Source organism: Pseudomonas costantinii, from assembly GCF_001870435.1.
GTDB classification, from domain to species: Bacteria; Pseudomonadota; Gammaproteobacteria; order Pseudomonadales; family Pseudomonadaceae; genus Aquipseudomonas; species Aquipseudomonas costantinii.
The window spans coordinates 1-115343 of sequence record NZ_MDDR01000052.1; the positions used below are offsets into that span (position 1 = coordinate 1).

Below are 115343 nucleotides of genomic sequence, written 5' to 3' on the forward strand. Positions count from 1 at the left end.
GGCTTCGGTCGGACCATAGCCGTTGAGCAAGTGTTGCGGCGCGCCGTCCTTGAGCACCCGGGCAATCACGCTCGGGTCGAGTACATCGCCGCCGACGATCAGGTAACGCAACTGCGGGAAGACCGCCAACAGCCCCTCGGCGTACTGATGGAACAACCCGGCAGTCATCCACAACACGCTGACCGCTTGCTCCTGCAACAGCGCGGCGAAATCGGTCTGGGACAGCAGCGTGTCCTGGTCGACCACCACCACCGCGCCGCCATTGAGCAACGGTGCCCACACATCGAGAGTGCTAGCGTCGAACGCCGGGTTGGAGGCAAACGCCACACGATCGTGCTGATTGAAATCGGCATAGCCGTTGTTGATCACCAACCGCGTGATCGCCCGGTGCGGCACCAGCACGCCCTTCGGCGTGCCGGTAGAGCCGGAGGTGTACATGATGTACGCCGCCGTCTCGGCCAATTGCTCAAGCGCCGGGTTATGCTCAGGCTCAACACTCAGGTCCAGGGTGTCCAGGTCCAGACGACGCGCGCCTTCCGGCACCTCAATCGAGGTCACGCTCAGCAACAGCTGCGCGCCGCTGTCCGAAATCATGAAGCCTTGACGGTCCAGCGGTGCATGGACGTCCAGCGGCACATACACCGCCGCGCACTTGCTGATTGCCAGTTGGCTGACCAGCAGGTCCAGGGAACGCTCCAGCAGGATCGCCACGCGGTCGCCGGGGGCCACGCCCTGACTGATCAAGTGATGGGCCAACTGGTTGGCACGCCGGTTCAATTGCGCATAGCTCAAGGACTGCTCGCCATGCACCGCTGCCAACGCCTGCGGATTTGCCGCCGCATGGGCTTCGAACTGCACATGCAAGGTGTGCGTGTGCGGGTAATCCCTGGCAGTACGGTTGAACCCCTGCAGCACTTGATGACGCTCAGCCTGCGGCAGCATCGACACGCCGTTAAGTGGTGCGGATGGCGTATGTTCCAGGGCATCGACCAGTTGCTCGATGACCGTATTGAAGTAAACACAGATTTTCTCTGCACCCATCGCGGCAACCGCCAATGCGCTCAGGCTGAACTGCTCGCCCAGGTCGTTGACACTGACACTCAGCGGGTAGTTGGTGCGCTCATGCACGTCAATCACATCAATACCGCGCCATGCGTACTGGTACTCGGCTTGCTCGGCCGCTGATGGCACCGCGCTGTGCCGGTAGTTGAGCAAGGCACTGAATAACGGAGTGGAATGCGCGACGCTGCTGCAACGTTGCGCCAGCGCCAACGAGGCATGCTCATGGCCAAGCAAGCCACTTAAGCTGGCGTGGGTGGCCTTGACCGCCGCCTGCACCGCTTGGCCGTCGATATCGACACGCAAGGGCAAGGTGTTGATAAACATGCCCAGCGCACGGTCGGCGCCGTCACCACCTTGCATGCGGCCCATCATCACCGTGCCGAACACCACGCGGTCGGTATGGGCAACAACGCTTAACACCCGTGCCCAGGCCAGGTGAAACACGCTGGCCGGGCTGACGCCCAGTTGCCGGGCACGTGCACGCAGGCGGCGGCTCAGGCCCGCGTCCAGGGTCAGGTCGGCTTCGTCGACGCTCGCCCCGTCATCCTCGATCGTCTGGAGGCCAAACGGCAGGGTCGGCTCGTCGATGTCCGCCAACATCTCGCGGAAGAATGCTTCATGTTGCTGTTCACTGACCCCGAGACGCGCCTGGGCGACGTAATTGCGATACGGCACCGCCGCCCCCAGGCGGTCGGTGTGCCCCAGCAGATACGCCTGCATTTCATGCTGCACCACCTCCACGGCGGTGTGATCAAGCACCAAGTGGTGAAACAAAAAGAACGCGACGATCTTCCCGCTCGCCGCATCATGGGCGTAGACCACGCGCATCAGCGGCGCCTGGTTCAGATTGAGACGGGCATAACGCACCTGCACATCGGCGCGTAATTGTTCGGCCACCGGAATAGGGCCAGGAGTCGGCATGAACTGTTCAACCGGCAACTGCGCGTGGCGCAACACCACCTGCATCGGCTGATCGAGCCCTTCCCAGAGCACAGCGGTGCGCAGGATGTCATGGCGCTCGACCACCTGTTGCAGGGCTTGGCAAAACGCCTGCAACCGCTCGCTGTCAGCAAATGCAAATTGCGACTTGAGCACGTACGGATCACGGTGCGCGGCCGACAAGTGCAGGTAGAGAATGCCTTCCTGCAACGGCGCCAGCGGGTAGATGTCTTGCACATTGGCTGCACCACCGGGCACAGCAGCAGTGATCAGGTCGATGTTGGCCTGGCTGATCCGCGCCAGCGGCAGCAGGTCCGGGGTGATGTGCGTGAGGCCCGGCACCAGCAGATTGGCCGGCACCTGCACTTCGTGGCCACTGCCCACTGCTGCCGCCAGGGCCGCCAGGGTTGGCTGGCTGAACAACACGCGCACATCCGCCTGCAAGCCCGCCTGGCGCATGCGTTCCACTAGGTTGACGGCCAGCAATGAATGCCCGCCCAGCTCGAAGAAGTGGTCATGGCGCCCCACTTGCTCGACCTTGAGCACGTCCGCCCAGATCTGCGCGAGAGTGGTTTCCAACTCACCCTGGGGCGCGGCATAACCACGGCTGAGCATCGACTCAAGTCCCGGCTCCGGCAGGGCCTGGCGGTCGAGTTTACCGTTGGCGGTCAGCGGCAGGTTGTCCAGGCGCACGTAAGCGGCCGGCACCATGTACTCCGGCAACTGCGCCTGCAATGCGCTGCGCAGGGCCTCGATGTCCACCGGCTGCGGTTGAGTGAAGTGTTCGGTGAAGTACGCCACCAGCCGACCGTCACGGGCCAGTACCACCGCTTCGCGAATCTGCGCCTGCTCGCCCAGGCGGCTTTCGATTTCGCCCAGTTCGATGCGCACGCCACGGATTTTCACCTGGTCATCGTTACGCCCCAGGTACTCCAGGGTGCCGTCCTCGCGCCAGCGCACCAGGTCACCTGTGCGGTACATGCGCGCCTGCGGGTCGCAACTGAACGGGTCCTTGAGGAAACGTTCGGCAGTCATTTGCTCGCGGTTCAGGTAACCCCGCGCCACCCCGGCACCGGCCACATACAGCTCACCGGCCACCCCTTGAGGCAGCAGTTGCTGTTGCGCATCCAGCACGTACACCTGCGCGTTGGCCACCGGTTTGCCGATGTGCAGGGTCTTGCCGGCCTCGATCAAGCCGGAGGTGGCGACGACCGTGGCTTCAGTCGGGCCGTAGTTGTTGACCAGGTTGAAACGCCGGGGCGTATTGAACTGGCGCAAACGGTCGCCGCCAATCAGCAGGGTCTTCAGGGTCGGGTGTTCCAGGTGCTGGCTGAAGGCGTACTCTGCCACGGGCGTCGGCAGGAAGCTGACATCCAACGGCTGGACTACCCACCACTGCAGCAGCGCATCAATGTCTTCATGGGCTTGCTGCGCGGGCGGCAGGTGCAGAGTCGCGCCTGCGCACAAGGCCGGCCAGACCTCCCAAGCCATGGCGTCGAAACCGAAACCGGCGACACTGGAGGTATGGCTGCCGGCGTGCAGCTCGAACGCATCGCAATGCCAGTTCACCAGGTTTTCCAGGGTCTGGTGTTCGACCATGACCCCTTTGGGCTGGCCAGTGGAGCCGGAGGTATAGATCACATAGGCCAGGTGCGCCGGAGTCAGGCCGGCCACCTTCGGATTGTCGGCCGGCGCGGCGTGCCAGGCATTGGAATTCAGATCAATGACCGGGACAGACAGCCCGGTGACCAGGGCGGCGGTCGCCGTCTGGACCAGCACCGCCACGGGGGCACTGTCTTGCAACAGGTAGGCAATACGCTCCTGGGGGTGCGCCGGGTCCACCGGCACGTAAGCCGCGCCAGCCTTGAGGATCGCCAGCAGCCCCACCAGAGTTTCGACGCTGCGTCGAGCGCAGATAGCGATGCGATCGTCGGGGCCAACCCCCCATTCGATCAAGTGGCGAGCCAGTTGGTTGGCCTGCTCGTTGAGCTGTTGATAGCTCAATTGCTGCTCGCCCTGGCGCACGGCCACCGCCTGGGGCAGCGCCAGCGCGCGGGCCTCGAACAAGGCGTGAATGGTCTGCCCACGCGGGTAATCTCTGGCCGTGTTATTAAAACCGGCCAACTGGCTGTCCCGCTCCTCGGCGGGCACGATCGGCAAGGCCTGCATCGGCGTGGCGTGACCCTGCTCCAGCGCATCGACCAGGCTGTGCAGCGCGGTGAGCATATAGCCGAGGATGCGCGGCAACGGCATGCTGGCCACGCCTTGCAACGTCAGGTTGAAGTCCTCACCGACGTCATCCACCGACAGCACCAGGGGATAGTTGCTACGCCCTTCACCGCCGAGCAACTCGATACCGTCCCATTGCGGCGCGCTCGACGCCGGCGCCTGGCTCTGGCGATAGTTGATCAAAGCACTGAACAACGGCGTAGGCGCGGCCACGCCGCTGCAACGCTGGGCCAGCGCCAGCGGCGCGTGTTCGTGCCCCAACAGGCGCGTCAAGCGCACATGGGCGGCCTTGGCTGCAGCCTGTACGTCCAGCGCGCCTACATCCAGACGCAGCGGCAACGTATTGATAAACAGCCCGAGCCCGCGCTCACTGCCCTCTCCCCCCCCCATGCGCCCCATCAGCACAGTGCCGAACACCACGTCGTCACGCCCAGAAATTCGCCCCAGTACCTGGGCCCAGGCCAAGTGATGCAGGCTGGCGACACTGACCACCTGCTGCCGGGCCTGGGCACGCAGGCGCCGACTCAAGTCGGCGCCCAGTACGTGGACCAACTCGTGCACCTGCTCGTCGCCCTGCACATCCTGATGACCGAAAGGCAGCGTCGGCTCATCCAGATCGCCGAGCATGTCGCGGAAGAATCCTTCGTGTTCCTGCACCGTCGTGCCCAGACGCGCCTGGGCCACATAGTTGCGGTACGGCACCGCCGCGCCGAGTGGCTCGACACCGCCGTACAAGCAGGCGTGGATCTCCTGATACACCACCTGCATGGCCACATGGTCAATGGCAATGTGATGAAACAGCAACATCGCCACCCAACGCTGGTTGGCCGGGTCTTCGGCGAAAACCACTCGCAGCAACGGCGCCTGGTCCAGGTGCATGTGCATGGCGCGGGTGTCGAAGCGTCGGTACAACTGCTCAGTGATCGGCCCTTCGGCCGGGTCGAGTGCCACCTCGTTGATCACCAGTTGTGACTGGCGCCAGACCACTTGCACCGGTTCATCCAGACCTTCCCAGGCAATGCTGGTGCGCAGAATATCGTGACGATTGATTACCTGCTGCAAGGCCTGGGCAAATGCCTCAAGACGTGGCCGCGTGGTGATCGCGAACTGTGAGCGCATCAGGTAAAGGTCACCTTGGCGCGCCGTCACGTGGTGGTAGAAAATCCCTTCCTGAAGCGCCGCCAACGGGTAGATGTCCTGCACATTCGCAGTACCGCCGGGCACCATGGCGACGATACGGTCGATGGCCGTCTGGTTCAGGTTCACCAGTGGCAACATCGCCGGGGTGATCAGGGGGCAGTCGGGGGCGATGGCATTGGTCGGTACGTCGACCTGCCCGGTCCGCTGCGCCGAGTAATCGCCGGCATTGATCAAGGCGATCAGCGCGGCCTTATGCTCGCGCAGCGAAGCCAGCACCCCTGGCTCGCTTAAGGCCAGTTTATTGCCCTGCAACACGAGTTGATCGCCCTTGACGGACAGCTGCACGTCCTTTTCTTTCAGTGTTGCCAACAGTTCGATAACACTCACAGGACCATCTCCATTCTTTCCGTAATTGCGGCGTATTCCCACAGCGTGGAGTGCTCGAACAGCGCCTTGACGTTGGCCTCGATACCTTCCTGGCGTAAGCGCCCGATCAGGCTGACCGCCAATAACGAATGCCCGCCCAGCTCAAGGAAGTTGTCGTGGCGACCGACGCGTTCGACGTTCAACAACTCCGTCCAGAGCCGGGCCATGGCGGTTTCAATTTCGCCTTGAGGGGCTTCGTATGCATGGGTGCGCAGCGCTCCCACGTCCGGCGCCGGCAGGGCCTTGCGGTCGAGCTTGCCGTTGGGGCTCAGCGGCAGCGCGTCGAGGTGCACGAACACCTGCGGCAGCATGAACTCCGGCAATTGCTCCAACAGGTGGGCGCGCAGGGCCTCGGTGGCGGCCGGTACGCCGGTGTAATAGGCCACCAGGCGTTTGTCGCCCGGCACGTCTTCGCGGGCCAACACCGTGGCTTCCTGGATGTGCGGGAATTCGCCCAGGCGCGCCTGGATTTCCCCCAACTCGATACGCACGCCACGGATTTTCACCTGGTCATCGTTGCGGCCCAGGTACTCGATGTTGCCGTCGGGCAAATAGCGTGCGACGTCACCGGTGCGGTAGATCCGCCCGGTGCTGTAAGGGTCCTTGAGGAAGCGTTCGGCGTTCAGCTCAGGACGGTTCAGGTAGCCACGGGCAACCTGCACGCCGCCGATGAACAGTTCACCGCTGACTCCCAGTGGTACCGGCTGCAAGTGCGCGTCGAGCACGTACATGCGCACGTTGCCAATCGGCTTGCCGATCGGCGTGTTGTCCGGGGTAACGGCGCCATTGCAATCCCACGCCGTCACTTCCACTGCGGCTTCGGTGGGGCCGTAGTGGTTGAACAAGGCGCTGCCCGGCAATTGCGCCTTGAAGCGTCGCACCAGGCTGCCTGGCAAGGCTTCACCGCTGCACATTACCCGCGCCAACCCGGCTGCCTGGCTGACATCACCATGGGCCAGGAACACGTCAAGCATCGACGGCACGAAATGCACCGTGGTGATGTGTTCGGCCTGAATCACCTCACACAGGTATGCAGGGTCTTTGTGCCCACCAGGGCGGGCCATAACCAGACGCGCACCGGTGAACAGCGGCCAGAAGAATTCCCACACCGACACATCGAAGCTGAACGGGGTTTTCTGCAAGAGCGCATCCGAGCTGTCCAGGCGATAGGTGTCCTGCATGCACAACAAGCGGTTGACCACCGGGCTGTGTTCGTTGATCACACCCTTGGGCTTGCCGGTGGAGCCGGAGGTGTAGATCACGTAGGCCTGGTGCTGCGGGGTCAATTCGGCAATCAGCGGGTTGCTTGCCGACTGGTGTTGCCAGGTGACGAGCTCCAGGTCGACCACCGGCACAGCGACGTCACCCAGCAAGGCGCGAGTGGCGCTTTGCACCAGGACCACGGACGGCGCGCTGTCTTCAAGCATGTAGGCCAGGCGGTCCAGCGGGTAAGCCGGGTCCAGTGGTACGTAACCGCCGCCGGCCTTGAGGATCGCCAGCAAACCGATGACCATCTCGGCGCTCCGTTCAACGCAGATGCCAACCCGGGACTCCAGCACTACACCCTGTTCGCGCAGATGATGGGCGAGGCGATTGGCGCGTTGGTTCAGCTCGCGGTAGCTCAGGCGCTGACCGTCCGCCAGCAGCGCAATGGCGTCCGGCGTGCGCTGCACCTGGGCTTCGAACAGGCCGTGAATCGTCTGTTGCAGCGCGTGATCCTTGACGGTGTCGTTGAAGCGCACCAGCAGGGTTTCACGCTCGGCTAGCGGTATCACCGAGAGTTGCTGCACGGCAGTGTGCGGCGCCGTCTCCAGCGCCTCCACCAACTGCTGCAAGGCGGTCTGCATGTAGGCCGCTACGCGCTGGGCATTCACACCGGTGGTCTGCACTCCGAGCAAGAAACCTTCGCCCTGGTCGTCCACCGACAGCATGCACGGGTAGTTGGTGCGTTCGCGCACCTCCAGCACTTGCGCACCGGACCAGTACTGCGGCCCTTCGCTTTCCAGCAACGGGCTGTGCCGGTAGTTGAGGATTGAACTGAACAGCGGCGACGCAGCCGGCACGGCGCTGCAACGCTGCGCCACCACCAGCGGTGCATGCTCGTGACCTAACAACGCGGAGAGCCGGGCGTGCACGGCGCGCGCAGCGGCACGCACGCCTTGCTCACCGACGCTGACGCGCAGCGGCAACGTATTGATGAACATGCCCAGCGCCCGGTCGGCGCCGTCACCACTCTGCATGCGACCCAGCAACACGGTGCCGAACACCACGTCATCACGCCCACTGACGCTGGCCAGCACTCTGGCCCAGGCCAGGTGATGCAGGCTGGCGGCGCTGATGCCCAAGTGGCGCGCCTGCGCACGCAAGCGCCGGCACAGCGGCGCATCCAGTTGGATCTTGGCCTCCTCAGCCGACAGCCCGTCACCCTGCACTTCCTGCAGACCGAACGGCAGGGTCGGCTCGTCGATGTCGTTGAGCATCTCGCGGAAAAACTGTTCGTGGTCGGCCTGGCTGACGCCCAACAGCGCCTGCGCCACGTAATTGCGGTACGGCATCGCTGCGTCCAATTGCGCGAAGCCGCCGCTGCGGTAGGCAAGGACCTCCTCGCTGATCACATCCAGCGCGGTGTGGTCCATGGCGATGTGGTGGAACAGCAACATCGCCAACCAGCGCTGGTTGGCTTCATCGTGCACATAGGCCAGGTGCAGCAGCGGTGCCTGGCTCAACACCAGACGCACCTGGCGCGGGTCGAAGCGCGCGTGCAATTGTTCCAGCACACTGCCCTGGGCCGGGTCGAAATACAGTTCTTCGAGGGGCAGTTCGGCGCGGCGCAGCACCACTTGCACCGGCTGTTCGAGGTCGTCCCAGAGGATCGCGGTGCGCGTGATGTCATGGCGGTCAATCACCGCCTGCAGGGCCTGGGCAAAGGTGTCGAGTTGCTCGCGGTTTTCCAGGCTGAAGGTGGCCTGCAACAGGTAGGGATCTCCTTGTTCGCTGGTGATGTGGTGATACAGGATGCCCTGCTGCAACGGCGCCAACGGGTAGATGTCCTGCACATTGCGCGCACCACCGGGCACCCGAGCGACGATGCGGTCCAGGGTGTCCTGGTCGAGGTTGATCAAACTCAGCATGTCGGCGCGGATGTGTGCGCAGTCAGCCGGGATTCCATTGGCCGGTACCTGGATTTCGCTGCCGCCGCCCACGGCCGCCGCAAGGGCCGCCAATGTCGGCTGGCCGAACAGCACGCGCACGTCGGCGCTAAGGCCCAGTTGGCGCATACGCTCGATGAGTTTGACTGCCAACAGCGAGTGACCACCCAGCTCAAAGAAGTTGTCCTGGCGGCCCACGCGGGCCACGCCCAGCACCTGGCTCCACAGTTCGGCCAGGGTGGTCTCGATGGCGTTGTGCGGTGCTTCATATTCACGGCTGGCAAACGCCTCAACATCCGGCACCGGCAAGGCACGGCGGTCGAGTTTTCCGTTGGGCGACAGCGGCAGCGCGTCCAGTTGCACATAGGCCGCCGGAATCATGTAGTCGGGCAGCAGCGCTTGCAGATGCTCGCGCAGCGCGTCGATACCCGCCGGCACCGCCTCGGCGTGGGCAGTGAAATAGGCCACCAGGCGCTTGTCGCCGGGGCTGTCTTCGCGCACCAGCACCGCTGCATCGCGGATGCCGGGATGCTGGGCCAGGCGCGCTTCGATTTCGCCCAGTTCCACACGGAAACCGCGAATCTTGATCTGGCCGTCGTTGCGGCCCAGATAATCGATTTCGCCGTCGCGTTGGTAGCGGCCCAAGTCACCGGTTTTGTACAGACGGCCCTGGGAGACAAACGGGTCGGCCAGGAAGCGCTCGGCGGTCAGGTCATCGCGGTGCAAATAGCCACGGGCCACGCAGGCACCACCGATGTAGATCTCACCGGCGACACCCAGCGGCACCGGCTGCAGGTGTTCGTTGAGCAGGTAGATACGCGTATTAGCCACGGGCACGCCAATCGATGGCAACACCGGCCACAACGTGGCATCACCGTCCAGGGTCAGGGCCGTGGTGACGTGGGACTCGGTAGGCCCGTAGTGGTTGTGCAGGCGGCAGCCGGGCAGGCGCAGGAACAACTCACGCATCGGTTCGCTGATACGCAGTTGCTCACCGGCTGTGATCACATCGCTCAGCGCACAAGGCAAACGCCCGAGTTCAGGCGTCTCGGCCACGGCTTCGGCCAGCGCTTGCAGGGCGATGCACGGCAGGAACAGACGCTGGACGCCTTGCTCGCAGATATGCCGGAACAATTCGCGAAAATTCAGCCGCAAGTCGCCCGGAATCAATGACAGTTCACCACCGGCACACAAGGTGCTGAAGACTTCCTGAAAGGCCACGTCAAAGCCCAGTGCAGCGAACTGCAAGGTACGTTGGGCCGGACGGCCATCGGTCAGGGTTTGTGCAATCTGCCACTGCATCAGGTTGACCAGTGGCCCGTGGGGCATGGCGACGCCCTTGGGCTGCCCGGTGGAACCGGAGGTGTAGATCACGTAGGCCAGGGCATCGGCATCCAGGCCCGGAACTTGCGGGTTGTGCGCGGGCTGCGCATCGATACCGTCGGCGGCATCCAGCAGCAAGGTCGGCACGCTGGACAGGCTGAAACGCTGCGCCAGGCGCTGCTGGGTCAGCAAGGCCTTGGGCGCACTGTCTTGCAGCATGTAGGCCAGGCGCTCATCCGGGTAGGCCGGGTCCAACGGTACGTAACCCGCGCCGGCCTTGAGAATCGCCAACAGGCCCGCGACCATTTCCAGGCTGCGTTCGGCGCAAATCGCCACGCGGTCGTTGGCCCCGATGCCGTCGGCGATCAGGCGGTGGGCAATCCGGTTGGCCAGCACGTTCAAGTCACCGTAGCTCAGGGACTGACCGTCGTAGGTCACGGCGATTGCGTCAGGCTGGCGCTGCGCCTGTGCTTCGAACAGCGTGTGCACGGTCGCGGTGACCGGGTATTCAATATCGAAGGCGTTGAAGTCGGCCAGCAGCACCTGACGTTCGGCGTCCGGCAGGATCGCGAGGCTGTGCAATGCTTGATCCGGCTGGTGCTCCAGGGCGTCAGCGATGGCTTCCAGCACACGGTGCATGTAGCCGCAGATGCGCTTCGGTTCGACGCCGGCCACGGCCTGCACACTCAGACCGAAGGAGTCACCGAGGTCGTCCACCGACAACATCAGCGGGAAGTTGGTGCGTTCTTCGCCACCGGCCATTTCCACACCGGCCCACATCAGGGCCTTGCCGGCATCTTCCGCCGACTGTGCGCCGACCGCGGCATGCCGGTAGTTGAGCAACGCGCTGAACAACGGTGTCGGCGCCGCCACACCACTGCAACGTTGCGCCAGGGACAGCGGCGCATGTTCATGGCCGAGCAAGGCGGCCAGACGCGCGTGGGTGGTTTTCAGCGCGCGTTCGACGCCTTGATCACCCGCTTCTACGCGCAACGGCAAGGTGTTGATGAACATGCCGAAGGCGCGGTCGGCGTCCTCGCCACTGCTCAGGCGGCCCATCAACACGGTGCCGAACACCACGTCGCGGCGCGCGGCCAGATGCCCGACCACCTGGCCCCAGGCCAAGTGATGCAGGCTGGCATTGCTCACCCCCAGACGTCGGGCCTGGGCACGCAGGCGCTGACCAAGCAGCGGCGCCACCGGCAAGCTGGCTTGCGCAACATCCCGACCATCACCCTGCACATCCTGCAGGCCGAACGGCAAACTCGGCTCGTCGACGTCGCCGAGCATCTCGCGGAAAAATGCCTCATGGGCAGCCTGGTTAATGCCCAGGCGGGTCTGCGCCACGTAATTACGATACGGCACCGACGGCGCCAGTTGATCGCCGCGGCCTTGCGCCAGCGCCTCGATTTCCTGGCCCAGCAACGCCAGCGAGGTAGCGTCATCAATCAGGTGATGGAACTGCAGGACCGCGACCCAGCCGGCGCCCGGACGGTCTTCAGCAAAATGCAGGGCCATCATCGGTGCGCGTGTCAGGTCCATACGCGTGTGGCGCGGGTCGAAGCGCTCGGACAACTGCGTGGCAACCTCCCCGAGCGCCGGTTCAAATTGCACTTCCTGCACCGGCAGGCGCGCCTCACGCCAGACCACTTGCACCGGCTCGTCGAGACCTTGCCAGGCCACTGAGGTGCGCAGGATGTCGTGGCGGCTGATGACCTGTTGCAAGGCGTCGACAAAGCCCTGCACCTGCTCGCGACTGTGCATGCGTAACACCACCTGCAGCAGGTAGGGATCGCCATCGGTGCTGGTCTGGTGGTGGAACAGGATGCCTTCCTGCAACGGCACCAGCGCGTAGATGTCCTGTACGTTGGCGACACCGCCGGGGATGCCGGCGACAACGCGGTCGATCTGCTCCTGAGGCAACCGCGTCAGGGGCAGCATGGCCGGAGTGATCCGCGTGCAATCGGCCGGGATCACATTGGCAGGCACCTGCACGTGGTGTCGGCTGCCGGCTGCGGCGGCCAACGCGACCAAGGTCGGTTGACCGAATAGCACGCTCACATCCGCGCTCAGGCCAACCTGGCGCATGCGCTCAATCAGCTTGACCGCCAATAACGAGTGACCGCCCAGCTCGAAGAACTGGTCGTGGCGCCCTACCCGCTCGACACCCAACAATTCGCTCCAAAGACGCGCCAGGGTAGTTTCCAGTTCACCCTGCGGCGCCGCGTACTCGCGCCGCGCAAAGGCTTCGGTATCCGGCGTCGGCAGGGCCTTGCGGTCGAGCTTGCCGTTGGTGGTCAGGGGCAAACTCGACAACATCACAAAGGCGCTGGGCACCATGTACTCGGCCAGCGACACCATCAGTTGCGTACGCAGCTCGGCGGCCGACGGTTCCGCGCCGTCGCTGGCAATGACGTAGGCTATCAGGCGCTTATCGCCCGATTCATCTTCGCGGGCAATCACCACAGCTTCGCGCACGCCGTCACAGGCAGCCAGACGCGCTTCGATCTCACCCAGCTCGATGCGGAAACCACGGATTTTCACCTGATCGTCATTACGACCCAGGTAGTCAATACTGCCGTCCGCCAGCCAGCGACCGAGATCGCCAGTGCGGTACATGCGAGCGCCCGGAGTCGTGTCGAAGGGATCATCGAGGAAGCGCTCGGCATTCAATTCAGGCCGGTTCAGGTAACCACGAGCAACCCCCGCCCCTCCCACATACAACTCACCTTCCACCCCATGCGGGACGGGTTGCCCTTGGGCGTCGAGGATGTACAGGCGCAGATCCGGGATACGCCCGCCAATCGGGCTGGTGCCTACCCGGCAGGCATCCGCTGCGGTCAGGGCGCGATAGGTCACATGCACGGTGGTTTCGGTGATGCCGTACATGTTCACCAGTTGCGTACCGGCGTTGGTCGTACGCGCATACCACGGTTTGAGAATCCCCGGCTCCAGGGCTTCACCGCCGAAGATCACCTGGCGCAGGGAGTGCTTCAAGGCACTCTGGCCCTGGGCCGCGATCAACGAACGGAAGGCACTCGGCGTCTGGTTGAGGATCGTCACCCCGGCACTGCACAGCAGGGCATAACATTCGTCCGGCGAACGGCTGGTGAGCTGCGGCACCACCAGCAACTGCCCGCCATGCATCAGCGCGCCCCAGATTTCCCACACGGAGAAGTCGAAGGCAAACGAGTGGAACAGTGCCCACACATCTTGATCGTTAAAATTGAACCAACCCTCGGTGGCGGTGAACAAGCGCGCCACGTTGTGATGCTCAATCATCACGCCCTTGGGCAAGCCGGTTGAGCCGGAGGTGTAGATCACATACGCCAGGTTGGCCGAGGTCAGGCCCGGCACATGCGGATTTTGGGGTGATTCGGCCTGGCAATCGTCGGCATCCAACTCGATAACCGGCACCGACAGCTCGGCGACCAAGGCATGAGTCGCCTGCTGCACCAGCACCGCCACCGGCGCACTGTCCTGCAAGGTGTAGCTGATGCGCTCCTGCGGGTACGCCGGGTCGATCGGCACATAACCGGCACCCGCTTTGAGGATGCCCAACAGACCGACCATCATGTCCAGGCCGCGCTCGACGCAGATCGCCACCCGATCATCCGGGCGCACACCCAGGCTCAACAGGCGGTGCGCGACCTGGTTGGCGCGGCGGTTCAAGTCGTCGTAGCTCAGGCGTTGGCCGTCGAAAATCAGCGCCGTCGCATTGGGACGGGATGCCGCCTGGGTCTCAAACAGTCCATGAATAGTGTCTTGGCCGGGGTACGTGCAGACGTCGGCATTCCACTGTTGCAACAGCGCGCGGTCGGTCTCGGTGGTCAACGAAAACTCAGCCACGGCCAGATCGGCATTCTCCAGGGCCTGCTCCAGCACATAGGTAAAGCGTTCGGCTAAGGCCTCGATTTCATCGGCGTTGAAATACGCCTCGTTATAGACGTAGTGCGCCCACGCCTTATCCTTGTGATTGCTCGCCCGCAGGTGAAACGCCAGGGGCATCTGCTCGTGGTTGTTGGTGACTTTGACCAGGTGCCCGCGCTGCTCGGCGAACTGGTACAGGTGATCGTCCTGTTCGTAGGACAGGGTCAGGTCGAACAGTGGGCCGCTTTCGGCGCGCAGGTTCATGCCGCTCAGCGGGAAGCGCTGGTGGCGATAATCCTGCTTGAGTGCATCGCGTACGGCGCCGACCAAGGCGCTAAAGGTCAACTCGCGGCCGAGACTGAAGCGCACGGCACTGACCTGGGTAAACATGCCCAGAGTGGTTTTGAACTTGGCCGAGCGGTTGAGTAATGGCAGGCCCACTACCCACTCATCACGCTGGGTCACGCGGGTGAAGTAGACATACATGGCCGCCAGCAAAACGTGGAAGGTCGAGGCCTGGCAGACTTTCGCCAGCTCGCCCATACGATCGTGCAACACCACTGGGAACGGACGAATGTAATGCCGGCCAGGCGCCTTGCCCTTGGCATATTGATCCTGGTGACGCGCGGCAAATAACGGTTCAGGCAGGGTCTGGTACTTGTGCTGCCAGTATTCGCGGTCCTTTTCATAACGTGCCGACTCGCGGTAGCGCACGTCGTCATGGATGAAATCGACATAGGAGCTGGCCTCCATGTCAGGCTGCCGCGCCTCGGTCAGGTCGCTGTATATGTCGCCCAGCGATTGCAGCATTTCACCGAAAGCCCAACCGTCAAGAATGATGTGGTGAGCCTGGCTGGCGAAGTAGTAGTGCGCCTCCCCCAACTTGATCAGGAAAAAGCGAAACAGTGGTGCCTGGGTCAGCGAAAACGCCCGAGCCATGTGCTCGTCCATCAACGCCAACGCTGCGTTGACAGGATCGGCCTGTTCAGACAAGTCGAACAGCGGCACCGCCACCGACACTGTTGGAGCAATGAATTGCAGCGGCACGCCATCGGCATCGGTGGCGTCCAGCAGCGTGAGACGCAGGGCATCGTGCTTGGCCACCAGCACTTCGGCGGCTCGTTGCATCCGCTCGGCGTTGAGCGGGCCGTTGAGCTCCAAGTAGGAGCCGATGTTGTACAGCGGCGATTCACCTTGACTGATCTGGTCCAGCCAGATGGCTTTCTGCGCGGCGGTCAGAGGGAACGTCTGCGATGACTGCACGGGCAAATTCATACGATCACCTGCGCGATAAAACCAGCAACGGCAAGGTTGTTTGAGAGGATTTTTTTCGCGACAAGGTCGCCCATGGCCACTGCAGAAAAACGTTTCATAAAAGCCTTCTCAGAGTTTTGTCAGTGCCACCTGGGTCACAGCGCAGCAGCGAGGGAAGTTGAGGCAATAAATCGTTAAAAACGTCAAGCCAACGGACAAATCAAGGTGCCTATACGGCCTTGTACGCTGGATAAAAAAGTCGCCCACAGCGTCACCTGATAAGCGCATTGGCAAATTTAAGCATCGGCGTTTTTGGCTGTATGTCACCTGAATCCCGGACAATCACGGGACATTGAAACATTCTGCAATTTTTGATTTATCTAATTGATATTTAATGATTTTTTAAAACAAAAAAACACGAAACCCATAGTTTTAAAAGCTATGGGCGTCGTGTTTTGGGATGGGCGTCGGCGTCACCTGGATTAGGCGCGGCGGTCCTCGGCGACAAGGCTTACATCGGAGACGATATGGCCATCGACCAACTTGACGATACGGTCGGCCAATTGGAAGTATTGATCATCATGAGTAATGATCAATACGGTCTTGCCGCGACGTTTCAGCTCCGGCAGCAGCTCTTCGTAGAAGAAGCGCTTGAACGGCGGATCCTGATCCGCCGCCCACTCATCAAGGACATACACCGGGCGATCTTCCATGTAGGCACACACCAGGGCCAGGCGCTTTTGTTGCCCATAGGACAGCTCTTTGGTGGTGGAATACCCAAGCCCTTCGATCTTGACTTTGTCGGCCAGACCCAGGGCGGTGAGGTGCTTCTGCGCCAGACCCGGATTGACCTCCTCACCTTCAGGACCGATCAGTCGGTTGAATAGATGGAAGTCGCTGAACACCGCGGAAAACAGGTCACGGTAATCACTGCGGGTCTCATCGTTGACGGCGACCCCATCGAGCAATACCTGCCCGGCCTGGGGTACGTACAACCCGCACAGCGCCTTGACCAGGGTACTTTTTCCGCAGCCGTTGCCGCCAATAATGTAGATCAACTCACCGCTGTTGATGGTCAGGTCGACCGGCCCCAGAGCAAAACCGTTCTCGGCATCTGCGCCGCGATAGTTCATCACCACACCTTTGAGCGCGATCTGGCGCCAGTGTTTCTTGTGCTCCAGGCGCAGGACATTGGTGTTATCCGGCTCGTCCTGTTCAGCATGGTGCTCGTTGATCAGGAAACCAAACTCGGCGAGACGATTGATCGCAATCCGCCCCTGCGCCATGACCGGCATCGCGCCGATCAACAACCCCAACGGCCCCAGGATATACATCACCGTCAACACGCTGGCGGTCATCACCTGACTGTCGGTCACCATCAGCAACGGCAAGGCGAACACCAGGCTGCCGATCAGCAGCGATTGGGTGACCAGCCCCATGTTTTCAGCGCCGAGGTACCACATATGCTCGATGAAATTGAAACGTGCCACCCGCGTGGACGACTCCTTGATTGCAGAGCGGCCAAACCAGCGTCGGCGAATACCGTTGAGCTTCAATTCCTTGAGACCGAAGACCAGGCCGTGTGTGTGTTCGTTGAAGGCCGTGAACTCATCACGCACGCGGCCAGTGAACTTCACGCCGCCGAGGAACAGGAAGATGTACAGCATCGCCCCCACTGCCAGCAGCGCCAGGGTCAAGGCAAACACCGTCCACGACAGGTAAGCCAGGTAAGCCAGGCCACACATGAACACTGTGGACTCCACCAGCATCACCGGCATAACCAGCAGCGTCGCATTGAGCTGCGGAATGTCGGTGGTCAACAGCGTCAGCACATTGGGCGGGCCGCGCCGATCCACTTCTTCGAGGGGCGAAGAGAGAATTTTCTGGCACAACGCAATGCGCAAGCGCGTCATCAATTTCATGTTGGCGTACGCGGGGAACAAGGTCGCGCCGTTGCGAAACGCCAGCGCCACCACACTCAAACCGACAAACCAATACAGCAAGTGCAACCGCGATCCCTGCTCGTAAATCGCCAGGTTGATCACGTTGACCACTGCGATCGCCGCCACGCCGCTGACGATGCCGGTGACCACTGAAAAGAAGGCCAGCCAGGGATGATTTTGCCAAAGCAGACGCAAGACCGAGCCCGGCTTGGGCGGCTTCTCATGCTCTTTATTCATGGATTAACTCCTCAAATACACTCAAGACCGGGCATGGCCCGTCAGGCAAACCGCTGCTACTGGCCAGGGTGCCGGAGCCGCCAAGTGTACGGATTGCCTACGATTCGGCTGTCCCCGAAAGCCTGTACAAAACGTTGGCCGAGGCAAATCCGCGAGGGAGAAGCGGATGCGACCTGAATGTCCCCGCTTTCTATTACAGACCGCCGCAGAATGAATGGGCCTAATACGGACCCGAGACGAACCCTTCAGGAGTGAACGATGACTGCGCCGATCGCTCACCCACTACTTATAAAAACATCGCGATCAAGGATGATTGGACTATGGATCTGACCAGCAGTATTCGAAATGCGGACAGCCCACACTTCTATTTCATACTCGGCGAGTTGATCTCCAGTACTGACCAGGATCATTTCGCACTCAACATGCTCAAGCTGATCGACAAGCTCTTGCCGGTCACGGCATTGACGCTCAGCGAATGGACACTCGATAAGTCAAACACCCACCTGACCGATATCAAGGCTTTGGGCAATGCCGGCGATCCTGCCGACATCCCCGCGCCCAACGCTAGCAGTCCCACCGACACCCCTGCGCTGCTCCAGGAGGTGCTGGAGATGGAGGGCTCGCTGCTGATCCGCATGAACACGCGTACTAAAGGGGCCAGCAAGGTGTCGCGCCGCGCCGCGCACCAGTGCACGCTGGTGTCGCGTGACGGCAGCCGACGCTGTGTCGTGACCTTGTATCGGTCGCACACTCAGAGGGACTTCTCTCTGAGCGAACTGTCGCTGCTCAAAAATCTCTCCGATGCCTTGCTACCGCTGATTGAAAGTTATGCCCAGTTCAGTCGCCAGAACACGCTGCGAAAAATGGGCAGCTGGATGGCGGCCCTGGTCACCAACCAGGAGCCGACGCAAATTCACCGCGAATTTCACAAACGCCTGACGCTATGCGACATCACCTTGTCGACCCGCGAACAGGAAGTTTGCCTGGGTTTACTAAATGGCGGAACGGTGCCGGAAATAGCGGAAAAGTTGCGCCTGAAAAATAGCTCTATCGAAACCTACCTCAAGCGTGCAACCGCAAAGCTTGGGGTCAGCGGCCGACATGGATTGACCAAATGGATGGTCGGCGCCTAGCAGAACTCAAGAAACGGGTTACTGCGCTGTAACCCGTGCTCCCTTTCAAATGAGGCTGGCCAATGAACAAGTTTGCTTTCTCCCTGGTGACGGTTGCCGTGGCGCTGGGCGGATGCTCGCTCATCCCCGATTACCACCAACCCGCAGCACCGGTGGCGATACAGTACCCACAAGGCCCGGCGTATGCCGCTGCCGCTGGAACGGTCAGTGAAGACGCTGCCAGCCAGGGGTGGCGCACACTGTTTCACGACCCGTCCTTACAGCAACTGATTCAGACCGCCCTGACTCAAAACCGCGACCTGCGTGTCGCCGCCTTGAATGTCGAGGCTTTCCGCGCACAGTACCAGATCCAGCGTGCCGACCTGTTCCCGGCCATTTCCGCGAGCGGCGGCGGCACCCGCCAGCGTGTCCCGGCGAGTATTACCCAGACCGGCAAGTCGGCGATCACCTCCACCTATTCTGCGACGCTGGGAATCAGTTCGTATGAACTGGATTTCTTCGGCCGCATCCGCAGCCTCAGCGAGCAGGCGATGCAGGCTTATCTGTCCACCGAGCAAGCACGCCGCAGCGCGGAACTGAGCCTAGTGGCCAGCGTCGCCAATGCCTACCTGACCTGGCGCGCCGACCAGGAGCTACTCGTGTTGACGCGCCAGACGCTGACCTCCTACGAGGAAAGCCTGCGCCTGACCACGCGCAGCCTGGATGCGGGCGCCGCGTCTTCGTTGGAGGCCGCACAGGCGCAAACCAGTGTCGAGAGCGCCCGCACCAACCTGGCCCGCTATGAGCGCCAAGTGGCGCAGGACCGCAACAGCCTGACGCTGTTGGTTGGCACCGCGCTACCGGAACTCCTGCCGGCTCGGCCGCTGGCCAGCAACCTGATCGCCCAAGTGCCTTCCGGCCTGCCATCGGACCTGCTGCAGCGTCGTCCCGACATTCTCCAGGCCGAGTACCAGCTCAAATCCGCCAACGCCAATATCGGCGCCGCCCGTGCCGCATTCTTCCCCAGTGTCAGCCTGACTGCGAATGCGGGCGCGTCCAGCTCCCAGCTATCCAGCCTGTTCAAGGGTGGCTCGGGCAGTTGGACGTTCCAACCCCAGATCAACCTGCCGATCTTCAATGCCGGCAGCCTGCGCTCGAGCCTCGACTATTCCAAGTTGCAAAAAGACATCAGTGTCGCCCAGTATGAAAAAGCCATTCAGACGGCGTTCCAGGAAGTGTCCGATGGATTGGCGGCACGCCAGACCTATGACAACCAACTGAGCGCGCAACGCGACTTGGTCCAGGCGAATCAGATCTATTACAACCTCGCGCAAAACCGCTATCGCGTCGGAGTGGACAGCAACCTAGTCTTCCTCGATGCGCAACGCTCCTTGTTCTCCTCACAACAGGCGCTGATCACTGACCGCTTGGCGCAGTTGATTGCCGAGGTCAATCTATACACCGCCTTGGGTGGCGCATGGGGAGAACCGACCCGCCTGGCTGTTGCCGAGACGCGCCCATGAGCACCTTCGAGCCCGGGCAATATGTGCGCCTGCGCTCGGGGGGCAAGAGAATGCTGGTCAAGTCTGCACTGGACACCGCGCAACTACCCAACACTGCGCTAGTACCCTGTGAGCATGAAGAGAAAAAACGCACGATCCTGGGGTTCTACATCGCCGCCAATCTGAAGTTGGCGGACGCCCCACCGTGAGCGCCGCAGGGTAAGCCTGAGACAACGCTGCGAGCAACGTCACGGCTGCCCAAATAACCATTGATCACGCCGAGAACTCCGGTCACCAACTCATGTTTTTTCCAGCAGCCTACAAATGGGAATGATCGAGCACAGCAGGATCGAAAGCGCCTTGCTGGCGCCCGTCAGCACATCGAAATACACCAGCGCCTATGTCAGTAGTCTCTCCCAACTGCTGGCGCCCCCCACTCCGCCGACGCGAACCAAGGTGTGCATACACCTGCGAGCAAGGCGCGCCGAAAACGGCTAGTGCCGACGATAATCGATCGCTGCCTCACTACAGAAATGAGTGCTTTAAACTTTTTACCCCATAAAGTATTTTGCAAGACTGCTTGGGGGCTGCTGCGCCCACCTCTATTACCTGTCAAGGATTTCCCGTGAGCGGACTGCGTGAACGGCAAAGGCTCGAACGACGCCAAGCCATCAGTAAAGCGGCGATCGAACTGTTCGAACGCCAGGGTTTCCAGAACACCACCATCGAACAGATCGCCAACCAGGCGGGCGTTTCGGCGCCCACGGTGTTCAAGTACTTCGGCAACAAGCAGGAAATCATCCTGGAAATCCTCCATGAGGCTGACCGGCGCGCACTGCAGGACACCCGTTGCCGGGTCCCGGCCATGGACGATCCGGTTGACGCCCTCTGCTACCTGGAAAAGCTCCTCACCGACTACGCGCTGGAAGTCATGCACCCCAGCCTGTGGCGTGAGCTGTTGCCGCTGATCCTGTTCGGCGGCGAGAGCGAGTTGCCCGAAGGCTACCGGGCCATGAACAACGCCCTACTTGCCGAAATCAGCGGCCTGCTGCGCGACCTGCAACAGGCCGGCAAGCTGAGCGCCGACCTGGACGTCGACCTGGCGGCGTTTTTGCTCAACGATTATGCGCACCTGCAACTGTTGCGGCTGGTCAGCCAGACGCCACCGAACATCGAGTCCCATTCCAGCCAGGTGCGACGCATCACGGCCTTGCTGTTTCAGGGCATGCGCGCCTAAGCGCGCTGCCACATGCACGGCTCAGCGGTTGGTCTTGATCGTGGTCCAGGTGCGGGTACGAATGCGCTCCATCGCCGCCGACATCGGCTGCAGAGCAAACAGGGTTTTACGCGCTGCTTCGGGAATGTACATGTTGGGGTTATTGCGAATCTCAGCCTTGACCAGCTCGGTTGAGTCCTTGTTGGGATTGGGGTAACCGATCCGGTTGCTGATCAGCGCGATCACTTCCGGGCGCAGAATGTAATTGATAAACGCGTGGGCTTCTGCGGCATGCGGCGCATTGATCGGCACCACCATGACATCCGACCACATCGGCGCGCCCTCCGTGGGCAATGCCATGGCCACCTTCACGCCCTTGCCGGCCGCGTCCGCCAGTTGCTTGGCCAGCGCCATGCCTCCAGACCAGCCGACCGCCACGCAAATCTCGTCATTGGCCAGGTCCATGCCGTAGCGCGATGAGTTGAAGTAGGTGATGTCGGGACGAATCGACAGCATCAGTTGCTGAGCCTGGGTGTAGTCCTCACGCTTCTGGCTGTTGGGATCAAGGCCCAAGTAGTGCAAGGCGATGGGCAGGATCTCATTGCCCGCGTCGAGAAAACCGACGCCGCAGCCGGCCATTTTTTTCAGGTTCTCTTCCTTGAAAATCATGTCCCAGGTGTTCATCTGCACATCTGCGCCAAAGATTTTCTGGATCTTATCGACGTTGTACCCGATCAGCGTGGTGCCCCACAGGTAAGGCACGGCGTAACGATTGCCGGTGTCGCCGACCGCCTCCAGGGAGGTCATGAACTGCGGGTCCAAGTGGCGCCAGTTCGGTAATTGACTACGGTCCAGCGGCTCGATGGCGCCGGCGGCGATCAGGTGGCTGATGTTGGAACTGCTGGGAAACACGACGTCGTAGCCGGAATTGCCGGTCAGCAGCTTGGACTGCAAGGTCTCGACGCTGTCGAACACGTCGTAGATCGGGCGAATACCGGTCTCCTGTTCAAAGCCCTTGAGGACTTCGGCCGGCAGGTACTCGATCCAGTTATAGATGCGCACCGTGCGCTCCTCGGCCAGGCACCAGCCGCTGGACAGCCAGGCGATGGCGACGCCCAATAGGGTATTACGCAAAGACTTGTTCATGCTCAAACACTCCTGCGCGGCCGCGATGGCTCGCGGCGCTCAATAACGGTAGGTGAAGTAGAGTTCCAGGGCACTGAAGTTCCGGTCATCGCCGAAGACTTGTTTGGCCGCCGCCATGGGCTTGACCCAGTTGTAGGACAGCGAGGTATAGAAGGACGGTGTCGGGGTCCAGTCGAGAAATACAACGCTTTCATCGGCAAAGCGCCGATCACTGACCGGGGCGCCCATGTAGTTCTTCTCGTCCAACCAGAACTGATAGTGGATCGTCCCCAGGGTCAAGGTCTCGCTCAGGTGCGTCTTGAGCGAGAACTGCTGGACATTCTCGTTGCTGTTGAACAGCAGGTAGTTACCGACCACGTCGCCCACCAGCCAAGTGCCCCAGTCGACAAAGCCTTTGCTCAGCGGGTCCCAGGCCTTCTGCCGGTTGTCGGTCAGGTTGTCGTCACCGGAAAAGCTCGCGTAGCGATAGCCAACGATCGGCGTCAGGGGCACGTTGCCGAAGGCGTAATCAGCCTGGGCGTACCAAGCGTTGGCTGCATAGTCGACACCCTCACCACTGCCGCGCTCCACGGCGTACTCGCCATTCAGGGTCAGCGCTGCAACACCCGGCACCTTGGCATTCAGCGCGCGCAGGTTATAGACCTGCATCCCGTCGCGACGCCGTGGCAGCGTACTGCCCCTGGGACCCAGGGCGTTGACCCTGAACGCCATCGCGCCGAGCGTTGCCTGACCATCCAGGTCATAGTCGAAGTTGACGCCGGTCATGCGGAAGTCGCCCAGGTCGTCATCGGTGCGCAAAGTGAAGGCCTGGCTCTTCAACGCGCCATGGTCCCAGGCCAGAATCGCCGAATCCCTGAAGGCTGTACGCGGGCCGAGCCAATAGGCACCGTCCTTGAATTGGTCAAGGTTGCCATCCATGACGATGAAGCCCGTGCCGACCATGTAGTTCTGTCGACCGGCCGTCAACTTCCACTCTCCGACACGCACACCAACAAACATCTCTTCGCTGGCCACCTTACCGTCGGAGCTGCGAGTGAAGCCGCCGGCATCGCCGTCGCCGAAGGTGCTGGCGCCCACCACCGATGCACCGGCCAACACGCTGAAGTCGGGGGTCAAGGCGTAATCCAGTTTGATCCCCGGTTTGACGTAGAACTCCTGCCAGTTGATCTTGCTGCCGCCATTCTTGCCGTTGCGCTGGTCGACCCGGCCGCTGCCGAAATTGACGTTGCGCGTGGAAATGGTCGCACCGCCAGCCGTCAGGTTGACCTCGCCCTTGAGGTTGCCATCCTCGAAGGTGTAGCCCGCCATTGCGACCTGGGCGCTCAAGGGAATACTGACCGCCAACAACGCGCGGGTGAAACGCATCATGGGAAACATAGTGAAGCTCCTGTGTAATTATTGTTGTTACAGGGCAGTTGAGGCGACGCAACGCGTCACCAACACCTGGGCAAGCCAGGTGGAGTCCAAACACTGGGTTGTTTTTGTTAGAAATGTGCTCAGTGGCTCAGGTGGGCGGCAATCGCCCGTAACATGCGCACGCTATCGGCATCGAAGGGGCCGACGGCATCCGGCAGCGATGACTGCTTGACGATCACCACCTTGGACACCTTGTCGACGAACAGGTATTGGCCATGGATGCCACCCGCCATGAGCGCCTGGCTGTGGTCGTTGAATACGTACCACTGACTGCGGTAGGAAGCGCCTGGGGTCCACTCGGAAAACTCGGCGTTGGCGGCATAAATCTCCGGGTTCGCCCCGCCGGCAACACGGGCGATTGCGTCGGCGCAGACCACTTGCACACCGTCTTGGTACCCATCGTTGGCCAACAGCCGGCCAAAGCGCGCCATGTCCCGCAAGGTTGCGTTGAAGCCCGCACCTGCGACGCTGCGCCCCCAAGGATCAGCCATGAAATAGCCGTCGCGCTCACAGCCCAACTGAAGCCAGATGCGCTGTAGCAACTGTGCGCAGCAAGTGCCCGACGCCCGCTCCATGACCCAGGCCAGCGCCTCGGTGGTAGCCGTCACATAGTGGAAAAAACCGCCATGTTCGCCGCGCTTGCGCAATGAAGGCAGGTATTGGTAGAGGGACTCGAACTCGGCGTATTGCACCGGTGTCGGCGAAAAGCCGCAGGCATAACCGTACTGCGAACTCTCGGAGGCCGGATCGTCGTATACCTCGCTGTAGTCGATGCCCACGGCCATGTCGAACAATTGCCGCACGCTGGCATCACCAAAGGCACTGCCGGTCAGTTCAGGCACATAGGTATTGGCCTTGCGTGATGGGTCGAGCAGACCGTCACTGATCAGTTGTTCACCCAGGATGCCGATCAGCGACTTCGTCACTGAAAACATGATGTGCCGGTCATCGGGCCCCTGGCCGTTGAAATAGCGCTCGAACAGTACCTGATCACCCTGCATCACCAGGAAACCATCGGTGTGGCTGGCCATCAAATGGTCGATCACGCTGACGCTGAGACCGCACTGACTGGCGAAATGCAGTTCATCCAACGCCTGCGGGGCCTCACCCAGGCCGGTCACTGGACGCACCCCGGCCTGCACGTCGATGGACGGCCGCAGCCGTGCCAGGTGGCGAAACCCCCAGCGGTTGAACGGCGGGCGCATCCAGTTTTCCCAGGTCACGCGCTGCTCCGGCGCGGCGGGAAAACCCTGCATCAAACGCGGGGCGGCCTGTTCGGCCTGGAGAGATTCATTGGCCTCTACGTAAAGCCTTGCGAGTAAAGGGACGGCGTTCTGGCTCATCTGTGTGATCCTGAAAATGACTCTGCGTGGTAGCAGATGCAGGAAAACAATTACATTTATTAATTATTTTAGTCAATAAAATATTTTACAATGAAAACGCCTGATGACATGGCTAATAAGCCTCTGGACCGGCAAGTTTTTGGGAAAAATGGTGTGGTATCGAACCTGACAGCTCAGGCCAAAGTGTTCTTTGGGGATCCGGACAGTCCCTGAAAAATCTGCTCGGGACCGCTCTGGAGTGTTCTTGCGGACACTCCAACGCAGTGCGCTGCAACCGTGACAGCGCACCGCCCATTTCAGTATCTATCGCCACTCATCTAAGTGAGCGCGGGAACGATCACTCAAGGCGTACCGCCTGCCCCTATCAATCCACCCATGCAGTGTCGAGTGCCAACGCCCATGGCGCCATCAAGCGCTGTGGGGTCTGGCAGGCTTTGCGCTTTAATACAAAGTTGCGGCACTTCTCGGCGAACTGCTGGCGGTTGTGGACCATGTCCAACTGCATCTGCACCAGCTCGTTTTCACGGCAGTGTTCAACCTGTTTAAAGTCGATCGTTGCCTTGCGTGTGCGATACACGGCGTATTGCTCATCGGTCAACGCCCTACTGGCCTGCTGCAGCAACCATGGGCCGAATTCGCGTGGGCAGTGCGGCCCGATGTCCTGAACCATCCCCCATTGCCGGGCTTGAATGGCGCTGATCGGCAGGCATTCTTCGGTGAGTTTGTGGGCCATTTCACTGCCGACGGCGCGGGGCAGGCTGTAGGTCCAGTATTCGGAGCCATACAAGCCCATGGTTTTGTAATGGGGATTGAGTACAACGCCCGCCCGGGCGAATACGATGTCGGCCGCCAGCGCCAGCATCACACCGCCGGCTCCGGCGCTGCCCGTCAGGCCGCTGACCACCAGTTGCCGAGCCGTCAACAGTTCCTGGCAGACATCGTCGATGGCCTGAATATTGGCCCAGGCTTCCAGCCCCGGTACTTCAGCGGCCTGAATGACGTTGAGGTGCACACCATTGGAAAAACTCCCGCGCCCCCCCTTGATCAACAACACTTGGGTGTCTCGCGTCTTGGCCCAGCGCAACGCAGCGACCAGCCGTTGGCACTGTTCGGTACTCATGGCACCGTTGTAGAACTCGAAGGTCAGTTCGCCGACGTGACCGGATTCGCGATAGCGAATCGGTTGATAGGCTGCCTCATTGAAGGCTTGGTTGGCGATCGAGCCATCCAGCACTGGGATGTCGGCCAGTCTCCCCGCCAGAACGTGACGCGCCGGTAACTTGAAGGTCTCCTCCCCCGGCTGGGCTTTGCGTTTGAGCGACCCGATCCACACGCTCTGATCACCCGCCGCAACCAGCACCGCGTCATCCTGTACCGCAAGGATTTCTCCTGGCGTGCCGCAGCGTGAATCCAGTTGTGCGTCGTACAGGTAATACTGCCCGCCGGCGAGGCTCGCCAACACACCCGGTTGGCCATCGGCGGCGTCGATGGTGCGTTTGATGAAGCGCGCGCAATCGTACCAACCGAAGACTCGGTCAGATTGCTTCATGTTCGGTTGTAAACGCCCAATGACGTTGGGTTGCGTGTAGTCGAGCGGCGTAGGGATGAAACCGCGGACGAATTTTTCTATCACATCGCGGATGCAATAGAGCGCAGCGTCACTCACCGGGCCGTTGTACAACTCGGATTTGCGCACATCGGCAGGCATGTCGAACTCACAGGTCGACCAGATCGGCCCCGCGTCCATTTCCTCTACCGCCTGCAAGGCCGTGACGCCCCATCGGCTGACCTGCTGGGTGATAGCCCAGTCCAGCGCGCTGGCACCACGGTCGCCGACGATACCCGGATGAATGATCACCACCGGGCGATCCGGATTGCTCCACAGCTGCTGCGGCACGCGATCCTTTAGAAATGGGCAGATCACCAGGTCGGCCGCCGACTCCTCGATCTGACTACAGACTGTGGCTTCATCAGTGAACAGCACCACGCTGGGCGCGTGGCCCGCTTGGCGTAAGTCCAACCAGGCCCGTTGGGTCAAACCGTTAAACGCCGATGACAACAACATGATCTTCAATGACCGCATGACTGACTCTTCCTTGAGAATGCGCGACAGGAGGCTCTCCTTGAGCCCTCCTGACCTTTGATGGAAGCGCAAGGGTAGAGGCTGTGTCAGGCAGGCAGACTGATCGAGATCAATCTTGTGTCAGCCAATCACTCAATCGAATGAAGCATGGCGGTCGAGGTAGCCTCCGAGCGTCGGGCAGGCCGTGGTTTGGACGATAGCCAATGAAGCATGGGGTTTCAGGCATGGTGGCGATCGCACCTGTCGGTATCATTGAGCAGCGGGCCAAGCCCGTGTAACGCCTCCAACATCCGCCTTAAAACACTCACTCGACAAAAGCCCTGAGCGCTGGGCAGGGAGCTGCATGTCCGTCGATATCACCAAACGCCGTTCAAAAAGCCTGTTGTTTTTTCTCGCGATGTCATTGACCGCCGCACTGATGAACAGCAGTGCACCGACTCCGCTGTACCCCTTGTACAAAGAACACCTGCAACTGAGCGCGGTGGACTTGACGTTCATATTCGGCGCGTACGGCGTTGGGGTATTGGTAGCGCTGATCACCCTGGCCGGTATCGCGGGTCGTATCAAGGAGCAGCGCTATCTGCTGCTGCCCGCGATATTCCTGGTGCTCCTCGGCGCCTGGTTGTGCTCACAGGGTGACGCCTTGTGGTCACTCTGCGTCGCTCGAATGATTGCAGGGCTTGGCGCGGGGATCATGACCACCAGCGTCAACGTGACGTTGGTCAGGTTCGGTCCCCGCGACAATGGCAAGCTGGCGGCGACGCTGGCCACACTGGCAATGGTGACCGGGCTTGCACTCGGCCCGGTCCTCAGCGGTATTGCATTGCAACTGAACCTTCACCCGGCGCGCTTGCCGTTCTGGGTGATCATGGCGTTGGTCGTAACCGCCGCCGTCGGCGCGTTAATAGTGTGGCCCCGTGAGCCTGTACTGCCTGACGCCAACCACCCTCGCGAGCAGTCATCACTGCGCGAAGGCCTGCACGGTATTGGGCGCCTGTTCCACCTGTGTGCGTGGTCAGTACTGTTCAGTTGGTCGTTTGCTGCCTGTGTATTCGTCATCGGCCCTGGTGCTGCCGAGCAGCAATTGGGCCTGAGTGATCGTGGGGTGTTCGGCTATTGCATGGCGGTATACCTGTTGATCGCCGGCGCCAGCCAACTGTTCTGCCGACGGCTCGATGCACTGTACGCGTTGCGCTCGGGGTTGCTCGCCCAATGCGCAGCCTTTGTGCTCCTGCTCGCAGCCTTCAGCACACACTCACTGATCCTCGCCGCCACAGGCCTGGCCGTTGGCGGTTACGCCTACGGAGCCATCTTTGTGGGCAGCGCGAGACTGATCAATCAGCTCGCGCCAACGCATTGCCATGCCAAGTTGGTGGCGTATTTCTATACGACGGTCTACCTGTTCAATGCGGTCCCCATTCCCTTGGGGAGGTTGGTGGATTCGATGGGCATCGCTCACAGCGTGCTCATCGCCTTGAGCCTGTTTCTGGGAATCGGTGCCGTATTGATGCTGCTTGCCGCCAGGGCCCGACTGCCTGGTTGAGCCTTCGCCCCGATCGTTGTAGCACCTCAGGTTTGCGCCTGTTCCACCTTCAGAACAGGCGCGTGCAACTTGCGCGCGGAGCTTATTAGAGCGGTGAGAACCAAACAGTTGGAACGTGTGCCTGAACCGTAATGGTCTTCACTTGGGTGTAAGCATTCAGGGTTTCCCGGCAGAACTCCCTGCCTATCCCACTATCTTTATACCCTCCGAACGCGGTGCCATCGGTGATATTCGAATACCGATTGATCCACACCGAGCCTGCTTCCAGCCGGGTGGCCGTTTGCATGGCATGCTTGAGGTTGCTGGTGTAAATCCCTGAGGCCAGCCCATATGCGCTGTCATTGGCCTGGGCGATCATGGATTCATAATCGTCCCACACGATAAGCGACAGCACCGGTCCGAAAATCTCTTCCTGGCAGATTCGCATGTCATTGCGGGCCAATAACAAGGTCGGCTGAATGAAGTAACCCTGCTCGCAGCCCAGTATGTTTTCTCGGCCGCCACCGGCCAGCAGCTCGGCACCTTCTTGTATCCCCAGGTTGATGTAATCGAGCACACGCTCGCCCTGGTGGGCGCTGACCAGGCAGCTCACACGAGAATCCTCTGCCAGGGGAGAACCGACTTTTATGCGCTTGAACGAGGCAATCAATTTTTCCCGGAACACTGCGGCGATGTCTGCATGGACAAACAAGCGCGTACCGGCCAGGCAGGATTGGCCATTGTTGTGAATAGCGGCAAATGTGGCGTTGTCGACCACCGCATCAATGTCTTCGATATCAGGAAACACGATGTTGGCGCTCTTGCCGCCCAGCTCAAGGGTCGACGGCACAAGCCGCCTGGCAGCAACACCGGCAACGATCCGGCCCACTTCAGTGCTGCCGGTGAACGACAGTTTTCTCACCAGGGGATGTTCACTCAACGCAGCACCCACGACGTCCCCCTGCCCCGTCACCATGTTCACGACACCGGCGGGGAAAATCCGGTTAATCAACTTGCCCAGCTCGAGCGTCGACAAGGAAGCATTTTCATCGGGCTTCAACACCACGGTGTTCCCCGCCACCAACGCCGGCGCAAGCTTGAACGCCGCCATGATCGCCGGTGCATTCCACGGAATTATTTGCCCGCAAACCCCCAGCGGCTCACGCTTGGCGATGGAATAACCACCCTCAATTTCGCGGCCGGTGTCTTCATGCGCCATGATCACCGAGGCGAAATACCGGTAGTGACGAACAGCCGTCAGGTAGTCCTTGCGCACTTCGCTGATGCAACGGCCCACGTCATGGGCATCGATCATGGCAAGACGCTCGCTGTGTGCCTCGATTTCATCCGCCAGAAGATTAACCAAGCGTGCGCGCATTTGTTGGCCCAGCGCTCGCCATGCTGGGAAGGCTTTATGGGCGGCCCTTACCGCGCGATCGACATCCGCTGCCTCGCAGTAACGGATCTGGGCCAGAGGCTTCCCCGTTGCAGGGTCCACTGCGGCAAACAAGCGCTCTTTATTGTCCGTTTCAAACACGCCATTGATCAGCGGGCCATAGGTTTTATCAAAATTAATTTGCATGCTAAACCTCATGTTTAAAGTCAAAAATTGGATTAACTCTGTTATAAAATTCCGATTACTTTTTTATTCGTCCAAAAAAGGTGGTACATGGACCCTCTGTCCGACGTCCTGTCATTGTTGAGAATTCGTAATTACCACTCCGCCACGCTCACGTTGGGCGGCGATTGGGCGTTTAACTTCCCTGAGCGCGAAGGCATCAAATTCACCGCCGTTGTCAAAGGCACTTGCTGGCTGCACGTAGAGGGCGAACTGCAGCCCCAGCAACTTCATCAGGGCGACTGTTTCCTCATGACGCGAGGCATGCCTTTCACGCTCTACAGCGATATGTCCCAGCCGGTCATGAATTCGGACGGCCACTTTCAAACCCTTGCAGTGGACGAACTTGACCTGCGTTATGGCGGCGATGACATTCAGTTGGTCGGTGGTCGCTTTGACTTCAGTGGTGTGCCCACCCAGTTACTGCTCAGTAGCCTGCCCTCGCTGGTGCATGTGCAAGGCAATGATCCCCAGGCCTCGATCCTGCGTTGGGCCTTGGAGCGGTTTACCTCGGAACTGCACCAACAGCGCCCCGGTCGATCGCTGATGAATGAACACCTGGCGCACATCATGTTGGTCGAAGTGCTCCGCGCCCATCTGGCGACACTGGATAGCAGTGGCATCGGCTGGTTTTTTGGCTTGGCCGATCGCAACCTCAGCCTTGCCCTGAGCGCAATGCATGGCGACCCGTCTCATCGCTGGACTGTCCAGGCGCTGGCGCAGCGGGCAAACATGTCGCGCTCGGCGTTCGCGTTGCGCTTCAAGCAGGTGGTCGGCACCGCGCCGATGGAATACCTGACGTACTGGCGCATGTTGCTGGCCAGTGATCGCTTGAAGCACTCCGATGATTCGGTGTCCACCCTCGCGTTTTCGTTAGGCTACGAGTCAGAGAGTGCTTTCAGTACAGCCTTCAAGCGCGTCATGTTGCAATCGCCCCGCCATTACTTACGCTCGCACGCCAACCAGGGTTAGTGCAGGCCGCCGCTGATCAGGAGCATCTCGCCGGTGATCCACCCCGCATCTGCCGAAGCCAGGAAGGCAACCGCAGGCGCGATGTCCTCAGGTCTGCCGATGCGGCCCAATGGCGTAATCGCTTCAATTTCCTGGCGAAACGCGTCCTCAAAAAAACCGCTCGCGTGCACACCTTCGGTCACGACCAGGCCTGGGTTCACTGAGTTGACACGGATTTTTTTCGGCCCCAACTCATTGGCGAGGGTCTTGGTGATGGCGTCCACTGCGCCCTTGGAGGCGGTGTAGACCGTAGAGTTGGCGGGGGTGAATGAGGTGACGCAAGAGCTGATATTGATGATGCTGCCCCCCTCAGGATTGAACACCTCAACCGCTGCCTGGGTACATTGAATCAGCCCGAGGACATTGAGGTTGAACTGACGGTGAAACTCGTGTTCGGTGATGTCGGCCAATGGGCCCGTTGCGTAGACACCGGCATTGTTCACCAAAATATCGAGATGGCCATGCTCATGGGCGATCGTCTTGAACAACGCATTGACGTCGACGCGTTTGGATACATCGGCCTGTACCGCATAGGCCCTTGCGCCGGTCTGCAAGATCTCGGCGACTACTCGGTCGGCGTCTTCGCGACTACTGGCATAATTGACGATGACAGTCGCGCCATCCTTGGCCAATTGCTTGGCGATTGCCGCACCAATGCCCTTGGAGGCGCCGGTGACCAACGCGATTTTCTTATGCAGCTTTTTCATGTTCATGCCCTTCTGTTGCTGGTTCAAATCAATGAATCCAGCTTAGAAGCAACACCCTGGCCGGTTAATAGCCAGTGCTCCAAGAAACCTTTGCGATCGTCCAGCACTGCAACTTGCGAACGTGCTCCTAGCCCTCCAACTACTGAATTCAACTCACAAGACCGCGCGCTTTTTAACGACTAATCATCAAGCGTTTCTCACCCTAAGCTGGAGCAATACCTTCCAGGAACATGAAAATGACAGATGTCACTGTAGTCATCGGTGCCGGTTCGATTGGCCAAGCCATCGCTCGTCGCGTCAGCGCCGGCAAACATGTAGTGCTCGCAGATTTACGGCAAGACACCGCAGACGCCGCAGCGCGAGTAATGAGCGATGCAGGTTTTGAGGTCACCACGTCCAAGGTTGATGTCTCATCCCGCGAGTCTGTTCAGGCACTCGTCGCACTGGCTACAAGCATTGGCGACATCACCGGAGTCATTCATGCAGCCGGTGTTTCCCCGTCTCAGGCTGCCCCTGCCACCATTCTCCTGGTCGACCTGTATGGCACTGCGCTGGTGCTGGAGCTGTTTGGCGATGTCATCGCAAAAGGTGGTTCGGCAATCGTCATCGCCTCGCAGTCGGGTCACCGATTGCCGGCGCTCACCGCCGAGCAGAACAGAGCGTTGGCGTTGACCCCGGTGGAAGAGCTTCTCACCCTGCCGATGCTTCAGCCTGAGTCAGTGACTGACCCTCTCAATGCTTACCAGATATCCAAACGCGGTAATTCACTGCGCGTAGCTGCGCAAGCTGTCAGGTGGGGTAAGCGTGGCGCACGGGTCAATACAATCAGCCCAGGCATAATTTTCACGCCCCTGGCACGGGATGAACTCAATGGCCCGCGCGGGGACGGGTACCGCCGCATGATCGAGTCGTCGGCAGCCAAGCGCGGCGGTACACCCGATGAAGTCGGTGCGGTCGCTGCGTTGCTGATGGGCCCTGAAGGGACATTTATTACCGGCAGTGACTTCCTTATGGACGGTGGTGTAACCGCTCAATACTGGTACGGCGCTGACCAGTAGCGCCACACGCCTGTGGAAACGGCCTCACGCCTGCTGGCGCACCCACTCGCGCACCGCATCCGCGAACATCCGTAAGGCCATCGGCGGATGGCGGTTAGCCGGATAGTAAAGGCATGCACCGGCATAATAAGGGCCCCAGTCGGGGAGCAAATGAACCAGGCGCCCGGCCTGCAAATGCTCCTCGACTTGAAGTTCCGGTACCCACGCGATACCAATACCCGCCAATGCGGCCTGTTCCATCAGGTTGATATTGTCCAGGGTCATGGGCCCATCGACATCAATGCTGGCTGATCGACCCAAATGATCGAGGTCCCAGCGGAACAACGTGCCGCTGGAGAACCGAAACCGGATGCATCGATGAGCCTTGAGATCATGGGGGGTCATAGGCCTCGGGTGCCGACTCAGGTACTCGGGAGAAGCAACTGCGGCAAATCGCACGTCGGGACCGAAACGCACCGCAATCATGTCGCGAGGGACGTCATCAAACAGCCGAATACCAGCATCGAACCCATCGGCGACGATATCAACCAAGCGGCTATCAGACACACACTCGATATGGATCTGCGGGTTGTCCTGGAGAAACTGGGGCATTACATGGCGGATCAACAGCTTGAATGACGATTCGGACGCACTCAGGCGTATCAGGCCCGAAGGGGTATTGCGCTCAGATGTGACATCGTTAACCGCACATTCGAGTTCACCCAACAGCGGCTGAACTCGCAAGAAAAGTTGCTCACCTGCCTCCGTCAAGGCGACCGAGCGGGTTGTCCGATTGAACAAACGCAGTTCAAGACGTGATTCAAGCCCGCGCATTGAATGGCTCAGTGCCGAGGCTGAAACCCCCAGCACCCTGGCAGCGCCGCTGAAGCTGCGTTGCTCAGCGATGGCGACAAACGCGGTCAACTCAGGAAGGCCTGCACGGATCATTAGTGAATTCCCCTCAATTCCCCATGAAGCAAAGTGCCAATTGTTGAGTTCGGCACATGAATTTAAAGTCTACCTGCCCACCCCATCTTTGCGAAGGAGACGAAGCATGCTGAAACGTCAGCTCGGCAACAGCGGTCTGGAAGTGTCCTCCATTGGCCTGGGCTGCATGGGCATGAGTGCTGCCTATGGCCCGGCACCCGACACCCAGGAAATGATCAAACTGATCCGCACAGCCCATGATCAAGGCGTTACGCTGTTCGATACGGCAGAAGCTTACGGCCCATTCGTCAATGAAGCGTTATTAGGCTCCGCACTCGCACCGATCCGGGACCAGGTGGTCATCGCCACTAAATTCGGCTTTGACATAGACCTGGAGACGGGCGAACGGCGCGGTGGTACCAACAGCCGTCCCGAACATATCAAGGCTGTCGTGGAGGCCTCCCTGAGACGGTTGCGCACCGACCGTATTGACCTTCTGTATCAGCACCGCGTAGATCCGGCGGTTCCGATTGAAGACGTAGCGGGCGCTGTGCAACAGCTCATTGTCGAAGGCAAAGTCGGGCACTTCGGGCTTTCGGAAGCCGGTGCCCAAACCATCCGCCGTGCCCATGCCGTGCAAAGAGTCGCTGTCGTTCAGAGCGAATACTCATTGTTCTGGCGAGCCCCGGAACAGGAACTGTTGCCTTTGCTTGAAGAACTGAATATTGGTTTCATGCCGTTCAGTCCACTTGGCGCGGGGTTTCTGACCGGGAAGATCGACGAGAACACCACCTTCGACCCAACGGACTTTCGCAATGTGGTACCCCGCTTCACACCCGAGGCGCGCCGAGCTAACGCAGCGTTGGTAGTGGCGATCAAACGAATAGCCGACCGCAAAGGCGCAACGCCGGCTCAAATTGCCCTCGCCTGGTTACTGGCTCAAAAGCCCTGGATTGTGCCGATTCCGGGTACCACCAAGCAGCACCGCCTGGAAGAAAACCTGACGGCTGTCGAACTCGAATTGACTAAAGACGATCTCGTTGAAATCGATTCAGAGGTATCGAAAATCCAGGTTCAAGGCGATCGTTTGCCAGAGGCTGCGATGAAAATGGTCGGGCGTTAAGCCAATCTCTTTTGCTCAATTAAAGGACTATTGGGAATGACAGAGCCCACCACTCAGGCTATCAGCCGTCGCGGCTTGCTCGCTGCCGCCGCAAGCGTGGCTGTGGCACCCGCATTGGCAAGCACAGCGTCTTTTGCCCTCGTCGCGACACCAGACGTCACGGCACCCAACAGAGCCCAACCGCCTGCTCAGGCTCTTGGGCGCCGACGGCTGGGATCGCTGGAGGTTTCGAGCGTAGGGCTTGGTGTACAGAACATGAGTCGAACGTATCAGACGACCATTCCCAGTCGGCCAGAGATGCTCAATATCATCCATGCGGCGTTCGATCATGGCGTGACCCTTTTCGACGCCGCTGAAGCTTATGGCCCGCTCGAAGTGGAGCGGATCCTCGGCGAAGGTGTCGCGCCTTTTCGAGACCACGTGGTGATCGCCACAAAATTCGGCTGGAACATTGACCCCGAGACGGGGATACGTAGCCCCGGTCTCAACAGCCGTCCGGAGCACATCAAGCAGGCCGTCGAGGCCATGCTCAAGCGTCTCAGAACAGACCGTATCGACCTGCTGTACCAGCATCGCGTCGATCCTCAGGTCCCCATTGAGGACGTAGCCGGTGCAGTCGATGAATTGATTGCACAAGGTAAAGTGCTCCACTGGGGGCTGAGTGAAATGGGGCTTGAAACGCTTCGTCGAGCCCATGCCACCAGCCCGCTGACCGCAGTACAAAGCGAATACTCGATGCTGTGGCGTGGCCCTGAGCAAGGTGTGCTTTCTACATGCGAAGAGCTTGGGATCGGGTTCGTACCCTGGAGCCCGCTGGGTGTTGGGTTCCTCACCGGAGCTATTGACGCTAAAACCCGCTTTGCAGACGGGGATATCAGAAAACTTGAAAGCCGGTTCGCCGAAGAAAACCTACCCCTTAACTTGAAACTCGTCACCTTGCTGAAGACCTGGGCAGCGCGCAAACAAGCGACGTCGGCACAGATTGCACTGGCCTGGCTGATGGCGCAGAAACCATGGATCGTCCCTATCCCCGGAACAACGCAAATGCCTCATATGCTCGAGAACATTGCGGCAGCCTCAGTTCAACTGACATCGCAAGAGCTGAACGAGCTGAATAACGCTATCTCAGGAATCAAGATCCAGGGCGCCCGATTGCCAGATACGGTTCTGGCCTACTCAGGCGTTGAGGCCCCCTTCAAGCACTGAATTGACAGAGGTCTTCGCTTCACTCAAGGACGGCTCCCAATGCGTGACGTTGTATGTCGTTGAGCGTCGTTATTGCGGGCAGTCCGTGCTCTGCTGCCTGATATCGCAATCGCTCCTGAGTCCGACCGTTCACGGGCTGGAAGCCAACATAATAAAAATAGATGATCTTAAAATAATAAAAAATAACAATATCTAATAATTAGCTTATTCCAAAAAAGACTTTCACTCAGGTTTTTTATAGGAATATCTTCACATCACAGCGAGCCAGTGCCGGGCCGACCTGACTAATTCCCCTACCCCGCTTTCGAAGCTGCACCCGCACCAAGGGCCAGTGCCAGACTTTATGGATTACTGCTGACATGCCCGATATCGCATTCCCCACACCGGTCAAAAAGTTTCACCTGTCACTGTTGACCAGTTCTCTGCTGCTGGCAGCAGCGCCCTCCTTCGCCGAAAACGCAACGGATGACACCAAACTCGGCACCGTGACCGTGATCTCCACCGGCCTGCGGGGTCAGGAACGCACTGTGGCCGATAGCCCGGCCCCGATTGATGTGATCAACAGCGAACAGTTGCTCAAGACCGGACGGGCCGAGTTGTCCGAGGCGATTGCCAAACTGCTGCCCTCGTTCAACTTCGGCACCAACATTGCCGGCTACAACTCGGTGACGCGCCCGCTCAGCAACCGCAGCCTGGGCCCTGCGTACACCCTGGTGCTGGTCAACGGCAAGCGCCGACACAACGGCGCAACCGGCCAGCGCGGTTCCATCGACAACAGCGGTGCGAATGCCGTGGACATCGACCTGATCCCGGTCAGCGCGGTGGACCATATCGAAGTGCTCAAAGACAGTGCCGCCGCCCAGTACGGTTCCGATGCAGTGGCGGGTGTGATCAACATCATCCTCAAGTCCGGGAAGAGTGGCGGACACTTGGAAACCAGTTACGGCCAGTTGTATTCGGGCCAGGGTGAAACCATCAAGGTGGCCGGTGACCAGGGTTTCACGTTTGGCGAAAGCGGTTTTTTCCACTTCTCCGCCGACGCGCGCAAACGCGGGAACGCCTCCTGGAACGACAAGGCCGACAGCAGCGTGCGGGCGTTTCAAGACCCGGCCAGGCAAGCGGCCTGGGACCGGGTGGCGATCAAGAACGGTGACCCCGACCTCAAAGCGTTCAACCTCGCCTACAACGCCGATCTGCCTTTGGAAGACCTGACACTGTACTCGTTCTCCACCTATGGCGAACGCGATGCCGAAGCCGCCAACTACTTCCGCCTGCCGACCGGTACGGCCGCTGTGCCCGAGGTATTCCCCAACGGCTACTTCCCGCTGAACAACATCAAGGACCGGGATTACCAGTTCCTGTTCGGCGGCAAGGGCCAGGTGGCCGACTGGAACTGGGACCTCAGCACCACCTATGGGCGCAACAACGTCCACCACTCCAGCGACCTCAATATCAACCCGTCGCTGGGCACTGCGTCACCGACCAAGTTCGACAACCTGGCGACCTTTCGCTTTGAGCAATGGGTGAACAACCTGGACTTCACCCGCCGCTACGACAGCCTGTTCAACCTGACCTCGCCAGTCCAGGTGTCGGCAGGCCTGGAGCATCGTTGGGAGCATTTCAGTACCTTCGCCGGTGAGCCTGCGGCCTATATCACCGGCACATACCCGGCCGCTTCGGGCGCGCAGGCCGCGGTGACGATTCGCCCGGAAGATGAAGTCAGCCTGATCCGGAATAACTACGCGGGCTATCTGGACCTGGGTTTTGATCTGACTGAGCGTTGGTTTCTCGACCTCGCCGGCCGAATCGAACACTACGACGATGACTCCGGCAACACCTTCGGCCTGAAACTCAATTCGCGCTACGAACTGACCGATACCGTGGCCGTTCGCGGCACCGTCGGCACCGGTTTCCGTGCGCCGTCCCTGACGCAAATCGGCTACACCGTGGCTGACAACCGAGTGGCCATCGATGCCAACGGCAACGTGGTACCGGCGGTCACCCGCCTGACCCCATCGGGCAGCAACCTGGCCAAGGCCCTCGGTGGCGATGACCTCAAACCTGAAAAATCGCGCAATCTGGGGCTGGGATTGACCTGGCAACCGGCGCCACGCACCAGCATCACCGCCGACGCCTACCTGATCGACATTGATGATCGCATTGCCCTGACCAGCAACCTCTATGACCGGGGCAACGGTGTCATCAACTCGATCCTCGCCGCCCAAGGCGTGCCCACCGGCACTTGGGTCAACTACTACACCAACGCGTTTGACACCCGCACCCGTGGCCTGGATGTGGTCGCCGATCACACCACGCCACTGGACGCCTGGGGCGACGTGCGCTGGAGCCTGGGCTTTAACTGGAACAAGACCACCATCGAAGGCAGCCGCGACACGCCGGCCGCGCTGGCCAATTCCGGCGTGACCCTGGTGGGCCGTGACCGCGAGGGCGACCTCACCGACGCCTCGCCCAAGACCAAATGGATCCTGGGCGCCAACTGGAAGGTCGAGGACCTGGCGGTCAATCTGCAAACCAGCCGCTACGGCTCGGTCAAGACCCTGGCGGTCAACCCCAGCGGCGACCGCAGCTTCGGCGCCAAATGGATCACCGACCTGGACGTGAGCTACACCTTCGTCGACCACCTGACCGTCAGCGTCGGCGGCACCAACATCTTCGACGTGCGCCCCGACAAGCATGCCGTCTACAGCAGCCTGGGCCTGGCGGCCTATGGCAACCCGCCGTTCTACCCCGGCGGCGGCTACTGGTACACCAAGCTCGCCTACGACTTCTGATCAATACCTTGCATGCACCCGAATCGCCACACGAGGGCACCCCATTGAATACCTCCAACTTGATGCGCCGTCTGCTGGCCCCTTGCGCCCTGGCTCTAGCCCTTGCCGGCTGCTCACCGTCGGGTGATCAGGCCCAGGCCAACAAAACCTTGAACATCGCCTTCTTCGGCGACAACACCATCCTGGTCAGCGTCGATCCGTTCCAGGTCTACTGGCTCGAACACCGGGTACTGCTGCGCAACATCGCCGAGTCCCTCACCGACCAGGACCCCGAGACCGGCAAGATCATTCCCTGGCTGGCCAAAAGCTGGGAAGTCAGTGACGACGCGCTGACCTACACCTTTCACCTGCGCGATAACGTGACCTTCAGCAACGGCGAGCGCTTCGATGCCAAGGCGGTGAAAACCGCTTTCGACAGCGACAAGGCGCTGGCTACGCAGTTGCCGGCGACCTTCGGCGCCACGTACCTGGCGGGTTACGACCGCGCCGAAGTGGTCGACGATTTCACCGTCAAGCTGGTGCTGTCCAAGCCCAACGCGGGCTTTTTGCAGGCCACTTCCACCACTAACCTGGCGATCCTCGCGCCCGCCTCCTACGCGCTGACCGTCAAGGAACGCTCGCTGGGCAAGATCATCGGCACCGGGCCTTTTGTACTGGCCAGCTACACCCCGGAAGTTGGCGCGCACCTGACCAAACGCAAGGGTTACGCCTGGGCCTCGGCCAATATGAAAAACCAGGGTGAAGCCCACCTGGACGCGATCGACATCAGCTACATCCCCGAAGAGAGCGTGCGCAACGGCCTGTTCCTGCAAGGCAAGACCGACATCCTGTGGCCACGCAACCCGTTCTCGGAAGTTGACCTGAAGCTGTTCGAGTCCAAGGGCGCGACCATCCAGAGTCGCTCACTGCCGGGCCCGGCGCTGAACCTGTACCCCAACACCCGTGGCGAACGCATTCTGGCCGATCAGCAAGTGCGCCTGGCGGTGCAGAAATCCATCGACCGCAAAAGCTACGCCAGCACCGTCTACAACGCCGAATTCCCGGTGGTGGACGGCATCTTCGATGTGACCACGCCCTACTTCAAGAGCCAGGGCACCAAGCTGGCCTATGACCCGGCGGGCGCCGAGCAACTTTTGGACAGCGCCGGCTGGGCCAAAGGCGCGGACGGTTACCGACAGAAAAACGGCAAGCGCCTGAGCCTGAGCTACAACATCAGCCCGGCTGAAACCGCTGGTGACGTATTGATCCAGGATCAACTGCGCAAGGTCGGTATCGAGTTGAAACTCAGCGTTGTGACACGCGCCGAATGGGTCGCCAACAACTCCGCAGGCAACTATGACCTGACGATCAGCTACATGACCCGCGCCGACCCGATCATCCTGCAAACCATCCTCGATCCGCGTACCGCCAACAGCTCGACCGTGGCCACCAACCTCTACTCCCCGTCTGCGCTGGAAAAAGCCAAGGGCTTGTTCGACGCCGGCATCACTGCAACCCAAAGCCAGCAACGCGCAACCGCTTACGGCGACCTGCAAGACTTGCTGATCGATGAGAGCTCGGCCTTCCCGGTGTATGAGCGCGTTTGGCAAGCAGCCACTGCGCCCAAAGTGAAAAACTTCCGCTGGACCGCCGAGGGCTTCGCGCTGCTGGGTGATATCGAGATCGGCACGCCATGAGCCGCTACCTGATCGGCCGTGTCGGCCAGGCCCTTCTGGTGCTATGGGGGGCCTATAGCATCACCTACTTCATCCTTTACCTGCTGCCGGGTGACACGCTGTCGATCATGCTCAGCGCCTCGGGCATGGAAGCCGATTCCCTGTCGGTGGCAGACCTGGCCAAGGCGCGGGCGTATTACGGCCTGGACAAGGGGGTGTTCGAGCAATATTTCGACCTGCTGCTGGGGGCGCTGCACGGTGACTTCGGGCAATCACTGTCGCTCAATCGCCCAGTGGCCGAGTTGCTTGCCGAGCGTTTGCCACAAACGCTGTCCCTGGCGGGTTTAGCCATTGTGCTGTCGCTGCTCGGCGGCATCGGCCTGGCCTACCTGACCGCCTACATACGCTGGCAACCCTTGAAGAAGGCACTGGCGCGTTTACCGTCGCTGGGTTTCTCGGTGCCGGTGTTCTGGATGGGCCTGCTGCTGATCCAGGTGTTCGCCTTTGGCCTGGGCTGGTTTCCGGCAACCGGCAGCCGTGGTTTTGAAAGCCTGGTCTTGCCGGCGATCACCTTGGCGATTCCCAGCGCGGCGGTGTACGCCCAGGTCCTGCAACGCAGTTTCCAGGGGGTGTGGCAAGAGTCCTATATCGTCACCGCCTACGCCAAGGGCCTGAGCCGTGGCCAGGTACAGGCGCGCCATGGGTTCAAGAACGCCGCCTTGCCAATCCTTACGCTGATCGGCCTGCAGGTGGGCAATACGGTGTCCGGTGCGGTGCTGGTGGAGACCATCTTTGCCCGCTCCGGCATCGGTCGCCTGGCCCAGGAAGCGGTGCTACGCCAGGACATCCCCGTGGTGCTGGCCATCGTCGCAGTCTCGGCCGCCGCGTTTGTACTGGTGAACTTGTTGGTCGACCTGCTCTACCCCTGGTTCGACCCTCGCATCTCCCACACGCCAAAGGTGTCCTAGACCATGACGATCCTTCAGCAGAATCTTGGCCGCAAAGCGACTCCCGCCAACCTCAGCGAACCCCTCTGGCACCGCCGCAGCCGCCTGCAACGCGTGACGACGGCGGTACTGCCGCTGTTGCGTCGGCCGGGTTTCAGCCTCGCGCTGCTGATCGTAGTGTTCGCATTGGTCGCAGCGGTAGCGCCGCACCTGCTCAGCAACTTCGACCCTTATGCCACCTCACCCGTCGACAAACTCAGCGCGCCCAACCTGACTCACTGGTTTGGCACCGATGAACTGGGCCGCGACCTGTATACCCGCGTGGTGTACGGCTCCAGCCTGTCGGTGCTGGCGGCGTCCCTCGCGGTGGGTATCGCCCTGCTGGGCGGGTTGGGGCTGGGCATCCTGTCCGGCTTTGCCGGTGGCCGTATCGATGCGGTCATCATGCGTTTTGTCGATGTACTGCTGGCCCTGCCCGGCCTGCTGCTGGCCCTGGCAATCGTCACCGCCATCGGCTTTGGCACCGTACCGGTGGCGATTGCCGTGGGAATCGGCATCATTCCGGGGTTCGCCCGCACCACCCGCGCCGAAGTGCTGCGGGTCAAAACCCTGCCGTACGTCGAGGCCGCCCGCCTCGGCGGTGCGAGCTGGGGCCGCACCTTGCTGCGGCACATCCTGCCTAACGCATGGGGCCCGGTGGCGGTGCTGGCGACGCTGGATTTCGGTGCCGCAATTCTCGCCACGGCCGGTCTCAGTTTTCTCGGTTTCGGCGCCGCACCACCGGCGGCGGAATGGGGCACCTTGATCGCCAACGGCCGGCACTTTTTGATCACCGCCCCTTGGGTTTCCCTGCTGCCCGGCCTGTTCCTGGTTGCCGTGGTGTTCAGCCTTAACCATATCGCCCGCACGTTCGAGGAGATCCAGCGATGAGCGCCCACAATCTGTTGATCGATGTTCGCCAACTCAGCGTCAGCTACCGTTCCGGCGGGCAGATCAATCAAGCGGTTCGAACACTGTCGCTTTCAATCGCTCAGGGCGAGACCGTAGCGATTGTCGGTGAGTCCGGCTCGGGCAAGTCGACCCTGGCCAACGCGATCCTGGGCCTGTTGCCCGAGAATGCGCAGATCAGCGACGGTGAATTGTGGGTGGACGGCAGCGACCTGACCCACGCCAGCGAGCGCCAAAAACGCAGCTTGCGCGGCCGCACCGTCGGCCTGGTGCCCCAGGACCCGATGGTCAGCCTCAACCCGACCCTGCGCATCGGCCAGCAAATCGCCGAAGCGCTGGTGCTGGCCAAGGGCAAACGCTCCCCCGGCGTCGACGCGGACATTCTCGAGCTGCTGCAACAAGTCGGCATCGACAAACCGGTACTGCGCGCGCGTCAGTACCCCCACGAACTCTCCGGCGGCATGCGTCAACGCGTGTTGATCGCCATCGCCCTGGCCGGCAACCCGCGCCTGATCATCGCCGACGAACCCACCAGCGCACTCGACGTCACGGTGCAGCGCAAGATCCTCGACCATCTGCAACGCCTGGTGAGTGAACGTGGGATTTCGCTGTTGATCATCACGCATGACCTGGGCGTGGCCACCGACCGCGCCGACCGGATTTTGGTGATGCAACAAGGTGAAGTGGTCGAACAAGGGCCGCCACGGCAAATTCTCATTGCGCCAAAACACGACTACACCCGAGCGCTGATCGCCGCCGCCCCCGCCTTCGCCAAGCGCCGTGATCCCTTGATCAGTATTGCCCACGCGTGCAATCCGATCTTGAGCTTGAAAAACGTAGGCAAAACGTTCGCCTTGCCCAAGGTCAAGGGCGAGGACAGCACCTTCGTCGCGCTGGAGAATCTCAGCCTGGAGGTGTACCCCGGCCAAACCCTGGCCATCGTCGGTGAGTCCGGTTCGGGCAAGAGCACTGCGCTGCGCATCGCCCTGGGCTTGGAAAAACCAACCCAAGGCCAGGTCTGGTTCGAGCAACAGGACGTCACACACCTGAGCTGGCGCGACTTCCGCCCGCTGCGCCAACGCCTGCAACTGGTGCAACAAAACCCGTTCGCTGCCCTCGACCCGCGCTTCAGCGTCTTCGACAGCATTGTCGAACCGCTGGTGTCGTTCGGGTTGCTCAAAGGACCCGCCCTGGAGCAAGCCGCGCGGGAGTTGATCAGTCGGGTACACCTGCCGGTGAGTTTTCTGGATCGCCTGCCCCGCGAACTCTCCGGCGGCCAGTGCCAGCGCGTCGCTATCGCCCGCGCCCTGGCCTTGAAACCCGACCTGCTGCTGCTCGACGAGCCGGTCAGCGCCCTCGACGTGTCCGTGCAGGCGCACATCCTCGACCTGCTTGAAGAGCTGCAACGGGAGATGGGAATAGCGTATGTGCTGGTTTCCCACGACCTGTCGGTGGTGGCCAACTTTGCCCATGAGGTGCTGGTATTGCGCCATGGCAAGGTGGTTGAACACGGTTCGGTGGAGCGAATCTTTAACCAGCCGGCCAGCGATTACACCCGCGAACTGATTGCCGCCATCCCTGGCCGGCAAGCCACGGCAAACGCCGCCTGAGGTTGACTCCGCCCAGCAGTCACGCGCCAGGCGATCAAGCCCTTACTGCTTGGCGTGTTTCACCTGTGCCTCCGGCATCGCCGAAGAGTGATGGTTAAGAATCTTCCATTGGCCATCGACCTGCTCGTAGACAAAGGTGTAGCGCGCCTGCACCTGGCGGACCTTGCCGGTCGCCTCGGTCAGGGTAAAGGTGTAGACCCCGCTGTCCATCGCCACATTACTGCCCAGTTGGCGGATCTCACGGTAGTTGATCTGACCGACCGGCTTGAGTGCCAGGAAGTGATCAAAGTAATCCTTGATCTGATCCGGTGTGGTGCGCACCTGGTTGGAGACCGTGGGCTGCAACACCGCATCCGGTGCATACAAATCAACCACCGTTTTTGCGTTACCCGTCTGCAATGCACTGTTCCAACGGTCAAACAAACCGGCAATCTCTCGGTCCTTCAGGTTCGTCGGCGCTTGGGCTGCGTCGAGGTAAACATACGGCTGCGTCTCTACTGCGTGAACAAACGGGGCGCTCAAGGCGAACATCAAGGCAATCGACGCGGTGCTGAATTTCATCGTGATACTCCAGTGGTGGTCCGTGAGCACACTTTGCCAACCCACCGACCACCCCACATCGGCCAACCGGGGCCTTTTGTCTATGCCATTTGGCAGATGGCGCCTGCCACGGTTAACGCGGTTTAATAACCGCCCCTGCGCCCGCGGCGCCTGTGCCTGGACCGGAGCCGACGTATGCCAACCCCACCCCACCCACCCGGTAGCGCCTTGGCTGCCCGTGCTCACTACCGACAATCCGAAAGTCGCACGGCGCGCTTGCGGCTGTTGGTGGATACCGGGCAGGAGTTGACTCAACTGTCGCCCGGCGCCATGCGCGAACGCGTGCTGACGCGGGCATGCGCCTTCCTCGCGATGGACCATGGGCTGATCCAGGAGTGGGACGCCGAGGGCAACGTACACACCACCGCCCGCCACGGTAGCCAGGAGCGGCTGAGCAGCCTGGTCACCCTCGCCGACCGCAGCCTGCGCGCACCTTACTGGCAGGCGCTGCCGGGAGGCGCCCTGCCCAGCGTGCTGCAAGTGCCCTTGCGCAGCGGCGACGGCAAAGCCTTTGGCAGCCTGATTCTGGCCAATAGCGTCAGCCTGCGGGCACCGGACAATGAAGACAGCGAATCCCTGCAATTGCTCGCCACGCTGCTGGCCGCGCACCTGGAGAACGAACGGCTGCTGACCACTCTCAAGGCGCGCGATCGCACGCTGTCGGAGCTGGTCGATCGGCTCCTGCGCGCCCAGGAAGACGAGCGCAAACGCGTGGCCTACGACCTGCACGACGGCCTCGCACAGACCCTCGCCGGCGTGCATCAGCGCCTGCAAGGGTTCGCCGGCCGCTGCCCGACACTGCCGGGCACGCTGGACGCGGACTTACAGGCGATTCTGGCGTTGGCCCAGCACTCGGTGGGTGAAGGCCGGCAACTGATCGCAGGCCTGCGCCCGACGGTGCTGGATGATTTCGGCTTATCCAAGGCCCTCGACAAAGAGGCAGACCGCCTGCGTGAATCCGCCGTCAGCGTGCAGTGGAGCGCACGCTACGATGGGCGCTTGCCCAGCCAGGTAGAAATCGCGCTGTTCAGGATCGGCCAGGAAGCGATCAACAATATCCTCAAGCATGCGCAGGCCAGCCATGTGCAACTGGCCCTGGAACTGCACGACGACCAGGCTTCGCTGCGGGTAAGCGACAACGGTAAAGGCTTTGCCCTCGACCAACAGCTCGACACCCAGGACGCTCAGCATCTGGGCCTCGCCACCATGCATGAACGCGCCAGCCTGCTCGGTGGCCAGCTCAGTTGCGTCAGCGCAATCGACTGCGGCACCCAACTGCACGCCCGCGTACCTGCCTCTCTGAATGGAACACGCCAATGACTCCCGTATTACGTCTGGTACTGGCCGACGATCATGAAGTCACGCGCACCGGGTTCGTCGCGTTGCTGGCAGGTCATCCGCAATTCGAAGTGGTCGGCCAGGCGAGTGATGGCCAGCAAGCCGTGGAACTGTGCGAACACCTGCTGCCCGACATCGTCATCCTCGACATTCGCATGCCGGTGCTCAATGGCCTGGGGGCCGCCCGCCTGCTGCAACAACGCCTGCCGGAACTTAAAGTGGTGATTTTCACCATGGACGACAGCGTCGATCACCTGGAAGCTGCGATGAATGCGGGTGCTGTGGGCTACTTGCTCAAAGACGCCAGCCGCGATGAAGTGATAGGTGCGTTGCAACGGGTCGCCGCCGGTGAAGAAGCGCTCAACAGTGCGGTCAGCGCGCGCTTGCTGCGACGCATGACCGAGCGCAACGCCGCGGGTGCCACACCGATGGAAAACCTCACCCCACGCGAGCGCCAGGTGCTCGGGCTGGTGGCGAACGGTATGAGTAACCGCGCGATAGGTGAACACTTGGGGATTACCACCGGCACCGCCAAAGCCCATGTTGAACGGGTTATCGGCAAACTCGGCGCGGCCGATCGCACCCAGGCAGCCGTGCGTGGTATCGCGCTGGGCCTGGTGACGCAGGCATGAGGGTGTTTTACGCCAGGCGTTGGGCCGACCTGCCGCTACGGGGCAAGGCACTGGTGGTCATTTCGCTGCCACTGGTGGTGCTGCTGTTGTCGCTGGTGCTGATCTACACCACCGAACGCCAGACCGCCCGCGCGGAAGAGGACGTGCGCCGGGTATTACGGGTGCAAGGCGACATCCGGGCCGTGCACACGCTGCTGGCCGAAGCGGCCGCCAGCGTGCGCGGCTACCTGCTGACCCGCCGTGAAGATTTCCTGCCGGCTTATCTCAACGCCAAGCCGCAGATCGAATCAGCCCTGCGCCGACTCGATAGCAACGTTCGCGATCAACGGGTACGCGAACAGCTCTCGGCGATCACGCCGCTGATCAACAGCAAAATCGATGGCCTGGAGGAGATGCTCGACGATCCGACGACAAGCCCTGCGTCGATTACCAGCATTCTGGTCAGCAACAAACACATCCTTGATGCGTTGCGTCAGCACATCAGTACCATGCTCACCCTTGAGGATTCGCTGCTCGCCGAGCGCACAGTGGCTGCGGCCGAAACGCGCAAGCGCCTGTTACTGTCGACCTGGCTGGCAGCCATCTGCGGGCTGTTTGGGGCAATCGTCGCGGTGCTGTTTCTGTCCAAGGGCATCGTCGCCCGGGTCCAGCAAGTCCAAGGCAACGCGCAACGCCTGGCCCTCGGTCAACCCCTGCAGCCACAACCGCCCGAAAACGATGAGATTGGCCAGTTGGGCACGCGGCTGGTGGAGGCTGGGTTACTGCTCGCCGAACGCGAGCGTGCGTTGCGCGAGAATGAAGAACGCTTGCGGTTGATCATCGATGGGGTGAAGGACTACGGGATCTTCGCCCTCGACACGGCGGGCTACGTCACCAGTTGGAACGCCGGTGCCGAGCGGATCAAGGGCTACACCGAGCAGGAAATCATCGGCCAGCATTTTTCAGTGTTCTACCTGCCACAGGAATGCCCGCAACACCCGACCCTGGCGCTGGACGAAGCCACTCGCAATGGGCACTACATGGAAGAAGGCTGGCGCTGCCGCCAGGATGGCACGCGTTTCTGGGCCAGCGTGGTGATCACTGCGCAGTTCGACGCGACGGGCGCCTTGCGTGGCTTCTCGAAGATCACGCGCGACATTACCGACCGTCGCGCAGCAGAAATAGCGCTGGGCACCGCTCGCGAGGAAGCCGAGCGCGCCAGCCGGGCGAAAAGCGAGTTTCTCTCACGCATGAGTCACGAACTGCGCACACCGCTCAACTCGATCCTGGGCTTTGCGCAACTGCTGGACATGGACTCGGCCGCAGGCCAAAAGGCGCAGGTCGGGCACATCCTGCGCGCCGGCCAACACCTGCTGACGCTGATCAATGAAGTATTGGATATTGCCAAGATCGAGGCGGGAAGCCTGCCGTTGAACATCGAAGCGATTCCCTTGGCGGGCTCACTGCAAGAAGCCCTGGCGTTGGTGTCTCCCATGGCCGCCGACGCGGGCATCCAGTTGCAGCCGCTGCCAACGCTGGCGGCAGATGTTGGCATCGTTGCCGATCGACAACGCCTGACCCAAGTGCTGCTCAACCTGCTGTCCAACGCCATCAAATACAACCAGCTGCGGGGCCAGGTGAGCATCGAGGTCACGCTTGAAGGCCAGCGCATCGGCGTGTCCGTCTGCGATACCGGAAAGGGCATCACGGCAGATAAAATCGAGCGCCTGTTCAAGCCGTTCGAGCGACTAGGGGCCGACCCGAATGTGGAAGGCAGCGGCCTGGGCCTGGCGCTGAGCAAGAGCTTGCTGGAAAAGATGGACGGCACTCTAACGGTGCAAAGCCAACATGGCATCGGCTCACGCTTTACCCTGGAACTACCGTTCGTGCGCGTGCAGGAGCCCCACAGCCCTGCCGTTACCGCCATCGACACCCCGTCGACGCGCCCAACCCTCGAGGGAACGGCGCCCCAGGGAAAGATGCTGTATATCGAAGACAATCTCTCCAGCCTCGCACTGATTGAAACCTTGCTGCACCGCAGGCCAGGGATAAAACTGCTCTCAAGCATGCAAGGCCAACTGGGCTTGGACCTCGCTGCGCAACATGCGCCACAGCTGATTCTGCTGGATGTGTCACTGCCGGACATCGACGGGTTGAATGTACTGCGTCGCTTACGTCGGTCTGCGATCTCCCGGGACACACCGGTGTTGATGATTACCGCCGACGCCAGCGACCTCACCCGCCAGGCCTTGCACGACGCAGGCGCGACGGCCGTACTGAACAAGCCGATCAACGTGCCGGCGTTTCTCGCCCACCTCGACCAGTACTTTCCGGAGGCTGTGTGAACCTCGACCTGCGTATTCTGATCATCGACGATCAACGCCCGAATCTTGACCTGGTGGAGCAACTGCTGGCGCGCGAGGGGCTGACGAACGTGCTGAGCAGCACTCAGCCGTTGCGCACCCTGGAGCTGTTCAACAGCTTCGAGCCAGACCTGGTGATTCTCGACCTGCACATGCCGGAGCTCGACGGCTTTGCGGTGTTGGAACAACTCAACCGGCGCATCCCCACCGGTGAATACCTGCCGATTCTCGTGCTGACCGCCGACGCCACCCGCGACACCCGACTGCGCGCCCTGGCGTTGGGTGCCAGGGACTTCATCAGCAAACCCCTGGACGCACTGGAAACCATGCTGCGGGTGTGGAACCTGCTGGAAACCCGAGTGCTGTATAAAACCTTACGGACCTTGGTGCCGGCTGATCAGATCGATTTGCTGCAACGGCGCAGTGCAACGGCTACGCGGGATTGAGCCCAGGCATCCTTGCCTTGGGGCGATCCCTACAGCGTCGCGTCGATTTTTTTGGCTGCCGCCTCACTGACCCAGCCGTGCCAGATTTCCGGATGTTGTTTAAAAAAGATCTTCGCCAACTTTGGGGAATCGATGTGTTCCTTGGTCATCCGGGCCAGGTTCTGGTTCAGCAGGTCAATCGGGAGGTTGACCTTTTCCAGCACGGCAACCAGTTCGGGCGCCTGCTCATGGAACGCTTTGGATAAGCCGACCTGGATACTGATCTTCTTGTCCACGCCCGGTTTCTCCTCCAGCTTGACCAAGTCGACTTGCCCCATCAAAGGCGTCGGCGTCCAGTAGTAGAACAAGATCGGTTCCGCACGCTTGTAACTCGACAACACCGCCGCATCCAAAGCCGGGCCGGTACCCGGTCGAAAGTTGGTGTAGCTCGCTTCAAGACCGTAGCTTTTCAGCATTTCGGTGTTCTCCAGTTCGCACGTCCAGCCTGCCGGGCAGTTGTAGAAGCGCCCCTTGCCAGGTTCTTCCGGGTCCCTGAACAACTCGGCGTACTGAGGGAGATCAGCAATATTTTTAAGGCCTGGCGCCTTGGCTTTGATCGCGCGTTTGGCATCCCCCTCCACCAGATAACGCGGCACGTACCAGCCCTCCGTCGCGCCAATGATCGGTGCACCGACACCCACCACCTTCCCGCTGGCGGCCGCCTTGTTCCAGACCTCACTGCGCCCCACCCACTCTTCGGCCAGCACCTGGATGTCGTTACTGCTTAACGCGCTCTCCATGGTGATCGAGTTACCGGGCAAGGTGTCGATCGTGCAGCCATAGCCCTCTTTGAGAAGGGTCTGCAACACATCGGTGAGCAACATCCCGCTTTCCCAATTCAACCCGGCGAACTTCACCGGCTTGCCTGAATCACACCACCCGGCAGCCTGGGTCGCGGCACTGCCCACCAACAGCCCAAGGGGAAGCAGCCAAGTCATCACGTTGTTTTTCATCTTCATCATCGATGCACCTATGCAGTGAAAGGGTCAGATCAGGGATGGGCAGATGTCAGCGAAATACGCTCTGAAAGGTAAGGCCTCAGCGACGAAACACGTCGCTTCAGGGCGTTGTATGTATTGTTGGGAACCAGTCCTCACGCAGCCGCTGGCCCGTTTGCATTGCATGTCCCGGGTAAGGCGGTGAGGTACGCCCCGGACGCTCGAGGTAGCGCACATCATCACCAACCCAACGCAGCGACAGCACCCGCCGACGCTGCGCGGAGCCGTTGCCTCTGGCGCCATGCACCGTTCGGAAATCGAACAGCACGGCATCACCGGGCTGCATTTCCCATTCCAGTACCGGCATGCCCTCCTCCGCATCCGGATCGGGGGCGTCTCGGTAATCGTCAGCGCCTTGGTAAAAATCGCTTTGATCGGCCCAGCGCACCGGCCTTATGCCTTTATCCCAACGATGGGAGCCAGGAAGCAGTCTGAGGGTTGACTCGCGCACCGGGTCGACGGGAATCCAGAAGCTCACGGACTGGTTTCCCTCAACAAAGTAATACGGGATGTCTTGATGCCAGGGTGTGGCCTTTTGTGCGCCGGGCTCCTTCACCAAGACATGGTCATGGAAAAACTGCGCCGTGCGCGAGCGCATCACTTGCGCCGCGATCGAGGCCGCGGGCGACTGCTCGATCATTGCGCGAAACTCGGGGATTCGTTGCCAGTTGCAATAGTCATCGAAAAAACCGCCTGACCGGTCACCTTGCTCGACGTAGCGGCTCGCGTACACGCCAGGCTCCGCAAGGTTGCGCTCTATGCCCGCAGCGATCTGTCCTGTCCACTCGCTGAAGATGCCTCTGAGGCACACCGCGCCATCGCGCTGAAAGGCGTCGATGTCTTTTTGGTCAACGGTGTATGAGCTGTGTGTCATGGCCTGATACTCCCTATAACAAGATGAAGGTTGCGCAGGACAAATATTCCATGACGGCCAAATAAGATAAAATAATAAGTCTTGATTTATCACCCACGAAAATCTTATGAACTTTACCCTGCGACAATTGCGCTACGCACTCGCGGCAGCCAAGCACGGCAACCTCACCTTGGCAGCCGAGGAGTTGCACGTTTCCCAACCTTCAATCTCCACGGCGATCACCGAGTTGGAAGGCCTCTACGGGCAACCGCTGTTTGTTCGCCAGCGTGGTTTGGGTGTTTCCTTAACCCCGTTTGGCCGAACCGTCATGGCCCAGGCAAAACGTGTGCTCGCCGAAGCGCGGAAGTTCTCGGATATCGGCCGTGAACCCGGCGACTTTGCGGGAGACCTGGTGCTGGGGTGCTATGCGGATATTGCGCCCTATTGCCTGCCGCAAATTCTCAGGCGCCTACAGCAAGTCTCCCCCCGGGTCACCGTGGACATGCGTGAAGGCGGGTTCGAGTACTTGGGAAAACGCCTCAGCGAAGGCACGCTGGAGCTAGCCTTGACTTACGATTTGGGCTTGCCGGAAAACATGCAGCGCGTTGAACTCTGCCAACTGACCGCCCACGCCCTGCTGGCAGCGGATCATCCATTGGCTAATGAATCACAGGTCGATATGGCCGCGCTCAGTGCCTATAACTTGGTGGTGATGGATCAAATTCACAGCTGGCAGCACATCCTGGATCTGTTCAATGCTTTTGGCCTTCAACCCAGCAGCGTACAGCCCACGCACAGCTTTGAATTTCAACGCAGCCTCGTCGCCAATGGTTTTGGCGTCGCACTGACCTACACCCGACCGTTCGGCGATCACAGCTACGATGGCCAGCCCTTGGTGTGCCGCCCTATCAAGCAGTCGCTCCCCGTTCAACGCATTGTCCTGGCGTACGACCAGCGTTATCCGTTGACACCGCCAGCCGAAGCATTCAAAGCACAAGCGTTGGCGTGGTTCTCTGAGCGGCGTCCATTTAGTCTATTTTGAACCCGCAATGAGCCTGCGGACATGGCCCATTACTGGATCACATTGACGACAACCTTCCCTTTCGACCGCCCCGTTTCAACATAAGCCAAGGCCTCTGCCGTAGCCTCAAACGCAAAGGTGCGGTCCACCACCGGTTTAATCGCACCGGACTCAACGAGTGCCGCGAGTTCACACAGTTGCGATCCACTTGCGCGCATGAAAACAAACGAATAGTGGATGCCGCGTTTGCGTGCCTTGCTGCGGATGCTGTAGCTCAACAGGCGCAGAACCTGCTTCAACCCCCACGACAGCCCTTGCGTTTGAGCAAACTGCGGCGTCGGTGGGCCGGAGATAGAAATGAGATGGCCGCCAGGTTTGAGGACCTTCAGGGATTTCGCGAGTACATCCGGGCCGAGGCTGTTCAGGACCACATCGTAGTCCTGCAACACGTTTTCGAAGGCCTGCTTCGTGTAATCGATGACCAGATCCGCGCCTAACGCTTTGACCCAATCGACATTGCGGGTGCTCGTGGTGGTGGCCACGAACGCACCCAGGTGTTTTGCAAGCTGGATGGCAAGCGTTCCAACGCCACCTGAGCCGGCATGAATCAGCACTTTCTGGCCTTTTTTCAGCTTGGCGGTCTCCACCAATACCTGCCACGCCGTCAAACCGACCAATGGAAGAGAAGCGGCTTGCGCCATGTTGAGGTTGCTGGGCTTGAGCGCCAGCGCCTGCTCCTCCACACAAATCAGTTCGGCAAACGTGCCGATATGCTTCTCATCAGGGCGCGCGTACACCTCGTCACCCGGCTTGAAACACCGAACGCCAGGCCCGACCTTGACCACAACGCCCGCCAAGTCATTACCCAGGATCAGTGGAAAACGATAGGGCAGGATCAACTTGAACTCGCCTTTTCTGATCTTGGAATCCAGCACGTTGATGCTGGCGGCGTGCACTTGGACCAAGACCTCGTTATCCCGGACTTGAGGGTCCGGTAAATGACCGAGTCGGCCGTTGTCCGTGTAGCGCTCGATGAAAAATGCCTTCATGGGTCAGCTCTTTGCAGGATTGCGTTAGCGAGACGCGGGAGGACACGCCTCAAGGAAGGATAGCGCCTTGAGCACAAAGTCAGCGTGGTGCTGAAAAGTCCCGCCGGGGCTGTTCATTGGGGGCGATACCGTTCTGCCGCATGCGCCTGGCGCAGTTCGGAGAGCAAACCCTGGCGCGCAGACTGGAGAGTGTCCCAGCGGGAGGCGTCATGCAAAGGTGGGATGGTCACAAGCTCACGACGATCGAAACCAACCAGCGCCGCATCCACCAGCTCGCCCACTTCCATGACCTCAGGCAAGGTGTTGATGTCGATGCCCGAGCGCTCCCAGATTTCGGTGCGGGTTGCGGCGGGCAGCACCGCCTGCACGTAAACGCCGCTTGGGGACAGCTCCAGACTCAGGCCTTGGGACAAGAACTGCACGAACGCTTTAGTAGCCCCATAGAGGGTCATCCCGAGTTCCGGCGCAAGGCCCACCACTGAACCGATGTTCACGATCGCGCCCTCACCCGCCTGCGCGAACCGGGGAGCCACCGCACGCGCAAGCCGGGTCAGCGAGGTGACGTTAAGCGCGATCAGTTGCTCAATGCTCTCAGGGGTTTGCGCAACAAAGTTGCCTGACTGGGCCGCACCGGCGTTGTTGATCAGCACGCCGATTTGGTGGTCGTCCCGCAGACGCGTTTCGACCGTCACCAGGTCGGCGTGCTGCGTCAGATCGGCCAGCAGAACGTCTACGGCCACCTTGTGTTGTTGGCGCAAGCGGGCCGCCAGCGTCTCCAGGCGAGCCTTGTCGCGGGCGACCAGTACCAGGTCGTGACCGCGTTGGGCAAAGCGCTCGGCATAAGTGGCACCAATGCCGGAGGACGCGCCAGTGATAAGAACAGAGGTAGAAGTCGTCATGGTTTTACTCGCTTGTAGAAGGAAGGGTCAGGTCCGCGTGATTTCGCAGTGATTCAGGGCGGGCAAAACTATGATGATGATCATAATCTTATTCGTCAACAGTTTTGATGTTGATCGACATCAATGTATAGTGCGCACTGAAAACAGCGACATCCGTTGAGGTATGAGTTATGCGAGTCAGCAAGGCGCAAGTGCAGTTAAACCGGGCGCACATCGTCGAGACGGCGTCCAAATTGTTCCGTGAGCGCGGGTACGACGGTGTCGGCGTGGCCGACCTGATGGCAGCAGCGGGATTCACCCATGGCGGGTTCTACAAGCACTTCGGCTCCAAGGCTGACTTGATGGCGCAAGCCGCAGCGAGCGGGTTTTCCCAGTCGCTGACCAACAGCGTAGGGCTGGGCGCCACTGCCTTCTTCGATCTTTATGTGTCCAGGGAGCACCGTGATGCGCGCAGCCTTGGCTGTACGATGGCGGCCCTGTGCGGGGATGCTGCGCGTCAATCGGAGGAGGTAAAAACCACGTTTGCGCAAGGTATCGAAAACGCGTTGGCAGCCCTTGAGCGCGGAGATGCCGAGCAGGATGAGACAAGCCGGCACACCCGGCGAGAAGAGATGATCAACCGGCTGGCCCATGCCGTCGGCGCGGTGGTGTTGTCCCGAGCCTGCCCCGATGATTCCCCATTGGCGGATGAAATTCTCGATGTCTGCCGTCGGGAAATGCTCGCTGCCCTGACGTCATAAACGGCAGGGTATCGGGCCGGACTGCTGGTTTTTCTTCACCTCGACATGCTTGGCCAACAGTCCAGGCAATTGCGCTTGCAGGCACTCCACCCACGTCCGCACCTTGGCATCCAGAAAGCGCCGCGACGGATACACCGCAAAGATATTGCGTTCGCGCAGCCGGTAATCGGGCAACAGCCGCACCAGTGATCCATCCTGCAAGGCCGGGTATGCGCTGAAAAACGGTAATAGGCTGATGCCCATGCCCTCCTGCGTGACCTTGACCATCGCGTCCGCGACGTTGGTCCTGAAAGTGTCGCCAGGTGAGATCGCGATATCCTCCTCCCCCTTGAACAGCCACGCATCTTCCTGAAAGTCCTGAAGGTGCAAGCGTCGGTGTTGCATCAATTGACGTGGATGCTCAGGCACACCGTACTTGGCCAGGTAGCTCGGTGCAGCACAGGGCACGCTGAACAACTGCCCGACCGTCTGGCTGACCAGTGCCGAATCCGGCAATGCATGGGCGATGGAGATCACCACGTCATGCCCTTCTTCCAGGGGATCGGGGTTGTGCTGGGAAAGGGTCAGTTCCACAGACACCTCCGGGTAGCGCTCACAGTAGCGGGCAATCAAAGGCGCGATCAGCACGCCGAGCCCGCTCATGCAGTGCACACGCAAGCGTCCGCGAGGGTTGAGGTGAGCCCCGCTGGCCTCGGCGGTAGCCTCGCGCACGTCGTGAAGAATGTCCCGGCAACGCAGCAGAAAACGTTCACCGGACTCGGTGAGGCTCAGGCGGCGAGTGGTGCGTTGCAGCAGGCGCGTCTCGAGGTGTTTCTCCAGGTCGGAGATCAGCCGTGAGACCTGCGCGCCAGAGAGGTCCAAAGCCTCTGCAGCACTTGCAAAACTACCGCTGTCGACCACCCGGGCAAACACCAGCATGCCGTTGAGCACGTCCATCAGCGTTGCGCCTTGATTGCTACGTGATACGTACGAGTCATTTACCTGTTCCTGTCTTTAACGCGACGCCGGAATCACTACACTGAACCCTACAAACAGAGGGTCATATCATGAACGTCAAACTTCTCAGCCTCATCCTGCTCTTCACCGCCACCGGCGCCTTCGCCGCCGACGGCAATCACAGCCCGGCGCCGGATATCCAGCACGTTGTGTCCATCACGCCCGTGCCTGGCAGTTGCCAGGTGGAACCAGCGACCCTGGTGTACCTCGACAGCCAGGGCGCCAGCCACACCGTCAACTACACGGTCATGGGCACGTGCCAGGGCGGGGTTTAAAGCAGCTTCCAGGTGTAACTGAGGATCAGCCGGTTCTCATCGATATCGCTGCGGTAGTTTGAGCGCGCCATCACATTGCGCACCCGAATACCCAAGCCACTCAACAGGCCACTTTGCACGGCATAACCGATGTCCAGGTCGCGCTCGCGGTCCTTGCCCTCGTAACCGGCGCCGGTGGTGACGTTATCGCCGGTGATATAGCGCACTGTGGTGGTCAGCCCTGGAATCCCCAGCGCGACGAAGTCGTAGTCGTAACGCACCTGCCAGGAGCGCTCGTCGGTGTAGGCGAACTCGTAGGTAGGCACCTCGTTACCCAGCGGCGTGATGTTGGCAAATACACGCGCAAACGCGCTGTCGCCGTACATCGCCTGGTAACCGACGTAAAAAGTGTGGCCGCCACGCTTGGCCGACAACAGCGAGAAAAACGCCTGGTTGTCGATCTTGCCAAGCAACTTGTCGCCATCTTCGCGCGCGGTGTAGTAACCCAGGTTGGCGCCCAATACCCAGTCGCCGATCGGCTGGCTGTGCTTGAGGCCGACAAAGTCCTGGGCGTAGATGTCTTTCAACTGGCCATGCCAGTAACTCAGGCTGGTGCGGTTGGTGTTGAAGGCGTAGTCGCCACCGACGTAGTTGAAGGCGTCACTCTCAGCCCCACGCTGCGGCACATGGCCGAGCATGGCGATCATCTTCTCCTCACCGGCCTCATTGCGCAGGCTGGTGCGGGTCAAGTGCCCGGCCTGCAGCGTGAGGCCGGCGATCTCGCTGGAGCTGATGCCCACCCCCTGGTAACTCGGCGGCAGCAGCCGAATATCGCTGAATGCCAGCACCGGCAGGTTGGGCTGCAGTTCACCGACCTTCAGTTCGGTCTTGGAGATCCGGGTCTTGAAGGTCAGGCCCAAACGGCTGTATTCGTCGGCGGCGCGCCCATCCCCCTTGACCGGCAGCAAGCCGGTATTGACCCGGTCCGGGCTGCTGTCGAGTTTGAGGCCCAAAGTGCCCTGCGCATCCAGGCCAAAGCCGACCGGGCCTTGGGTGTAGCCGGACTTGTAGGTCAGGATAAAACCCTGGGCCCACTCCTCTGCCTTGGATTGTTTGTTGGCCCCGACGATGTCGGAGAAGTCGCGACTGAAGTAATAGTTGCGGGCCTGCAAGGTGGCCGTGGAGTCTTCGATAAAGCCACCCTCGCCCGCTGCCGCCGACAGGGGAACGCCCAACAGGGAAAGCCAGATACGCTGCGTCGTCTGCTGATTCATGTCGTTGCTCTTAGTTATTGTTATCGACGGTTTGAAACTTAAAGCGCGCGGGCTGGCGCCAAGTCGGCACTCACTCGACGCTCATTCAGCGCATAGGCCGTCATCGCCAACGCAGCGACGGCACCGGGAATGGCAAAGGCCATGAAGTTCAGTTGCAGCGGCAGTTCGATCCCCATCAGCGCACCGCCCAACAGCGGGCCGACGATGGCGCCGTTGCGCCCAATGCCGGACGCCCAGCCCAGGCCCGTGGAACGAATGGATAAGCCATAGAGTTGCGCGGCCCCCGCGTACAGCAGGATTTGCGTGCCAATGGTGGTGGCGCCCGCGATAAAGATCAGCAAGTACAACACCGGCATCGGACTGTTGAAGCCCAGCAGGCTGATCGACACGGCGGCAACGATAAAGAACCCGATCATGACTTTCACCAGGTTCAGCCGATCCCCCAACCAGCCCCCCAGAATCGCCCCGGCCATGCCGCCGAAATTCAGCGCGAGCAGGAATGACAGGCTCGACCCCAGGCTGTAACCGGCACTCGCCATCAGCTTGGGCAGCCAGGAACTCAGGGCGTAGACCATCAACAAGCAGCAAAAAAACGCGATCCAGATCGCCGCCGTGCGTACCGCCAAGCCATGGCGAAACAGCTCGATCACCGAGGCGCCCTTGCCTTTGCCGGCACTGATGTGCAGCGTGTCCCCCGCCTCGATCTGGCTGTGCGGCGACAGGCGCTTGAGCAGCGTGCGCGCCTGCTCCAACCGGCCTTGTCGAATCAAGAAACCAATCGACTCCGGCAGCCACAACAGAATCAACGGCAGCAGCAAAAGCGGCACGGTGGCGACGAAGAACATCGACTCCCAGCCATAACGCGGCAGCATGAAAATCCCCACGCCCGCCGAGAGCATGCCGCCCAGGGAGTAGCCGCTGAACATCAGCGCCACCAGGGTGCTGCGGATTTTCTTCGGCGCGTATTCGTTCATCAGCGCGACTGCGTTGGGCATCAGCCCGCCACAGCCGAGCCCGGCGATAAACCGGCAGATGCCGAATTCGGTGGGGTTACTGGCAAAGCCGTTAACCACGGTGGCAACGCTGAACAGCGCAAAGCAAATCGCAATGCCTTTCTTGCGGCCGATGCGGTCCGCCAGGCTACCGAACACCAGCGCGCCGAACATCATGCCGAACAGCGCATAACTCCCCAACGCGCCGGCCTGCAAGGGGGTCAGCCCCCACTCCTTCATGATCACCGGCAAGACCACGCCGTAGATAAACAAGTCATAGCCGTCAAAGATCAACAGCAAGGCACATAGGCCCATGACCAGCCAGTGAAAGCGGCTGAAATGGGCGTTGTCGATAATCGAATGGACATCATGGGTACGCATGGCAGTGCTCTCATTATTGTTGTTGTGAGTCAGTGTCTGCAGGTGAGGCGTGGCTCAGCCGAGGTCGCCGCCTCCCACCGGCAAGGTCACGCCGGTGATGTAGGAGGCCTCGTCGGAGGCCAGAAACAGAATCGCGCCGACTTGTTCGTCGATGCTGCCGTAACGCTTCATCGGGCTGCTGTCGAGGGTCTGGTCGACGATCTGCTGGTACCAGACGCGCTCCTGCTCGCTTTGCGGCTGGCTGTTACGCGGGATCCGGCGCGGTGGCGCTTCGGTGCCACCCGGCGCCGTCGCATTGACGCGAATGCCGCTGCCGGCGGTCTCCAGCGCCAGGCAGGCCGTCAGGGCATTCACGCCGCCCTTGGCCGCGCCATACGGCACGCGGTTGACCCCGCGCGTAGCGATGGAAGAGACATTGACGATGGCGCCGCTGCCCTGCTCCAACAGGTAGGGCAATACGCAATGACAGCACCACAGCGTCGGGAACAACGAGCGGCGCACCTCGGCTTCGATTTCTGCTTCTGCGTAATGCTCGAACGGCTTGGCCCAGATGGTCCCGCCAACGTTGTTGACCAAAATATCAATGCGCCCGAACCGCGTTTTGGCAGCCGCCATCACCCGCGCGCACTCGGCGTGCTGTTCCAGGTCGGCGGTCAGGATCAACGCCCGTTCATGCTGCAATTCATGCACCAGATCTGAGCGATCGACCGCGACCAGCCAGGCGCCCTCCTCCAGCAAACGCTCGGCGACATGCCGGCCGATGCCCTGGGCGGCGCCGGTCACCAGCGCCACCTTGTTGTTGAAACGTGGAGTCATGTTGATTTCCTCAGGCGGCATCGCCGGTGACGATGGCGTTGGGCGTGAACTTCTCGTAATGGAAGCTGGCCGGGCTCACGCCTTGGTTTTTGAAGTGCTGGCGTACTGCGTCGACCATCGGCGGCGGGCCGCACAGGTACACGTCGACGTCGCCGCCGTTGAGCACCTCGCTCGCCATATGCTGGGTGACATAGCCTTGCTGCGGGTGAGCGGTCTGCGGGTCGGCCACGCAGGTCACAAAGCTGAAGTCAGGCAAGCGTTTAGCGAAGGCTTCCAGCGCCGCGACCAGCACCAAATCCTGATCCCGCGTCACGCCATAGATCATCCTGATTGGGCGGGTTTCCTTGCGCTCAGCCAACACTTCGAGCATCGACAAGAACGGCGCCAAACCGGTCCCGCCGGCCAGCAACAACACCGGCCGGGCGACTTCGCGCAGGTAAAAACTGCCCAACGGCCCGGTCATCGGCACCGCATCACCCGGCTGGGCACGTTCCAGCCAGCCGCTCATCAGCCCACCCGGCACATGCTTGATCAAAAAACTGGCGCAGTTGTCGCCAGGGCGGCTGCTGAAGGAATACGAGCGAGTCTGCCCGCTGCCCGGCACGCCGATATTCACGTACTGGCCCGGCAGAAATACCGGCGCTTGGTCCAGCTCGAAACTCACCTCCAGGGCAGCATCGGCGTGGCGGGTGATGCTTGCGACCGTCGCAGCAAATTGCGCGGTGCCGGTCTTGCAGGCGCTGGACGGCACCGGCACGGCAATCACGCAATCGGACTGCGGCACCATCTGGCACGTCAACACTTGGCGTTCCTGGGCTTCATCCTCGTTCAGGGCGTCTTCGATGTAGTCGTCACCCAAGTCATAGGCGCCAGTTTCACAGCGGCATTTGCAGGTGCCGCACACACCGTCCGAGCAGTCCATGGGCAGGTTGATACGTTGGCGAAAGGCTGCATCGAGGACCTTCTCACCCACCTTGCAGTCGATGAAACGGGTCACCCCGTCCTCGAAGTTCAGGGCAATGGCGTACGTCATGGCAGTGTCCTCAGATGTGGTAGATATCAATGACCTGATGGATGTAATCGTTTTTCAGCACCACCTTCTTGCGCGTGATCAGCGGCTGTTCGGCGCGGATGTCCAGGTGATAGAACGAGGTGCCGAAATACGTATCCGTGGTCTTGTAGCGATGGCTGAGGGTTTGCCAGTTGAAACGCAGTTCCACCTGCTCGCCGTCGTCGGCGAGGACTTCAAGGTTAGTGATCAGGTGCGCCGTGCGCGGCTCCGGGGTGCTGGCGCTGGAGCGCTCGGTCTTGATCCGGAACACACGGTCTTCCAGGCCGTCACGGCTGGGGTAATAAATCAGCGAGATTTCGCTTTGCGGGTCTTCGGTCAGGGTGTCCTGGTCGTCCCACGCTGGCATCCAGAATTCCACCTTGGGTGAATAGCACTCCAGCCATTCGTCCCATTGGCGGTCATCCAGCAAGCGCGCTTCGCGGTAGAGAAAGTCCAGCAGGCGGTCGCGGGAAAGGCTCATGACAGCACCGCCTTGTCGGTAGCAATCAAGCCTTGCTGTTCTTGCTTGATGGCGCGCTGCAAGCTTTCAGCCCAATGCGCATGCTGGCGCACGAACAGGCCTTCGTCTTCGGTTTTGATGCCGCTGAGCTGCGGGTGCATGCCCATGGCCTTGGCGTTCTCGTCGGCGCCTTCGACCCACTGTTTGGCGCCACGGCTGAGGTCATTCCATAAGGTAGTCGCGCCTTGGTAGCCGGTCTGGCAGGCGCGGAACTCTTCGAGGTCGTCCGGCGTGCCCATGCCACTGACGTTGAAGAAGTCTTCGTACTGGCGGATACGCGTCGCGCGCTCCTGGGCGCTTTCACCGATGGGCGCCATGCAATAAATCGTCACTTCGGTTTTGTCGACCGCGATCGGCCGCACCACGCGGATCTGCGTGGAGAACTGGTCCATCAGGTACACATTGGGGTAGAGGCAGAGGTTGCGCGTCTGGTCGACGATAAAGTCGGCGCGCTCCTGGCCCAGGCGCTCGGCCAGCTCGGCGCGGTGTGCATGCACCGGGCGAACCTCCGGGTTGAGCAGGCGTGTCCACAGCAGGATATGCCCGTGGTCGAAGGCATACACGCCGCCCAGGCTTTTCGACCAGCCGTTGGCGTCGACGGTGCGCGTGCCTTCCGTTTCGTAATTGCGCCGGCCCATGGTCGCCGAGTAGTTCCAGTGCACGGAGCTGACGTGATAGCCGTCGGCGCCATTCTCAATCTGCAACTTCCAGTTGCCGTCGTAGACGTAAGACGAACTGCCGCGCAGCACTTCCAGGCCCAGCGGCGCCTGATCGACCATCTGGTCGATGATCACACGGGTCTCGCCCAAGTAATCGCTGAGCTCCGGCACCGCCTCGCTGAGGCTGCCGAACAGAAAGCCGCGATAGTTTTCAAAGCGCCCCAGGCGCTTGAGGTCGTGGGAACCGTCACAGTCAAAACTGTCCGGGTAGGCGCCGGTCTTGGCGTCCTTCACTTTGAGCAGCTTGCCGGCGTTACTGAAGGTCCAGCCGTGGAATGGGCAGGTAAACGAGCCCTTGTTGCCTTGCTTGCGGCGGCACAACATCGCGCCACGGTGGGCACAGGCGTTGACCAGCCCGTGCAGCGTGCCTTGTTTATCGCGCGTAATGACGACGGGCTGGCGGCCAATCCAGGTGGTGAAGTAATCGTTGATCTCAGGCACCTGGCTTTCATGGGCCAGGTAGATCCAACCCCCTTCGAAGATGTGCTTCATCTCCAGGGCGAACAGGTCGGGGTCGGTAAAAATATCGCGGCGGCAGCGGAAAACCCCGGTAGCGGGATCTTCCTGAACGGATTCGCCCAGTTGGCGAGCGAGTCGGTCGAGTGTGCTGATCATGGGGTAGGCCCTCGGTTGTTCTTGTATCAGGCCCCCTCACCTTATGTATTTGCCCTACCCCTCAATATCCGCTGACTGCAAATCGCTATCCGCCAAGCGCAAACCGTTTAGCGTTGACGCTTCCACGTCTGCGAAGGCAGCTCGCCAAAGCGCTTGCGATAGGATTCGGAGAAGCGCCCCAAGTGCAGAAAACCATGGTCCAGCGCCACCTCCGTCACACTGCGCGTCGTCGCCAGTTGCAACCTGGCATGCACCCGCTCAAGCTTGCGTTGCCGCACATAATCACGCGGCGACAAACCGACCTGACGTTCAAACAGGCTATACAGCGAACGCTCGCTGACCTTCGCGATCGCCATCAACTGCTCGACGCTAATGTCGTCGGTCAAATGCGCCTCGATAAACTCACGCACCGCTTCAAAGCCACCACCTTGAACCGGCTGCGGGATAACACGCAGCACGTTACTGGCCAGCAGCGCCAACAGCTTACTTGCGACAATCCGCTCATACAGACCCTGCACCTCAGGCTCTGCGGCATTTTCCGCCTCATGGCAGATCAGCCCCAGCAGTTGCAGGAACCCGTTCATGTCGCTGAGCGCATGGCGTGCAGCCGCGAAACGGATGCCCTGCTGCGGCAACGTCCAGTGCTGCTCAAGGCAGGCGTTTTCCAACAGGCGCACCGGCAACTTGATGATGAATTTTTCGCAGTCGGCGGAATAAGTCAGGTCCACCGGATCATCCGGATTAATCAGCAAGACCTCCCCCGGCCCGAACACCTGCTCTTCACCCCGAGAGTTGGAACGGCAGTGACCCGTCAGCAGAATTTGCAGGTGATAAATCGTTTCCAGCGCCACCGACGTAACCCGCACCGGCGCGCCGTAGCTGATACGGCACAGGTCCAGGCTGGAAAAAGTCCGGTGACTGATACTCGCCTGCGGACGCCCCCTGGGCGGCAGGCGAATGCAGTGGCTGCCCACATGCTGGTTGACGTAATCCGACACTGCATAAGCGTCGGCACGCTGGAAGATCTGGCTGCGCTCACTCAATAGCACGGTCATGGTTGCGCCTCTTTATAGTTATTGGCCCTAGGCTGACGGTTTGGGTAGGGGGCGTCCAATATGGATAAGGTCTGAGAGGATACCTTGGGGGTATTGTGCGGTGCTGGGGGGGATTGGGCGTTTTGGTGAAGTGCTTGATCGGCTGGACTCGCTAACTGAGCTTCAAATACAGCCCTCAGCTATTGGCACTGCGGCAATATGGAAGCCCTGAAGACGAGGATCGTGAAAAGGAGACAGATTTATTTTTCAGAAACTCCTACCCCCCTGAAAAACCCCACTCAAGAAAGCGAAAAATAAATCTGTCCCCTTTGCTCTACCGCTTGCGCGAAATGGGGAAGGCTTGCAGGATGCTCTCGCAGTCCCTGCGCCAGACCTGTCCAAAATTTCGGGCCCAATTCCTGCACTTTAGGTGAGATGATGGAGGCTGAAACGGCCGCACTCAGAGCTCGGGAACACGGTTTCTACATGAAGTTTCTCACTAGCGAAGCCAAGAGTTCCAGCCAAAACCAAAACGCTTTTAAAGCACCGCCCAAGTCATCAACAGTTTTGATTTGCGCTCCAGCTAAGCCTGAGTATATTTTTGTCCATCCACACTAAAGAATTTGTCGGACTTTATTTTTGTTTTGAGCAAACTCGCCTCTGACAATGCACCTTTCTCTGCACTAGCAAGGACGCCAGTTGCTTTTGCAACTTAACTGTTCTACATCATACATATCTCGTCTCGCAATTCACCAGCAGACATAACCCTCCAGTTTTTTTTACGAGACTTATAGGTTTTTTTGTCTCCCCATCATCAACTGAAATTTCAACCAGGAGCTCCTGATCCTCGAAGCTTTGAAGCTCCTTTATCAATTGTTTGATTGTCTTCCCCTTAACAATCCAATCCGGCGATCCAGAAATATTTTTCACATTAATCACCTATACGATTGAGATCCACATCAAAAGTACCTGCCCGCGCTTCCTTACTTTCAAGTGCCTTAACCGAATCTGCCATTTTCCACGCCCCACCATTATGCCCATCAAGATCTCTGGTAATGTAATCTTTTCCGTTCTTAAATACCGCCTGGCCACCGTGAACGGTTTCATTAACTTTCTCAAAGCCTAAAGCTTCTGCCGCCAGCCTAGCCTCCTTTGTAGTTTTGTAAACTGGCGAGGCAAGTGCTCGAGGCTCTTTTGCACCAACAAATAAAGAATTTAATTATTTTTTAGTTGCCTGACCGGATCCCATTCATTAGGTTTGAGTTGATGCTTGCTCCACCATTTCATCCCCTCAGAAACCCACTTTCCGCGTAAATCGGAATGAGCGGTTGTCGAGTCATCATACCCAAACTCCGTCCCGCAGCATGGGCAAATATTGTACGAAGCACAGCCAAAACTGTCATACGCCGGCTCATTAAGATCAGGATATCTGCATACCGGACATAAATATGTTTGATTACTATTGGGCATTAAAATAGTCCAAGTTTGAACCCTTACCATGCACTGCTGGATCAGGCTTGTAGTACAATGAAAAGGGGACAGATTTATTTTTCAGAAACCTCTACCCTCCCTCAAGAAAGCGAAAAATAAATCTGCCCCCTTTGTTTCGCTTTGTTTAATGTGCCGACGTTCCGGATTGCTTAATTTTTTCGATTCTTACTTTGGCCGCTGAGTACTTATCAGCATATTTTTCCGGCGTGCTCTTGTGGAGACCCTCCAAAATCAACATCAGATTTTCATGACCAGCCAAGTCTGTAGGTTGTATTTCAATAGCATCCTCATAGCACTGCAAGGCGCCTTCAAGATCTCCCACCTTTACCAACATCGCCCCGAGTTCAAAATACGTATCGACAAATGAAGGTTCAGCTTCAATAGCGGCCTGATAATACTTGAATGCGTCGACAAAATTAGACGCACGCTCATTCGACACGCCTGCTAGGAAAAGATATCGAGCAATGACTTGGTCAGGGGCGAGCTGGGTGGAAACTTCATAATGCTTTATAGCCTGAGCGAAGTCACGCTGATAGAAGCATATATCGCCCAAGCATTCAGCATATGCCGACTCCGACAGTAATTGCGAGCTTGCCTTGAAGTACTCAACAGCCTTTTCGACACGTCCACTTGAAAGATATCGAACCAGCTGTCTCTTGATCTCATTAAAATCAGATTCGCTCACACCTACTCTCCAACCACTTTAACAAATGAAAAGGCAAGAAAAAGGGAACAGATTTATTTTTCAAAAACTCCTACCCCCCTGAAAAACTCACTCAAGAAAGCGAAAAATAAATCTGTCCCCTTTGTTCCGTCGTCACCTGCTTGAGCTCGCCGGGAGCACGTATTATCTCACGCAATTGCTTCATAGCCTGCTCATTCCAGGTAGCCATCGAACCTGTGAAAAGTGGACAGATTTATTTTTCAGAAACCTCTACCCCCCTCAAGAAAGCGAAAAATAAATCTGCCCCCTTTGTTGCAGTTAAATTATCCGGCAATCCAGACGGCATTTTCTGCCCAGAGCCACCTATACCTTTTGCACCGTTGATTACAGCGGAGTAAAAAAATATATCCTCGGCAGTGCCGGAGATATTTTAGCACTTCAAATAACCAACTAAAGCCCCATAACAAAATCTCTAATTAACTGTCTGTCCGAGTCATTTTTAGCCGCCCCAGTTAAAGCTGGAATCAAATAATAAAGCAGTAATTCAACCCTTGACGCCTCTGTCGGAATAGCTTCCGCCACACAACCAAGCAATAATTTTATAGACATAATGGCCGCAAATGACTCATACCCCCTCGGCCCAGAAAAAGGTAACTTTTTAAAGTAATATTTTGCTAATCGCTTCTGATCAGAACGCTTCCACGTACGATGGGGAATTAGTAGCAATGCTTCTCCCCAATCAGCAGACTCTATCGGATATTTAGTTATTAGCCAATCAGCAGCCTGATCAGAACTCATGCTAACAAGCTGTGCGCATAACACTCTCTGTCGCTCATCCATATCAAACCTACTTCGGGATAAATAAATTTTCTGGCAGCCCGGAGTTACTACTCAACGATGCTGGCGGCTTGTAATGCCCAGAACTATTAGTCCACTGACTTATTGTTCCTCGACTTGGACCATCATTATTCCCAAAGCGTATAGAACCTGCATATTTGACGTCCCCTCCACCGCTAAGTCCAAGGTGAGTCGAAAAAGCCTCATTAACATTTGGTCTACTGACTCGAACTGCTCCATCAGGCATTGTTACAAAATCATATGATCCTGATGGCGTTATCTTGCTGCCACCTGGAGTTTGCAACCAGTAACGACCAGATGAGTCTTGAACAAGAGTCCTTATTGGTCGCTGCGCAATAGCAGGGTCATTTGGGAAAACATTAGTTAACGTACCACGTTCAGTAAGATTCGGAACAGCGCCAGGTCCTTTTGCACCTTGTAAATATTTTATCGCCTTTTCCAGCTGCGCCAACCCTGCTGGATCAGTATCTCCCGGCAACCGAGGCCTAGACTCGACTCTACCACCACCGGCCCCACCGCCGCTTATCAAGGCTAGCCGGTCCATCGAAGGACCCCAGTCTGCAATCTGCTTGGCCAAATGTTCTGCAGCCGCTACAGATCGATCCACCAACTCAGTTTTGTAACTCTCACAAACCTGTGTCTGGCACTGCATTGCCATCAGGTCATCCAACGCGACAATAATTCCAGGCAGCTTGTCTTTAGCGAGGAGAGAACTGGTGATGCCCATCGCGTACTCGGTTTTGTACAGGCTTTCCTCGTTAAACCGCTCGTTGTCCCATTTGTTCTTCTGACATGCTTCGTCGGTACCGCAGCTCTTCATCCCGGAGGCAAACGCCTTAATGTCCGACTGCTCCAGATAATTGTAAACGGTACCTTGCTGCGCAACCCACCCAGCAACCTCTTGGTCCTTACTGCTGCCACCAACTCCTGCTGCGACCGTCATCCCGATCAACTGTGAGGTCAACGCTAATACGCGCTCATGAGCCTCCCCAGGAAATATCTCCGCCCCAAAAGTCTGTATCAACGCTTTATTCGCGCCGGCTGCAATAGCACCAGAGGCAAAATCCCCCCCTGCCGCTTCTGCGATCAGCCCTCCGACAATCGCATGCACCGCCACTTTTGTGGAAAGACCAGAACCACTGAGCTCGGTACCCACACGCTCGTAAATCATTCCAGAGAGAAGACTGGCCGTAAGATCAATCGCAGCCTGACCAATGTTTTTAGTAAAACTGCCACCATTCGCGACAGTTCGCAGCGCCGAATTGACCGCCAACTGCCTGCCAAGGTCGGATGTGGTGAGTTCACCGGTAACTCCGGCGAACTTCGCGATAGCACCGCTGGCCCCCGCGATTGCATAGCCTTTCAGGCTTTCACCAGACGTCACGTCCTTGGCGATAGCACCTAAGTTTCCTTTGTTATTGATCGTGCTTGTCGCGCCTTTTATGGCTACAGCGGTATATACCGAGTTTGCGGCGAGACCTGTCGTCGTCGTCGAGGCAGCTCCCACGAGCCCCGCACCGAGCCCCCAAGTGAAATAAGTGACAATGATGGCGATGACCAATGCCGCACCACCACCCAAACTTGAATTGCTGTATTTAAAGCTATCGTGAACCTCTTGGACCTGGCGCCAATCCACATCTCCGCGCTTCTCGGCTTCTTTCAACCAAGCCAGTTGCGGGTCGGCTTTTACCATCACCTCGATGGTTTGGCTTACGGTGTGCTGGTCGATCTTCTTGATATCAATCTTCAAACCGTCGACGGCTTTAATCACGATGCTACCTTCCGCAATCATCTGCGTCTGACGCAACGTCTCGTCGGTGTTACCTTTACCTTTGGAGCTCGTCCAGACTAGGCTGTTCTTACTCTTCTCATGACTCTCCTGATGCAGGTCCTTAACCGCCTCAAACGTCACCGCCCCACCACTGACAATCGCAATATCCTTGCCACTCTCGAGCTTGGCGCCTTGGTACAGCTGGTCCCCACCGCTTTGCAGGGTCTGATTACCGCCACTAGTAATTTGGCTGCCGACGTTCGTGACCTGAGTCACTTCATCCCGTTGGGTTTCTTTACTCCCCCAACTGCCCTTCTTCTTCATGTCATACAGCGAGTAATCGCTGTCTTGAGCAGACAACAAACCCAGCTTGCCGCCCGCCACCAAATACGCCTCATCCCCCGCCGTCACGCGGCTGGCACTCAGAACCAAGTCTTTCCCAGCACCGAGCGCCACATCCCCGCCGGCCTTCACCGTGGTAGACACCTGACTCACATGATCTTCCTGCGCCTTAACCTTCTTCAAATCCAACGCCGAATGCTGCTCATCCGCCGCCGAAGCCAAAGTTAGGTTCTCAGTCGCCGACATGGCCACATCACGCTTGGCCTCGATCTGGCTGGCAATCGCCGTCAAATCCCGACCGGCCACTGCCGACAGGTCTCGACCTGCCGTCACTGAAGAGCCGTTCTGGGTCACCGAGCTGCTGTTGTTGTGAGCGCTGATATTGGGGGTGCTGTTGACCTGCTCCACGGACCCGAACTCAAGGTCTCGCCCGGCCTGGATCGTGGTGTCGCGCCCGCTTTGCAGCGCGCTGCCCTGGTTGGAGAAGTCCCGCCCGGCCTTGAGGCTCAGGTCGTTGGCAGCTTCAATGCGGGCGGCGTTGTCGATAAAGTCGGTGCGCTCAGAGATGACCCCGTCACTGCTCTCGTGACGGGTCACACTCCGCTCGTTGATCACATCCCCATTCACGGCGGTCAACGTGACATCCCGCCCTGTGATAATCCCACCCGCCTTGTTGACGATAGTGTTGCCCGCCAGCAGGTCGAGGCGATTACCGGCCTCGATCAACCCACTGTTCACCAGGTCATTACCGGCCTTGGCCGACAAGTTGTTACTGGCCCGCAAGGTGCCGACGTTGTTCAAGTCCTGACCCGCAATCAGGCTGATGTCATTCCCCGCAATCAACGCGCCGGTTGGCGCCAGACGGTTGTTGGCGTTTGCCAGGTAAAGCACCGGAACTAGTACTTCCTCGCCATTCACCAGGCTTTTTTCCAGCCAGACGATATCGTGGGTCAGGGCCGTGACTTGCTCGGAACTCAGGCTCACACCCACCGCAAGGTTCAGTTCCTGCTTGCTGGCGATGGCGTTGTCCATCAGGTGTTTGAACAGTTTTTCATCGGTGGTTTGCCCATCGATAAAACGCTGGCCGGTACGCGCGACGACCGCTTGCTGGATCAGGCGCTGCTCATAAAAACCGTCGCCCAAGCGCTTGGCGCTGTCGTCCGGGTTGTAGCCCAGGCCGGACAGCAGGTAATCCGAGCTCATGAACTGCTTCAGGTCGGTGAGTGCCGGGTTGGTTTCGATCAGGTATTTGTGCGGTTGCGACGCGCCGGTATTGTTGGGCAGACCCAGCACGCGATTGATCGCCTGGGTGTTCCCGGGTGTCGAAACCAGCCCCTCGGGCGTGGTGGTGACCACGCGTGCATCACGCTCCACCAGAGCCGGAAGATTTCCCTCTGGGCGCGAAGTGTCGACGGCGGGTTGAGGATTGCCGGTCGGATTCTGCGGCGTTATATCGCCACTGGCTGTGCGGCCGGGCTGCAACACGCCTGCCTCTGCGCTGCTTACACCGCTAGCGTTAACAGTACGGGCACTGGCATCGATGCCATTGGCGGTGCGTGCTGCGACCGACAGCTCGCGGGTGCTCGCAGACACCTGAGCGACGTCACCCAACTGAATCGTCCGCGCCTGGTTCTCGGGAAGGCTCTGTTGGCGTTGCGCCAAGTCGACGCTCGCGCCACCCAACGTCCAGCTCTGCGGACCGACATTGCCCTGGGTCGCTTGACCCTCGCTGGCGCCCTGCCCGCTCAGGCGGAACAAACCGTTCTGCCCTGTAGGCAGGCTAAAACCTGGCAAGCCTATCGGGTTGACTTGCTGGTGAGCCAAGTTCGGTGGCAGTTGTGCATTGATAGAGATCGCGGTGGAGAAGCCGCTGCCTGCGCCGGTTTGCTCCTTGGTACGGCCTGCCGCCACGTAGGCGTAGAAGGGGCGAATCACGCTGTTGTTGATGTTCTTGGCCGCGTTGAGCGCGACGTTGCCCCCTGCCTGGATCACTGCGTCGTAAGACGAACCTTCTGAGTTAGTGGTGGTAGAGGTTCGCGAAAGCTGTCCTCCCCACATCATTGCGAGGGCGGAGGCCAGCTCGGCGTCGACGTTCGCCGAGGGTGTCGTAGCGTTCCGAGCATTGAAGTTGGCAACACGGGCGCGGGCCTCGGTGAACTCATTGACGAAGCTCAAAAAGGTGCGGGTCGTCTTTATCTCTTGTGCCTGTACACCCTGGTTATTAATGGTGGTGGCATTCGCCGTCAGGTTGCCTGTGGCGGCGATGGTACTGCTCTGGTTGTTGAGTGTCTGGGCGTTGATCTGCATATCAGCGCCACTGCTCAGTGTAGAAACACCCGTGCTTTGAGTGATCGCTAATCGATCGATCTCATCAACTTGCCATAGACCATTGCGACGGTCAGCCCCCCGATAATCACAACCGAAAGTTTGGATTTGGCCACAGGGAAGTTCGGTGATTTTTACCGAGGCTTTTTCATGGACCGAATACTCCAGCACATCCCGCACGTTGTTGACGGTCATGGCGTTGATCGTCAGGTTCTTCACGCTCTCGATAGAGCCGGAGCGGTTATCCAGCAAATCCGCTTTGCCTTGGTTCGGGTCCTTGGCAATCAGTACATCGCCCAGGCCATAGACGTCGGCGTAAGCGTTGGTGAAGCTTGCGGCCAACAGCTGCATGTCACCACCACTGCTGATCAACCCGTGGTTGTTGACTAACGTATTGGCGGTGAGTGTCAGGTTGGCGCCTGTCGCCAGCGTGCCGGTGTTGTTTACATCGCCGGCAGTCAACGACATGTTGCCCGCCGCGGTCAGACGACCGGCGTTATTGAGCTTACCGCCCACCGTGAGCGTACTGTCCTGCCCGCTGGCCACACTGGCCGTGCTGCTCAGGTTCACTTGCGCGGCACTCAAGCCAAGGTTGCCAAGACTGCTGTAGCGCCCGTTCCCGCCATAGTTGCCGGTCAGCGCCAAATTGGCCGTGCCATCACTGGCGATCAACCCGTCATTGTTCCAGTTGCCACCGGTGCCCAGCAGGCGGTCAGACGCCAGCAACTGCCCGCCGGCGGTTTGATTCAGGGTGTTGACGTTCACCGTCAAGCGCCCGGCCTGGATCACGCTGCTGTTGGTCCAGCTATCCGCCGCCAGGGTCAGGCCGCCACGGGTCACCACATTGCCGCCCGCATCGATAAGGTTCGATGTGGCGATATCGAAGGTGCCGGTCCCCGCGTGCAGCAAGCTGCCGCCCTGGTTCTGGAAGCCGCTCACATTCAGGGTCAGGTCGGTGTTGGAGGTTTCCAGTCGGCCATTGCGGTTATCAAACGCACCACCGAGTTGGAAGTTGGTTTTGCCACCACTGCCCAACGCCCGCAGTTGCCCGCCTTGGTTATCGAGGCTGCCGGCGGCTACGCTCAGGGTGCTATCGCTTTCAATCACCCCACTGCGGTTGGTCAGCGCACCACTGGCGCTCAGATCAATCGCACCACCGGCAATCTGCCCGGCGCTGTTATCCAAACGCTGCCCGGCCACCCGCACCAAACCCTTGGCATATAAACCACCGTTGGCGTTGGCGAAGTCATTGGCGTTGACCACCGCATCGCCGGTCTGCGCAACGATGCGACCGTTCTGGTTATCGACGCGGTTGGCGACCAGGTTCAGGCCTTGGGCCTGGATGATGCCGCCTTGGTTATTCAAACCACCGGCCAACCGGGCATCCAGCAACCCTTTGAGGCTGGCCAAAGTGCCGCCCTGGTTATCGACATCGCCGCTGATGCCCAGGCCCAGGCCTGTCTGGCCCTGCACCTTGCCCTTGGCATTGTTCAGGCCTGCCGTGTTCAACTGCACGTCGGCGTCCTGGCTGTAGATCAGGCCGTCCGTGTGGTTTTGCACGACGCCGCCGGAGGTGATCGCCACCCGTTCCTTACCGGCGATGGTGCCGCGTTCACTGTTGTTCAGGCCGCCTGTGAACAGGGTCAACAGGCCTTGGCTGATGATCTTGCCGTCAGCGTCGTTGTAGACCTGGTTGGCCCGTTGCAACAACAACGGCCCGGTGCTGGCGATTTTGCCGCCGCTGTTGTTGAGGTTGCCGAGCAGGTCGAGGGTCACCCCGCCGTTGCTGAGCAGGCTGCCGCCGTTGTTGGTCAGGTCGGTGCCGGTGAAGGTGAAGGCTTGTTGCGCGTTGATAGTGCCCTGGTTGGCCAGAGTGGCGGCTTGCACGTCCAGCGCGGCGCCGCTTTCGATCAAACTGCCGTCGCCGTTCACCAAGGCGCCGGCCACCGCCAGGTGCTGCCCGGCGCCGCTGGAGAGTACGCCATTGCCACGGTTATCGAGGCTGGCGGCGCTGACGTCCAAACGCCCTTGGCTGACCAGTGCGCCCTCTGAGTTGTTTTGCAACGCGCCGCTCAGGCGCACATCGACCGCGCCGTTGCGGCTCGACAGCGTACCGTTGTTGCGGTTGTCGAGACTGTCACCATTGACGTTCAGGCCTTGCCATCCCGACATCAAACCCTTCGCGCTGTTATTCAGGCTGCCCGCGTTGAGGGTCAGCGTCTGGCTGCTGATCAGCTTGCCCGCGCTGTTGTCCAGACTCCGCGCCGTCAGGGAGAAACTTTGCTGGCTGGAGATTTCACCGCCCTGGTTGTTGAGGTCGCGCAGGTTCTTCAGGGTCAGCGAGCCGTTGGCGAGGAGCAAGCCGTTACGGTTATCCAAATCGCTGTTGTTGAGATCGAGGGTCACACCCTGCTCGCCGACAATCTGGCCGCCCGACAACGTCAAGGCATTGAGACCGACGGCCATCGCACCTTTGGCCGAAACTTTGCCGCCGCTGCCGGTATTGAGGTGGGTAGCGGTCAGGCCCAAGGTGCCCTGACTATTGATCAAGCCGCCCGCAGTGTTATCCAGGGCCATGGCGTTGAGGATGACGGCGGCGCCGAGCAGACTGCCGTTTTGGTTATTCACGTCATTGCTTTGTACGGTCAGTGCTTGAGCCGCGCTGATCAAGCCCTGGCCGCTGTTGTTCAGCAGGCCGTCGCTGGTCAGTTGCAGATCATCGCGACTGGTCAAGGTGCCGCCATGGTTGTCCACGGCGGCTGCACGGGCATTGAGGCTGGCGCCGCCGATCAGGCCTTTAACGTTAGTCAGCGCCTGGTTGATACGCAGGGTCAGGCCCTGGTTGCTCAGCAGTTTGCCATTGCTGTTGTCGAGGGTTTGTGCAGCCAGGGTGAAGGCTTGGCCGCTGGAAATTTCGCCGTTCTGGTTGGTGACAGTGCTGAGGTTATTGAGCTGCAACGGGCCAACGGCATTGATCAAGCCGCCCTGGTTATTCAATTGGCCGTTATTCAGGTCCAGGCTCAAGCCGGCGTTGCTGAACAGCTTGCCACCTTGCTGGTCCAGGCCGGTGACGCTAGCCGTCATCGACTTGTCGCTGCCGATGCTGCCGCCGTTGTTCAACTGCGCGGTGGTCAACGCCAGGGTGTCGCCACTGTTGAGGCGTCCGCCCTGATTATTCAGCAAGCCCGTGGTGACCGAGACCGGGCCTTTACCGCTAAGGGTGCCTTGCTGGTTGCCCAGGCTGGCACTGCGCAGCGCCAGCTTGCCATCGGTTACCAACTTGCCGTTTTGGTTATTCAGCGTATCGCTGACGGTAACGTTCAAGCCTTGGGCGCTGGAAAGGCTGCCCTTGCTGTTGTTGAGGGTGCGCGCTTTGACGTCCAGCGTGTCTTCACTGCTCAGCAGACCTTGGCTGTTGTCAAGATCGCCCGTCAGTTCCAGCACCAACGGTTGTTGGCTGAGCAGCTTGCCGCCGTTGTTGTCTAGCGAAGTGCCGGTCAGGGTCAGGCGCTGGCCGTTGAGCTCACCGAGGGTGCGGTTGATAACGTGGTCAACGGTGAGGCTCAAGCTACGACCTGCGAACACCACACCTTTGTCGCTGTTGTTCAATTGCTGGCCGCTGAGGGTGACATCGGCATTGCCGGTCAGCTCGCCCGCGCGGTTGTCGACCGTTCCCACGTCGAGTTTCAGCGCTTTTGTTGCGCCTACCAGACCGTTGCGGTTATCCAGGCTGGCACCGCGCAGGTGCAGCCCATCGGTGCTGATCAGCTTGCCGTTCCGGTTATCGACGCGCTCCTCGTTAACGGTGACCTGGGCTTTGCCAGCGATCTCACCACCACGGTTATCGAGGGCCGCGCCTGTCAGCAGCAAGGCGCCGTCGGCAATCAGGCTACCGCGCTGGTTATCCAACAGTTCGGTGGCGCTGATCGTGACATCGCCTCGGCCGCTGAGCAGGCCATCGGTGTTGTCCAGGCGGGTGCTGCGGGTGTTGAGGTTCGCGGCGTTGATATGGCCTTTGACGTTGGCCAAGACCTGATCAACGCGCAAAGTCAGCGCCTGATTACTGATCAACTTGCCGTTGCTGTTATCAAGGTTTTTCGCAGCCAGGGTAAAGGCATTCTGGCTGGAGATTTCGCCGTGCTGGTTGTCGATGCCGGCAAGGTTGTTCAACACCAGAGTCGGCGCGTTGATCAAACCGGCATTGATCAACTCACCGTTGTGCAGGTCCAGGCTCAGTTGCGTGGTGCTCACCAGCTCGGCACCGCCCAACTGCGTGAGGCCGGTGAGGTTGGCGTTCAGGCTGCCAACGCTGCCGATATGCCCACTGTTGTTGAGTTGGGTGGCCGTAAGGTCGAGGCTGTCGGCACTGATTACGCGGCCGCCGAGACCGTTGTTGAGCAACCCGGTAGTCACGGTCGCGGCGCCCTGGCTTTTGAGCAGGCCTTGAGTGTTATCGAGGCTGGCGCTGGTCAGCTTGAGACCTTGCGCGCTCTCGACGGTACCGCCCAAGTTGAGCAGGTCCGTGGTGCTGGAGAGGGTCAGCGGACCGGCGCTGGACATGCTGCCGCCGGTGTTATCAAGGCGCTGGCCCGCCAGCACCATCGACCCTTCGCTGCTGAGCTTGCCACGGGTGTTGTCCAGTCCCGCCGCCAGTTGCAGCGCCAGGGAGTGCTTGGCGCTTACGGTGCCTTCGGTGTTATCCAGACGGGTGCCGGTAAAGCCGACGTCCTGGGCGAAGACCAAGCCTTTGGCCTGGTTGATTACTTCGGCCATCGCCAACTCCAGCGCGGTGCCCGCCAACAGTTTGCCGCCGCTGTTGTCGAGGCGCTGGCCGCTAAGCGTGATGCTTTGCTGGCTGGAGATTTCTCCGGCGCGGTTGTCGACGTTGTTGACCTTGAGTTTTAGCGCTTTTGTCGCGGCAAGCAGACCGCCGTCACGGTTATCCAGGCTGTCGGCGTTGAGGGTCAGATTACCCTGGGCCACCAGTTGACCACCCTGCTGGGTCAGGATGCCGACGGTGGCGTCCAGATCGTCCTGGCTGGCCATGCGGCCCTTGGCGTTATTGACAGTGTCCATGTTCAGACGCACCGGGCCGATGGCGCTGACCAAACCGTTCTGGTTGCTCAACGATTGGCCGGTGATCGCCAGCGCCTGCTTGCTGTTGAGTACGCCTTCACGGTTGTCCAATTGGCCAACGTGCAAGTTCAGGTCCTGGTTGGCACGCACTGCGCCGCCACGGTTGTCCAGACTGGCGCTGCGCAGAGTCAGCACGTTCTGCCCGGACAGGCGACCGGCGCGGTTGTCCACGCTACCCGCCTGAATATCGATCACGCCCTTGGCTAACACGCTGCCTTTGGCTTGGTTGTCCAACAGGCCGTCGACCTTCACCGTCAGGTCGCCATCGCTCACCAGGCTGCCGGACTGGCTGTTATCCAGGCTGCCCGAGGTGACGTTCAAACGCTGGCCAGCGCCCAAGGTGCCGCCTTGGTTGATCAGCGTCTGATCGATCTTGAGGGTCAGCGCCTGATCGCTGAGTAACTGGCCATTGCTGTTATCCAGGCTTTGCGCGGCCAGCGTGAAGGCATGTTCGCTGGAGATTTCGCCGTGCTGGTTGGCGACCGTGGACAGGTTCTTGAGGAGCAGTTGACCCGGCGCATGGATCAGGCCACCGGCGTTGTTGAGGTGGCCCTGATTCATGTCCAGGGTCAGGTCGCTGGTGCTGTAAAGCTCGCCGCCGTTGCGTTGATCGAGGCCGGCGATGCTGGCGGTCAAGGCCTTGTTACTGGCGATGCGGCCGTCAAAACGGTTATCCACCTGCCCTGCCGTCAGGTCCAGGCGATCGGCACTGGTCAGGCGACCACTGTTCTGGTTATTCAACGCGCCAGTGGTGACGCGCACGGCGCCGTCGCCGATCAGTTTGCCGCCACTGTTGTCGAGGCTGGCGCTGTTCAAGGTCAGCGCCATCGCGCTGAGCAACTCACCGTTGCGGTTGCTGAGTGCACCGGTGGTGGTCAACAACTGTGCTGCGCCGCTGCTGACGCGGCCACCATCGTTGTTCAGCGTGACGGCTTGCAACGTCAGGTTGGCATCGCCACGCACGGTGCCTTGTCTGTTATCCAAGTGATCAAGGGCCAGTTGCAGCGCACCATTAGCGAGTAGACGCCCGCCGTTGCTATTGTCGAACTGGCTGCCAATAAGGGACAAGTCGTTGACGCTGGAGACCTCGCCCCCTTGGTTGTCGAGTTGGCCGATGTTCAGGCTCAGACGCTGGCCACTGATAACGCGGCCACCCCGGTTGATCGCGATACCGGCGTTAGTGACAGTCAGCAAGGTATCGCCCTGCAGCAGGCCTTTGCTGTTGTCCAGCGTCAGGCTGCTCAACGTGCTGGTCGCGCCGACAATTTTGCCTTGGCGATTGTCCAGTGCAGTGGCAACAACCACCTTCACGTCATCGCGAACTTTAAGCTCGCCTTCGGTGTTGACCAGGCTGTTGGCCCGCAGGTCCAAACCGGTGGCGGCAATCAAGCCCTTGGTATTATCCAGCGCCTGGGCGATACGTACTCGTGCCCCTTGTTCACTGAGCAATTTGCCGCTGCGGTTGTCGAGGTTTTCAGCGGTGAAATCCAGCGCTTGGGCACTGGAGATTTCCCCGCTCTGGTTATCGACACGGCCCTGGCTGCTCAGTTGCAACGCACCCGACGCATGCATCAAACCGCCCTGGTTCACCAGCTCGCCGGTGTTGATGCTGAGGTCGCGACTGGCAATTACGGTCTTGCCAGCGTTCTCGATGGCTTGTGCTTTTAAGTGCACATCACCTTGGCTGTTGCGGCTGTTATCCGCATTGACGCCTGCTTCGATAATCCCGCTGTTGGTCAACCGCCCACCGCTGTCCAGCGTAATGGTGTTCTTGGCCGCGAGGGCTTGTCGGTTGGTCAATGCACCTTGGGTCTTGACCGCCAAATCGGAACCGGCGTAGACCGCACCTTGCGCCTCCACACTGGCTGCCTTGACCGCGACTGAAGCACCGGCCGAGGTCTGGCCCATGACCACATTGCCAGCGGCGTCAATCTGGATATCACCTCCGGCAACCATGTCCCCCGACAACCGCACGCCGACACCGGCCTCAGTGCCGACCAGCTTGACGGCTCCCACATACATCCCGCCCAGCGCCGATGAGTCGATCGCCAGCTCCGGCGCCTGGCTACCATCAGACGCCCGTGCCGTGGCATTTAGGGTGCGCGCATCCACATCGTTGCGACCGGCGACGATGGTGAGTTTTTTCGCCTGGATCTGCGCATTGATGGTGGTGGCGCGGGTGATGATTTCGAACTGGTCGACGTTGGTTGCATTCAGACCGGCGCCTTCAATGGCGACGCTGCCTTGGTCGACTTGGTAGCGGTTGATCTGGCCGTTTTCGATCACCGCCTTGCCGGTGGTCAACGTCGCTTGCGGGGTGTTGATGAAGCCGCAACCGTTGCAACTGATGCCGTACGGGTTGGCGACGATCACATGGGCCGACTGCCCCGCCACTTCGGTGTAGCCGCGCAACTGGCTGGGGCTGCCGCCGTTGACCTCGTTGAGAATGATGTTGGCGGCAGTGCCGTTGAAGTTCGGGTTGCCGACGATGATGCCGCCCAATTGAGTGGACTGGGTGCGGTCGGTGGCATTGTTGAGGATGACCCCGTTGGCGCCGACGTTGTAGTCATGAAATTGGTTGTGCGACAGCCCGTTGGCGTTCGGTGCGGCGATGTTGACGATCGGTACGCCGTTGCCCGCTTGGCCGAGCGTCGTTCCCGGCGCACTCACCACAATGCCGTCCGCCTGGGCCAGCAACGGTTGCCAGAACATCGCATTGGCCAAGATCAGCGCTAACCCACGCTTGGGCAGGCCAAGGAAGGTGGAACGGTTTTTCAGGGCCGCAGAAGGTTGGCGCGCGAGGAAGGCGAACTGGCGAACATCCATGTGTTGTCTCGATGCCCTAGGGCGGTAATCACATTAAAGGAAAAAATCCAGGCGGAAATAGATCGGTGCTTCACGTTCCGTGATCGGGTCCGGTCGTTCCAAAGAGTGTGCAAAGGTCACCGTGGCCGCGACGTTCTTGCCGCGGGCAAACAGCTCCACCGAATTACTGCTCATGCGCCCATGCTGCTCGGCGTTGTAGCGGTCATGGCTGATCACGCCCCTGTCATAACCGAGACTGGTGCCGTACTCAGCAAACACCGGTTGCATCCAGGCCCAGGTCACCGGGCGGCTCCAGCGCAAGTCGTTGCGCCAGTAACCGCCGCTGTCGCCGGCGAGCATCTGGTCCTTGTAGCCACGAATCGACGACTGCCCGCCCAGGCTCATGCGCTGCGGGCTGAACAGCACGTCTTCACTGTGCTGGCCGGTCATCAAGCTGCTGAAACTGAGGGACTCGCCCCACAACTTGAACGGGTACTGGTAGCTCACCGTGGCCGTGTATTTGCGGTAGCGCGCATCGGCCTGGCCCGGGCCTGGGTGATGATTGGCCTGGGCGTCGAACGCACCGATGCCGTCTTGCATACCCAGGTCGATGTTGAGGAATGACCCGCCAATCCGTCGCCCGTGGTTGATGCCGAATTGGGCTTCGCTGAGGCGGTTGCTGCTGAGTGCGAGCTTGCTGTCTTCGATGAAGTTGTTGGTGCGCAGGTAAGCCACCCCGGTGCTCAGGGAGGTTTTGCTCAGGGCGTCTCGGTGGATCACCCGCTCCAGGCGCAATTGGTAGTTTTGGCTGTCGCCGGTCTGCTTGAAATTGAACCCGTTGGCCTGGGCCTGGGAGCGATACTCGCTTTCGTTGTAGCTGTACGTGAGGGTCCACCAGCCGAAAGGCAGGCTGTAATTGAGCATCGAGTTGCGTGAGGTTTTCTGGTGATCGCTGACTGCATCGTGGCCACCACGCAGCGAGAGTTGGTCGGTCAGGCCCAGCGGATTATCCCAATCCAGACTGGCGCCCCACTGCTGCTCGCCGGTGCTTCGCTGGCCGCCGTTGTGGCGCGACAGCCCGACACGCCAAGGTTTTTGCGGAGTGTTTTTGACCAGTACCTCGCTGCCGCCCACAACGTTGCCCGGCGCCAGCTCCATCTGCGCCTGATTCGACGGCAGGCGGTTCAACTGGTCGACCATCTGCTCGATTTCCCGCAGGTTGAGCAAGTCGCCCGGTTTACCCGGAAAGCTCATCGCCAATTGGCGGTCGGTGATGCCGCTGCCCTCAGCACCCTTCAACCCTTCCAGCTTGCCTTCGACCACTTGAATCTTAAGGTTGCCGCTGGAGAGGTCCTGCTGTGGCAGGTAGGCGCGACTGGTCACCAAGCCCTTCGCCAGGTAGAGGTCGGTGATGACCTTGAGCAGTTCGTTGAGCTGCGGCACGCCGAGACATTGGCCGATATAGGGTTTGATCAGGCTGGCGCGCTCGCCTTCGGACAGCGCGTCGGCCCCCGAGAGCTCGATGGTTTTGATCGGGAAGCAGCGTGTGTCGGCGGGTGCTGTTGGCGTGGCAGGGGCTGCGGTTTTACCGGGCAGGTCCTTGAGTTCTTCGATGCGCCGTTGCTGCTCTTCGAGCAGACGGTCCTGGCGATCACGAATCAGATCGGTGATACCCGGCGTGTTCTGCGGGGTAGCGGCTTGCGCCCATCCGGCTGCGCCCAGGCAAAAAAAAACGGACAGCAGGCCAAGCCTGGTCCGGCGTGCAAAACGCCACATTCTTAGATCCCTCTGAAATGGCGTTGTGCCACTATTTTCGGCGATCATATGGTGGCACTTTGATGGCGTCAATTAAATGTACAGCCTTGTATCACAACAAATACACAGCCATTTCCTGCCGGTTTTAGCTATGTCTTTGCATATCAAATAGTTAAACCACATCCCGATTGAAGAACAGCTTGGACAAACCAAAACCAGCGCGGGCGTTCCTTGCAGCCCACGCAATACTCTTTTGTCATCAAGCCCATTGATAGCTCCCTAACGAAACCCCCATGCTAGAGGGCTAATCTCGCGCTTATATCATTCCGAATGATAGTTACCTTTGCTTCATTCGATTCGTGACATAGCACATCGCCGCGCATGATCCGCCCATCTCAAATACATTGGCGGATGCACCTCATGGAACAGTCACTCAAACATTTGCGCTTCCCCCTGGCGATCTTGGCCGTGGTGGTGATGAGCGCATGCGGCAAGACCCCGGATCAAGCGGCCGCCATGCCCCCTGCGAAAATCAGCGTGGCCAAGGTGCTTGAACAACCGGTCAACGAGTGGGATGAATTCACCGGTCGCCTGGAAGCGCCGGAAACCGTGCAGATTCGTCCGCGCGTGTCCGGCCAGATCGACCAGGTGGCCTTCACCGAAGGCGCCTTGGTGAAGAAAGGCGACTTGCTGTTCCAGATCGACCCGCGTCCGTTCCAGGCCGAAGTGCGCCGCCTTGAAGCCCAGTTGCAACAAACCAGAGCCGCCGCCAGCCGTAGCGATAATGAAGCGCAACGTGGCGAACGCCTGCGTCAGAGCAATGCGATCTCAGCCGAACTGGCTGACTCGCGCACCACCGCCGCCCAGGAAGCCCGCGCCGCTGTAGCCGGGATCCAGGCGCAGTTGGACCTGGCCAAGTTGAACCTGAGCTTCACCCGCGTAACGTCGCCGATCAGCGGCCGCGTCAGCCGTGCCGAAATCACTGCCGGTAACCTGGTGACCGCCGACACCACCGCGCTGACCAGCGTGGTTTCCACCGACAAGGTCTACGCCTACTTCGACGCCGACGAGCGTGTGTACCTCAAGTACACCGAGTTGGCCCGTGAAGGCCGCCGTGGCGCGACAACCCCTGTGTACCTGGGCCTGTCCAACGAAACCGGCAACCCGCACCTGGGCCAGATGAACTTCGTCGATAACCAGGTCAACCCGGCCACCGGCACCATCCGTGGTCGCGCTGTGTTTGATAACAGCAAGGGCGAATACACCCCTGGCCTGTATGCCCGCCTGAAGTTGGTCGGCAGCGGCACCTACTCCGCCGTGCTGATCAACGACGAAGCCGTCGGTACCGACCTGGGCAAGAAGTTCGTGCTGGTGATGGACGGCGACAAGCCGGCTTATCGCGCGGTGGAACTGGGGCCGAAGATCGAAGGCTTGCGCATCGTGCGCAGCGGTTTGAACAAGGACGACACCATCGTCGTGAAGGGCTTGCAGCGCATTCGCCCGGGGTCGCCGGTTGCACCGGAAACCATCCCGATGGCCAGCAAGGAAACCCTCGCCGCCTTGGCACAACAACGAGAAGCGCTTGAAGCCAGCAACCTGGAGCAAGTGGCACCGGATAAAGCCGCGCCCAAGCTCGCAGCCGTCGCGACTCCACGCGGTTAAGGGATACAACTCAAGATGAATTTTTCCAAGTTCTTCATTTCGCGGCCGATCTTCGCAGCGGTGCTGTCGCTGTTGATCCTGATCGCCGGTGCGATCTCGCTGTTCCAATTGCCGATCAGCGAATACCCGGAGGTGGTGCCGCCGACCGTCGTGGTACGTGCCAACTTCCCGGGCGCCAACCCTAAAGTCATCGGTGAAACCGTAGCTGCCCCTTTGGAGCAAGCCATCACCGGCGTCGAAAACATGTTGTACATGTCGTCGCAGTCGACCGCTGATGGCAAGCTGACGCTGACCATCACCTTCGCCCTGGGCACCGACCTGGACAACGCGCAGGTGCAAGTGCAAAACCGTGTGACCCGGACTCAGCCAAAACTGCCTGAGGAAGTGACGCGCATCGGTATTACCGTGGACAAGGCCTCCCCCGACCTGACCATGGTGGTGCACTTGACCTCCCCGGATCAGCGCTACGACATGCTTTACCTGTCCAACTACGCCTTGCTTAACATCAAGGATGAGTTGGCGCGCCTGGGCGGCGTGGGTGATGTACAGCTGTTCGGCATGGGCGACTACTCCCTGCGGGTGTGGCTCGATCCAAACAAGACCGCTTCGCGCAACCTGACCGCTACTGATGTGGTCAACGCGATTCGCGAGCAAAACCGTCAAGTGGCCGCCGGTGCCTTGGGTGCGCCGCCTGCACCGAATGCCACCAGCTTCCAGTTGTCGGTGAACACTCAGGGCCGTCTGGTCACTGAAGAAGAGTTCGAGAACATCATCATTCGCTCAGGCGAAAATGGTGAAATCACACGCCTGAAGGACATCGCACGCGTCGAGCTGGGTTCCAGCCAATACGCCCTGCGTTCGTTGCTCAACAACCAACCGGCCGTGGCGATCCCGATCTTCCAGCGCCCAGGTTCCAACGCGATCCAGATCTCCAACGAAGTGCGCGACAAGATGGAGGAGCTGAAAAAGAGCTTCCCGCAAGGGATGGACTACAGCATCGTTTATGACCCCACCATCTTTGTACGTGGCTCCATCGAAGCAGTGGTTCACACCCTGTTCGAAGCACTGATCCTCGTGGTGCTGGTGGTGATCCTGTTCCTGCAAACCTGGCGCGCCTCGATCATTCCATTGGTAGCGGTGCCGGTATCGTTGATCGGTACATTTGCGGTGATGCACCTGTTCGGCTTCTCGCTTAACGCGCTGTCACTGTTCGGTTTGGTACTCGCCATCGGTATCGTGGTGGATGACGCCATCGTGGTGGTGGAGAACGTCGAACGAAACATCGAACTGGGCCTGGAACCGTTCCCGGCCACTGAAAAAGCCATGAGCGAAGTAACTGGGCCGATCATTGCCACGGCGTTGGTGCTGTGTGCGGTGTTCATCCCAGCGGCCTTTATCAGCGGCTTGACCGGGCAGTTCTACAAGCAGTTCGCCTTGACCATTGCGATCTCGACGGTGATCTCGGCCTTCAACTCGCTGACGTTGTCGCCTGCCTTGGCTGCGGTGTTGCTCAAGGGCCACAACGCGCCGAAAGATGGCTTCTCCAAGTTCCTCGACAAGTTGCTGGGTGGCTGGTTGTTCAAACCGTTCAACCGCTTCTTCGAGAAAGCCAGCCATGGTTATGTCGGCACTGTACGCCGGGTGATTCGCGGCAGTGGTATCGCGCTGTTCCTGTACGCCGGCTTGATGGTCCTGACCTGGCTGGGCTTTGCCCACACGCCAACCGGTTTCGTACCGGCCCAGGACAAGCAATACCTGGTGGCCTTCGCGCAATTGCCGGATGCCGCGAGCCTGGATCGCACCGAAGACGTGATCAAGCGCATGTCCGACATTGCCCTGAAACAGCCGGGCGTAGACAGCGCCGTAGCGTTCCCGGGCCTGTCGATCAACGGCTTCACCAACAGCCCGAACAGCGGCATCGTGTTCGTGACCTTGAAGCCGTTCGACGAGCGTAAAGACCCGAGCATGTCCGCCGGCGCGATTGCCGGTGCACTGAACGGCAAGTACAGCAGCATCCAGGAAGCCTACATGGCGATCTTCCCACCGCCGCCGGTACAGGGCCTGGGTACGATCGGTGGGTTCCGCCTGCAAATCGAAGACCGTGGCAACCTGGGTTACGACGAGCTGTACAAAGAAACCCAGAACATCATCACCAAGAGCCATACCACACCTGAGTTGTTCGGCCTGTTCACCAGCTACACGGTCAACGTGCCTCAGGTCGATGCTGCCATCGACCGCGAAAAGGCCAAGACCCACGGCGTGGCGATCAGCGACATCTTCGACACCCTGCAGATCTACCTGGGTTCGTTGTATGCCAACGACTTCAACCGCTTTGGCCGTACTTACCAGGTCAACGTGCAGGCTGAGCAACAGTTCCGCCTGGATGAAGACCAGATCGGCCAGTTGAAAGTGCGTAACAACAAAGGCGAGATGATCCCGCTGGCGACCTTTATCAAGGTCAGCGATACCTCGGGCCCGGACCGCGTGATGCACTACAACGGCTTCATCACCGCAGAAATCAACGGCAACGCTGCACCGGGCTACAGCTCCGGCCAGGCCCAGGCCGCGATTGAAAAGCTGTTGAAAGACGAACTGCCCAACGGCATGACCTACGAGTGGACTGACCTGACTTATCAGCAAATCCTCTCGGGCAACACCGCGCTGTTCGTGTTCCCGCTCTGTGTACTGCTGGCGTTCCTGGTACTGGCCGCCCAATACGAAAGCTGGAGCCTGCCACTGGCGGTGATCCTGATCGTACCGATGACCCTGCTGTCGGCCATCACCGGGGTGATCCTTTCGGGCGGCGACAACAACATCTTCACCCAGATCGGCTTGATCGTACTGGTGGGCCTGGCCTGTAAGAACGCGATTCTGATCGTCGAGTTCGCCAAGGATAAACAGCAGGAAGGCCTCGACCCGCTCGCCGCGGTACTGGAAGCCTGCCGCCTGCGTCTGCGGCCGATCCTGATGACCTCGTTCGCCTTCATCATGGGTGTGGTGCCTCTGGTGTTGTCCAGCGGTGCCGGTGCCGAGATGCGTCATGCCATGGGCGTGGCGGTGTTCTCCGGGATGATCGGGGTGACCTTCTTCGGTCTGTTGCTGACGCCAGTGTTCTACGTACTGATCCGTCGCTATGTGGAGCGCGGTGAAGCGCGCAAAGCGGCCAAGGCCTTGAAGCTGGAGACACAGCAATGAGTGTAAAAGTCTTTCTGCCGAGCTTGCTGGTACTGGCGCTGAGCGCCTGTGCCGTGGGCCCGGACTATAAAACCGAGAAATTGGAGGCGGCCAATATCACGGCCGCCGCCGACACCAAAAGCTACGACCATGCCAAGTACGAAGGCATCTGGTGGCAGCAGTTCGAGGACCCTACCCTCAACCAACTGGTGACCCAGTCGTTGAGCGGTAACCGCGACCTGCGTGTGGCGTTCGCCCGTCTGCGTGCGGCACGCGCCATTCGTGATGACGTGGCCACCGACATCATGCCGGTTGTCACCTCGCGGGCCAGCAGTGATGTGGGCAAAGGCCAGATCCCCGGCCAGACCACCCAACGCGTCAACAGCGAGCGTTATGACCTGGGCCTGGACATGGCCTGGGAAGTGGATTTGTTCGGCCGCATCCGCCGCAACCTGGAAGCCAGCGACGCTGACCAACAAGTCGCCGAAGCCGACCTGTACCAACTGCAAGTCACCATGATTGCCGAGTTGGTGGACGCCTACGGCCAACTGCGCGGCGCTCAGTTGCGCGAACGCATTGCCCTGGACAACCTGAAGAACCAGCAGGAATCGCGCACCATCACCGTCAGCCTGCGTGATGCCGGTGTCGGCGATCAGTTGGATGTGGAACGTGCCGACGCCCGTCTGGCGGCGGTCGAAGCCAGCGTGCCGCAACTGCAAGCTGAGCAAGTGCGCGAGCGTAACCGCATCGCCACCCTCCTCGGCCAGCGCCCCGACAAGCTGACGGTGGACCTGAGTCCGAAAGACTTGCCGGCGATTGCCAAGGCGTTGCCGATCGGTGACCCGGGGCAACTGCTGCAACGTCGTCCGGACATCCTCAGTGCAGAACGCAAACTGGCCGCCGCCACCGCGCGTATCGGCGTGGCCAAGGCCGACCTGTTCCCACGGGTCAGCCTCAGCGGCTTCCTCGGCTTTACCGCCGGGCGCGGCTCGCAAATCGGTTCGGCTGCGGCGAATGCCTGGTCGCTTGGCCCAAGCATTACCTGGGCCGCATTTGACCTGGGCAGCGTGCGCGCTCGTTTGCGCGGCGCGAATGCCGAGGCTGATGGCGCCTTGGCGACGTATGAGCAGCAAGTGTTGCTGGCGCTGGAAGAATCGGAAAATGCCTTCAGTGATTACGGCAAACGCCAACAGCGTCTGGTCTCGCTGATCCGTCAAAGTGAATCCAGCCGCGCCGCTGCCGACCTCGCCGCGATCCGTTATCGCGAAGGCACCGTGGACTTCCTGGTGCTGCTCGACGCCCAACGCGAACGCCTGGCCGCCGAAGACTCCCAGGCCCAGGCCGAAGTGGACTTGTATCGCGGGATTGTCGCGATCTACAAGGCCCTGGGTGGTGGCTGGCAGCCGGACACGGTGGTCGCCAGCAGCAAGTGATGTAAAGAGCTCCTTTGGTTGGTCGCATCCAGCCAATTTTTAGCCCCGCGCCGCATTCGGCCGCGGGGCTTTTTTTTGCCTGGCGTGGCGAGCTTAAAATGCGTGGTGTGCTTCAATCACTCACAGTGAACCAGCAGGTCAATGACACTTTCAGAAGGAACCCGAGATGGATCGACTTTCTGCTGCCCCCTACGCGTTACTGGTGATGTATGCCTGGGATATGTGCGACATCAACCCTCGTCAGATCCCGCCACAGATCGACGCACGAATTGCCGAAACCGGATGGAATGTGGTCGGGTTTATTTCAGGCTCGGACGACATTTTGGTGTCTGGCCTGGGCTTGAGATCGACCATGCTCGGTGCCACTGACGATCAGCGAAGTCGAGTCTGTTACGGCTATGTCGCCCAGCGTAACGTCCAGGGTCAGGACCAGTTTGTGGTGGCGATCAGGGGCACGGACGGTGCGCAGGAATGGGGCGACGACCTTGATTTCCTGATGATCGATCACCCCAATCCGAACGCCGGGCTGGTGGACCAGGGTTTCTGGGAAATCTATAAGACGATGCAGTTCCATGGTTTGAACGGTGTGCAACCGGTGCCGCTTGCGCTCGGCATCAGCCAGTTGACGGCGGCAAACCCGCCGATGGTGTTGGGGCACAGCCTGGGATCGGCACTGGCCACCTACCTGACTCTCGACTTGAACCTGCAAAACTGTAATGCCAGCGCCTGCCTGTTTGCCTCACCGAGGACCGGCAACAAAACCTTTGTGAATTTCTTCGAGACTCAGGTCAGTAACTACGACCTCTTTAACTACGCACTCGACGTTGTGCCGACCGTACCAAAGTGCGACGTACTGCATTTCTCCGACTACTACCCGTTGCTGCAAGCGAAAACGATTCCCGCCGATTGTTCAAGTTTCGAAATCCGGAACAACCCTCTGTGTAACCACCATCTGATTTGCTATACCGCGTTGCTTGACCCATTGGCCTACGAGCAAGCCATCGCAGACCCGGATTGCACGACCGATGATCGAAACTGCGCGCAGTGTGTTCTGCCCGCCCAGGGTTGAAATCAACACCCAAGGGCAGACCCTTGAGCCAACAGAAATCGGTCTATTGGCTCAACGCCTCGTTCAAGATCAAGCTACGGTAATGACCCGGATTTGACCCTGACCACTTTCGAAACGCCTTGTAAAACGAACTGGCGTCCGCAAACCCCAGCCGCGCAGCGATCTCGGCAAAGCTGATCTGCGGCTCTGCCAGCCAGACAATCGCCAATTCTTTGCGCACGCTGTCTTTGAGCCCCTGATAGGTCTGCCCTTCATCCGCCAGGCGCCGACGCAGGGTCGAGGCGGAGATGCACAGGCTGGCGGCCAGGCCGTCGGTTTCGGGCCAGGTGTCGGGGGGCATCTGGCGCAAGTCGTTCTTGATCCGGGTCGCGAAGCTGTCGGGGTCGCGGTATTTGACCAGGATGTTGGCCGGCGCATGCGCAAGAAAGCGCTTGAACTCATCAAAGCTGCGCTTGATCGGCAGGTCCAGACAGTCGGCGGAGAAGATCATGCGGGTGCGCGGCCGATCAAAGCGCAGGTTGTCAGAGAACATCACCTGATAGTCATCACAAAAGTCCGGCTGCGGGCAGCGCAGTTCGATCGCCAGGATCGGAATGCGCCGCCCGGCCAGCCAGCAGGCCACGCCGTGGACGATCATCCAATAAGCAAAGTAAGTAAACGCCCGCTTGGGTTGTGGCTCGGGTTCGAGCAGGACGATTTCCGCCAGGCTTTGCTGGCGCACCAACTGGGCAGGCAGATGATCGAGCATCAACGACAGAAACCCCAGGCCAGCTTCCAGGCTGGCGCCCAGGTTCGGTTGCGCCATGGAGGCACGGCACAGGAACTCCAGGCTGCCGGACTTGAGCTTGCGCGGGTCCATGCCGAAGAACTCATCGTCCGTGCGTCGGGCCAGTAAACGCCAAAGGCGCGCATACGCCGTGGCCGGTACCCGTGCGGTGGGTTGCTCCATCAGGGCCGGATCAATCCCGACTTTGCTCAATGCTTCAACCGTGGCCGCACCCGGCGCGCAGCTCTGCAGCAAGGCTTCGCGCACCAGATGAATGGAGATGGTGTCTTTTTCCGACATGGGTGCGGTCCGTGGCCTGTAGTGCGTGAAATGCCGACATCTTAGGCAGTCAGTGCAGAAAAGAGTAGGCGCCGCACTTCACACGTCAGGTATTCTGCGCCGGGATTTTTAACCTGACAGGAAGTTGAGCGGATGAGTTGCTGGGAAGTTCTTGGGCTGAACGCCGACGCGGATACACGCAGCATCAAGCGCCGGTACGCGGTATTGCTCAAGCAGCATCGCCCGGACGAGGACCCAACAGGCTTCCAGCGTCTGCGCGAAGCCTATGAGCACGCGCTGCAATGGAGCCGTTCCGACGCCCCTGCGCACATGCAGCGGCCCGGCCAGATCGAAACCGTGCAACCCGCAACGGCAGCGCCCGACACGCGGCACGAACACGCCACGGCCCTGGTCGCAGATGCCACACCGCAGGATTTACAACGCCGCTATCAACAGGCCCGCGACGCGGACTGCGCTGAGGCGTTTGAGGCTTTGCTGCTTGAGCGCTGCCTGACCCAGGCCGAGCCTTCGATCACACAGTGGGCAATCACCCACCTGCACTGGCTCAGCCCCTGGCAACGGGACGTGCCGGTACGCCTGTCCGAGCATCGCCTGAATGCTTTGCTGTCGCGGATGTTCACAGATCTTGGGCGCTCCCTCACCCAGTTGCTGGAACAGCAACAAGTCGATGCGTTCAACAGTCTATTGATCGAGTTGAACCAGACGGAATGGCTCAAGCCCATCGAACGTCACGAACGGCTCAACGCACTGCTGGCGAGTAGTTTGCTGGCCAGTTCGTTCTGGTCCGAAACACTGTTTGAAACCCTGTGTGCCCAGCAAAACTGGTCACCCAAGTTCCAGGAAAACCGCTGCCCCGAGCCTCAGTGGTCGCACTTGCAGGCGCGCAATGCGCTGGAGCATTTCGCGGCGCACATACGTCACGCGGCGACCCTGGACTCCCGAGAGTCGCCACACCGCGCGGCACGGTTGTTGTTTGGCGAGATGACGCTTGAGGAGCGCAAACGCTTCGCACGGCGTTTTGGTGAATCCGACTGGCACGCCTGCCGTACCCTCAGCGAAAACCTGATTCAGCACTACCCGGCACTGTGCGCGGAAATGCCCGGTGGCGACCCCTACTTCTGGCGCGACTGGGAACGCGTCAGTCGCCCGTGGCCAATGTTCGTCGCCTTGCTGGGAATGGCCGCCGGTTGGGCACTCCACGACCAGTTGAGCACCGATCACAGCCTGATGGACACCCTGGGCCAGGCACTGAGCTGGACGCTGCTGATCGCCACCCCGGCCTTGCTCATCCTGGCCATCTGGCTTCCGGCTACCGACGATTATGGCAAGATTGATGAGCGGCTCACCCTGCGCCTGGCGCCATGGCTGAGCTTTCGTCGCCCAGCCCCCCTGGTCATTCGCGAGATAGCGCCATGTTGGCTGTTGGGGCTGCTGATCTGGATGATTTTGGGCAGCTTCGCGTTGATCGGCTACATGGCAGCGTTGCATACGCTGGGGTTGGCGCAGCGCGTGCTGGGAAGGCCTGCGGTTCGCCTGGCGCTTGAAACGCATCTCTCGCCCAAGCGCCTGAAAATATTCGGCCTCGGCGTCGTTGTACTGATGGTGCTCGCGGCACAAACGCACCACGACAACTGGCCTGTAGAACGTGATGAGGGGTTACAGCCGTTCATGATGAGTGCATGCAGCGGTTTGAAAACGGGGTGCCTACCGTGAAACGTCAGACGCTTGCCGTTCTCTGCGTTGGCCTGATCGGCCTGGTGGTGCTCAGCAACATGAAAAGCTGGGTGAACGCCACAGGCGCCACCGAATACCAGCAAGCCCAGGCACTGCGACCGCTGATCGATTGCCTCAACCGCGTCGACAGCAATTGGCGGGTTGCCTACGACAACTATCGCCAACGCTCTCCCCGCGCCAATGCGCCTGGCCTTGAGAGCATTGAAGGTCAACAACACAACCAAGGCCCACGATTAAGCCAGTTTGACTACAACGACAAGCGACCGGGCCTGTGCCTGTTGAACGCCACCCAAACCACTGCATTAAGGCAATCCCTGCCGGAGTTGGCCGGGATCCAACTGCGTTATGCCAATCAATTGGTGCGGGTGTACATGGCGACAGAGAAGTTCGACTTTTACCCCGATTCGACGCTACCGGCCCTGAATGCTGCCGACAGGGCCGCCAGCGATGCGCGTTTTTTCCCGCTGGCGCAAGCCCTCCTCGACGTCTCCGACGAATTGCGCACAGCCGTGGACCAGGCCGACCGTCGCATGCGCCTGGAGCAGCTCAAACAATTACAGGCGCGCGGCAAACATCAGTTGGCTCGGGTCCCGGAGCTGATCCTGAAAACCCGTGATACCCAGCAAAGCCTCAACCCGAATCACCTGGAGCCACAGCAGTTGGCCAATGCCTTCGGTTACCTGCAATCGGCCTGGGCCAGCGGTCGGTACACCCTGCGCCCGGACCAGGCAAAGCCCGACCCGGACGCTCAGCGTATCTGGAAGCACGTCGAACAACCGGGCAACGACTATTTGCAGGCCCTGCAACAGCTCGCTCTGCACGTGAACGAGCCGGCCAAAACCGCTGTCGATTACGCTGAAACCCAGCGTCGTCTCGACCTGTTGGTAGATGCCTACAACCAAGCGGTGAGACGCGACTATTGAGTGAATGCTAGTGCACCGTTCAGCCGCAGTTCAGCAATGGTCAATATTTCTTGTTTAGCAATGAGTATCATTATGTTACAAATTAGCATCCTATCCAGTCTTGATGCGGTGCCGAATGCTTGTTCCTTTTTTAATCATGCTGCGCGAAGGCATTGAAGCGGCATTGATCGTTGGCATCATCGCCAGTTACCTACAACAGACCGGCCGCGGCCAGTGGATGCCCGCCGTGTGGATTGGCGTGTTCCTGGCTGCCGCCCTGGCCCTGCTGGTAGGCGGTGGCCTGGAACTGGTCAGCGCTGAATTCCCGCAAAAACAGCAAGAGCTGTTCGAAGGTGTCGTGGGCCTGGTGGCCGTGGGCATCCTCAGCTCCATGGTGTTCTGGATGCGCAAGGTGGCGCGCTCCATCAAACATTCCCTGCACCAATCCCTTGACCACGCACTGACTGGCTCCAAACACCAGGTGATCGCGCTGATCGCCATGGTGTTTTTCGCCGTGGCCCGCGAGGGTCTGGAGACCGTGTTCTTCCTGCTGGCGGTGTTCCAGCAGAGCGAAGGCCCGGGCGCACCGATTGGCGCCCTGCTCGGCCTGATCCTGGCGATTATCGTCGGCTTCCTGATCTATTCCGGCAGCATGCGCCTGAACCTCAGCGCGTTTTTCCGCTGGACCGGCCTGTTCATCCTCGTCGTGGCCGCCGGCATTCTTGCCAATTCGGTGCAGGCCCTGCACGAAGCCGGCGTGTGGAACCACTGGCAAACCGTGTTGTTCGACTTCAGTGCCGCGCTGCCGATGGACAGCCCGCTGGGCTCGGTGCTGGCCGGGATGTTCGGCTACCAGGAGGCGCCGACCATCAGCACCCTGGGCGCCTATCTGATTTACCTGGTGGTGGCCCTGGTGATGTTTTTCCTGCCCTCGGCCCCCGCCAAACCTGTCGCCAAATCTTCTTCCGTTTCCAGCCAATAAGGACCGTCTCTTGTCCAACCCAACCCCTCAACCGGCTCCGCCGTCCCGTGCCCTGCGCTGGGCCGTGGCCGGCTCGGTGGTCGTGATGATCGCCGCCGGTGGCTTGTTTTATTACGCCTCGCAATTGGCCGCGGCTAAACGCAAGACCAACAGCAATGAAATCGCCGTGACCATCCACGGCCACGCCTGTGAGCCCAACGAGCTGACCGTACCGGCCGGCCGCGCGAGTTTTCGCATCATCAACCGCTCCGACCGGGCGGTGGAGTGGGAAATCCTCGACGGCGTACTGGTGATCGAGGAGCGGGAAAACATCGCCCCCGGCCTGAGCCAGGTGATCAACGCCAACCTGTTGCCCGGCGACTATGCGATCACCTGCGGCTTGCTGAGCAACCCGCGCGGCACATTGCATGTCACACCCACCGCTGAGTCCGATGCCCAAGCCAAGGCCAAGCCATCGATGGTGGCCTTTATCGGCCCATTATCGGAGTTCCGCGTGTACCTGAGCGGTCAAGGCAGTGCACTGGTCAAGGCCGCGACCGCCTTGCAGCAGGCCATCGACGCCGGTGACCTGACCCAGGCGCAGGCGCTGTATGTACCGGCCCGTGAGGCGTATCAGCGACTGGCGCCGGCGTCCCAACGCCTGGCGGAACTGGATAACGCGATCAACGCCCGCGCCGACTACTTTGAAAAACGCGAACAAGACCCGGCTTTCAGCGGCTTCCACCGCCTGGAATACAGCCTGTTCCAGCAACGCAGCCTGGATGGCCTGGCCCCGGTCGCCCAACGCCTGGTCACCGACGTCACCACCCTCAAGCAACAATTGCTGGCCCAGTCCCTGCCACCGGAGCAACTGGTGAGCATTGTGGTGCGCAACCTCAACAGCCTGGCTGACGTACGCGCGGCCAGCGGTGAAGAGGAACGTTATAGCCATATCGACCTCAACGGTTTTGCCGCCAACCTGGACGCCGCCCGCAAGGTGATCGACCTGATGCGCCCGCTGCTGGCCAAGTCCGCCGCCGACCTGCTGCCGAAAATCGACAGCGCCCTCGCCGCCTTCGATGCCGAACTCAATGGCTTCAAGGTCGACAGCGGTTACATCAGCTACGACAGCGTTACTGTTGATCAGCGTAAGCAGATCGCCGACAAGGCCAAGGCTCTGGCCGTTGTACTCGATGGAATCGACCCCGCCCTTGGCCTTTCCGGCCTGCAGTGAAGACGACCTAAACGATGAGTGATTCAGAACAGTTTTCCGCACCCTTTTCAGCACAACGTCGCCGCGTCCTATTGGGCATGGCCGCCACTGGCGCCGCGATTGCCGGCAGCACCTTGACCTGCCCGGCCATGGCGGCTGCGGCCGAACAAGTCACCACCGCACCGCGCAGTGACAAGACCCAGGATCACCACGATTTTTTCGGCAAGCACCAGAGCGGGATCGTCACGCCACGCCCGGCTTGCGGGATGCTGGTAGCGTTCGACGTATTGGCCAACGACCGTGAAGACTTGGAACGGTTGTTTCGCACCCTGAACGAGCGCATCAGTTTTCTGATGACCGGTGGCACCGTGCCGCAAGTCGACCCGAAACTACCGCCCACTGACTCCGGCATTCTCGGCCCGGTGGTCACGCCGGATAACCTGACCATCACCGTTTCGGTCGGCGAGTCGCTGTTCGATGAGCGCTTCGGCCTCACTGCCGTCAAACCCAAGCGCCTGAGCCGCATGGTTGGGTTCCCCAACGACGCCTTGGACCCGGCGCAGTGCCACGGCGACTTGAGCCTGCAATTTTGCTCCAACACAACGGACACCAATATCCACGCCCTGCGCGACATCGTGAAGAACCTGCCGGACCTGCTGCTGGTGCGCTGGAAACAGGAAGGCAGTGTGCCGCCCCAGGCCCCTGCCCGTCCGGGTGAACCTGCACAAAGCGCGCGTAACTTCCTGGGCTTTCGTGACGGTTCGGCCAACCCGAACTCCAACGATGACAAGGCCATGGACCAGATCGTCTGGGTACAACCTGCCAGCGACGAACCCGCCTGGGCTGCCAATGGCAGCTATCAAGCCGTGCGGATCATCCGCAACTTCGTCGAGCGCTGGGACCGCACCCCGCTGCAAGAACAGGAAAGCATCATCGGTCGCGTCAAACCCACCGGTGCGCCGATGGATGGCGAGAAAGAAACCCAGGTTCCCGATTACAGCAAGGACCCGGAAGGCAAGTTGACCAAACTCGATGCCCACATCCGCCTGGCCAACCCACGTACCGCGCAGACCCAGGCCAATCTGATCCTGCGTCGGCCGTTCAACTACTCCAACGGCGTCAACAAAAACGGTCAACTGGACATGGGGCTGTTGTTCATCTGCTACCAGGCTGACCTGGAGAAAGGCTTTATCAGCGTGCAAACCCGGCTCAACGGCGAGCCCCTGGAGGAATACCTCAAGCCGGTCGGCGGCGGGTACTTCTTCACCTTGCCGGGGGTCACCCATCCTGCGGATTTCATTGGGCGCACGCTGCTCGCTGCAACGCACCCTAAAACCACTGCCAAGACCTAAAACAAACCCAGAGCGGAAAACGTCCCATGAAGAAGTCGACTATCGCGTTGTCGTTGTTAATGACCCTTTCACCGCTGGCAGCGTTCGCCGCTACCGCGCCGCTGGACCTGGTAGGCCCGGTCTCGGACTACAAGATCTACGTCACCGAAGAAATCGGTGAGCTGGTCACCCAGACCAAAGCGTTCACCGACGCCATCAACAAAGGCGACCTGGCCACCGCCCAGAAGCTCTACGCACCGACCCGTGTGCACTATGAGTCCATCGAGCCGATCGCCGAGCTGTTCAGCGACCTCGACGCCTCCATCGACTCGCGTGTCGACGACCACGAAAAAGGCGTGAAGGCCGATGACTTCACCGGTTTCCACCGCATCGAGTACACCCTGTTCTCCGAGAAGACCACCAAAGGCCTCGAAGCGCTGACTGCCAAGCTCAACAGCGACGTCAACGACCTGAAAACCCGCGTTGACGGCCTGACCTTCCCACCGGAGAAAGTCGTCGGCGGCGCTGCTGCACTGCTGGAAGAAGTCGCCGCCACCAAGATCTCCGGTGAAGAAGACCGCTACAGCCACACCGACCTGTATGACTTCCAGGGCAACATCGACGGCGCGAAGAAAATCGTCGACCTGTTCCGTGGCCAGATCGAGAAGCAAGACAAAGTCTTCCTGGCCAAGGTCGACAAGAACTTTGCCGCCGTGGACAAGATCCTCGCCAAGTACAAGACCAAGGATGGCGGTTTTGAGACCTACGACAAGGTCAAGGAAAACGACCGCAAGGCCCTGGTGGGTCCGGTCACCACCCTGGCGGAAGACCTGTCGACCCTGCGCGGCAAGCTGGGTTTGAACTGATACCCCCCTCCTCGTATCGCGCATTCGCCGTTGAGCAAAATGCGCGATCGGGGAGTGGCACTCACTTAACTCACAGGAGCGTCCGGCTTGAAGTCTGCAAGCGGTGCTCCGGTGGGTTTGCGAGAGACAGGATCAATGGCGTACCAGTTGCCGTTCACTTGCACGGCATACAACGCGCAACTTTGACTGACGCCCACCCGGCGCTCCGGGTAGGCGCTCGCTGCCTGACCCGCCGCAACGGGGGCCAGAGTGTCGTACACCCCCAGCCCCCAACGGCACTTCTCAAAAGCGGTAGTGGCCATAAAAACGCCTTCGCCCATGTTAACCAACTCACCGGCCAACACTTTCTTGGCGGCGGCTATCAATTTAGGACCAGCCTTCAGTACATCAACTGCACCATCAAGTGGGTTGAACAGGCTACGAAAAAATGGCGTGGCCCCCGTCATAGCCCCCATCCTGAACGCGCGCGTGCCGAACGGAACAACCGCTTTGAGGCCCTTGTAAAAGTTTTTGGCACCCGCAATCCCCCCCGTGACTGCAAATGATGCGAAATCGATCAACAGCCCCTTGAGCCCGGCACCAAAGTTCCCGTCGGCAATATCGGCGATAGCACCCACGAACGGAATCAAGCTCAATACCGTCTTCAGGTTATCCTTGGTAAAGACTTTCCCGGAATCAAACGGGTAGCTGCGTCTTTTCTGCAGTGCCGTGGGTTGGTTGGCGTACTCAACCAGCGGCTCACGTTTCACATCGAACGTGGCGTCAACGACCGCCTTGGCAATATCGCGAGTTTTAGTTGAGGACCAACTATTGGGCGTAAATCCGGGCGCTTGGGCAAAACGCAGCGTCTGAGCGCGGCCAGGCAGCGTCTCCCCGAACTTTTCGATGATTGCGTTCGTACGGACCCCGGGGCGGGGTTGATCCCCAGTTTGATAAGCCTGCAGGTCAAAATCCACCGGTGCCGTCTTGCGAAAGTCCTCTCTGCTGTAGCTGAAGCCGGGGCCGGGTACCTGGCCCTTTTGAATCACCCCGTTCAGCTCAAGCTTCGAGAACACTAAATAACGCTTATACATTTTCATTGAGCCCGGAAACATTTCCAGATAGGTATAACCATCCGTTGTCCCCTCGGTTTTATAGCGCAACAGAACGCCTCGTCTGGCCCTCTTTTCAGACACTTTCGAGTCTTTTCCCTGGTCCTGATCCAAAGGCTCTCCGGTCTCTTCACGCAAGGTGAAGATCTCCACATCGCCAGCCTCCAGGCCTTTGCGCACGTCCAACGGCGCGTTGGCGATCATCAGCCGAATCATCGTTTCGTGCGCAGTTCGGCTGTCGGCCAGGTACTGATCCACAGCTGGCCCTACCAATGGGGGTATCTGCGGCAGGCTCTTGATTCTCTCGTTGAAGGTTTCCTGAGAAATTTTGGGGTGGCTAAATTTGTATTTTTTTTCGCCGGACACCAGCTCATTAAGCCACTTCTGGAAAGTGAAAAGCGGGTCAAGTTTTGCTTGCCCGGCCAGGATCACTTCGGTCAACAGCGGTTGACGTGTTTCCAGGTGCGCGTGTTGCCTCGGGTTAAAAGGCACGTTGGTATCGAGTTCAAGTTTGAATCGACGAATTTCATCCTTGGTCATTTCAGGAAACAGCACGGCCAGTTGATCAACCAGCAAGCTTGTCTGGTTCACAGGCTCGCGTGTCATGCTCTGGAATGCGTTGTAGACGCTACTCTCCCGGTCTGCGAACGCCTGAGCGGCGGCTTTGTAATCCCCTGGGGAGTAACGTCCATCAGATGTCTTGGGGAAGACACCATTCATCACTGCCCAATCCAGCAAGGGCGGCGCCCCAATGGTCTTGATCAGTTGTTCTTGCTCGGCTCCCATTGGATCGAGCCGTGCAAGGGTTTGAGCCTGAGTAATGTTCAATGATCGGGAGCTGCCTGCTCCACCGAGTGTTTCTGCCATGGCACAGCCAAGACGCAGGTTCATCCAGGACACCGAACCGATGCTGACTTGCCCAGGCGATAGCTTGAGAGCTGCCGGAGCATCTGATGGCAAGGCAGGATCGGGCTTGAGCAGGAACTCAGGCGCCGCTTGCGCCAGCAACATATGGGCGATCAGGGAGGCCGTTTTGGCATTGGCACCTTTGCTTTTCAAGTGAGTTTCGACGTCGCCCCTCACTTCATCCAGCGTGCGACCAAGATTGCCGGGCTGATAGATCTCGTACCCGGCCACCACCCCCGGCTTGCCGGGCATCTGCGTGGTAACGCTCGCCTTGATGGCCGACGCCAACAGTTGATGACGGGTTGCTCTAGAAAGGGGTTTACCATCAGCAACCTCGACCATATTCAGCAAAACTGCCAATTCCTGCGCTTTGGCGGTGCCTTGGGGAGAATCGAAAAACACTTGAAGCTGCAAGTGTGGGTCATTCGGCAAGTCTTGCCGGCTCATATGACTAACCAACAGTTGGGTGACCGACCCAACCCCTGTGGACTTTTCCCTCAACACCGCAAAATCGCTGGATGACAGCGCTCCCGGCGCCCAGGCATACGGCGACAGGCCTGCGTAATCCCCCACCACGGGGGATGGCGGCAGCTTACTGGTCAGCCAGCCGATCACTGAATTCAGTTCTGTCGCCGTACCAGGGGAGCCGAGCCCGGAGAATTCCAGTACCTGCCGCACGTCGTACGTCGCCGAAGCGTACAAGGCATTCCCGGTGGTTCTACTCATGGCCACAAGCTGATCAAATTCCGCACTGAGCTTATTGATAGCGGCTTTTTCGGCTGGATTACCGCCCACACTGACCTTGCTGATCTCATCCTCCAGGTAGCGCTGCAAGGACACCCACTGATTGCCGGAATCGCGCAGTTCAAGGTTGCCGTCGGATATTCTGTAAACATTTTCACCCGCGCCGAACCCGATTTTCTCGATAAACGCCTTGAAAACCGGCGCTGCCAGCCAGTCGACAAAACGATCACGGGGCACTTGGCTTTTTTGCGCCAGGGACGACTCTGGGTAAATAACTGCGCGCTGCTGGCTCAAATCAGATACCCCTTGCTCCCCCTTTTCCTTGAGCAGCGCTTGCAGTTGTGATGCCAGACGCGACCGAACGTCGATGTCGCTGGTTTTCTGCTGAAGTTGTTCGAATTGCAGGCGCCAATGACTGCGTTTTTCGTCAGATATCGCCGGCCAACCTTCCTTCGTCAGCAGATCGTAAATCCTCGTTCTGTCTTCCTGGCGTTTGGGGGCTTCAAGCCCGTAAAAATTAAACAGAACGTTTGCATCAAGAAACTCACCGGTTTTTTCCAGTGGCAGTGCAACCCCGATATAACCAGAATGCAATGCCTTCACCGCTTCGCTGACTGCAGCACCAACCTCCCACCAACCGGACCCATCTGTGGTGGTAAACCTGCGTATGACCTTTTCGCCGTCGACCTCCACTACGCCCTCCACCGCGTCGCTGAACACCCGCACGGTCGATACATCCAGGCCTTTGGATTTGAGCCAGGCCTGCACTTGAGGCTCACGTACCGAGTCCTTGAAGGTATCAACGAAGGGTTTGATAGAGGCGTTCGCGGGAATGGGGTTGGCATTGAGCTTGCCGGTCTTGAGCCAGTGAGCCAGTGCTTTGCGCGCTTTAACGTCGGCTTTTTCGGCGGCAGATGGGGCTGGAAAAACATGGCTATTACGCTGGGGACCTGCCGTTTGCAGTGTATCGCCAGGCGGAACCTCGCGTTTCTGCCGGGCCTGTGATTGATCAAGCCTTAATTGCGTCAGCTGTCCGTCCCGCTGTTTGGGGACGCCCGAAACACCCATCCGTTCAGTCTCACCTGGACTGTCCTGCGCCCCTGGCGCAGTGGACGGGTTATGTACTGCCGTGCCACCACTGCCTATCGTCGGGGTACGAGAAGGCATGGCCCTATTGCTTACAGTGCTTACCGACATGTCAAGTTCTCTTCACGGTTGAGATCGCAAGAGTTCTTGTCCTTAAGAACCATCAACCGGAAGACTATGAGGTCAGATCATTCGAACCTGTAGGAGCAGTCCGAATGCGCAGCACGGACTGGGCCGAAAGCCGGCAGCGCCAGTGTAGGCGCTACCTCAGAGGGGCAATGTAATAGTTACAAAATGCGATACAGCAACCGCTCGATCCGCACTCGGCTGACACGGCGCAGGAACTTGCCGACCGCTTGCGGATAATCCATCAGTGTCTGCAACTGCTGGTAACCCTCAATGCGCGTGGTGTGCTGGAAAATCTGCGTCAGTTCCTGCGCTCGCGGCACCAACCACTGCCCCTGCGGATCATCGATCAGCAAGCCATTTTCCAGGTCGAGCCGGAACGCACGCGGGTTGAGGTTGTTACCGGTGAGCAAGGTGTAACGCTGATCAACCCACATGCCCTTGAGGTGATAGGTGTTGTCGCCGTCGCGCCACAGGTGCAAGTTCAACTGGCCGCTGTCGATCATCGGCTGATGACGTTTGGCGAAGCGGCGCAGGCTGATTTCATACAGGTAAGGCAGTGCCGAAATCACCTTGAACGGTTCGCTGGGCGGGATGTAGAAATCGTTGGCGGTTTTGTCGCCGACGATGATATCGACCTTCACTCCACGCGCCAGAGCCCGGTTGATTTCCCGGGTCACCGGCAATGGCAGGTTGAAGTACGGCGTACAGATGGTCAGTTGATGCTGGGCGCTGGCGATCAGTTCCAGAATCACGCGGTTCAGCGGGTTGTTCTTGCCCACACCGAGCAACGGGCTGACTGACAGGTGGCCATTGGGCAGCTGCCCTGCCGTGGTGTCGTAGGCCGCGTGCTTCAAACGGCTGCGCAAGTCGCCGATATCGTTGCGCAGGCTGCGAGTGGTGGGCGGGTTCGGCAGATCGAGGCGATGTACCGCCTTGGATGCAACAAGCCCATGCTCGATCAGGTGTTGCATCGAATCGGCCAGCGGCTGGCTGTGGATCAGGTGATAGCGGTCAAAACGGTACTTGTCGAACTTGTGCAGGTACACATTGTTCAGGCTCGCGCCGCTGTACAACACACTGTCGTCGATCACAAAGCCCTTGAGATGCAACACACCAAACAGCTCGCGGGTCTGCACCGGCACACCATATACCGGCACTTCACTGTCGTGGGACTGGGTCATGGCCTGGTACCAGGCGCTGTTGCCCGGCTGCTTGCCGGCACCGATCAGCCCGCGCTGAGCGCGCAGACAGTCGACCACCACCACGATGTCCAGTTCAGGTCGTGCTGCCTTGGCCGCGTGCAAGGCGTCGTAGATCTCCTGCCCCGCTTCGTCCTGCTGCAAGTACAGCGCAACGATGTAGATACGCCGGGTGGCCTGGGGAATTTTCTCCAGCAGACAGCGGCGAAACTCAGCCGCGCCGGACAGCACCTCGATGGCGTCGGCAGACAGCGGAAAACTACGCAGTTTGGGTAGCAGGGAGCGTTTGAAGAACGACGGCATAAGGCTCGCAATGGGTCGAATCCGAAGAGGCCCCGAGCTTACACCATGGGGCTGATCAGGTCTCGTTGCTCGGCATGGAAAAAAGTTTATTGACCAAGAAGAACGATCGTTCTACTGTGCAATTCATGAATGACATGACCCGCAGTGAAACCCGCGACATTATCCTCGACGTCACCGAGAAGTTGATCTATCGCCATGGCATCGCCGCCACGGGCATGGATTTGCTGGTGAAAACCGCCGGTGTCTCGCGCAAGAGTATTTACCGTTACTTCGCCAACAAAGACGAGTTGGTGATCGCCGCCCTGCAACGCCGCGACGAACGTTGGATGCAGTGGCTGCGCGGCGAGGTGGAACGCAGCAAAGGCAGTGGCGAACGCCTGCTGGCGCTGTTCAGTGCCCTCAAGGCCTGGTTTGGTTCGGACGATTTTCGCGGCTGCGCCTTCATCAATACCAGTGGTGAAACCGGCGACCCGCACAACCCGGTGCGTCTACTGGCTAAAGCCCATAAACAGAAACTGTTCGAGTACGCACTTGAACTGTGTGAAGCACATGGCACCCCCGATCCCGAGCGGCAGGCCGCGCAACTGCTGATCCTGATCGATGGCGCCATTACTGTTGCCCTGGTGATGGGCGACTCAACAGCTGCTGATAATGCGCAATGCATGGCGCAAATATTACTGGGACTTTGAACGCAAAAACCTCGCAACTTTCGATAAAAACTTACTTGTTTTCAGGAGCTGCCAGATGTCATCTACCGTAGAAGTACGTCCGCCGTTACCGCCATTTACCCGCCAGTCAGCCATCGAAAAAGTGCGCCTGGCCGAAGACGGCTGGAACTCCCGGGACCCGCAACGCGTGTCCCTGGCCTACACCCTGGACACCCAGTGGCGTAATCGCGCTGAATTCGCCCATAACCGAGAAGAAGCCAAGGGCTTCCTCACCCGTAAATGGGCCAAGGAATTGGATTATCGGCTGATCAAGGAATTATGGGCGTTCACCGACAACCGTATTGCCGTGCGCTACGCCTATGAATGGCACGACGATTCCGGCAACTGGTTCCGTTCTTATGGCAATGAGAACTGGGAGTTCGACGAGAACGGTTTGATGGCTAACCGCTTTGCCTGCATCAATGACCTGCCGATCAAGGAAAGCGAGCGTAAGTTCCGTTGGCCGCTGGGCAGGCGCCCGGATGAGCATCCGGGGCTGTCTGAGCTGGGCCTGTAATTCGGTTGGGGCCGGTATGCCGGCCCCTCTTTCAGTCTTGATTCAAACCTACGCGATACAACACACCGTTATCCTCATCGGTCAGCACATACAAGTAGCCATCCGGACCCTGCCGCACATCGCGAATACGTGCTTTCAAGTCCCCCAGCAAGCGCTCCTCATGGATCACCTTATCGCCATCGAACTGCAAGCGAATCAACTCTTTGCTGGTCAACGCGCCGATAAACAGGTTGTGTTGCCACGCCTTGAAACGATCGGCGTCATAAAATGCCATACCACTGATGGCCGGTGATTTTTCCCAGACGTGATGGGGCGGCACCGTGCCGTCCACCGTCTTGCCCTTGGCCTCGGGAATCGGCGTCAGGGAATAATTGATGCCATGGGTCGCCAGTGGCCAACCGTAGTTCTTGCCACGTTCGATGATGTTGATTTCATCACCCCCTCGAGGCCCATGTTCGTTTTCCCAGATCGTGCCACTCCAAGGGTTCAGCGCCAGCCCCTGCGGGTTGCGCTGACCGTAGGACCAAATCTCGGGACGTACGCCCTGCTGACCGACGAAGGGGTTGTCATCCGGCACCCGGCCGTCCGGGAAGATCCGCACAACCTTGCCTTGCAGTTTGTCCAAGTCTTGCGCTGTCGGCCGGTCGTTGTTCTCCCCCAGGGTCACAAACAGGTAACCATCACGGTCGAAGGCCAGGCGGGAACCGAAGTGGTTGCCCGTGGACAGCTTAGGCTCCTGGCGCAGGATGACCTTGAAATCCTTCAAGCCGCTCAAGTCATCGGCCAAACGCCCACGCCCGACGGCGGTCCCGGCCGTGCCGCCCTTGCCTCCGCCTTCGGCGTAAGACAGATACACCATGCGGTCTTGCTTGAAGTCCGGCGACAGCACCACATCGAGCAAACCGCCCTGCCCTTTGGCCCACACCTCAGGCACGCCCGTCAAAGGCGCCGAAAGCTTGCCGTCCGGGCTGACAAACCGCAGGTGGCCAGGACGCTCAGTGACCAGGAAACCCTGCTTGTCCGGCAAAAACGCCACGGCCCATGGGTGGTCCAGGCCTTTGGTGATTGGCGTGGCGGTGATGCTGCCTTGCTCGCTGGGGAACTGCTGGGCGTCGGCGGCGTAAGCGGCAGTCAATGGAAGTATCGTCGACGCGCAAATGGCAGCTAAAAGAGTTTTGCGTAGAAACATAAGACGTAGTCCTTACCGGCGATTGCCGTTGGCATCATAGGTGGGGGCTTTAGTTTCGGTTGTGGGACGGCTAGGTGCGGCATCACGTATGGGATAGCGATTGCCGATGCCGCCGTTTTCCACGGTCGGTGCGGGGCTGGTCGGCCCGGTCTGGATGCCGCGAGGGGCTGGCACATTGGGCTGAGTGCCCTGCATGCTGTTGGGATTGGCCCGATGAATTGGGCTGTTGTTGGCATCGTTGCTGCCGGGAAGATTTTGCGCATGGGCAAATGGCGTGAGTGCCAAGCTCAGCGCCAGCACTGCTAGGTGACGTACACAGCGGTTCATGACAAAGCCTCTCTGGGGCGAGTAGTACGTGCTTTCGATAACACGCTACGCCCAGGGTTCGGCTTTCGTAACTAAATACTTTCTCATCAGGTGTAACACAATCTGTCGGGGCGCGACCTCATCGACGTGATCCGCGCCCCAGACGTGCTTCAGATCAGGATAAAGATCAGGGCCAATCCCGCAAAAATCGCCCACTTTTCCAAGTAGTAGCGCGCACGGTTGCGCTTTTTCAGCTCTTTGCCGCGCAGGCGAATTTTGTACAGGCGCGTAAACGCGCGATTCAAGCCGCCGGTCTTGTCGCCATCATCATTGGGTGAGCCCGCAGCGGCCATCACATTGCGGCTGAACCAGCGGTTGAATGCCGCCGCCCAGCGGTACTTCATTGGCCGTTCAATATCGCAAAACAGAATGATCCGGTTCTGTTGCGTAGTGTTTTCCGCGTAGTGAATGTAGGTCTCGTCAAACATCACCGGCTCGCCATCGCGCCAGTAATAGCTCTCGCCATCCACATTGATGTAGCAGCCAGGATCGTTGGGGGTATCCAGGCCCAGGTGATAGCGGTAGGAGCCGGCGTACGGGTCGCGGTGACGAACCAACTTGGAGCCTGGTGGCAACTCGGCGAACATCGCGGCCTTGACCGAGCCAATACTCTGCAACAGCTCAGTGGTACGCGGGCACAGCTTCATCGCCGAGGGGTGGCTGTCGCCGTACCACTTGAGGTAGAAACGCTTCCAGCCCGACTTGAAGAACGAGTTGAAACCCACGTCGTTGTACTGGTCCGAACGCTTGATCTCCCCTGCCCGCATAAGGTTCAGGCCCTCTTCGCGGATCTCCTCCCAATGCTCCTGCAACGGGCTCAGCTCCGGAAAATCGCTGGGCGACAAGTAGGGGCGGCTTGGTTGCTTGGAAAACAAGTAGAGGAAGCAGTTGATCGGCGCCAGGAACGTCGAGTGATCGCTAAGCTGGCGGCCCAGCTTGTGTCGCACCCGACCACGCAGGTGAACATACGCAATGGAGGCAACGTAGAGAACAACAATGATGAGTTTCAAAGGCTTCGTCACATGTCAGTAGAGAACAGGCTGCCCCTGCGTGCCCACAACGGCCGAGGGTAGATAAGCAGCACCTGAAATCACGATTACACATTGGCGCCTGGACCGGCAGGTAGCAATTCGGTTCAGGGCTATTGGCCGTTATTTAGCCACAGTTTGTAACCAAAGGTTAACTAAGATTTGTGAAAAGCTGTCGACAAAGTGTGCTGGGGCTGGCGCCGAAGATGTCCTCGCCGCCAGGTTTGTTGCACACTCTCAACCTCACGACGTGACTCCAGCAATAAGGAATTTGCATGCCCTCTATTTCAGATCCGGACTATCAATCGCTTCAGGGCGCCTGGGAACAGACAGCCCTGGAAGACAGTGGCGTACTCAACCCTGTTGATGCGCACAGCGCCCCAGGTGCGATTACCACCATTACAGGGGATCAGTTCGAAGTGACAACAGTCAGTGGCGATGTATTGCTGGCTGGCCGGTTTCTCCTCGACAGCAGCACCACGCCCAAAAGCATTACCTGGGTAGATTCCATCGGCGATGACGCCGGCAAGTCGTTGCCCGCCAGCTATCGCCTCGACGGGGATGACTTTGTGTTTATCGCTGCGGATGAAGGCATGCCCAGGCCGAGCATCTTCAGCACCGGCCCGGGGCAAACCATGCGCACGTTTGTGCGTAAAGGCTGATCCGCCGCCATCCGAACTTGCGACACCGTTTTCACACAGCCTTCACTTTGCGACCTATACGGTGAGGCCTACCTACTCCAGTGAATCACTTAGCCCGCCTCTTCTCGCGGGCTTTTTTTTGCGCGCAACAAAGCAACTCAAGCCGAACGCTTGGTGGCGGTCAAGGTGAAACACAGGGGCAATTGTGCCGGTTGGTTCTCGTACTGGTCGTAAAGCTCCTCACGGTTGGAATGCGGGTATTCCTGCAAATGATCGATCTGCAATTGGGCCGCAACCGCCCCGCTGACCACGCTGCCCAGGGTATGCACGTACCAATAGGACGTTGGCCCGGCCACGCCTCCCTGCCCTTCGTAGACAATCGACTCCTGCAGTACAAAGGGATCACGTTGGAAATACGAACTGACGGGCAACAGCGGATTAGCGGCCCGCGGGTCGAACACCTCCAGGAAGGGATGAGTTTCGTAGATCACCAATGTGCCACCGGGCTTTAGCGTACTGGCCACATGGCGCATAAACAGCGCCACATCCGGCATCCAGTTCAGCACGCCAATCGTTACCAGGGCGACATCAAACCGACCGAACAAGCGTTCAGGCAGATGATGGATATCGGTTTCAATGAACTCAGGGCTGTGTGGCGAGACATCGGCCAGTTCCCGCGCCTGCTGGAGAAAAGCCTTGGATTGATCGACACCCACCACGGAACGGGCGCCCAAACCGAATAACGACAGGCTTTCACGACCGTTGTTGCAGCACAGTTGCACCACGTCCTTGCCGGCGACCCCCACCTCTTGCAGCAGCGCGGTGATGGTCGTATCGAGACACGAAAAGTCTGGATCAGCAACCGATTCCAGCAGCGCTTTCCAGGTAGCCGTGTCTTTGTGCAGCGTGGCGGAGGCGTCCCAGGCGTCTTTGTTGCTGGTGATTGCCTGTTCGGCTGAGGGCATGTCCATTGCATCTCCAGGTCGTCAGTACAGCGGGAATCGGAAAGTAGTCCAATTACCCGTGGATGAAAACCCCGAGTGCCATACAACTGTCGCCTGACATATGCGACAATGCGCGCCAAATTCCAACACACATCCAAAATTTTCTGCTCAGCGACCGGGTTTCGCGCCTTGATGTCGCTGTTGACGCATGCCTGAAGGCTCCTGCCGCCACGCTCGCAACCCATTGATAGGTAAAGTAATTGATCTCCACAGCTAACATCACCATGCAGTATAAAATGCATTCTGGTGCTTACTGGTGATCAGTGTTTGCTGGGCCAAGTAATCATGAGCAATCACGGATAACCCACCGAAATGCACCCGTTGGTTCCAAGACTGGTCCCAACGGGGTTATTTCAGCCCATGCCGAATATGCATAACCCCCTCCCCGGCGTCCTGCCGACCAAATTAAAGGCGTCCTACGCACTCCCCCCCAGATGCCTAATCACCTCAACAATGATGATCAAAGTTCCCATAGCCAGGAATCCAAGACCAAGCAGCCCCTTGAACCACTTTTGCCATGATTGTGGAATATAGGGTCTGACGAATATCCCCCACCAGCGTCTGGAAGGTGGGGCATCTCGGTACAGGTAAATAACCACACCTAATGCTAGGACCACGAACGCCACTACGAAGAGCATGGGTAGCCTCAATCCATTTCTACTAGGCTGCCCAGATGTCAGCCTCCTATCACGAAGCGTAGAAGAGGTCCGACCCGGCGTCCTGCCGACCGAACAACCGCCCCTACTTGCAAGCCACCGACCAGAGCTGATCCAGTCTCGTCGTGTAGCTCTGGCTCATCATTTCCCTGCGCATTCCCCAGTCAGGGTTCGTCGGCACGCTAGCCGAGCGCAGCGTTCCCCTTCCCCACCGCCCATTGATCTGGTCCAGCACCGTCATCACCCTGGTAGCTTCCGCTGGCTGCGACACCGCGAAAAGATCGTCGGTGTATTCGCCGGGCTGGCACAGGTTGAGCAGCATCACCTCGGCCTTGCTGTATCTGAAGCCCGGCCGGTAGATGTGGTCGACCGCATCAACAGCAGCCTTTGTCAGCAGGCGTACGTCGTCGGTGGGATACGGCAGATCGACCACCACCCCGTTTGCGTACTTAGCCTCCTCCGGATTGAACATGCCTGTACGGATGCAGACACGGACCTTCTTGCACAGCGAACCCTGGGCGCGAAGCTTTTCCGAAGCCCGCATCATGTAGGTGGCCAACGCCTCCTTGATTGGCGGCAACTCGGTCAGTCGCTTGCCGAACATCCGGCTACAGCAGATTTCCTGCTTTGGCGGGTCGGGCTCATCCAATTCCAGGCAAGAAGTGCCGGCCAGCTCCCGAGCGGTCTTCTCGATCACAACGCTGAACTTCTTGCGCAGCGTCCACGGGTCAGCATTGGCCAGGTCCATAGCGGACTTGATGCCCAGCGCGTCGAGGTGGAGTTTCATTTTCCGACCTACGCCCCACACCTCGGCTACGTCCGTGTTGCGCAGCACCCAGTCACGTTTGGCCGGGTCGGTAATGTTTACCACCCCGCCGGTCTGGGCTTGTAGGCGCTTCGCTGTGTGGTTGGCCAACTTGGCCAGGGTCTTTGTGGTCGCAATGCCCACACCAACTGGAATGCCGGTGCCACGCAGCACCTGGGCGCGGATCTGTCGGCCCAGAGCGTCCAGGCCGTCGATACCACTCAAGTCAGCAAACGCCTCATCAATGCTGTAGATCTCGACTGCGGGCACCATGCTCTCAATCAGTGTCATAACCCGCTCGCTCATGTCCCCGTACAAGGCATAGTTCGAGGAGAAGGCGACGATGCCGTGCTGCTTAAGCTTGTGCTTGATCTGGAAATACGGCTCGCCCATTTTGATAAAGGGCTTGGCGTCGTAGCTACGCGCAATCACACAGCCGTCGTTATTCGAAAGGACGACGATAGGAACCTTGGCCAGGTCCGGGCGAAACACACGCTCGCAGCTGGCATAAAAGCTATTGCAGTCGATGAGCGCGAACACAGGCGGCTTAGACATGGCTGCGCACGGTGCTGGTGATCACGCCCCAGATAGAAAGCTCGTCGCCTTCCAGAACATACCGCGCCGGGTATTTCGGGTTTTCCGACAACAGGATGACCTCTTTCCCACGCTTGCACAGCCGCTTGCAGACAGGGTCGTTGTTCAGCAGAGCCACCACGATATGCCCGTGCGCTGGCTCAATCGACCGATCTACAACCGCAAGGTCGCCCTCGAAAATACCGGCCCCCTGCATGCTCTCGCCGGTGATGGCGATCAGGTAGACGTGCGGCGCCCTAATGTTTAAGACCTCATCCAATGAGATGTGCTGCTCGATGTGATCGGCTGCCGGCGATGGAAACCCCGCAGGCACCCGAAACGAGCAGAAAGGCAGCTTCGTGCCGCCTTCGGATATAGGGCCTAAAATGGTAAAGCTCATGATGCTGCCTTTTACATGCACTGTACGAATGTACAGTTAACTTTGCAGTCGGCTTGCGGTCAATTTTTCTGTAGGGGATTTCGACAGATGGAGAGGTGTGTATGTGCGGGAGAATTTCGCAGTACAGCGATATTCGTGAGTACGTGGCAACGCTGGGCATGAACAATGCCCTGGCGAACTCCGCGGGTGAATTGCCGCTCGAGCGCTACAACGTGGCCCCATCCACTCAGGTCGCCCTGCTCCACCTCCAGGGCGAGTTGCTGCACGCCGACATGGTTCGGTGGGGATGGCGGCCACACTGGGCCAAGGACCGGGCACCGCCCATCAATGCGCGCGTAGAGAACGTGGCCCACGGCCCATTCTTTCGTGCAATCTGGCCACACCGGGCGATCACGCCCATAAACAACTGGTTCGAGTGGGTGGACGAAGGCGGCCCCAAAAAGCAGCCCTATCTAATACGCCGGAAGGATGGTGCGCCCGTGCTCTGTGCGGCCATAGGCCAACTGCCTGATTCCGATGAAGGCCCAGGCGAGCACGATGGCTTCGTGATCATCACCGCCGACAGCGCCGGCGGCATGGTGGACATTCACGATCGGCGCCCCGTAGTACTGACGCCGGACCTGGCCCGAGAATGGTTGGACCCAGCCACATCAAAGGAGCGCGCCGAACAGATGGTGCTGCACCAGGGAGATCCAGCCGATACCTTCGAATGGTTCAGGGTCGACACAGTCGTGGGGAATGTGCGAAACAACGACCCGGATCTAATCAAGTCGGTAAGCAACTGACCCCTTACGTGAGACTGCTATACCCTCAGCACTGTCAATTGTTGGTCGAGGGGGCGAGAATAGTTATAATTTTACTTTTGGCTGCCAAGATTATCCGGCCTTTTCTACTTCAAGCACGAGTAAGTCAACCCTTAGACAGTAAAAAACCTTTTTAACTTTTACTACCTAGACATTACGAACTTCAACCTATCTACCAAAAAAGGATTTTCTATGCATCCGAATGACCCATTTATACCCTTCGCTCACATCTACATTGCGATAGACCTAAAGGACTTCAATACCTGCAAGGTTGGCCTTACAACAAGCCAAAATCCTCTAAACAGGATCAGAGCCGGACGAACTTCGAATCCGTATTATGTGCCATTTGTTAGCTATAACCTAGGGCAGCTTGGAATTGGAAAAGCAGAACTAAAAGACTTTGAGCGATATCTTCATAGGAAAATATCTGACAGAGTACCGTTCGCCGATGGTGATTTTGAGTCCGAGTGGCTAACAACCTCACCAATATATACAAACGCCCAAGTTATCCACCACATAGTAAACGGCTTTAGAAAAGATGGTGAAGACGCCTACTTTTTTAACGATGATGGAGATATACGTCTGGACCGCTTAGGGGAAATAAGAACCTACTACTCCTACTCAGCTCAAGATTTAACAAAAAAGTTTGGAGACAAAGTTCACCCCCAATACCTGGAGCACTTCTCCTGTAAATTTTAATATTTTCTCTTAAGTATTTCTGTGACATATCCCTGACAGGCGCGTAGAGCGATCAATCCGTTATCGCCCTCATCGGTGATGGCGATAATTCGTTGAGCATGCGCCGGGTCAAGTTGGGCTCGACGGGCTGCATGAACCACGCCGACGGCGCCGGGGGCGGCAGGCACGTCGCAGCCACCGGCTGAATCCGTGGCGTCGAGAAGGACTGACAGCCGCAGATCAGCAGTGGCAAGACGATCGCGCAGTAGAGCCTGGTTGCGTTGGGCATCGGACAGTTCTCGGGTGTGTTGTTGGTCCTGACCGGCGAGCTGCTGCTCAAGGGTCAGGCGCTTATCGGTGGCATCGCGTGCTTGCTTGGCGGCGGCAGCGCTGACCAGCCCCATGTCGGCCTGGAACTGGCCCGCCTGCTCGGCGAGCTTCTTGCCCGTGCGCCAGTCCTGCACCTGCCAGGTGCCGCCGGCGCTGACGGCCATGGACAGCAGGATCGCGGCCAGGATCTGCCCGGGCGTCATGCCAGTGCCCGCCGCACGCCTTCCGCCAGCACAGCGTCAGGGTAGGCATACCCCGCGTTTTCGTGATGGATGATCGCCTTCACAAATCCAGACATCACTGCAGGCTTGGCCAGATCAATCTCAGCTCCCAGCCGGGTGCCGGTATTGGTCTCGACGGCGCGCACATAGGCGGCGGTGTCGTTCTCTACCGATGGTGCCCAGCGGCTGATAATGGCCTTCACCGTCTTAAGCCCATGCTTACGCTGGTAGGTCAGCAGCAGCTTACCCAGCGCTCGGATACCATTCTCGGCAGTGTCGAAGCGGGCGAAGCGCTTCTCGATGGCGGGGTCTGGCTTGAGCTGGCCTTGCCATTGGTTGGCCGGGTTGTAGTCGATGTTGCCGGGGTTGCGATTACGCACCCCTCGAGTTTCTGCGGTCGGCATACTTTTCTCCAGGCGAAAAAAAACCGCTCAAGGCGGTTGTTGGTATTTAGCTATGGGTCAGTTGGGCGGAACCGGTCGTTTGCTACTGTCGGGGAAATCAGGGTTTTCCTCGGTCCACTTGCGAAGGCCAAGCCAGTAGGCCTTCCACTGCGCCGCGGTACCTGGGATGTCGTCGGCCCCATATTCGATAGAGGTAATGTTCATCTGTGCCTTGGGCATTTCCGAGGCGCGCCACTGATCCTCTTCCATCCGGTCTAACAGATCGCTGCTGGACCAACCTGGGAACTGCCATATCTGATCCGCCGAGTCAGGCGCAGGCACACTTATAAGACCAGGCTCGGGCGGATCCTCAGCATCAACCCAGCTTCCAAGATAATTCCCGTCTTTATCCACGTAGAAGAATTGTGACATGCGCTTAACTCCAAGCTCGAAAGGCATACTGCCAGTTTGCAATGGTGTAACTGACGTGACCGCCGCTCGTTTTGATCAGGCCGTTCCAAAATCCAGAACTTGGAAACCTAATGAACATATTTGTGGCATCTGGGCTGTAATAACAAAACCCATAGCCAGGCGTCGAGCCAACATAATCACCTGAAGGGCATGCGACTTCTATAACATCCCCTACCGAAAAGCCGCCATCAGCGGTTACACACTTTGCGTACATGACCTTTAACTTAGGCGTCGCAGCCAGTCCGTGTGTAATGGTCAATAGGCCTGAAGCCCCAGGGGATGACACCCAAAAAAGCGCACCATTATTTGCCGGGTACTGTTTGGTGAAGATTGCGTCGGCAATGCTCATCTTCGCATCAAGGGCGGCCTTCAAATCCACCTGAGATGAAAGAGCGCCGACAATTCCTCCCCATGTAATAGAAGGTGGTGACTTGTATGTTCCGTCCCCCGCCAAAAATTTCGCCTGATCACCAGCGGCAGGGGCAGGAATAAGTCCCTTTGCGCCCGCATTACTAGCAGTAGCCCCTGACATCGTAGCGACGCCACTAGAGCTGCCCGTGCCACCATTCTCTATAGACAGAACAGTTGTACCGGGAGGGTATATCGCTAATTCGACTCCGGCCTTCCAATTTCCAGCCCTCTTTCTCTTAATGAATGCTCTATCTGTATCATGATTCAACAACAACATTGATCCTTCACTTGCCGAATTACCATAGAGTAATAATCCCTCACCATAGTCAGCACCAGGGGGAAGATTCGACGTAGTACCGGCACCGTAAGTAAATGTTCGGGATGCGGTTAGCGCGTTAACGTCCGAAACCCAAGGAGATCCAGCGGGAAGAATACCCAGCCCACCTAATTTGTTTTGACCTTGCAGCTTCCCAAAACCAGAAAGAATGTTATCGGATGCCGTGATAACGGTTGAGCTATTAGTGTTCAGACTGGTGAGAGGAGTAGATAGCGGCACAGAAGCTGAAGCAGCCGCTGCATCCGCTGATGCCTTAGCACTGGTCTCAGATATCTTTGACTGGTCGGCGTAGTACAACGAGGTATTAGCCCAAGCCTTAGAGGAATACATACCCGGCTCTACCTGAACCCCATCGTCCGCCTCAGCCCACTTTTTGGCTATATCACGCGAAGCAGAAGCATTTGCTTCGGATGCCTCACTATTCGTTTCGCTAACCTTCGCTGCATCCGAAGAGGCCTTGGCCTGAGCGATCTGGGCAGACATGTCAGTAGCAGCGGTAGAGAATACTTTGGTCGCTGCGCGCAGCTGATCTGCCGAATCCTTGACGTAACCCTGCATAGGCGCCAGAGAATAGCCGCCGGCAACAACCGTTACTCCTTGGTAATTCGGAGAGATCGATAACGCCGTGTCGCTGGCAATGTTGGTGACTTCGTACCACTCACCGTCAGGACCACGGAGTGCATCGCCGACGCGCGAGTTCGCAATGAAGGATGTCCCCGTGCCAATCACCGCATTGGAGCCTTGGGAAACGGAAACCGTGCCCATCTTGTACCAGCCCATACTTTTCTCCAGACAATAAAAACCGCTCGTGGCGGTCATTTAGATTTTGTGTAACTTATCGCTCGCTAAGATATGGGTTTAGCAAATGCTATAGGAACGAAAAATCCCAGCGTAGAATTGTTCACGCCAACAATAAATGGAACAACCTGATTCCCCCCATAATCCCAAACACAGTAAAGCTTCGCGTATCTGGTTGAGGCCCCAGCAACATCCATACCGATTGTATTTATCAGCATGTAATCCCCAGTATCTAGCGGTGACGGGGCAGTCCAGCTTGTCTTATATTGTCCAGGCTGCCCGGTACCAACCGAGCCGGCATATGCCCAGCTTGAGATCACCCTCGTAAACTGAGCGCAAGGCGTTCCACTATCAAACAACAAGTTAGTAGAGCCATCCCACAGCCTCAGGCCATAGGTTTCAGTCTCTCTTGACTTGAAGGCTGCACAGAAATATTTTCCAGCACCACCTCCAATATAAGAAAACCCTGTCCAATTGCCCGGTCCGCCACCTATCGTTACATACTGGAAAGTCACGGAAGCATCCGGTCTCACAAATACAAGCGGCGGCTCATCCGTTGTTATTGCAGGTGAAAAAGTCACTCCACCTGAGTATCTTCCGGACTGCAAAACAACCAGCCTCGAAAACTCAGAATCCAGAGTGACGACATCATTGTTATTTTTATATTCCAATCCGTAAGCCATTTATCTATACCTCATCACTAACAGTCTCTGCGTGGATAGACCTGTGGCACCCTGGGCATGAAGCCTGTTACCAAACCAAACATAAACTCCACCGTCAGCTACCTGAGGCTCGTACTGAACTGCATAAGCATTTTGTGCACTGGGGTCTTGCGGGTATGCCCCAACTGGAATGCATATAGCTGAGTGCGTAGCCGGGCTTACCCCCGGAATTGCAATATAGGTAT

The 115343-nt window shown here is 59.3% G+C and carries 79 protein-coding genes; 36 read left to right on the forward strand and 43 right to left on the reverse strand.

What is annotated here, in order from left to right:
- The 3 genes from BFL40_RS27010 to BFL40_RS27020 form a co-directional block, all read right to left on the reverse strand.
- The coding region (locus BFL40_RS27010) for a non-ribosomal peptide synthetase (RefSeq protein ID WP_305728532.1) at positions 1-5757 on the reverse strand (5757 nt) is incomplete at its 3' end.
- Positions 5754-15413 carry a non-ribosomal peptide synthetase gene (locus BFL40_RS27015; RefSeq protein WP_071486798.1) on the reverse strand — a complete coding sequence of 3220 codons (9660 nt, stop codon included), beginning with the start codon at positions 15411-15413 and terminating at the stop codon, positions 5754-5756. The genes BFL40_RS27010 and BFL40_RS27015, both read right to left, overlap by 4 nt.
- Positions 15414-15874: 461 nt before the next feature.
- The gene (locus BFL40_RS27020; RefSeq protein ID WP_071486799.1) at positions 15875-17572 is read right to left on the reverse strand and encodes a cyclic peptide export ABC transporter; all 1698 of its coding nucleotides are present in this window, start codon (positions 17570-17572) and stop codon (positions 15875-15877) included.
- Positions 17573-17892: 320 nt separating this feature from the next.
- Here BFL40_RS27020 and BFL40_RS27025 point away from each other — a divergent pair, with 320 nt between their 5' ends.
- From BFL40_RS27025 to BFL40_RS27040, 4 genes are all read left to right on the forward strand, one after another.
- Complete coding sequence (locus BFL40_RS27025; RefSeq protein WP_071486800.1) at positions 17893-18705, forward strand: helix-turn-helix transcriptional regulator; 813 nt, start codon at positions 17893-17895, stop codon at positions 18703-18705.
- A 62-nt stretch (positions 18706-18767) separates the two neighbouring features.
- The gene (locus BFL40_RS27030) at positions 18768-20207 is read left to right on the forward strand and encodes an efflux transporter outer membrane subunit (protein WP_071486801.1); all 1440 of its coding nucleotides are present in this window, start codon (positions 18768-18770) and stop codon (positions 20205-20207) included.
- Complete coding sequence (locus BFL40_RS27035; RefSeq protein WP_071486802.1) at positions 20204-20395, forward strand: hypothetical protein; 192 nt, start codon at positions 20204-20206, stop codon at positions 20393-20395. The genes BFL40_RS27030 and BFL40_RS27035 overlap by 4 nt, the downstream gene beginning before the upstream one ends.
- Before the next feature lie 416 nt (positions 20396-20811).
- On the forward strand, positions 20812-21423 hold the full coding sequence (locus BFL40_RS27040) for a TetR/AcrR family transcriptional regulator (RefSeq protein ID WP_071486803.1): 612 nt from the start codon (positions 20812-20814) through the stop codon (positions 21421-21423).
- A 21-nt stretch (positions 21424-21444) separates the two neighbouring features.
- Here BFL40_RS27040 and BFL40_RS27045 read toward each other — a convergent pair whose 3' ends face one another.
- The 4 genes from BFL40_RS27045 to BFL40_RS27060 form a co-directional block, all read right to left on the reverse strand.
- Positions 21445-22548 carry a polyamine ABC transporter substrate-binding protein gene (locus tag BFL40_RS27045; protein ID WP_071486804.1) on the reverse strand — a complete coding sequence of 368 codons (1104 nt, stop codon included), beginning with the start codon at positions 22546-22548 and terminating at the stop codon, positions 21445-21447.
- 39 nt (positions 22549-22587) lie between these two features.
- Positions 22588-23925, reverse strand: coding sequence for an alginate export family protein (locus BFL40_RS27050; RefSeq protein WP_071486805.1), 1338 nt, complete (start codon positions 23923-23925; stop codon positions 22588-22590).
- Between the two features lie 119 nt (positions 23926-24044).
- The gene (locus BFL40_RS27055; RefSeq protein WP_071486806.1) at positions 24045-25307 is read right to left on the reverse strand and encodes a serine hydrolase domain-containing protein; all 1263 of its coding nucleotides are present in this window, start codon (positions 25305-25307) and stop codon (positions 24045-24047) included.
- A gap of 364 nt (positions 25308-25671) precedes the next feature.
- Complete coding sequence (locus BFL40_RS27060) at positions 25672-27390, reverse strand: hydrogenase maturation protein (RefSeq protein WP_071486807.1); 1719 nt, start codon at positions 27388-27390, stop codon at positions 25672-25674.
- Between the two features lie 343 nt (positions 27391-27733).
- Here BFL40_RS27060 and BFL40_RS27065 point away from each other — a divergent pair, with 343 nt between their 5' ends.
- Positions 27734-28933 (forward strand): MFS transporter, encoded by a 1200-nt coding sequence (locus tag BFL40_RS27065; protein WP_071486808.1) that lies wholly within the window; start codon positions 27734-27736, stop codon positions 28931-28933.
- Between the two features lie 85 nt (positions 28934-29018).
- Here BFL40_RS27065 and BFL40_RS27070 read toward each other — a convergent pair whose 3' ends face one another.
- Positions 29019-30518: an aldehyde dehydrogenase family protein gene (locus BFL40_RS27070; RefSeq protein WP_235864770.1), complete on the reverse strand. Its 1500-nt coding sequence runs from the start codon at positions 30516-30518 to the stop codon at positions 29019-29021.
- A 63-nt stretch (positions 30519-30581) separates the two neighbouring features.
- Between BFL40_RS27070 and BFL40_RS27075 the strand changes: the two genes are divergently transcribed.
- A complete protein-coding gene (locus BFL40_RS27075) occupies positions 30582-31502 on the forward strand; it encodes an AraC family transcriptional regulator (RefSeq protein ID WP_071486810.1) in 921 nt (306 codons plus the stop codon).
- Here the strand turns inward: BFL40_RS27075 and BFL40_RS27080 are convergent.
- The gene (locus BFL40_RS27080) at positions 31499-32248 is read right to left on the reverse strand and encodes an SDR family NAD(P)-dependent oxidoreductase (protein WP_071486917.1); all 750 of its coding nucleotides are present in this window, start codon (positions 32246-32248) and stop codon (positions 31499-31501) included. The two genes, BFL40_RS27075 and BFL40_RS27080, sit on opposite strands and share 4 nt — an antisense overlap.
- A 236-nt stretch (positions 32249-32484) precedes the next feature.
- Here BFL40_RS27080 and BFL40_RS27085 point away from each other — a divergent pair, with 236 nt between their 5' ends.
- Positions 32485-33306, forward strand: coding sequence for an SDR family oxidoreductase (locus BFL40_RS27085; RefSeq protein ID WP_071486811.1), 822 nt, complete (start codon positions 32485-32487; stop codon positions 33304-33306).
- A gap of 24 nt (positions 33307-33330) precedes the next feature.
- On the opposite strand, the gene BFL40_RS27090 is transcribed toward BFL40_RS27085, so the two are convergent.
- Positions 33331-34233, reverse strand: coding sequence for a LysR family transcriptional regulator (locus tag BFL40_RS27090; protein ID WP_071486812.1), 903 nt, complete (start codon positions 34231-34233; stop codon positions 33331-33333).
- A 106-nt stretch (positions 34234-34339) separates the two neighbouring features.
- On the opposite strand from BFL40_RS27090, the gene BFL40_RS27095 reads away from it, so the two are divergent.
- The 7 genes from BFL40_RS27095 to BFL40_RS27125 all read left to right on the forward strand — a co-directional run bounded on the left by BFL40_RS27095 (position 34340) and on the right by BFL40_RS27125 (position 44493).
- On the forward strand, positions 34340-35335 hold the full coding sequence (locus BFL40_RS27095; protein ID WP_071486813.1) for an aldo/keto reductase: 996 nt from the start codon (positions 34340-34342) through the stop codon (positions 35333-35335).
- 36 nt (positions 35336-35371) lie between these two features.
- Positions 35372-36541, forward strand: a complete 1170-nt coding sequence (locus BFL40_RS27100) for an aldo/keto reductase (protein WP_071486814.1) — start codon at positions 35372-35374, stop codon at positions 36539-36541.
- 359 nt (positions 36542-36900) lie between these two features.
- A complete protein-coding gene (locus BFL40_RS27105) occupies positions 36901-39333 on the forward strand; it encodes a TonB-dependent receptor plug domain-containing protein (protein ID WP_071486815.1) in 2433 nt (810 codons plus the stop codon).
- A 62-nt stretch (positions 39334-39395) separates the two neighbouring features.
- A complete protein-coding gene (locus tag BFL40_RS27110) occupies positions 39396-41009 on the forward strand; it encodes an ABC transporter substrate-binding protein (RefSeq protein WP_071486816.1) in 1614 nt (537 codons plus the stop codon).
- A complete protein-coding gene (locus BFL40_RS27115) occupies positions 41006-41956 on the forward strand; it encodes an ABC transporter permease (RefSeq protein WP_071486817.1) in 951 nt (316 codons plus the stop codon). The genes BFL40_RS27110 and BFL40_RS27115 overlap by 4 nt, the downstream gene beginning before the upstream one ends.
- Before the next feature lie 3 nt (positions 41957-41959).
- Positions 41960-42865 carry an ABC transporter permease gene (locus tag BFL40_RS27120; RefSeq protein ID WP_174555588.1) on the forward strand — a complete coding sequence of 302 codons (906 nt, stop codon included), beginning with the start codon at positions 41960-41962 and terminating at the stop codon, positions 42863-42865.
- Complete coding sequence (locus BFL40_RS27125) at positions 42862-44493, forward strand: dipeptide ABC transporter ATP-binding protein (protein ID WP_071486818.1); 1632 nt, start codon at positions 42862-42864, stop codon at positions 44491-44493. Before BFL40_RS27120 ends, BFL40_RS27125 begins: the two co-directional genes overlap by 4 nt.
- Positions 44494-44535: 42 nt before the next feature.
- Here BFL40_RS27125 and BFL40_RS27130 read toward each other — a convergent pair whose 3' ends face one another.
- Positions 44536-45054: an SgcJ/EcaC family oxidoreductase gene (locus BFL40_RS27130; RefSeq protein ID WP_071486819.1), complete on the reverse strand. Its 519-nt coding sequence runs from the start codon at positions 45052-45054 to the stop codon at positions 44536-44538.
- 174 nt (positions 45055-45228) lie between these two features.
- On the opposite strand from BFL40_RS27130, the gene BFL40_RS27135 reads away from it, so the two are divergent.
- From BFL40_RS27135 to BFL40_RS27150, 4 genes are read left to right on the forward strand one after another with little or no spacing between them, the layout of a single operon-like run.
- Positions 45229-46413, forward strand: coding sequence for a sensor histidine kinase (locus BFL40_RS27135; RefSeq protein WP_071486820.1), 1185 nt, complete (start codon positions 45229-45231; stop codon positions 46411-46413).
- Entirely contained in the window at positions 46410-47063 is a 654-nt protein-coding gene (locus tag BFL40_RS27140) for a response regulator (RefSeq protein WP_071486821.1), read from the forward strand. The genes BFL40_RS27135 and BFL40_RS27140 overlap by 4 nt, the downstream gene beginning before the upstream one ends.
- Positions 47060-49387 (forward strand): ATP-binding protein, encoded by a 2328-nt coding sequence (locus BFL40_RS27145; RefSeq protein WP_071486822.1) that lies wholly within the window; start codon positions 47060-47062, stop codon positions 49385-49387. Before BFL40_RS27140 ends, BFL40_RS27145 begins: the two co-directional genes overlap by 4 nt.
- Positions 49384-49851, forward strand: a complete 468-nt coding sequence (locus tag BFL40_RS27150; protein ID WP_071486823.1) for a response regulator — start codon at positions 49384-49386, stop codon at positions 49849-49851. Before BFL40_RS27145 ends, BFL40_RS27150 begins: the two co-directional genes overlap by 4 nt.
- A gap of 29 nt (positions 49852-49880) precedes the next feature.
- Here BFL40_RS27150 and BFL40_RS27155 read toward each other — a convergent pair whose 3' ends face one another.
- Together BFL40_RS27155 and BFL40_RS27160 are read right to left on the reverse strand one after the other, a co-directional pair.
- Entirely contained in the window at positions 49881-50849 is a 969-nt protein-coding gene (locus BFL40_RS27155; protein WP_071486919.1) for an ABC transporter substrate-binding protein, read from the reverse strand.
- A 100-nt stretch (positions 50850-50949) separates the two neighbouring features.
- Positions 50950-51762, reverse strand: coding sequence for a phytanoyl-CoA dioxygenase family protein (locus BFL40_RS27160; RefSeq protein ID WP_071486824.1), 813 nt, complete (start codon positions 51760-51762; stop codon positions 50950-50952).
- Positions 51763-51868: 106 nt separating this feature from the next.
- Between BFL40_RS27160 and BFL40_RS27165 the strand changes: the two genes are divergently transcribed.
- The gene (locus BFL40_RS27165; protein ID WP_071486825.1) at positions 51869-52783 is read left to right on the forward strand and encodes a LysR family transcriptional regulator; all 915 of its coding nucleotides are present in this window, start codon (positions 51869-51871) and stop codon (positions 52781-52783) included.
- A 29-nt stretch (positions 52784-52812) separates the two neighbouring features.
- Here the strand turns inward: BFL40_RS27165 and BFL40_RS27170 are convergent, their stop codons facing one another.
- The gene (locus BFL40_RS27170) at positions 52813-53811 is read right to left on the reverse strand and encodes an NADP-dependent oxidoreductase (RefSeq protein ID WP_071486826.1); all 999 of its coding nucleotides are present in this window, start codon (positions 53809-53811) and stop codon (positions 52813-52815) included.
- Positions 53812-53924: 113 nt separating this feature from the next.
- A complete protein-coding gene (locus tag BFL40_RS27175; RefSeq protein ID WP_071486827.1) occupies positions 53925-54710 on the reverse strand; it encodes an SDR family NAD(P)-dependent oxidoreductase in 786 nt (261 codons plus the stop codon).
- Between the two features lie 170 nt (positions 54711-54880).
- On the opposite strand from BFL40_RS27175, the gene BFL40_RS27180 reads away from it, so the two are divergent.
- Positions 54881-55450 carry a TetR/AcrR family transcriptional regulator gene (locus tag BFL40_RS27180; RefSeq protein ID WP_071486828.1) on the forward strand — a complete coding sequence of 190 codons (570 nt, stop codon included), beginning with the start codon at positions 54881-54883 and terminating at the stop codon, positions 55448-55450.
- On the opposite strand, the gene BFL40_RS27185 is transcribed toward BFL40_RS27180, so the two are convergent.
- Entirely contained in the window at positions 55445-56386 is a 942-nt protein-coding gene (locus BFL40_RS27185; protein ID WP_071486829.1) for a LysR family transcriptional regulator, read from the reverse strand. The two genes, BFL40_RS27180 and BFL40_RS27185, sit on opposite strands and share 6 nt — an antisense overlap.
- A gap of 110 nt (positions 56387-56496) precedes the next feature.
- Between BFL40_RS27185 and BFL40_RS27190 the strand changes: the two genes are divergently transcribed.
- Positions 56497-56721, forward strand: coding sequence for a DUF2790 domain-containing protein (locus tag BFL40_RS27190; RefSeq protein ID WP_071486830.1), 225 nt, complete (start codon positions 56497-56499; stop codon positions 56719-56721).
- Here the strand turns inward: BFL40_RS27190 and BFL40_RS27195 are convergent.
- The 13 genes from BFL40_RS27195 to BFL40_RS27240 all read right to left on the reverse strand — a co-directional run bounded on the left by BFL40_RS27195 (position 56718) and on the right by BFL40_RS27240 (position 81270).
- Entirely contained in the window at positions 56718-57974 is a 1257-nt protein-coding gene (locus tag BFL40_RS27195) for an OprD family porin (RefSeq protein ID WP_071486831.1), read from the reverse strand. The genes BFL40_RS27190 and BFL40_RS27195 overlap by 4 nt on opposite strands.
- Positions 57975-58012: 38 nt before the next feature.
- On the reverse strand, positions 58013-59347 hold the full coding sequence (locus tag BFL40_RS27200) for an MFS transporter (RefSeq protein WP_071486832.1): 1335 nt from the start codon (positions 59345-59347) through the stop codon (positions 58013-58015).
- A 54-nt stretch (positions 59348-59401) separates the two neighbouring features.
- Positions 59402-60163 (reverse strand): 1,6-dihydroxycyclohexa-2,4-diene-1-carboxylate dehydrogenase, encoded by a 762-nt coding sequence (locus BFL40_RS27205; protein WP_071486920.1) that lies wholly within the window; start codon positions 60161-60163, stop codon positions 59402-59404.
- Positions 60164-60173: 10 nt separating this feature from the next.
- Positions 60174-61196, reverse strand: coding sequence for a benzoate 1,2-dioxygenase electron transfer component BenC (gene benC, locus BFL40_RS27210; protein ID WP_071486833.1), 1023 nt, complete (start codon positions 61194-61196; stop codon positions 60174-60176).
- Positions 61197-61206: 10 nt separating this feature from the next.
- Positions 61207-61695: a benzoate 1,2-dioxygenase small subunit gene (gene benB, locus BFL40_RS27215; RefSeq protein WP_071486834.1), complete on the reverse strand. Its 489-nt coding sequence runs from the start codon at positions 61693-61695 to the stop codon at positions 61207-61209.
- On the reverse strand, positions 61692-63068 hold the full coding sequence (locus BFL40_RS27220) for a Rieske 2Fe-2S domain-containing protein (protein ID WP_071486835.1): 1377 nt from the start codon (positions 63066-63068) through the stop codon (positions 61692-61694). The genes benB and BFL40_RS27220 overlap by 4 nt, the downstream gene beginning before the upstream one ends.
- 107 nt (positions 63069-63175) lie before the next feature.
- Positions 63176-64123, reverse strand: a complete 948-nt coding sequence (locus BFL40_RS27225; protein ID WP_071486836.1) for an AraC family transcriptional regulator — start codon at positions 64121-64123, stop codon at positions 63176-63178.
- Positions 64124-65033: 910 nt separating this feature from the next.
- A complete protein-coding gene (locus tag BFL40_RS33355) occupies positions 65034-65243 on the reverse strand; it encodes a toxin C-terminal domain-containing protein (RefSeq protein ID WP_083374607.1) in 210 nt (69 codons plus the stop codon).
- 474 nt (positions 65244-65717) lie between these two features.
- Positions 65718-66278 carry a tetratricopeptide repeat protein gene (locus BFL40_RS27230; RefSeq protein WP_071486837.1) on the reverse strand — a complete coding sequence of 187 codons (561 nt, stop codon included), beginning with the start codon at positions 66276-66278 and terminating at the stop codon, positions 65718-65720.
- A gap of 91 nt (positions 66279-66369) precedes the next feature.
- Positions 66370-66486 (reverse strand): hypothetical protein, encoded by a 117-nt coding sequence (locus BFL40_RS34710; protein ID WP_501037499.1) that lies wholly within the window; start codon positions 66484-66486, stop codon positions 66370-66372.
- A 221-nt stretch (positions 66487-66707) separates the two neighbouring features.
- Positions 66708-67055, reverse strand: a complete 348-nt coding sequence (locus tag BFL40_RS33365; RefSeq protein ID WP_139213548.1) for a hypothetical protein — start codon at positions 67053-67055, stop codon at positions 66708-66710.
- Between the two features lie 49 nt (positions 67056-67104).
- Positions 67105-79515 (reverse strand): two-partner secretion domain-containing protein, encoded by a 12411-nt coding sequence (locus BFL40_RS27235; RefSeq protein WP_071486838.1) that lies wholly within the window; start codon positions 79513-79515, stop codon positions 67105-67107.
- 33 nt (positions 79516-79548) lie between these two features.
- The gene (locus BFL40_RS27240) at positions 79549-81270 is read right to left on the reverse strand and encodes a ShlB/FhaC/HecB family hemolysin secretion/activation protein (RefSeq protein ID WP_071486839.1); all 1722 of its coding nucleotides are present in this window, start codon (positions 81268-81270) and stop codon (positions 79549-79551) included.
- A 399-nt stretch (positions 81271-81669) separates the two neighbouring features.
- Here BFL40_RS27240 and mexE point away from each other — a divergent pair, with 399 nt between their 5' ends.
- The 4 genes from mexE (at position 81670) to BFL40_RS27260 (ending at position 88587) form a co-directional block, all read left to right on the forward strand.
- Entirely contained in the window at positions 81670-82911 is a 1242-nt protein-coding gene (gene mexE / locus BFL40_RS27245) for a multidrug efflux RND transporter periplasmic adaptor subunit MexE (RefSeq protein ID WP_071486840.1), read from the forward strand.
- A gap of 15 nt (positions 82912-82926) precedes the next feature.
- Positions 82927-86106, forward strand: coding sequence for an efflux RND transporter permease subunit (locus BFL40_RS27250; protein ID WP_071486841.1), 3180 nt, complete (start codon positions 82927-82929; stop codon positions 86104-86106).
- Entirely contained in the window at positions 86103-87518 is a 1416-nt protein-coding gene (locus BFL40_RS27255) for an efflux transporter outer membrane subunit (protein ID WP_071486842.1), read from the forward strand. Before BFL40_RS27250 ends, BFL40_RS27255 begins: the two co-directional genes overlap by 4 nt.
- A gap of 166 nt (positions 87519-87684) precedes the next feature.
- Entirely contained in the window at positions 87685-88587 is a 903-nt protein-coding gene (locus BFL40_RS27260) for a lipase family protein (RefSeq protein WP_071486843.1), read from the forward strand.
- A gap of 43 nt (positions 88588-88630) precedes the next feature.
- On the opposite strand, the gene BFL40_RS27265 is transcribed toward BFL40_RS27260, so the two are convergent.
- Entirely contained in the window at positions 88631-89653 is a 1023-nt protein-coding gene (locus tag BFL40_RS27265) for an AraC family transcriptional regulator (RefSeq protein WP_071486844.1), read from the reverse strand.
- Positions 89654-89785: 132 nt separating this feature from the next.
- Between BFL40_RS27265 and BFL40_RS27270 the strand changes: the two genes are divergently transcribed.
- From BFL40_RS27270 to efeO (BFL40_RS27295), 6 genes are all read left to right on the forward strand, one after another.
- Positions 89786-91366, forward strand: coding sequence for a J domain-containing protein (locus BFL40_RS27270; protein WP_071486845.1), 1581 nt, complete (start codon positions 89786-89788; stop codon positions 91364-91366).
- On the forward strand, positions 91363-92310 hold the full coding sequence (locus tag BFL40_RS27275; protein ID WP_139213547.1) for a hypothetical protein: 948 nt from the start codon (positions 91363-91365) through the stop codon (positions 92308-92310). Before BFL40_RS27270 ends, BFL40_RS27275 begins: the two co-directional genes overlap by 4 nt.
- 115 nt (positions 92311-92425) lie before the next feature.
- On the forward strand, positions 92426-93271 hold the full coding sequence (gene efeU, locus BFL40_RS27280; protein WP_071486847.1) for an iron uptake transporter permease EfeU: 846 nt from the start codon (positions 92426-92428) through the stop codon (positions 93269-93271).
- Positions 93272-93281: 10 nt separating this feature from the next.
- The gene (gene efeO / locus BFL40_RS27285) at positions 93282-94484 is read left to right on the forward strand and encodes an iron uptake system protein EfeO (RefSeq protein WP_071486848.1); all 1203 of its coding nucleotides are present in this window, start codon (positions 93282-93284) and stop codon (positions 94482-94484) included.
- 14 nt (positions 94485-94498) lie between these two features.
- Positions 94499-95815: an iron uptake transporter deferrochelatase/peroxidase subunit gene (efeB, locus tag BFL40_RS27290; protein ID WP_071486849.1), complete on the forward strand. Its 1317-nt coding sequence runs from the start codon at positions 94499-94501 to the stop codon at positions 95813-95815.
- Positions 95816-95841: 26 nt separating this feature from the next.
- Positions 95842-96660 carry an iron uptake system protein EfeO gene (gene efeO, locus BFL40_RS27295; RefSeq protein ID WP_071486850.1) on the forward strand — a complete coding sequence of 273 codons (819 nt, stop codon included), beginning with the start codon at positions 95842-95844 and terminating at the stop codon, positions 96658-96660.
- 65 nt (positions 96661-96725) lie between these two features.
- On the opposite strand, the gene BFL40_RS27300 is transcribed toward efeO (BFL40_RS27295), so the two are convergent.
- Both BFL40_RS27300 and pssA read right to left on the reverse strand, forming a co-directional pair.
- Positions 96726-100568, reverse strand: a complete 3843-nt coding sequence (locus BFL40_RS27300; RefSeq protein WP_139213546.1) for a hypothetical protein — start codon at positions 100566-100568, stop codon at positions 96726-96728.
- Between the two features lie 206 nt (positions 100569-100774).
- Entirely contained in the window at positions 100775-102118 is a 1344-nt protein-coding gene (pssA, locus tag BFL40_RS27305; protein WP_071486851.1) for a CDP-diacylglycerol--serine O-phosphatidyltransferase, read from the reverse strand.
- 125 nt (positions 102119-102243) lie between these two features.
- Between pssA and BFL40_RS27310 the strand changes: the two genes are divergently transcribed.
- Entirely contained in the window at positions 102244-102807 is a 564-nt protein-coding gene (locus BFL40_RS27310) for a TetR/AcrR family transcriptional regulator (protein WP_071486922.1), read from the forward strand.
- A gap of 55 nt (positions 102808-102862) precedes the next feature.
- The gene (locus tag BFL40_RS27315; RefSeq protein ID WP_071486852.1) at positions 102863-103342 is read left to right on the forward strand and encodes a nuclear transport factor 2 family protein; all 480 of its coding nucleotides are present in this window, start codon (positions 102863-102865) and stop codon (positions 103340-103342) included.
- 31 nt (positions 103343-103373) lie between these two features.
- On the opposite strand, the gene BFL40_RS27320 is transcribed toward BFL40_RS27315, so the two are convergent.
- The 3 genes from BFL40_RS27320 to lpxO form a co-directional block, all read right to left on the reverse strand.
- Positions 103374-104531 carry a PQQ-dependent sugar dehydrogenase gene (locus tag BFL40_RS27320; RefSeq protein ID WP_071486853.1) on the reverse strand — a complete coding sequence of 386 codons (1158 nt, stop codon included), beginning with the start codon at positions 104529-104531 and terminating at the stop codon, positions 103374-103376.
- A 12-nt stretch (positions 104532-104543) separates the two neighbouring features.
- On the reverse strand, positions 104544-104858 hold the full coding sequence (locus BFL40_RS27325) for a hypothetical protein (protein WP_071486854.1): 315 nt from the start codon (positions 104856-104858) through the stop codon (positions 104544-104546).
- Positions 104859-105007: 149 nt separating this feature from the next.
- Positions 105008-105907 carry a lipid A hydroxylase LpxO gene (lpxO, locus tag BFL40_RS27330; RefSeq protein WP_071486855.1) on the reverse strand — a complete coding sequence of 300 codons (900 nt, stop codon included), beginning with the start codon at positions 105905-105907 and terminating at the stop codon, positions 105008-105010.
- 293 nt (positions 105908-106200) lie between these two features.
- Here lpxO and BFL40_RS27335 point away from each other — a divergent pair, with 293 nt between their 5' ends.
- Positions 106201-106587 (forward strand): TIGR03067 domain-containing protein, encoded by a 387-nt coding sequence (locus tag BFL40_RS27335; protein ID WP_071486856.1) that lies wholly within the window; start codon positions 106201-106203, stop codon positions 106585-106587.
- A gap of 137 nt (positions 106588-106724) precedes the next feature.
- On the opposite strand, the gene BFL40_RS27340 is transcribed toward BFL40_RS27335, so the two are convergent.
- The 3 genes from BFL40_RS27340 to BFL40_RS27355 form a co-directional block, all read right to left on the reverse strand.
- Positions 106725-107537 carry a class I SAM-dependent methyltransferase gene (locus BFL40_RS27340; protein WP_071486857.1) on the reverse strand — a complete coding sequence of 271 codons (813 nt, stop codon included), beginning with the start codon at positions 107535-107537 and terminating at the stop codon, positions 106725-106727.
- A gap of 774 nt (positions 107538-108311) precedes the next feature.
- The gene (gene umuC, locus BFL40_RS27350; protein WP_071486859.1) at positions 108312-109586 is read right to left on the reverse strand and encodes a translesion error-prone DNA polymerase V subunit UmuC; all 1275 of its coding nucleotides are present in this window, start codon (positions 109584-109586) and stop codon (positions 108312-108314) included.
- Positions 109579-110004: a LexA family protein gene (locus BFL40_RS27355; RefSeq protein ID WP_071486860.1), complete on the reverse strand. Its 426-nt coding sequence runs from the start codon at positions 110002-110004 to the stop codon at positions 109579-109581. The genes umuC and BFL40_RS27355 overlap by 8 nt, the downstream gene beginning before the upstream one ends.
- 101 nt (positions 110005-110105) lie before the next feature.
- On the opposite strand from BFL40_RS27355, the gene BFL40_RS27360 reads away from it, so the two are divergent.
- Positions 110106-110789, forward strand: a complete 684-nt coding sequence (locus tag BFL40_RS27360) for an SOS response-associated peptidase (protein WP_071486861.1) — start codon at positions 110106-110108, stop codon at positions 110787-110789.
- A gap of 210 nt (positions 110790-110999) precedes the next feature.
- Entirely contained in the window at positions 111000-111506 is a 507-nt protein-coding gene (locus BFL40_RS27365) for a hypothetical protein (protein WP_071486862.1), read from the forward strand.
- Here the strand turns inward: BFL40_RS27365 and BFL40_RS27370 are convergent.
- The 5 genes from BFL40_RS27370 to BFL40_RS33375 all read right to left on the reverse strand — a co-directional run bounded on the left by BFL40_RS27370 (position 111503) and on the right by BFL40_RS33375 (position 115119).
- The gene (locus tag BFL40_RS27370; RefSeq protein WP_071486863.1) at positions 111503-112018 is read right to left on the reverse strand and encodes a lysis system spanin subunit; all 516 of its coding nucleotides are present in this window, start codon (positions 112016-112018) and stop codon (positions 111503-111505) included. The two genes, BFL40_RS27365 and BFL40_RS27370, sit on opposite strands and share 4 nt — an antisense overlap.
- On the reverse strand, positions 112015-112440 hold the full coding sequence (locus BFL40_RS27375) for a structural protein (RefSeq protein WP_071486864.1): 426 nt from the start codon (positions 112438-112440) through the stop codon (positions 112015-112017). The genes BFL40_RS27370 and BFL40_RS27375 overlap by 4 nt, the downstream gene beginning before the upstream one ends.
- A gap of 57 nt (positions 112441-112497) precedes the next feature.
- Entirely contained in the window at positions 112498-112851 is a 354-nt protein-coding gene (locus BFL40_RS27380; RefSeq protein ID WP_071486865.1) for a hypothetical protein, read from the reverse strand.
- 4 nt (positions 112852-112855) lie between these two features.
- On the reverse strand, positions 112856-114418 hold the full coding sequence (locus BFL40_RS34390) for a hypothetical protein (RefSeq protein ID WP_071486866.1): 1563 nt from the start codon (positions 114416-114418) through the stop codon (positions 112856-112858).
- A gap of 65 nt (positions 114419-114483) precedes the next feature.
- A complete protein-coding gene (locus BFL40_RS33375; protein ID WP_074851761.1) occupies positions 114484-115119 on the reverse strand; it encodes a hypothetical protein in 636 nt (211 codons plus the stop codon).
- Positions 115120-115343 lie beyond the last annotated feature (224 nt).

Excerpts from the sequence above, each read along its gene's own strand:
- BFL40_RS27080 (WP_071486917.1), bottom strand. The coding sequence starts at position 32,248 with ATGAAAAAGCTGCATAAGAAAATCGCGTTGGTCACCGGCGCCTCCAAG.
- BFL40_RS27015 (WP_071486798.1), bottom strand. The coding sequence starts at position 15,413 with ATGAATTTGCCCGTGCAGTCATCGCAGACGTTCCCTCTGACCGCCGCG.
- BFL40_RS27270 (WP_071486845.1), top strand. The coding sequence starts at position 89,786 with ATGAGTTGCTGGGAAGTTCTTGGGCTGAACGCCGACGCGGATACACGC.
- BFL40_RS27260 (WP_071486843.1), top strand. The coding sequence starts at position 87,685 with ATGGATCGACTTTCTGCTGCCCCCTACGCGTTACTGGTGATGTATGCC.
- BFL40_RS27100 (WP_071486814.1), top strand. The coding sequence starts at position 35,372 with ATGACAGAGCCCACCACTCAGGCTATCAGCCGTCGCGGCTTGCTCGCT.
- BFL40_RS27325 (WP_071486854.1), bottom strand. The coding sequence starts at position 104,858 with ATGAACCGCTGTGTACGTCACCTAGCAGTGCTGGCGCTGAGCTTGGCA.
- BFL40_RS34390 (WP_071486866.1), bottom strand. The coding sequence starts at position 114,418 with ATGGGCTGGTACAAGATGGGCACGGTTTCCGTTTCCCAAGGCTCCAAT.
- BFL40_RS27035 (WP_071486802.1), top strand. The coding sequence starts at position 20,204 with ATGAGCACCTTCGAGCCCGGGCAATATGTGCGCCTGCGCTCGGGGGGC.
- BFL40_RS27095 (WP_071486813.1), top strand. The coding sequence starts at position 34,340 with ATGCTGAAACGTCAGCTCGGCAACAGCGGTCTGGAAGTGTCCTCCATT.
- BFL40_RS27365 (WP_071486862.1), top strand. The coding sequence starts at position 111,000 with ATGCATCCGAATGACCCATTTATACCCTTCGCTCACATCTACATTGCG.
- BFL40_RS27300 (WP_139213546.1), bottom strand. The coding sequence starts at position 100,568 with ATGCCTTCTCGTACCCCGACGATAGGCAGTGGTGGCACGGCAGTACAT.
- BFL40_RS27375 (WP_071486864.1), bottom strand. The coding sequence starts at position 112,440 with ATGCCGACCGCAGAAACTCGAGGGGTGCGTAATCGCAACCCCGGCAAC.
- pssA (WP_071486851.1), bottom strand. The coding sequence starts at position 102,118 with ATGCCGTCGTTCTTCAAACGCTCCCTGCTACCCAAACTGCGTAGTTTT.
- BFL40_RS27085 (WP_071486811.1), top strand. The coding sequence starts at position 32,485 with ATGACAGATGTCACTGTAGTCATCGGTGCCGGTTCGATTGGCCAAGCC.
- BFL40_RS27355 (WP_071486860.1), bottom strand. The coding sequence starts at position 110,004 with ATGAGCTTTACCATTTTAGGCCCTATATCCGAAGGCGGCACGAAGCTG.
- BFL40_RS27060 (WP_071486807.1), bottom strand. The coding sequence starts at position 27,390 with ATGCGGTCATTGAAGATCATGTTGTTGTCATCGGCGTTTAACGGTTTG.
- BFL40_RS27075 (WP_071486810.1), top strand. The coding sequence starts at position 30,582 with ATGGACCCTCTGTCCGACGTCCTGTCATTGTTGAGAATTCGTAATTAC.
- BFL40_RS27195 (WP_071486831.1), bottom strand. The coding sequence starts at position 57,974 with ATGAATCAGCAGACGACGCAGCGTATCTGGCTTTCCCTGTTGGGCGTT.
- BFL40_RS27315 (WP_071486852.1), top strand. The coding sequence starts at position 102,863 with ATGTCATCTACCGTAGAAGTACGTCCGCCGTTACCGCCATTTACCCGC.
- BFL40_RS27130 (WP_071486819.1), bottom strand. The coding sequence starts at position 45,054 with ATGAAATTCAGCACCGCGTCGATTGCCTTGATGTTCGCCTTGAGCGCC.
- BFL40_RS27020 (WP_071486799.1), bottom strand. The coding sequence starts at position 17,572 with ATGAATAAAGAGCATGAGAAGCCGCCCAAGCCGGGCTCGGTCTTGCGT.
- BFL40_RS27065 (WP_071486808.1), top strand. The coding sequence starts at position 27,734 with ATGTCCGTCGATATCACCAAACGCCGTTCAAAAAGCCTGTTGTTTTTT.
- benB (WP_071486834.1), bottom strand. The coding sequence starts at position 61,695 with ATGAGCCTTTCCCGCGACCGCCTGCTGGACTTTCTCTACCGCGAAGCG.
- BFL40_RS33375 (WP_074851761.1), bottom strand. The coding sequence starts at position 115,119 with ATGGCTTACGGATTGGAATATAAAAATAACAATGATGTCGTCACTCTG.
- BFL40_RS27135 (WP_071486820.1), top strand. The coding sequence starts at position 45,229 with ATGCCAACCCCACCCCACCCACCCGGTAGCGCCTTGGCTGCCCGTGCT.
- BFL40_RS27180 (WP_071486828.1), top strand. The coding sequence starts at position 54,881 with ATGCGAGTCAGCAAGGCGCAAGTGCAGTTAAACCGGGCGCACATCGTC.
- BFL40_RS27055 (WP_071486806.1), bottom strand. The coding sequence starts at position 25,307 with ATGAGCCAGAACGCCGTCCCTTTACTCGCAAGGCTTTACGTAGAGGCC.
- BFL40_RS27240 (WP_071486839.1), bottom strand. The coding sequence starts at position 81,270 with ATGTGGCGTTTTGCACGCCGGACCAGGCTTGGCCTGCTGTCCGTTTTT.
- BFL40_RS27380 (WP_071486865.1), bottom strand. The coding sequence starts at position 112,851 with ATGTCACAATTCTTCTACGTGGATAAAGACGGGAATTATCTTGGAAGC.
- BFL40_RS27255 (WP_071486842.1), top strand. The coding sequence starts at position 86,103 with ATGAGTGTAAAAGTCTTTCTGCCGAGCTTGCTGGTACTGGCGCTGAGC.
- BFL40_RS34710 (WP_501037499.1), bottom strand. The coding sequence starts at position 66,486 with ATGGCTACCTGGAATGAGCAGGCTATGAAGCAATTGCGTGAGATAATA.
- BFL40_RS27220 (WP_071486835.1), bottom strand. The coding sequence starts at position 63,068 with ATGATCAGCACACTCGACCGACTCGCTCGCCAACTGGGCGAATCCGTT.
- BFL40_RS27190 (WP_071486830.1), top strand. The coding sequence starts at position 56,497 with ATGAACGTCAAACTTCTCAGCCTCATCCTGCTCTTCACCGCCACCGGC.
- BFL40_RS27360 (WP_071486861.1), top strand. The coding sequence starts at position 110,106 with ATGTGCGGGAGAATTTCGCAGTACAGCGATATTCGTGAGTACGTGGCA.
- BFL40_RS27140 (WP_071486821.1), top strand. The coding sequence starts at position 46,410 with ATGACTCCCGTATTACGTCTGGTACTGGCCGACGATCATGAAGTCACG.
- BFL40_RS27045 (WP_071486804.1), bottom strand. The coding sequence starts at position 22,548 with ATGAACAAGTCTTTGCGTAATACCCTATTGGGCGTCGCCATCGCCTGG.
- BFL40_RS27200 (WP_071486832.1), bottom strand. The coding sequence starts at position 59,347 with ATGCGTACCCATGATGTCCATTCGATTATCGACAACGCCCATTTCAGC.
- BFL40_RS27335 (WP_071486856.1), top strand. The coding sequence starts at position 106,201 with ATGCCCTCTATTTCAGATCCGGACTATCAATCGCTTCAGGGCGCCTGG.
- BFL40_RS27340 (WP_071486857.1), bottom strand. The coding sequence starts at position 107,537 with ATGGACATGCCCTCAGCCGAACAGGCAATCACCAGCAACAAAGACGCC.
- BFL40_RS33365 (WP_139213548.1), bottom strand. The coding sequence starts at position 67,055 with ATGAGTTCTGATCAGGCTGCTGATTGGCTAATAACTAAATATCCGATA.
- efeB (WP_071486849.1), top strand. The coding sequence starts at position 94,499 with ATGAGTGATTCAGAACAGTTTTCCGCACCCTTTTCAGCACAACGTCGC.
- efeU (WP_071486847.1), top strand. The coding sequence starts at position 92,426 with ATGCTTGTTCCTTTTTTAATCATGCTGCGCGAAGGCATTGAAGCGGCA.
- BFL40_RS27265 (WP_071486844.1), bottom strand. The coding sequence starts at position 89,653 with ATGTCGGAAAAAGACACCATCTCCATTCATCTGGTGCGCGAAGCCTTG.
- BFL40_RS27145 (WP_071486822.1), top strand. The coding sequence starts at position 47,060 with ATGAGGGTGTTTTACGCCAGGCGTTGGGCCGACCTGCCGCTACGGGGC.
- BFL40_RS27120 (WP_174555588.1), top strand. The coding sequence starts at position 41,960 with ATGACGATCCTTCAGCAGAATCTTGGCCGCAAAGCGACTCCCGCCAAC.
- BFL40_RS27320 (WP_071486853.1), bottom strand. The coding sequence starts at position 104,531 with ATGTTTCTACGCAAAACTCTTTTAGCTGCCATTTGCGCGTCGACGATA.
- BFL40_RS27185 (WP_071486829.1), bottom strand. The coding sequence starts at position 56,386 with ATGGACGTGCTCAACGGCATGCTGGTGTTTGCCCGGGTGGTCGACAGC.
- BFL40_RS27025 (WP_071486800.1), top strand. The coding sequence starts at position 17,893 with ATGGATCTGACCAGCAGTATTCGAAATGCGGACAGCCCACACTTCTAT.
- BFL40_RS27050 (WP_071486805.1), bottom strand. The coding sequence starts at position 23,925 with ATGTTTCCCATGATGCGTTTCACCCGCGCGTTGTTGGCGGTCAGTATT.
- BFL40_RS27110 (WP_071486816.1), top strand. The coding sequence starts at position 39,396 with ATGCGCCGTCTGCTGGCCCCTTGCGCCCTGGCTCTAGCCCTTGCCGGC.
- BFL40_RS27105 (WP_071486815.1), top strand. The coding sequence starts at position 36,901 with ATGCCCGATATCGCATTCCCCACACCGGTCAAAAAGTTTCACCTGTCA.
- benC (WP_071486833.1), bottom strand. The coding sequence starts at position 61,196 with ATGACGTACGCCATTGCCCTGAACTTCGAGGACGGGGTGACCCGTTTC.
- BFL40_RS27370 (WP_071486863.1), bottom strand. The coding sequence starts at position 112,018 with ATGACGCCCGGGCAGATCCTGGCCGCGATCCTGCTGTCCATGGCCGTC.
- BFL40_RS27090 (WP_071486812.1), bottom strand. The coding sequence starts at position 34,233 with ATGATCCGTGCAGGCCTTCCTGAGTTGACCGCGTTTGTCGCCATCGCT.
- BFL40_RS27225 (WP_071486836.1), bottom strand. The coding sequence starts at position 64,123 with ATGACCGTGCTATTGAGTGAGCGCAGCCAGATCTTCCAGCGTGCCGAC.
- BFL40_RS27115 (WP_071486817.1), top strand. The coding sequence starts at position 41,006 with ATGAGCCGCTACCTGATCGGCCGTGTCGGCCAGGCCCTTCTGGTGCTA.
- BFL40_RS27125 (WP_071486818.1), top strand. The coding sequence starts at position 42,862 with ATGAGCGCCCACAATCTGTTGATCGATGTTCGCCAACTCAGCGTCAGC.
- BFL40_RS27170 (WP_071486826.1), bottom strand. The coding sequence starts at position 53,811 with ATGAAGGCATTTTTCATCGAGCGCTACACGGACAACGGCCGACTCGGT.
- umuC (WP_071486859.1), bottom strand. The coding sequence starts at position 109,586 with ATGTCTAAGCCGCCTGTGTTCGCGCTCATCGACTGCAATAGCTTTTAT.
- BFL40_RS27030 (WP_071486801.1), top strand. The coding sequence starts at position 18,768 with ATGAACAAGTTTGCTTTCTCCCTGGTGACGGTTGCCGTGGCGCTGGGC.
- BFL40_RS27155 (WP_071486919.1), bottom strand. The coding sequence starts at position 50,849 with ATGAAGATGAAAAACAACGTGATGACTTGGCTGCTTCCCCTTGGGCTG.
- BFL40_RS27235 (WP_071486838.1), bottom strand. The coding sequence starts at position 79,515 with ATGGATGTTCGCCAGTTCGCCTTCCTCGCGCGCCAACCTTCTGCGGCC.
- efeO (WP_071486850.1), top strand. The coding sequence starts at position 95,842 with ATGAAGAAGTCGACTATCGCGTTGTCGTTGTTAATGACCCTTTCACCG.
- mexE (WP_071486840.1), top strand. The coding sequence starts at position 81,670 with ATGGAACAGTCACTCAAACATTTGCGCTTCCCCCTGGCGATCTTGGCC.
- BFL40_RS27160 (WP_071486824.1), bottom strand. The coding sequence starts at position 51,762 with ATGACACACAGCTCATACACCGTTGACCAAAAAGACATCGACGCCTTT.
- BFL40_RS27165 (WP_071486825.1), top strand. The coding sequence starts at position 51,869 with ATGAACTTTACCCTGCGACAATTGCGCTACGCACTCGCGGCAGCCAAG.
- BFL40_RS27250 (WP_071486841.1), top strand. The coding sequence starts at position 82,927 with ATGAATTTTTCCAAGTTCTTCATTTCGCGGCCGATCTTCGCAGCGGTG.
- BFL40_RS27310 (WP_071486922.1), top strand. The coding sequence starts at position 102,244 with ATGAATGACATGACCCGCAGTGAAACCCGCGACATTATCCTCGACGTC.
- BFL40_RS27205 (WP_071486920.1), bottom strand. The coding sequence starts at position 60,163 with ATGACTCCACGTTTCAACAACAAGGTGGCGCTGGTGACCGGCGCCGCC.
- BFL40_RS27175 (WP_071486827.1), bottom strand. The coding sequence starts at position 54,710 with ATGACGACTTCTACCTCTGTTCTTATCACTGGCGCGTCCTCCGGCATT.